Genomic DNA, 115,343 nt, shown 5'->3' with positions numbered 1-115,343 from the left:
GCGAGACCATGATCCCGCTGTCGGCGGTGGCAGCGTTCAAGCAGGGCGCGACGCCGCTTGCGGTCAATCACCAGGGCCTCCTGGTCGCCAATACCATCTCGTTCAACCTGCCGCCGAACGTGTCGTTGAGCACTGCGGTCAGCAGCATCGAGGCGACCATGAACCGGATCGGCGTCCCGGCCACGATCCGCGGCACATTCCAGGGCTCCGCCAAGGCGTTCCAGGATTCGCTCAGCAACCAGCCGTTCCTGATCCTGGCCGCGATCGTCACGATCTACATCGTGCTGGGCGTGCTCTATGAGAGCTATGTCCATCCGCTGACCATCTTGTCCACACTGCCTTCGGCAGGTGTGGGTGCCTTGCTGGCGCTGATGGCATTCAAGACCGAGTTCAGTATCATGGCGCTGATCGGCGTCATCCTGCTGATCGGCATTGTGAAGAAGAACGCCATCATGATGATCGACTTTGCGCTGGACGCGGAACGCAGGCGCGGGCTGGAGCCGCTCGAGGCGATCAAGGAGGCATGCCTGCTGCGCTTCCGTCCCATCATGATGACGACGATGGCCGCGCTGCTCGGCGCCGTGCCGCTCGCCATCGGGATGGGCGACGGCGGCGAGCTGCGGCAGCCGCTCGGCATCGCCATCGTCGGCGGCCTGATCCTGAGCCAGGTCCTGACGCTCTACACGACGCCGGTCATCTACCTCTATCTCGACCGGTTCCGCTTGTGGGCCCTGCGCGTCCGCGGCGGCAGCGCCGTGCGGATGCCGGGCTCCTCACTTCAACCGGGCGAGTAAATGCCGACAGGTGCAGCGTTGCTTAGTCTTCGAATATTGCGAAAACCGGTCCGGTTTCGGCGCGTGGCGGCGTTCGGCGGCCTTAGCCTTGGTCTGAGCCTTGGCCTGACCGGCTGCATCCCCGGGGCGGAGAAACCCGAGCTCAGTCTCGAAGTGCCGGCGAGCTATCGCGCCGCGGCCAAGGGCGATGCCGACGCCGCCGTTCCTGCGCTGGCCTGGTGGCGCGGTTTCCGCTCGCCCGAGCTGACCGGGCTGATGGAATCCGCGCAGCTCTACAATCTCGATATCGCGGTGGCGATCGCCCAGATCGTGCAGGCCGACGCACAGGCCGGCGTGTCCGGCGCCGCGCTGCTGCCGTCGATCTCGGGATCGGCCAATGCCGAGCGTCAGAAGGTCGCGACTGGATCGAGTTCGTTGCTCGGCGGGAGCAGCGGTACGTTCTCGCAGTACAGTCTGGGACTCAGCGCGAGCTACATCGTCGATTTCTGGGGCAAGAACCGCGCGACGTTGTCGGCGTCGGAGGAGAGCGCGACGGTCGCCCGCTACAATCGCGAGGTGGTTGCGCTGACCACGATGGCGGCCGTGGCCAACACCTATTTCCAGGTGCTGGCGGCGCAGGACCAGATCAAGGCCACCCGGCGCAATCTGGCGGCGGCCGAGCGCATCCTGGCCTTGATCAAGTCGCAATTCGCCGGCGGCACCGCCTCGCAGCTCGACCTGTCGCAGCAGGAGGCGCTGGTCGCCACGCAGCGCGCGGCGATCCCGCCGCTCGAGGTGACGCTGGGGCAGAACACCGCCGCGCTTGCCCTCTTGGTGGCGCGCGCACCGGCTGATTTCTCGGTGCGCGGCGGCAGCACCACGCAGATCTCGGTGCCGCGCATCACGCCGGGGATGCCGTCGGAATTGCTCTACCAGCGGCCTGACGTCCGTCAGGCCGAGGCGCAGCTCGCGTCCTCCAATTTCAGCGTCGACGCGGCGCGGGCGGCATTCTTCCCGCAGATCCAGCTGACCGGTACCACGGGCTTCCAGAGCGCGGCGCTCGCCTCGCTGTTCGCGCCGGGCGCCTGGTACTACACGCTCGCCGCCGGGCTGACCCAGCCGCTGTTCGACGGCTTCCTGCTGGAGAGCCAGCTCAAGCTCGCCAAGGGCCAGCAATTGCAAAACCTGCAGGCCTATCGCAGGGCGGTGCTGTCGGCCTTCGCCGATGTCGAGAAGGCGCTGATCGCGTTGCAGCAGTATACGCTGCAGGAGCGGCTGCAGTCCGACGTGGTGGCGAGCTCGCGCAAGGCGTTCGAGGTCTCCGAGACGCAGCTGCGCGGCGGCACGGTCAATCTGATCACGGTGCTGCAGACACAGCAGACGCTGTTCACGGCCGAACTCAACTTGATCTCGGTGCGGCTCAACAAGCTGCTGGCGGCGAGCAGCCTGTTCCAGGCGCTCGGCGGCGGTTGGACGCCGGCCGGCACGCTCGCGGCGGCAGTGCCATGAGGTCGGTCATGCAGCGGTTCGCCACACTGCTCGTCGTTATCCTCGTCATCGCGCTGGGCGCGCCGGCCGGCATTGCCCGTGCGCAGCAGCGGCCACCCAACAGCGTTCCGCTCGCCTTCGGCATGAGCGCCGACCAGGCCAGCCAGTCGCTCGGCGTGCCCCTGAACTATGTTCGTGGCACGCCGGGCAATGAATTGTTCGTCGCGCTGCCCAATGTCAGGGGCAGCGTGCTGTCGAGGCGCAGCGACGGGCTCTATCTGCAATTCGGCAAGGGACGCCTGATCGCCTGGAAGGGCGATTGGGGGACCATTCCGCAATGAGGGGCTCGGCCATGACCGCCATCAGAGCACTGATCGCCTGCGCCGCCATCGCGCTCGGCACGGCCGCTGCCTCGGCTCAAAACTCGGCGCCGCAACGGCCGCTGCGTTACGGCAGCACCGGCGGTGCGTATTTCGACGGCAGGAATGACGACCGCGATTTTCGCAGCAACGGCTCCTTTCCGGGCAGCTTCGCCGCCGATCCCTTCAGTGCGGGCTTCGGCGCGGCAGGCCTGTTCGGCTCGACGCCGTGGCACTCGGCGCGGCCCTATCCGTCGCAGGTGATCTTCGGCGCGCCATGCCAGGATTGCCGTCCGCATCGCACGCGGCGGCACCGCGATCGGCCTGATTGAGATTGTTCGGGAGCGGAAGGCGCTTCTAAAGCTTGATGAGATTGGGTTGAATCGGCTTGCCGCGATTTCGGGTCACCTCTCCCCGTCGGGGAGAGGTCGGATTGCGAAGCAATCCGGGAGAGGGCGCTTGCTCTCTCGATAGACCGTAACCCCTCACCCGATTTGCTGCGCAAATCGACCTCTCCCAAGGGAGAGGTGAACATTCGATGCCGCTCGAGCTTAACCTAATCTCATCATGCGTTAGCTCTTGCGCAGAAGGTCGTCGATGATGCGCAGCTTCATCCAGCCGGCCTTGTCGATAATTTCCCTGCGCAGCGTGTCCTTTTCCATCTCGTATTGCTCGCGCGAGATGTCGCGGCCGCCGCTCGCAGTGGTTCCGAATGTCTTGAGCAAGGCGTTGTGCTGCGCCTCCCACGCGATCACATGCTCGGTCATGAGCTGCGTCACCGCCGGAAGGAAGCCGGGATGGCCTGCCAGGCCGCATGTTTCCGTGGTCTGCGGATCTTCCGCCAGCATGATCACGTTCCACTCGTCGTAGCCGATCAGATCCAGCTGCGTGTAGAGAAACGCGCCATGCGGCCCGTCCCAGATCTTGTGGTCGATGACCAGGAACGGCAACGCATGGCAGTAGCCGTGGCGCGCCGTCATGTCATAGTTGAAACTCTCGGTGCGCTCCTGCAGCCGTTGATTGGCCGCAGCAAACACGGCGAGGCGATTATCCGCCGTCGGCACGATGCTGGCTGCGTCGTCGGGCGCGAACCCCGCATCGCGCAGCATCGGCCCGATCCGCGGATCTTCCCACTGCCTCTTGTGAAAGGCGGGTGCCGCGCCGTCGGCACCCGGTGCCGGACGCAACGGCTCCGTGAGATCGCCCGACGTCGCCTGCTTCTTTCCAAAAACCACCCTGCGCTCGAACATCGTGCCGTTCCTGCCAAGCTGGGGGAAAAGCATGGCAAACAACGCCCGGATTTGTCTTAACCGGTCAGGGCAAGCGGCTGCGATCGAACAACAGGGTGACGCGGCCGTTAAGGCCAACGCGAAAAATCGATCAATCCGCCGGCGGAAGCGGTCTAACTGGCGGCAACGCTTGTCGATTTCGCCGGCGCCGGGGTGACGCGGGCGAACCGCACCACGAACCGGGTGCCGTTGTGGCCTGGGTCGCGCTCGACGCTGGCGTCGAGCTTGACGGCCATCGCCGCGACGATGCGCTGGCCCATGCCGGTGCCGCGTGGATCGGCCTTGTCGGAGAAACCCACGCCTTCGTCGCTGATCGCAAGCTGCAAATCGTCCGCGTGCGGCTTCAGCTCGACATGGATCGGGCCGGCGCCGTCGGGATAGGCGTATTTCACGGCGTTCATCACCAGTTCGTTGACGATGATGCCGATCGCGACCGCACGGTCGGGATCGATCTCGACCGGGTCGGCCTTCAGCGTCAGCCGCGACATCTTGTTGCCTTCGGCCGATCGCCTGAGATCCTCGAGCAGTGCCTCGAGATACTGGTTGAGCATCACCGTCTTGAAGTCGTGCGAGGTGTAGAGGCGGCGATGCACCTGCGCGACGGCGGCGACGCGGCCCATCGCATTGGTGAGCGCCGCCTTGACATCCTGCTGGGTCGAGGAATTGGCTTGCAGATGCAGCAGCGAGGCAATGATCTGCAGCGAATTGCCGACGCGATGGTTGACCTCGCGCAGCAGAACCTCGCGCTCGGCGGCGAGCGCGGCATAGCGGTCTCGCGAGGCGTGCACCTCGGCCTCGGCCTCGTCGCGCGCCTTCTGGATCGCGGCCCGCCGGACCGCGCCGTTCACCGCGACCTGGAGCAGGGGGATGAATTCGCCCCTGACGTCCTTGACCAGATAGTCCGCCGCGCCGGCCTTCAGCGCGGTAACGGCAATCGCCGAATCCTGCGAGGCGGTGACGAACACCACCGGCGGTGCGTCGGCGATCTTGAGGATCTGCTCCAGCGTCTCCAGCCCATCGAGGCCAGGCATGTACTGGTCGAGCGCGACGACGTCGATGCCGCCCTGGGCGAGCCGGTCGAGGCCTTCCCGGCCGCTTGCGGCGTGCACGACCTTGTAGCCCGCGCGCGTCAGCCCGCGTTCGACCAGGCGCGCCAGCGCCGCGTCGTCGTCGATGTAGAGCAGTGTCGGCGTTGCGCTGGTCATATCGAAGCTGGCGGCACCTGAATCACGGAAAAGAACAGGCCAAGCTGGCGAATGGCGTTGGCAAAGCTTTCGTAGTTCACCGGCTTGGTGATGTAGACGTTGCAGCCGAGTTCGTAGCAACGTTTGATCTCCTGGGAGTCGTCGGTCGTGGTCAGCACGACCACCGGCGTAGCCTTGAGATGCTTGTTTTCCTTGACCCGCTTCAGAATATCGATGCCGGTCATGTCGGGCAGATTGAGATCAAGCAGGATGAGCAGGGCCTGGCCCTTGCGCTCGACCGCGCTGCCATCCTTGCCGAACAGGTAGTGCACGGCCTCTGTACCGTTGGTGAACGGGACGATCTCATTGTTGACACCTGAGCGCCTGATATTCCGCTCAATCAGGCGGGCATGGCCCTCGTCGTCCTCGATCATGATGATGGTGACTGGATCGCTCATGATTCCTTATCCCGGTTCTTGCCTGAGTTCTTGCCTGACCAATTGATGGGCAGCGTGATCGTGAAGGTGCTGCCGTTGTGAAGTTCCGATGCTACCGACATGGTGCCACCCAGTCTGCGCACAAGTGCGCGGACATGGGCAAGCCCGATACCCTGACCGGGCTTGTCCTGGGTTCCGGCACGGCGAAACAGATCGAAGATGCGCTGGTGGTCCTTGGGATCGATGCCGCGGCCATTGTCCGCGACCTCGAAGATCGCAAAGCCCAGCTTGGTGCGGCCCTCGATCGAAATCTCGCCGGGGACGCCGTCCTTGAGGTACTTGAGTGCATTGTCGATCAGGTTGGAGAAGATCTGCTCCAGCGCGAGGCGGTCGCTGACGATATTCGGCAAAGCGCCGACCTCGACGGTCGCATTGGCCTCGGCCGCCTGATGCGCGACCGTCTTGACGATGCCGTCGATCAGCTCGCGGACGTCGATCCGCTCCAGCTTGAACTCGCGGCGGCCCTCGCGGGTGAGATTGAGGATCGCGCTGATCAGGCGGTCCATCTTTGCGATCGACGATTTGATGAAGCCGAGCGATTCGCTGAAATCGTCGGATAGCTGCTTGTCGGAGCCTTCAAGCTCGGGCTCGGCCACGTCGGTCGCGTCTTCCATCGCCGGCGCCAGCGATGCGGTGCGATTGAGCGTGGCGATGCGCTTGAAGATGTCGCCGCGCAATTCCTCCAGCTCGCTGGTGAAGCCCATGATGTTGACCAGCGGCGAGCGCAGGTCGTGGCTGACGATATAGGCGAAGCGCTGGATTTCCTCGTTGGCCTCGCGCAGGTCGGCGGTCCGTTCGTCGACGATGGTTTCGAGATTGACGTTGCTGTCGCGCAGCCTGGCCTCGGCCTCGTCGCGCGCCCGCGACGATTGCCGCAGCAGCACGAGGGAGAGGGCGGCGAGCGCCAGCACCATGCAGGAGCCGGCGATGGTGACCGAGGAGGCCAGCACCTGGGTCCTGTCCGCGGTCGCGGTGCGCGCCGCCAGCAGCCGATCCTCCTCGGTGCGCATGTCGCGGCCGATCCGGGCGATCGCCTCCAATGCATCGGCCGACGTGCCCTTGCGCAGGATGTCGACGCTGGTCGCGGCATCGTTGTTGTCGGCGCGCTCGATGCTGAGGGCGAACTCGGCCAGCCGTTGCTCGACGGCGGCCTTGAGCTTCGCGGCATTGGCGACCTGCGCCGGATTATCGACGGTCATCATCTGGAGATGGCCGAGCGCGGCCGGGAGCGCTGCCGCAGCCGACTGGTACTCGGACAGGTATTGTGGTGCTGACGTCAGCAGATACGCCCTGGTCGCGCTTTCTGCGCGCCTGACGTCAAGCAGCAGATTGGCAACCTGGCCCTCCACCTCGACCGTGTGGACGACCAAGGCGTTGTCCTCGCGCGCCTTGTTGACCAGCAGGACGGACGCCACGCTGACCGCGACCAGCACGAAAAATCCCGCCGAGAGCAGCAGGATCTGTAACGTGGACCGGCGTCGTGAAACGGGTGTCACGACGGTCTCTTCGCAGGAGTGGGATTCAATGCGTCCCCGTGGAAAGCCAACAACCCTTTAGTACGTTTGAGCGGGGCGCTGGGTTCCACAAAGTTCCAAACTATTTCGGCGTATCGGACGGCTGGCCGGCGAGATACTGCTCCAGCCAGTGAATGTGATAATCGCCCTCGATGATATCGGGCTCGCGCACCAGTGCGCGGAACAGCGGCAGCGTCGTCTCGATGCCGTCGACCACCATCTCGTCCAGCGCCCGGCGCAGGCGCATCAGGCATTCGCCGCGTGTCTTGCCGTGCACAATCAGCTTGCCGACCAGCGAGTCGTAGTAGGGCGGAATCACGTAGCCCTGATAGACGGCGGAATCGATCCGCACGCCGAGACCGCCAGGCGCATGGAATTGCGTGATCCGTCCGGGCGAGGGACGGAAGGTCTGCGGGTTCTCCGCATTGATGCGGCACTCGATGGCGTGGCCGATGATCGCGATGTCGCTCTGCTTGGCCGGAAGCTCGCCGCCGGCGGCAATCCGGATCTGCTCGAGCACTAGATCGATGTCGGTGATGCTTTCGGTGACTGGATGCTCGACCTGGATGCGCGTGTTCATTTCGATGAAATAGAACTCGCCGTCCTCGTAGAGGAATTCGATGGTGCCGACGCCGAGATACTTCATGTCCCGCATCGCCTTGGCGCAGGTCTCGCCGATCCTGGGCGCGCGCGGCCGCCCCAAGCACGGGCGAGGGGCCTTCCTCCCAGACCTTCTGGTGACGGCGCTGCAGCGAGCAGTCACGCTCGCCGAGATGGATGGCGCCGCCGCGGCCGTCGCCGAGAATCTGGATCTCGATGTGGCGCGGCTTCTGCAGGTATTTCTCCAGGTAGACCGAGGCGTCGCCGAATGCCGACTTGGCTTCGTTGGCCGCGGTCGTCAGCGCCAGCGCGAGGTCGGCCTCGGTGTGGGCGACCTTCATGCCACGGCCGCCGCCGCCGGCCGCTGCCTTCACCAGCACCGGGAAGCCGATCTCCTTGGCGATCGCCATGGCATCGTCGTCCGCCGTCACTGCGCCGTCCGAGCCTGGCACCACGGGGATGCCGAGGCGCTTGGCGGTCTTCTTGGCTTCGATCTTGTCGCCCATCAGGCGGATGTGCTCGGCCTTCGGCCCGATAAAACCGAGATTATGGTCGGCGAGGATCTCGGCGAAGCGCGCATTCTCGGACAGGAAGCCGTAGCCGGGATGCACGGCGTCGGCGCCGGTGATCTCGCAGGCGGCCAGCAGCGCCGGGATGTTGAGATAGGAATCCTTCGACGGCGGCGGCCCGATGCAGACGCTCTCGTCGGCGAGGCGCACATGCATGGCGTCGGCGTCGGCGGTCGAATGCACCGCGACGGTGGAGATGCCGAGCTCCTTGCAGGCTCGGAGCACGCGAAGCGCGATCTCGCCGCGATTGGCTATGAGGATCTTGTCGAACATCGCAGCGCCTGACGTTGACGGAAGCTATTCAATGATGACGAGCGGCTCGCCGAATTCGACCGGCTGGCCGTCCTCGACGAGGATCTGCGTCACGGTGCCCGCGCGCGGCGACGGAATCTGGTTCATCGTCTTCATCGCCTCGATGATCAGAAGGGTCTGGCCGGCCGTGACCTTGGTGCCGACTTCAATGAACGGCTTGGCGCCAGGTTCCGGAGCCCAATAGGCGGTGCCGACCATCGGCGAGGGCACGACACCAGGGTGCTTTGCCATGTCGGTGGCGGCAGCGGCGGCAGCCGGCACTGCCATCGGGGTGGCGACCGCATGCACGGCTGACGGCACGGTGGCGGCGATGCTGATATTGCGCGCGACCCGGACGCGCAGGCCGGCGCGCTCGATCTCGATCTCGGTGAGGTTGGTCTCAGCAAGCAGCAGCGCGAGCTCGCGAATGAGGACGCTGTCGTCGTTCTTGGAGTCGTTCTTGGACTTTGCGGCTGATTTGTCGTCTGGCTGGCGCGCCATGTTGTTTGATCCAAAATCTCTGTCTGGTGACGGGGAACGTCAGGATTGACGATTAAGTCTTTGCCTTCGCACCGATCCTGGTGGCGAGGCCGATGATCGCAAGCCGGTAGCCGTCGATGCCGAAGCCGCAAAGTGACGCGAAGGCGGCTTTAGCAGTGAACGAGTGGTCCCGGAAGCTCTCGCGGGCGTGGATGTTGCTGACATGGACCTCGACGGCGGGGACCTTGACCGCAACCAGTGCGTCATGCAGCGCGATCGAGGTATGAGAGTAGCCGCCGGCGTTGATGATGATGCCGACCGCCTTCTTGGTGTGGGCCTCATGGATGAAGTCGATCAGTTCGCCCTCGCGGTTGGACTGCCGGCAATCGGCGGTCAACCCGAACTGGCGCGCGGTGTCCGCGCACAGCTTCTCGACGTCGGCGAGGGTGGCATGACCGTACGTCTCCGGCTCGCGCGTCCCCAACAGGTTGAGGTTCGGGCCGTTCAGCACATAGATCGTTCCGGCAGCAGTCATTTCCAAGGGTTCCGAAGGGGAAAGTGGGCCGGGTTATAGGTAACAACCGGCCGCAGGGGAAGTCTTTAGGTGAAATCGGAACGTCTTCAACAGCTTCCTCCGCTCTGTTAGATAGCTGCCGTAACCTACGGAAATTGCTGATTAACCAAACCCGGAGGAAGGCGCCCCTCGGCCGTGCTCCCGCCGGCCATCCACTGGCGACTGCGGGGTGCAGCCGCATGCAAAACCCCGCCCCTGAGGGGCGGGGTTGAGATCGAGGCGAGGGTCCGTCAAGGCACCCTCGCGCCGAGGTCGAGGTCAGCCCTCGATGATGTAGACGATCTCGTGGGTCTCCGGCTGCACGATGATGTAGCGGCCGTGGACCAGGATGAACTCGTAACCGCGCCACTGCGGGTAGATCGTCACCACGCGCTCCGGCACCGGATAGAAGTGCACGTCAGCCGGGACGCGGGTGCCGACCGCCACGTTGAAGTTCACGTTGGTGGTTTCGGTCACATGCTCCGACCTGATCGCGGTCGAGATCTGGGTGCGCTTCTCGGCCGGCGGAGCCGCGGTGGCCGACGTTGCCGCGTTGCCGGTCGTGGTCTGGGTGCGGCTCGTGTCGTTGGTCTGGGCGCGGTTGGTGTCGGTCGGGCTCTTGGTCTGAGCGTTCTGGTTGGTGGTGGCGCCGTTCTTCTCACGGCTCTCGGCGGCGTTGTTCATCTTGCCGCTCTTGTCATGCTCCTCGGCCCTCATGTTGCCGCTCTTGTCGCGGCCTTCGGCCTTCATGTCCTTCGGGCCTTCCTTGGCGCCCTTGGTCGCATCGTTCTCTGAGCTCATGCTCTTCGACTTCTGCGGGTTCTCCTGTGCACCCTTGGTGGCGGGGCCGGACTTTTCGGACTCGGCGCCCTTCATGCCGGGCGAGTCATTTTTCATGCCCGAAGAAGATTCACCGGTCGTGGAGTGCTCGGAACCCTTCATGCCGCCCGTATCGCGCTGCATGGTGCCCGACGATGCGCCACCGGACGGTGCGCTGTGCTGCACGGTCGCGCCGCCGCCGGCCCCGGTCTCCTTGTTGGCGCCGCCGGCGCCCTGTGCATTCGCGAAACCGGTACCGGCGATCAGGGCCGCCGCAGCGACCGAAATCAGAAAGCGGTTAGTCATCATATTCCTCCTCGTTATTCAGCATTGCCCGCGCCGACAACGAGAGAGGATGTGCGATGTTCCTGTTGATTTGCGGTTCCTTGCAGTTTGTTTCTTGTGTGAATGCGCGATGAACGATTTGCGTTTCAACCGCAGGCCCAGTCAAACTCCATGCTCGCAAGATCGAACTGGCCGTTGCCGCCGCCGAAATTGAATCCGCCGAAATGCTCTTCGATCTCGAGATAGGTCGCGCTGTATTTCGGCGTCCACTGGTTCGGAAACATCGTGCCGCCGAGATGGTTGCGGCCGTGCAACCGCTCGATACCGCGTGCACTGCCTTGCTCGCCGTAAGGCGCGATGTAGTCGCCAAGCTCACCCTTGTGCAGCAGATGATCGCGCGGCGGCTTGCCGACATTGGGATCGTCGTCGCGCGGCGCAAGGCCGATGCCGTAGGGGTGGTGCCCGGCCTCGGGGATGCCGCCGAACAGGCAGAACCAGTATGTCTTCTCCAGCTCGTCGGTGCGGGTGCGGCCGACGTTGACGTCGAACGCCGTGCGCGCCGCGCCCTTCACGAGCCAGCGCGGAGGCGAATTGGCTTCCAGCAACGGATTGCCGGCAAGCTCCGGTGGCCGGCAGAGCGGTCCGGCGAACTCGGTCTCGGTGAGCCAGATCGCCACAAAATTGTGGTCGATGATGTCCTTCATCCGAAACTCCATCGGATGACGGTTCTGCCGATAGGCGAAGTAGGGCAGCAGATTGGGATCTGATGGACGCGCGATGGTCTCTGCCGCGAGATATTGCGCGACCGCGTCGATCTCGACGGGTTCGTCATATTGCTGATCGGCGAACATGGCGAGCGCGACATAGGCATCACCCTTGGCGCGATACTGCGCCGGGACGCGCAGCGTGAAGCAGTGCTGCATCGGAAAGCCGTCATGGGGACTGAGCGGCCATTGCTCGGTGCGAATGCCCGATGGCAGGCCGTAGCACCAGCCGTGATCGTGGTCGGTGCCACGCTGTGGCGCGGTCTTCAGGAGCGTGAGGTCGTAGCCAAGGGTTGGTGGAGCAAGGGTTGGCAGGGCCAGGGGCATGGCGCGCGGCTTCCGTTGTTGGTGATGCCCCTTGGTTGCGGCCAGCGCGGAAGCGGTTCGGTGCCGCAAAAAAAAATCCGGCTGCCCTGGCAGCCGGATTTTTCATGGATGGATGAGCGCTGTCGAGGCGACGATCAGCAGGTCGCCTTGCCGCAGCGGGCAATGCCGATCTTCTCCTTGAGACCCTCGACGCCGACCGCGCCGATCACGACCTGCTTGCCGATCACGTAGCTCGGCGTGCCGTTCATGCCCATGGATTCAGCGAGGCGGAAGTTCTCCTCGATGGTGGCCTTCACCTCGGGGCTTGCCATGTCCTTCTCGAGCTTGGTCATGTCGAGACCGACTTCCTTGGCGACCGCCAGCGCGCGCGCCTTGTCGGCGGCGCCGCGGCCGCCGAGCAGCTTCTGGTGAAACTCGAGATACTTCTTGCCGGTCGGATCCTGCATGCGCACGGCGACCGCGACCTGCGCGGCCTCGACCGAGCCCTGGCTCAGCACCGGGAATTCCTTCAGCACGACCTTCAGCTTCGGATCCGACTTCATCAGGTCGAGCATGTCGGACATCGCGCGCTTGCAGTAGCCGCAATTGTAATCGAAGAACTCGACGAAGGTAACGTCGCCGTCCTTGTTGCCGAGCATGACGCCGCGCGGCGAGTTGAAGATCGTGTCGGCGTTCTTGGCGACGCTCTGCTCATGCTTCTCGGCTTCGGCGGCGGCCTGCCGCTTGCTGAGTTCGTTCATTGCCTCCTCGAGCACCTCGGGATGCGCGATCAGGTAGTTGCGCACGATGGTCTCGATGTCGCCGCGCTGGGTATCGTTGAAGCTCTGCGCGGACGCAGTCAGCGGCGCGGCGCAAATGCCGAGCGCGAGCAGGGCAGGGGCGAGAAAACGAAGCGCTGGCATGGCAAAATCCTTGTTCGAGGTGGCCCGAAATACGGCAGGGCCGCGGGCCGGTTTCGGTGATCGTTGTATGGAACTACGGTTTATTTCTAGTTGTTTTTCTGACCCGGCATCGGCTTGGCGCTCACAATGTCGTCAGCTTTGACCCAGCCGGGCGTGCCGATCGCAAACCGAGTCTTGGCGCGCGATGCCAGTTCGCGGGCGGTCTTGTTGTCGCCGCGGAGATAGGCGGCCTGCGCCGAGGCAAGGTCGGCCTGGGCATAGTCGCCCTTGCGGCCATAGGCCATCGCGAGCTGGGTATAGCCGAGCGGCGCCTCGGGCTCGCGCGCCACGGCGGCGCGCAGCATGTTGATCGCATCGTCGGTGTAGGCCTTGTTGTCGGAGGCGACCAGGGCCTGGCCGAGCAGCATCTCGATCAGCGGCGAGCTGCCGGAGAGCTGCACCGCGCGGCGCAACGGCGCGATGGCCTCCGCCGGCCGGCCGCCTTCGAGCAGCGCCTGGCCGCGCAATTCGTAGAAATAGGGATTGTTGGGCTGGACCTGGATCAAGCCGTCGATCTGCGCGATCGCCGAACGCAGATCGCCGTGCAGATAGGTGTGGTGATCGCGCGTGCATAGCGCGCCGGCAGGCTGGTGTTGGACAACGGATAGCGGCGGTAGACCGTGTCCTGCCGCTCCATGAAGCCCGAGATCTTGGCGCGCATCATGTCGTGACGCAGCTGCAGCGCCGGATCGTCCTTCTTGTCCCAATAGGGGCTCGATCGCGCCAGGTCCTGCAGCGCGGAGACGCGGTCGACCGGCATCGGGTGCGATTGCAGATAGGGGTCGGCACCGCGCGCGGCGAACAGGCTCTCGTCGGTGAAGCGCTTGAACGTCTCGTACATGCCCTTGGCGGACTGGCCGGTCGCGTTCAGGAACTTGACGCCGGCGCGGTCGGCGTTTTCCTCCTGCTGGCGCTGGTAGGAGAGCAGCGTGCGCTGAATGACCGACTGCGGCGCCGAGATCGCAGCGGCACCGGCGCTGGAGAGGCCGTTCCCAACGCCGCCGCCCGCGGCGCCTGCGGCCAACGCACCGACGCCGAGCAGCATCGCGATGATCATCTGGGGGTCTGCGCCTGCGCCAGCTGCTCGCGCATCTTGGCAAGATGACCGCCGGCCAGATGGCCGGTTTCATGCGCCAGCACGCCGATGATCTGGTTCGGCGTCTCCGATTGCAGCAGCGCGCCGTAATTGACGAAGATGCGGCGGCCGTCGGCAACGAAGGCGTTGAACGAGCCGTCGTTGATGATCACGATCTGGATGTTCTGCTTCTCGAGACCGGCGGCGCGCAGGATCGGCCTGGTATATTCGCGCAGCAGCTGCTCGGACTCGGTGTCGCGCAGCACCGGCGGGCCCTTCTGCTGGGCCCGCGCAGGGACGACGGGACCAACCGCGAGTGCAACCGCGGTCAGCAATGCGGTGAACTTGAACGCAGAAGGCTTGAGGGTCCTGGCGCGAAGCGCGTGGCGGAACAGCATGGGCGATCTATCGGCGATTGCTGGCCGCGCCGCGGCAAGGTCCGGTTCCCGGCCCGACCGGGGCAGGCGCGTGACACAGTCTGTTGTTTTTGCAGTTCTTCTTCACGCGAACCGGGTATGCACTTGGCCTGAAAGCGTTATAAGGAGCCACCGAATGCGGCCAGTCTGGGGCGGTCGCCGGTATCGGAACCCGAATTCGGCAGCGGCCGTGCAATAGCAGAAATCCATGCGTGAAGCGACAGCGAGAGACCGTGTGAGCAGCCTTTTGACAGCGTCCGGCCGGAGCGATGTTCCGCCGTTCATGGTGATGGACGTGATGGCGGCCGCGGCGCGAATCGAGGCCGCGGGCGGCCATGTCATCCACATGGAGGTGGGGCAGCCCGCCGAGGGTGCACCGAAGCCGGCGATCGCAGCCGCACAGGCCGCGCTTGGCGGCGGGCGGATTGACTACACCTCGGCGCTCGGCATTCCCAGTCTGCGCGCGCGCATCGCCCGGCATTACCGCGACACGTATGGCTGTGCGGTCGATGCCGAGCGCATCATCGTCACCACGGGCTCGTCGGGCGGGTTCATCCTGGCGTTTCTTGCGATGTTCGAGCCGGGCGACCGGGTCGCCGTCACCGTGCCGGGCTATCCGCCTTACCGGCACATCCTGACCGCGCTCGGCTGCGAGCCGGTGCTGATCGAGACCTCCGGCGACACCCGTCACGCGCTGACCGGAGAGGCGCTGCTGGCCGCCCATCGCAAGGCGCCGCTGAAGGGCGTGCTGGTCGGCAGCCCTGCGAATCCGACCGGCACGATGATGTCGCGCGAGGCGTTGTCGAGCCTGATGGCGGCCGCCGACAGCGCGGGCATCCGCTTCATCTCCGACGAGATCTATCACGGCCTCGACTACGCATTTCCTGCGGTGACGGCGGCGGAGTTGTCGCCGAACGCGCTCGTGATCAACTCGTTCTCGAAGTACTTCTGCATGACCGGCTGGCGCGTCGGCTGGATGGTGGTGCCCGACGTGCTGGTGCGGCCGATCGAGCGGCTGCAGCAGAACCTGTCGATTTCGGTGCCGACCTTGTCGCAGATCGCCGCCGAGGCGGCCTTCGAGGGTCGCGAGGAGATGGAGGCGATCAAGCGCGGCTATCAGGAGAACCGCCGCATCCTGATCGAAGGCCTGCCCAAGGCCGGGCTGACCAAGTTCCTGCCGGCAGACGGCGCGTTCTATCTCTATGCCGACGTCTCCGACTTCACCGCCGACAGTTTCGCCTTCGCCAGCGAGATGCTCGAGAAGGCGCATGTCGCAGCGACCCCGGGCGTCGATTTCGATCCGATCCACGGCCGCGCCTTCATCCGATTTTCCTATGCGCGTTCCGCGGCGGAGATGCAGGAAGCAGTTGCACGGATCGCGCATTGGCTTAAATAGCCCGCAATCTTCAAGAGCCCTCGGTCTTGTCGGTTGGATCGGTCTCGCAAGCGCTGGCCCCGGTTTCGGCGGAGCAGCACGCGACAGATCGCCGCGGATAAACGGCAGGGCCGACACAGTTCCATTTGACTTGAACGGCCAAGTTGATCTTGGCTATTTCCGCCATTTCTGAGGGGGAGTGACACATGGCAGCGGCAACCGTTGCCACGGCTTCACCGGCGTCTGCCGGTAGCAAGCCGTGGTACAAGATTCTCTACGTCCAGGTTCTGATCGCGATCGCGCTCGGCGCGCTGGTCGGCTGGTTGTGGCCCGGCATTGCCACCAACGAGTGGATCAAGGCGCTCGGCGACGGCTTCATCAAGCTGATCAAGATGGTGATCGCGCCGATCATCTTCTGCACCGTGGTGTCCGGCATCGCCCACATCCAGGATGCCAAGAAGGTCGGCCGCATCGGCGTTAAGGCGCTGGTCTATTTCGAGGTGGTCTCGACCTTCGCGCTGGTGATCGGATTGCTCATCGGCAATATCGTGAAGCCGGGCGCGGGCTTCGGCAATGCGGCGGCGAACGCGCAGGCGGTTGCCGGCTATGCCAAGCAGGCGGAGGCGCAGAAGAGCGTCGACTTCGTGCTGCACATCATTCCGGACACCGTGGTGGGCGCCTTCGCGCAGGGCGAGATCCTGCAGGTGCTGCTGTTCTCGGTGCTGTTCGGCTTTGCGATCATGGGCCTCGGCGAGCGCGGCCACACCATCCGCTCGTTCATCGACGACGCCGCGCATGCGGTGTTCGGCGTGATCTCGATCGTGATGCGGGCGGCGCCGATCGGTGCGTTCGGCGCGATGGCCTTTACCATCGGCAAGTTCGGCACCGGCGCGATCCTCAATCTGATGGGGCTGATTGCGACGTTCTATCTGACCGCCGCGCTGTTCGTCCTCGTGGTGCTCGGCATCATCGCGCGGATCGCCGGGTTCTCGATCTTCAGGTTCCTGGCCTACATCAAGGACGAGCTCCTGATCGTGCTCGGCACCTCGTCCTCCGAGAGTGCGCTGCCGTCATTGATGGAGAAGCTCGAACGTCTCGGCTGCTCGAAGTCCGTGGTCGGCCTCGTGGTGCCCACGGGTTATTCGTTCAACCTCGACGGCACCAACATCTACATGACGTTGGCGACGTTGTTCATCGCGCAGGCGCTGGGCTACGACCTCTCGTTCAGCCAGCAGCTCACGATCCTGGTGGTGGCGATGCTGACCTCGAAGGGTGCCTCCGGCATCACCGGCGCGGGGTTCATCACGCTGGCGGCGACCCTTGCGGTGGTCGATCCGCGGTTGGTGCCGGGCATGGCGATCGTGCTCGGCATCGACAAGTTTATGAGCGAATGCCGCGCGCTGACCAATCTGTGCGGCAACGGCGTCGCCTGCGTGATCGTCGCCTGGTGGGAGGGCGAGCTCGACCGCGACAAGCTCAATGCCAACCTTTCCCGGCAGATCGACCCGACCGACATGGAGACCGCGCTGACGACGGACTGATCCAACATGAACTTGGATCGAAGAGCTTTGGCGACGAGCTCGCTTCACCTCTCCCCATTGGGGAGAGGTCGATTTGCGAAGCAAATCGGGTGAGGGGACGCAGCTCTCACGAGAGACCGTAACGCCTCACCCGGCGCTACGCGCCGACCTCTCCCAAGGGAGAGGTGAACCTCCGCTGCCGATCCAATTCGACCTGATCTCGTCACTCTTTAGAACCGGTCCAGCCGATACGGCGAGGTGTCCACGGAGGATGCCTCGCCGTTCATGGTTTCGGCCAGCACCCGTGCCGTCGCCGGGCCGAGCGTGAAGCCCTGATGGCCGTGACCGAAATTTACCCATAGGCCGCGATGGCGCGGCGCAGGCCCGAGCACCGGCAGCATGTCGGTGGTGCAGGGGCGGGTGCCGAACCACGGCTCGGGCTCGACACGGCCGCCGATCTCGATCAGCTCGCGTGCGGCCGCCTCGGCATGGCCAAGCTGGATCGGCGTCGCCGGCGCATCCGGACTGGTCAGCTCTGCGCCGGTCGTGATGCGGATCCCCTTGGCCATGGGCGCCATCGCATATCCATTCGCTGTGTCGACCAGCGGCAGGTCGAGCGAGCGGCCGCCCTGATAGTGCATATGGTAGCCGCGCTTGCGCACCAGCGGGATCCGGTAGCCGAACTTGCGCAGCAATTGCGGTGACCACGGCCCGAGCGTCACGACGACATGGGCGGCATCGATCCGGCCGCCGGTGGTGTCGACCGACCAGCCGGTTGCGGTCTCCGTCAGCGTCTGCGCGTCGCCGCGCAGCAGCGTTCCGCCGAGACGCTCGAACAATCCGGCATAGGCCGAAACCAGACCGCCGGGGTCCGACACGGTCCAGGGCCCGAGCCAGTGAATGGCACCGGGGAGGTCGTCGCGCAGCAATGGCTCCGCCTTGGCGAGCTCGCTGCCGTCAAGCACGCGAAACTGCACGCCGAAATCACGCCGGTTCTCTTCGGCGACTGCGATCGCCTGCTCCAGGGCCGCCGGGTCGCGATGCAGCAGGCGATAGCCGGCGCGGCGGATCAGATTGTCGGCATGCGCATCGCGGATCAGCGTGTCGTGCTCGGCCGCGGCGTAGGCGATCAGGCGCGCCCAGGCGATGGTGGCTTCGCGGTGCCGCTCGGGCGTCGAGTTCCACCAATAGCGCAGCAGCGGACCGGCGTGCCGGGGCAACGATGCCAGGCGATAGCGTACGTCGTTGGTGCGCCCCATCGCGATCCTGGCAAGCGTGGCGGGATCGCGCGGCATCGGATAGGGCCGCACCGCCTCGCTCTGAATGATGCCGGCATTGCCGTAGCTGGTTTCGCGGCCCGGTTCCTTGCGGTCGACGAGCGTCACCGACCAGCCGCGGCGTTGCAGGTGCAGCGCCGTGCTGACGCCCACCATGCCGCCGCCAAGAACGATCGCGCTTTGCATTGGGATCCGTCTCCGTCAGGCTCCGTCACGCCGGCGTCTGACGAACGGATGGCCTGTCCAATAAAAACGCCCGGCGTGAACCGGGCGTTTTGACTTCCAGGTGGTGCTAGTTGCCGCCGCCGCCGAAGCGGCGCGACCACCAGCCCTTGCGGGCCGGAGCCTCGGCCGTGGCGGCGTCCGGTGCGGACTGCGGGGCAGAGGCTGCGGGTTCAGGGGCGAGGGCAGGATCCTCCGCCGGGCTCTGAGCCAGCGCCGGTGTTGTCTCGGGTTGCGGGCTCGATGCGAAGCTGACCTTTTCGCGCACCGTCGAGCGGCGCCGCTGCGCGCGGTCGCTTTCGGCCGTGTCCTCGGCGGCAGGTGCTGCAACGGGTTCGGGTTCGGGCGCCGCGATCGCCTCAACCGGCACGGCTTCGATCGGCTGCCATTCCGTCGGCTGTGCAAACAGCTCGGGCTGCGCGAGCGCCGGGGCCGGCTCCGCGTCGTGGCTATCGAAATCGGCGACTGCGTCTGTGGCTTCAGGTGCTGCCACCGGGCTCAACTCATCGGAGATCGATCCGGCAAGACCGTCATCCGGTCCGCCAGTGCCGCGCCGGCGGCGGCCGCCACGGCGTCCGCGGCGCCGCGGGCGGCGATCGCCGTTGCCGGCCTGGTCGTCGCGGGCAGCGCCCTGGGCTTCGTCGCCTTCGTCCTCATCGCCTTCGGCTTCGACCCGCGGCAACCACCTCGGTGCCATCGGGCAGGACATGCATCAGATCGCCGTCCTCGCGCGGCGGCTGAACACCGTCACGCGCCTCGTTGGCGCCTCCACGGCCGCGGCGCCGACGGCGGCGCTTGCGGCGCTGGCCGTCGCCTTCGCCCTCAGCGGCGCCTGCTTCCTCGCCGGCCGCCCGGTCGTCGACGAGCCCTTCGGTCTCGTCGGTCTCGATCTCGGCCTCGTATTCAAACAGTTCTTCCTCGTCATCCGCCTCATCGATCTGCGCCGGCGCAGCGGCAGCTTGCGCAGCAAGCAGCGCCTTGGCGGCTTCGAGCGTATGCACCTGCTCGCCGCGATCGATGATGTAGGATTGCTGGCCGTGCACCGTGGCGTCGGCGACGACCGACAGCGAGACTCGGAAGGATTCCTCGAGATCGCGCAGATGGCCGCGCTTGTGGTTGAGCACGTAGAGCGCGACGTCGGTGCGGGTGCGGACCACCAGATTGTGGGTCGCCGCCCTTCATCAGGATTTCCTCGATGCCGCGCAGGAGCTGCAGCGCCACCGACGAGACTGAACGGACGTGGCCGCTTCCGCCGCATTGCGGGCAGGGCTCGGTCGAGCTCTCCAGCACGCTGGCGCGGATGCGCTGGCGCGACATTTCCAGGAGGCCGAAATGTGAGATGCGGCCGACCTGGATCCGCGCACGGTCCTGGCGCAGGCAGTCGGACAGCTTGCGCTCGACCGCGCGGTTGTTGCGCTTCTCGTCCATGTCGATGAAGTCGATGACGATCAGGCCCGCGAGGTCGCGCAAACGCAATTGACGCGCGACTTCTTCAGCAGCTTCGAGATTGGTCTTGAGCGCGGTGTCCTCGATATGGTGCTCGCGCGTGGCGCGGCCGGAGTTGACGTCGATCGAGACCAGCGCCTCGGTCTGGTTGATCACGATGTAGCCGCCGGAGCGCAACTGCACGGTCGGCGAGAACATCGCGTCGAGCTGGCTTTCGACGCCCATGCGCGAGAACAGCGGCTGGCCGTCGCGATATTGCTTCACCGCGCGCACATTGGCCGGCATCAGCATCTTCATGAAGTCGCGCGCCTCGCGGTAGCCGGCTTCGCCCGCCACCTGAATCTCGTCGATTTCCTTGTTGTAGAGGTCGCGCAGCGAGCGCTTGATCAGCGAGCCTTCCTCGTAGACCAGGGTCGGCGCCTGCGACTTCAGGGTCAGGTCGCGCACCGTCTCCCACATCCGGATCAGGTATTCGAAGTCGCGCTTGATCTCCGGCTTGCTGCGGGAGGCGCCGGCGGTGCGCAAGATGATCCCCATGCCCTCGGGCACGTCGAGGTCCTGCACCACTTCCTTCAGCCGCGAGCGGTCCTGGGCGGAGGTGATCTTGCGGCTGATGCCGCCGCCACGTGCGGTGTTGGGCATCAGCACGGCATAACGGCCGGCGAGCGACAGATAGGTGGTCAGCGCGGCGCCCTTGTTGCCGCGCTCTTCCTTGACGACCTGCACCCAGCATCACCTGCCGGCGCTTGATCACTTCCTGGATTTTGTACTGGCGACGCGGGCGGAACGCGCGCTCCGGAACCTCCTCGAGCACGTCGTCGCCGCCGACGGACTCGACGACATCCTCTTCCTCGCCTTCCTCGCCGTCATCCTCGTCGTCGTCTTCGCCGGCATCATCGCCATGCCGAGCCTCGGGCGCGGCTCCGTCCGCAAGCGTTGCGTATTCGGCGACGCGGTGCTCATCGGCCGCGGCGTGGACTTCGTCGGCAACCACATGCGGCGCGTCGTCGGCATGCGCGGCGTTTTCCGCGACCTGCTCCTCATGGGTCCGCTCGGGCTCATGATTGACCTCGGCGGTCTCGACGAATTCCGGCGCAGCTGACGCAACGGAGGCTTCGACCACCGCGACGACGGGGTCGGACGGGGCGTCGGCGGCCTGCGCCTCGCTCGTTACGGGGGCGTGGTCGTGATCGTGCGCCTGATCATGGTCATGGTGGTCATGATCGTGATCATCGTGGCCATGATCGTCGTGACCATGGTCATGGTGATGCTCGTGGCCGTCGTGATGCGCATGATCATGCGCCTCATGCTCGTGACCCTCATAGGCGGCCACGCCGTGCTCGTGATGCCCGGCATCGTGTTCATGATGCCCGGTATCGACGGGATGTTCGTGAGCCTCGGCTGCCGGCAGCGCCTGCGCGTCGCCTGCACCCTCGATCACCTCGCTCTGGACGCGGTCGCCATGGCCGCGGCGGCGGGCATTGCGATGGCGCGACCGGCGGCGATGGCCGCGGTTCTCGTGCTCTTCCTCGGCCTCACGATGGGCGCGCTCGTCGGCTTCGATCAGCGCCTGACGATCGGCGACCGGGATCTGATAGTAGTCGGGATGGATTTCGCTGAAGGCCAGGAAGCCGTGCCGGTTGCCGCCATACTCGATGAAGGCAGCCTGCAGCGACGGCTCTACGCGCGTAACCTTGGCGAGGTAAATGTTGCCGCGCAGTTGTTTGCGCTGGGCGGTCTCGAAATCAAACTCTTCGACGCGATTGCCACGGACCACGACGACCCGGGTCTCTTCCGGGTGGGTGGCATCGATCAACATCTTGTTGGGCATTTTGGAGCTCTTGACGGCGGCGGGCGCGGATCATGGCAGGCGCAAATTGCGCCGCCCGGTGACGCGACGGTCCACCTGATTCGGGGGTGAGGGGAAGGCCAAAACGCGTCTCGCGGCGCAGCGCCGGACGGGAACCCACCGGGATGATGCGACGGGCGAAGTTTTCACCTCGCGTCAGCGCGGTCATTCGGGAGATCCTGGTCGGCAATGCAGTCTGGCGCATTAAGCGTCGGCCCGTCTAAACATGTTGGCGGCGAAATTGACCGCCGTATCTTTTGCTGAAGGCCTCGCCTGGCGCCGAAGCGCCTGCCGGCCATCGCATATCGAGGCCCCAAGGGGCCGGATAATCGGTTACGCCGTGTCTCAAACCGTCCCTCTGGCGAGGGAGTGTGTCTGGGACCGGACGCCGCTCGGGCTTGAATCCGCCTCTCCGTGTCAGCCGCGCGCGGCGCTGGCTGGGGAGGGACCGGAAAAACACGGCGGGATCTTCGATTTGGAAGGTTCCACCGTTGCACCGAGAGGCTGAACGCGACACAACCGGGAGTACTAGCCGTCAGCACTCCGTACATACGTGGATTGCCCGCCGCGTGCAAGGGAAGCGTCACGCCGCCGCAACACTCGGCTCTTTTCGCCCGCGCGTCATTAGGGTGCGATTAACCGTGTGGTTCTAATGCGGTAAGAAGCAGCTTGGAGGCTCCGAATCGGGTGGAGAACCGCGCAAAACACCTTGTTTTCTTGGGATGCGGGCTGTTGTGCGCTGCAGCATTGGCGCTTGGCGTGGCCAGCGCCCCGAGCGCGGCCGAAGGACCGCAGGACAGCCAGCCGGGGCAGGCCGTAGGTGCTTCCGCTGCCAGTGCGCCGAATTTCCCGGTCGCATCCGGCGCCAGACTTGCCGGCGACGACAAGCAGACCCGTTTCATCCTCGATCTCGACCGCAAGATCGAGTTTCGCGCCTTCCCGTTGGCCGATCCCTACCGTGTCGTGGTCGATATCCCGCAGGTCAATTTCCAGCTCGCTGCCGGCACCGGCTTGGCGGCGCGGGGATTGGTGAAGGCGTTCCGCTATGGCCTGGTGATGCCCGGCGGCTCCCGGATCGTGTTCGACATGACCGGCCCGGTGAAGATCGCCAATTCGTACGTGCTCGATGCCGCCAACGGCCAGCCGCCGCGGCTGGTGCTGGACTTCGAGCAGGTCGATCGCACCAGCTTCGTGCAGTCGCTCGCGCCGGAGAGCCGGCCCGAATTGAAGCCGTCGATTTCCGAAGCCACCACGGCAACCATTCCGGCCGTCACCACGGCGGCGCTGCCACCGGTTGCGACCACCGACTCGCGCCCGCTGATCGTGATCGATCCCGGTCACGGTGGTATCGACAACGGCACCCAGTCCGGTGACCAGACCGAGAAGAACCTGGTGCTGGGCTTTGGCCTCGCTTTGCGCGACCGGATCGAGAAGTCGAGCAAATATCGGGTGGTCATGACCCGGTCCGACGACACCTTCATCCCGCTCAACGACCGGGTGAAGATTGCGCGCTCGCAATCCGCGGCGCTGTTTGTCTCGATCCACGCCGATGCCTTGCCGCGCCGCGAGGGCGACGCCCAGGGCGCCACGATCTACACCGTGTCCGACAAGGCGTCCGACGCCGAGGCCGAGCGGCTGGCGGAAGCGGAGAACAAGGCCGACGCGATCGCAGGCGTGAACCTGACCGACGAGCCGACCGAGGTCGCCGACATCCTGATCGACCTCGCGCAGCGCGAGACCAAGACCTTCTCCAACCGCTTCGCCCGTCTGCTGATGGATGAGATGAAGTCCACGGTGCGGATGCACAAGCATCCGCTGAAATCGGCCGGCTTCCGGGTGCTCAAGGCGCCCGACGTGCCGTCCGTTCTGGTGGAGATCGGCTATGTCTCCAACAAGGGCGACCTCGAGCATCTGGTCTCCGAGAACTGGCGCAACAAGGCCGTCGGATCGATGGTCCAGGCGATCGACACGTTCTTCTCCAAACGGCTGGCAACCGCCGGACCGGCAAAGTGAAATTGGCCGCCTGAAAAGCCGGGGCCGTTGCCCGGAAGCCCTAGTTTGGCCACAGCGGCGACGCTATAGACAAAGGACCGCAGGTCCGCAGAATCGACCATATTGTACGGCGGCTCTTGTATATTCGCGTGCGCAAGGCGGCTCGCTGGGCCAAGGCTTTGATGTAAAGGCTTTGATGTAAAGGCCTCGATGCAAAGGCCTCGATGCAAAGGCCTCGCTATGTGAGCCTTCGTTGTGTGAGGCTTCGTTGTGTGAGGCTTCGCACTTTTGGACAGGCGCTTCTGACGATTGAGCGCCGGAGGGTAGGAACGGAACGTCGATAATGCGCCTGCTCGTGCGGTTCATGGGTTTCTTGTTCGCCGCCGGGAACCGTCGTGTTCCTGGTCGGTGTCGCCGCCGTCGCTGGCGCCATCTGGCATTTCTCCAAGGATCTGCCCGACTACTCGCAGCTCCAGGACTACGAGCCGCCGGTGATGACCCGCGTGCACGCAGCCGACGGTGCGCTGCTCGGCGAATACTCCAAGGAGCGCCGGCTTTATCTGCCGATCCAGGCCGTGCCGAAGCTCGTGATCAACGCGTTCCTCGCCGCCGAAGACAAGAACTTCTACGAGCACGGCGGCATCGACTATCAGGGCATGGCGCGCGCTGCGATCCTCTACGCGCAGAACTACGGCTCCAACCGCCGCCCGCAGGGTGCCTCGACCATTACCCAGCAGGTCGCCAAGAACTTCCTGCTGACGAACGAAGTCTCGTTCGCGCGCAAGATCAAGGAAGCGTTGCTGGCGATGCGCATCGAGCGCGCCTATTCCAAGGACCGCATCCTCGAGCTCTACCTCAACGAAATCTATCTCGGGCTCGGCGCCTACGGCATCGCGGCGGCGTCGCTGGTCTACTTCGACAAGTCGGTCAACGAGCTGACGATCGCCGAAGCGTCCTATCTCGCTGCGCTGCCGAAGGCGCCGGCCGCGCTGCATCCGGTCCGCAACCGTGACCGCGCGATCGAGCGCCGCAACTACGTGATCGACCGCCTGCTGGAGAACGGCTGGATCAAGCAGGCCGACGCCGACAAGGCGCGCAAGGACCCGCTCAACGTCACCAGCCGTTCGAACGGTGCGCACATCTTCGCCGGCGAGTATTTCGCCGAGGAAGTCCGCCGCGACATCTTCGAGCGCTACGGCGAAAAGAAGCTTTACGAGGGTGGCCTGTCGGTTCGCACCACGCTCGATCCCAAGATCCAGGTGATGGCGCGCAAGACCATGGTCGCCGGCCTCGTCAATTACGATGAGGCGCAGGGCTGGCGCGGCGCGCTGCATAAGCTCGACGTCTCCGGCGATTGGGGCGTCAAGCTTGCCGACGTCAAGTCGCTCTCCGACATCTCGCCGTGGCGGATGGCGGTGGTGCTGGAGACCAGCGATCAGTCGGCGCGGATCGGCTTCCAGCCGGGCCGCGAGCTCGGCGGCGCGGTCAGCAAGGAGCGGCAGACCGGCATCATCACGATGGACGGCGTGCGCTGGGCCAAGTCCAGGGGCAAGGCGCCGACGGCGGTCTCGCAGGTGCTGCAGCCTGGCGACGTGATCTATGCCGACCCGCTGGTGACCAAGGAGGGCACGGCGGTCGAAGGCCAGTATCGCCTGCGGCAACTGCCTGAAGTCTCCGGCGCCATGGTGGCGATGGATCCGTGGACCGGCCGCGTGCTCGCGATGGTCGGCGGCTTCTCGTTCGACCAGAGCCAGTTCAACCGTGCGACGCAGGCCTATCGGCAGCCCGGCTCGTCGTTCAAGCCGATCGTGTACTCGTCGGCGCTGGACAACGGCTATACGCCGTCAACCACGGTGATCGACGCGCCGATCGAGATCGATCAAGGGCGCAGGGCGCCGGCGTGTGGCGTCCGGAGAACTATTCGACCGGCAAGTATTACGGCCCGACCACGTTGCGCAACGCGCTGCAGCGATCGCTCAACACTGTGACGGTGCGGCTCGCGCAGGACATCGGCATGCCTCTGGTCGGCGAGTATGCCAAGCGCTTCGGTGTCTATGACGAATTGCCGAACTACCTGTCGTATGCGCTGGGTGCCGGTGAAACGACCGTCATGCGCATGGTCACCGCGTATTCGATGTTCGCCAACGGCGGTCGTCGCGTGAAGCCGACGCTGATCGATCGCATCCAGGACCGCTACGGCCATACCATCTTCAAGCACGACACCCGCGAATGCCGCGGCTGCGACGCGCCCGGCGGCTGGAAGAGCCAGCCGGAGCCGCAGCTCGTCGACCGCCGCGAGCAGGTGCTCGATCCGATGACGGCCTACCAGATCACCGAGATGATGGAAGGCGTGGTCCAGCGCGGCACCGCGACCGTCGTGAAGGAGGTTCGGCAAGCCGATCGCCGGCAAGACCGGCACCACCAACGATGAGAAGGACGTCTGGTTCGTCGGCTTCTCGCCGGATCTCGCGGTCGGCGTCTACATGGGTTACGACAAGCCGCGCAATCTCGGCCGCACCGCCACCGGCGGTCACGTGGCGGCGCCGATTGCCCGCGACTTCCTCAAGCTTGCGCTCGCCGACAAGCCGCCGACCCCGTTCAAGGTCCCGGCCGGCATCAAGCTGATCCGCGTGGATGCCAAGACCGGCATGCGGGCCGGCCCGGGCGATAGCGGCAATACCATTCTCGAAGCCTTCAAGCCGGGCACCGCGCCGCCGGACAATTACTCGGTCATCGGTGTCGCCGATGCCGATGGCCGCGGTCCTGCACCCGGCCCGCAGCCGTCGCAGAGCGGCGGACAGCCGGATGGCGGCTTCTTCATGCGGCCGGGAACCGGGGGACTGTACTAGCGGTTGGCCAATCCAAATCGCCGGGATAGCGTGGCCAAGCCGATTGCGCTTTGCCACGCCGGTCGCTACATCCCCGGCAAGCTTTTTCACCAACACCTGAAAGACCATGCGCGCGGAAATCGAACGCCTTGTTGAAGAGATCAAGCAGTCAGTCGGGCTGCTGAGGAGGCATCTTTGACGTCGAACAATCGACGGCACGCCTCGCTGAGCTGAACAAGCTCGCTGAAGACCCCAATCTCTGGAACGATCCCCAGAAGGCCCAGCGGCTGATGCAGGAGCGCACCTCGCTGGAGGACGCGCTCTCCGGCATCGGCAAGGTCGAGCGCGAGCTCGAGGACAATATCGGCATGATCGAGCTCGGCGAGGCCGAGAACGATGCGGCCGTGGTCGCCGAGGCCGAGAAAGCGCTCAAGGACCTCAAGAAAGAGGTCGCCCGGCGCGAGCTGGAAGCGCTGCTCTCGGGCGAGGCCGACAAGTTCGATTCCTACCTCGAAGTCCATGCCGGCGCCGGCGGCACCGAGAGCCAGGACTGGGCGCAGATGCTGCTGCGCATGTACACGCGCTGGGCGGAGAAGCACGGCTTCAAGATCGAGTTCCTCGAAGAGTCGCAGGGCGAAGAGGCCGGCATCAAATCGGCCACCATCCAGATCTCCGGCCACAATGCCTATGGCTGGCTGAAGACCGAGGCCGGCGTGCATCGCCTGGTGCGCATCTCGCCGTTCGATTCCAACGCGCGGCGCCACACCTCATTTTCGTCGGTGCAGATTTTCCCGGTGATCGACGACTCGATCAAGATCGAGATCAAGGAGTCCGATGTTCGCACCGACACCATGCGGTCGGGCGGCGCCGGCGGTCAGCACGTCAACAAGACCGAGTCGGCGGTGCGCCTGACGCACATCCCGACCGGCATCGCGGTGGTCTGCCAGGCCGGCCGCTCGCAGCACAAGAATCGGGCGCAGGCCTGGGACATGCTGCGCGCGCGGCTTTATGAGATGGAGCTGAAGAAGCGCGAGGAGCAGGCCGCCGCCGATCAGGCGGCCAAGACCGAGATCGGCTGGGGTCACCAGATCCGCTCCTATGTGCTGCAGCCCTACCAGATGGTGAAGGATTTGCGCACCGGTGTGCAGACCTCCGACACCTCGGGGGTGCTCGACGGCGATCTCGATGAGTTCATGGCGGCGACCTTGGCGCAACGTGCCTTCGGCACCGGGCCCGGCTCCGTGGAGGATGTGGATTAGCCCATGACACGCGTCGCTTTCATCGGATTGGGACGCATGGGCCATGGCATGGCCGGCCGTTATCTCGATGCCGGTTTCACCGTCGCGGTGTGGAACCGGAGCAAGGCCAAGGCCGAGGATTTGATCGCGCGCGGCGCGCTGTGGGCGACTTCGCCGGAGGACGCCGCGATCGACGCCGACGCCGTCGTGACCATGGTCGCCGACGATGAGGCATCGCGCGCCGTCTGGCTGACCCGGGACGGCGCCGCCGCCACCATGAAGGCCGGCACGCTCGCGATCGAGTGCTCCACGGTCTCGTACCCAGCACACGCTCGATATGGCGCGCGAGCTCAACAGCCGCGGCCTGATCTACATCGATTGTCCGGTCACCGGGCTCCCCGAAGCGGCGGCCGCGGGCAAGCTGACGCTGCTGGTGGGCGCCGATGCCGCTGATCTCGACAAGGCACGGCCGTTCCTCGCGCCAATCGGCAGCACGATCCGCCATTTCGGCGCGGTCGGCACCGGTACGGTGTTCAAGCTGATCAACAATCTGATCGGCGCGGTGCAGATCGCGAGCCTCGCCGAAGGCGTCGCGATCGCCGAGCAGGTTGGCCTCGACATGCAATTGGTGGCCGAGGCGCTGTCGACCGGCGCGATCGCGAGCCCGCAGATCATCCGCCACAGCAAGCGGATGATCGACCGCAACTTCTCCGGTGCGTCGTTCACGGCGGCGCTGCGCCACAAGGATGCCGACTACGCCGTGCGGCTCGCCGAGACGCTGCTGCCCGGCGTGCCCGTGAGTCGCGCCGCGCTCACTGCCTACGACAAGGCCAAGGCCCATGCGCCCGACGGCGACGAAGGCCAGATGATCGAAATCGTGTCGCGGCCGAAATAGGCAGAGCCGCCATTCACGGAAATCGGGTGGCCAGCGCCGCCGCGCCCGGCTAGGCATCTGCGCCAGCGCAGATGAGTGCCCGCCATGTCTTCCGCCGACAACAGGATCGATCGCCGCGACTGGGGGCTGCTCGGCTTTCTGTCGGTGCTGTGGGGCGGCTCGTTCTTCTTCAACGGCGTGATCCTGCGCGAATTGCCGCCGCTGACGCTGGTGCTGCTGCGGGTCGTGCTCGGCGCGCTCATCCTGCTGCCGCTGCTGCGGGCGCGGAAGATCGAATTCCCACCTGGCCTGTCCGGCTGGGCGCCGTTCGCCGCGATGGGACTGTTCAACAACGCGCTGCCGTTCTCGCTGATCGTGTTCGGCCAGACCTATATTCCGAGCGGGCTGGCCTCGATCCTTAATGCGACGACGCCGCTGTTTGCGGTGGTCGTGATGGCGGTGGCCGGCGAGGAGCGGCTGCAGGCGCGCCGCGTGGCGGGCGTGGTGGTCGGGCTGATCGGGGTCGCGATCCTGCATGGTGATGCGCTCGGCTTCGAGAGCAGGCAGGGCATCGGCATCCTGCTGTGCCTCGCCGGCGCCTTCAGCTACGGCATCGCGGCGCTGGTCGGGCGGCGGCTGCCGCAGCGCGTGCCGCCGCTCGGCACGGCGACGTTCCAGATGGTGGCCTCCAGCGTGATGATGGCGGTCGTCGCCGGTGTGGCCGAGCGACCCTGGCTACTGCCGATGCCGCATCTGACCACGTGGCTCGCCGTGCTCGGGCTCGCGGCGCTGTCGACGGCGCTGGCCTATATCGTGTTCTTTCAGATCCTGCAGCGCTCCGGTGCGACCAATGTGATGCTGGTGACGCTGCTGCTTCCGGTCACCGCGATGCTGCTCGGCTTCTTCGTCCTCGGCGAGCCGGTCGCGCCGCGCGAGGTGATCGGCGCGCTCGTGATCGCCAGCGCACTGCTCTTGATCGACGGCCGCGTCTTGACCTGGTTCAGCCGCGCGCCTGTTTCCACGCCGCATACCAGCCGGTGAAGCGGCGGCTGTCGCGCTCGCCGCCGTGCCAGGCGGCAAAGGCGGTGCCGTCGTCGGCGACCAGCACCACGGCGTCGAGCCCCCTGGAGCGGCGCAGCGTGTCCATCGCCTGCGCCGGCGTCTGCGCGATCGGGCCCGCGACGTTGAACGACGTGTTGACCGACATCTCGACGCCGATATGGCGGCCGAGCGCCTTTAGGTAAGCGTAGGTGAGGGGGTCGTCGGCCTCGCGCACGATCTGGATGCGGCCGGTGCCGTCGGCATGCACCACGGCGGGAATCTTGGCGCGTGCCTCCGGCTTCGAGTGCGCCGTGAGCACCATGTAGTTGTAGGCGTTGTAGTCGTCGTCGGACGCGCCGTCTTCCAGCTCGAAATAGTCGCGCGCGGCCTGCAGGGTCGCCATCGGTGCCAGCGGGCGGATCGCCTCGCGGTACTTGACGCGCTCGTTGAGCCGCTCGCGCACCTCGGGGTCGCAGGGGTTGGCGAGGATCGAGCGATGGCCGAGCGCACGCGGCCCGGTCTCGGCCGCGCCCTGATAGATCGCGATCACGCCGCCTTGCGCCACCATGGAAGCCATCAGATCGGCGACCGCGTCGCGCCCTTCTGATGTCGCCACATTGCCGATCACGGTCGAGGCGATATCGTCGGTGTTGAGCGCCGCGGTAATGTCGGCGTTCGAGGGCGGCAAGCCGCAGTAGAATGCGTGCGACAGCGGCGCGCCGCGCGGTGCGCCCGCCATATGCGCGAACAGCCAGGCCGCGCCGATCGGCACGCCGGGATCGCCGGGCACCGGCGGCACCCACATATGCAGCCGCGTCTTGCGCTGCTGCACGCGTTCGAACCAGGCCTCGTCAAAGTGCTCGAGCAGCCGCATGTTGCCGAGCGCGTTCAGCGCCACGCCGCCGGTCAGCACTAGGCGGTCGGTGCCGGTGATGCGCAGGAGATGATCGATGACATGGATCATCGCGTCCTCGAACACCAATTGCGTCGCGGCCGCCTTGTCGACGCGGTCCTTGGTGTCGGCGCGGTGATTGATGTCCTCGGCGCGCAGCACGGCGTCGGGATTCCAGAGCTGGTCGGGTCGCAGCGGCGGGCCGAGAATATCGATCAGCGGCTGATGATAGGGGGCGTCGGCAGGGTCGGCGTACCAATTGGCCATCGCGCGATTGAGCTGCACGCTGCCATTGGGCCCGAGCTGCAGCACCGCCTTCAGGCGCTGATAATAGGGATTGGTGGCGCGGTTCATGTCGCCCCAGGCGGCGGCGCCCATGTAGCGGCCCTCGCTGGAGAGCCAGGTCCAGCCGCCCTGGCTCGACGAGATCACTGTGTAGAAGGCGCCGAGCGAGTCGAACAGGCTCTCATTGCAATAGAGCCGCTTCATCTCGCCGTTCTCGGCGACATAGAGCGAAATCGAGCCGACGTCGCCGGTGCCGTCGAGCACCGCGATCGCGACACGCTCGCGCACATCGGCGAACGGCGATGCGGTGAACGAGTACCAGGCGTGATTGTCATGATGCGGCATGCAGATCAGCGGCAGCTGTTGGCCAAGCCCGTACATCTTGCCGAGCCTGCGCGCGATGCGCCGCACCTGGTCCATCTGGCGCAGGTTGATCGCCGGCGCGATCGGCGCGCGGAGCAACTTGATGCTGGCCGGCGCTTCCTCGAGCGAGGTGCGGATCAGCATCGCCATCAGCGCCGGATAATCCCAGGTGGTGACGAAGGCTGCGATGTCGCCGACGTCGCGGCCCATCCGTTGCAACACCTTGCGCATGTCGTCGAGCGCGTGTTGCGGAAACTCGTTGGTGTGTTTGTTTCCGGAAAAGCGCTCTTCCTCGTTGTTGACGATCAGGCGCGGTCCGTCCTTCTGGGTGACCTCGACCAGCGCGACGCCGGTGTTGTGGGTGCCGGGGCAGGCGAGGCCGGCGATGTAGACGGTCTCGCCGCGCTGCAGCTTTTCGCGGATCGAGGCGATCTTGCGCTGCGCGAACTCGCCATTGGCCTTGTGCAGGCCGCGCTTCGCCAATGCACGTTCGCTGAGGCGGCGCGTGATCTCATAGCCCGCGGCCGCAATACGCGGATGCCGCGGACCGGTACGAATGTCCGGTTTACGCAATCAGAACGCCTCGACTCGTGATCCCCAGATCGACTTCAATCATAAATAGCGCCAGGCAACAATGCCGTTTCGCCCAACGGAAAAACCCAGCGCTTGCCAGCACATGCGTCTCTTGCGAGACTTGCCGTCAAAACCACGACAAAAATCGGGGAGAAAACGATGCCGGTTCGTTCCGGATATATTGGCGCGATCGTGGCCTTCGCAAGTGCTGCATTGATCACGACCTCGGCCACCGCGCAGAAGAAATACGATCCCGGCGCAAGTGATGGCGAAATCAAGATCGGCAACATCATGTGCCGTATAGCGGCCCGGCGTCGTCCTACGGCGTGATCGGCAAGACCGAGGCCGCGTTCTTCAAGATGATCAACGAGCAAGGCGGCATCAATGGCCGCAAGGTCTCCTTCATCAGCTACGACGATGCCTATTCGCCACCGAAAGCCATCGAACAGGCGCGCAAGCTGGTCGAGAGCGACGAGGTGCTGCTCATCTTCCAGGCACTCGGCACGCCGTCGAATTCGGCAATCATGAAATACATGAATGCCAAGAAGGTGCCGCAATTGTTCGTCGCCTCCGGCGGCACCAAATTCGGCGACCCCAAGAACTTCCCCTGGACGATGGGCTTTCAGCCCAACTACCAGAGCGAGGGGCGCATCTATGCGAAATACATTCGCGACAAGTTCCCCGACAGCAAGATCGCGGTGTTCTGGCAGAATGACGACGCCGGCAAGGATCAGTTCAAGGGCCTGAAGGACGGGCTCGGCGAGAAGGCGGGCATGATCATCGCCGACAAGTCCTACGAGGTCTCCGATCCCTCGATCGATTCGCAGATCGTCGCGCTGCACGATTCCGGCGCGGACATCTTCTTCTCCTGGGCGGCGCCGAAGGGATCGGCGCAGGCGATCCGCAAGGTCGGCGAGCTCGGCTGGAAGCCAAAGTTCTTCCTCGCCAACACCGCGACCACGGTCGCCTCGGTGCTGAAGCCGGCGGGGCTCGAATATGCCAAGGGCATCATCTCGACCCAATACCTGAAGGATCCGACCGACCCAACCTGGGACAAGGACCCCGCGGTCGTGAAGTGGCGCGGCTTTATGGACAAATACTATCCTGAGGGGGACAAGGCCAATTTCAACAACGTCTATGGCTATGTGCAGTCGGAGGCCATGGTGCAAGTCTTGAAGCAATGCGGCGACAATCTCACGCGCGAGAACGTCATGAAGCAGGCCGCCAATTTGAAGAACTTCCACTCCGACCTGATGCTTCCGGGCATCATGGTCAACACCTCGCCCGACGACTACTACCCGATCGAGCAGATGCAATTGATGCGGTTCAACGGCGAGGCCTGGGAGCTGTTCGGCGACGTCATCACGGGCGAGGTCGGGCACGACGCTACGCGGTAGGCGGTTACGGAGACGCTGCTTGCGCCGCAATACCACTGTCGTCCTTCCGGAAGCAGGGACCCATACGCCGCGGCGGATGTTGTTGAAGGACTCGTCGTTGCAGCATCGTGCAACAATCAGCGTTCGTGGTTATAGGTTCCTGCCTTGGCAAAGACGACGCTGAATTTGGTTGCGCTGCATGTGCGCACACTTCCCCATTCTCGCGGCATAATCTGTCCGAGTTTTGTATTTCGTTCCGCCCTCTCATTGAACAGAGGGCGGATGGAAAGTCGGGTGCCGATCGCACCCATGGTCCGGGCGGCTTCGGCTCGCCCAGCGGACCATTCGGCCCCGAGGGGGCGCCCCGCCCGTTTGCTCAATCTGGCTTTTGGTCCGGCAGGGAAAGGCCGGCCTGAAGGTCACGGACTATGATGCCTAGTTGGCCTGAGGCGAGGAGCCCTGGCCCTAAGGGACCCGAACGGTCTTCGCCTACACGCGGAAGCGCTCGCAGTGCAGTCCGCACCTCCGCTTTCATATGCATGAGCTGCCAGCGAACCTCGTCATCGGCGGCTCGTGGCCGGTCGGGAGACGCTAAGCTGGCGGCCTTAACTGCATATGCTGCGGCGCCCAAGGCGTGTGCACCCATGTGGCAAACGGCTGCGGCTTGACCGGCAGCTCTGGCGGCGGCAGCGGCTGCGGGAGACTTCACCTCTTTAGCAGCGCCGCCGCCCATAAACCGTTGGCGAATTTCCACGGCGGTGTCCAACTCCCCGCGGGAGTACGCTCGGGTCCGGGCGATAGCAGCGCGAGGGCGACCGTCAGTCGGCCTTTCAGCTTCAAAAATCCGCAGAACTCGTTCAGCACAGTCGGCGGCCCACGCAGCGACAAGTCGCCGGTCGGATTCGCTCAATGCCTGCGAAGATTTCGCCATCTCAGACTCTAAAAATGAAACTCAACCATTCAGTCAAATATGACCGCTTAGCGGTCTACGTGCCCCAAAAGCCGACAGTCCCAGCAATCTCGGTCGTTCCCGATTTATGAGTTCACGGCCTAGCACTACTTTGGCAGATTGTTGGTTTTGCCGCGCTTTATAGGATTCCCGAATCAATTTTTCAATGATTCATGGGTGGTCGGCTCTTGGAGGGCTGACCATGCCGGGATGGGAAGACGAACTCGAACGCTGGCTGATGCCGTTCTTGGACCGGCTGGGTCATAAGACCCGACAGCGGATGTGTCCTCTGTATGTTGCGGGACTGATCGGTCCTGGCGATCGCAAGAGTGTTCAGCCGATGGCGGAGCGCCTTGCCACGGGCAACTACGACCAGCTGCACCATTTCATTGCGGACGGTGTCTGGGACGCGACGCCGCTGGAGACGGAGTTGCTTAACCAGGCGGACCGACTTGTCGGCGGTAGCGATGCAGTGCTCGTTATTGATGACACGTCACTGCCGAAGAAGGGCGAACGCTCGGTTGGTGTTGCGGCTCAATATGCGTCGGCTCTCGGCAAAACGGCAAATTGCCAAACGCTGGTATCTTTGACGCTTGCGCGCGGCGAAGTGCCAGTGATGGTCGCGTTACGTCTCTTTCTGCCTGACAGTTGGACAAGCGACGTGTCTCGTTTGAAGCGCGCTCGCGTGCCAGTCGAACACCGAACGCCACGGTCCAAGCCGGAAATTGCTTTGGCCGAGATTGACCGCGCGATGGCGGCCAACATACGCTTTGGATGTGTGCTGGCGGATGCTGGATACGGACTTAGCGCACCGTTTCGACAAGGGCTAACAGAGCGCGGCCTGGCCTGGGCTGTCGGTATCCCTCGGCACCAGAAAGTGTATCCGGTCGATGTGAAGCTCATTTGGCCGATGACCAAAGTCCGCGGGAAACCACGAAAGCACCACGTGCCCGATATCTTATCGATTGCGGCAGAACAAATGCTGGCCAGCGCCAAATGGAAAACAGTGAGCTGGCGTAGCGGGACAAAAGGCCGGCTCAAAGCCCGATTTGCTGCTCTCCGTGTCCGCATCGCCGACGGCCCTCCGCAGCGGATATGGGATAAAGGTCAGCAGCATCTCCCGGGCGACGAAGCTTGGCTCATTGGCGAGCAACGTGCCTCGGGGGAGAAGAAATACTATCTTGCCAATCTCCCTGCCGCGACGGATCTGCGCACACTGGCCGCCACCATCAAAGCAAGATGGATTTGTGAGCAGGCGCATCAGCAATTGAAGGAGGAGCTCGGACTTGATCACTTCGAGGGGCGATCATGGCAGGGTCTTCATCGCCACGCGCTGATGACAATGATCGCCTACGCCTTCCTGCAACATCGTCGCCTCGCACACGCGGGGCGGAAAAAAAAGAATCAACGGACCTCCGCCTCAGCCAACCATGCCCGCCGTACGTCACGCCATCGTCGATCTCATCCTTCGGCCGCCGTCTCAGCGGTGTCCATACTGCCGAAAACAAATCCTTGAAAAACACTGGCGCAAATAGATTCTGCCAAAGTAGTGCTAGCACTACTTTGGCAGATTGTTGATTTTGTCGCGCTTTATAGGATTGAACGAAGCCGCTGCCGGGGCGTAGGGGGCAAGGTGGCATAGATCGCCTCCTGGCTGAGAGGATGTGGGTGTTGGAGCCCACCCCCTCAGACAGGAGTATCGAGATGGCCGATTTGAGCCCTCTTCGCCGCCGCATGATCGAAGACATGACCGTCCGCAATCTGTCGCCGGCGACGCAAAGATCCTACATCAGCGCGGTTTCGAAGTTCAGCCGCTATTTTGGCCGATCGCCTGACCGGTTAGAGCTGGAAGACGTCCGCGCCTTCCAGGTGCATTTGGTCTCGACCGGCATCTCATGGCCGGCGCTGAACCAGATCGTCTGTGCGCTACGGTTTTTCTACGGCGTCACGCTCGGCGAGGCGCTCATCCCAGAGCGCATTCCCTATGCGCGAGAACCGCGCAAGCTGCCGGTCGTTCTCAGCGCCGACGAAGTGGTTCAGTTTCTTGAAGCGGTATCGAGCCTGAAGAGCCGCGCCGCGCTCACCACCGCCTATGCGGCCGGGCTCAGGGCCTCGGAGGTTGCGGGACTGCGGATCGAAGACATCGACAGCGCCCGCGGCGTCATCCAGGTGCGCCACGGCAAGGGCGCGAAGGATCGCAACGTGATGCTGTCGCCCCAGCTGCTGGGCATCCTGCGCACCTACTGGCGGCTCGCCCGGCCGCGGCTTTATCTGTTCCCTGGTCGTGACGAAGATCATCCGATCGATCAGACCGTGCTGCATGCCGCCTGCCGGTCGGCGGTGAAGGCTGCGGGCCTGACCAAGCGCGTCACGCTGCACACGCTGCGCCACAGCTTCGCGACACATCTTCTCGAGAACGGAACCGATATCCGGATCATCCAGGTCTTGCTCGGGCACAATAATTTGTCGTCGACAGCGCGCTACACGCAGGTCGCCACCGATACGATCCGAGCGACGCAGAGCCCGCTCGATCGCCTGTCGCTGGAGGTGACGCCACCTGGATGACCCGCAGCGGGATGCGGGTCATGACCCGCTCCGACATCCGCTCCAACAGGCCCGCCATCGAGATTGCCGATATTCTGCGCCGGCATGGCGACGCCTATCGCCGTGTACATGCCGGTCATCTGGGGCGGGTCGAGCGGCGCGTGATGAGCGCGATCGTTGCGTGCCGGACCGAGGCGCTCGGCGGCCACATGCAGGCTTGCGACGACTGCGGCACGACACGCGTTGCCTATAATTCCTGCCGCAATCGGCACTGTCCGAAGTGTCAGGGGAGAGCCCGAGCCGCGTGGCTCGCCGCGCGTCAAGCCGACCTGCTTCCGGTTCCCTATTTCCACGTCGTCTTTACACTTCCCGCACCGATCGCCGCGATCGCTTTCCAGAACAAGGCCGTCGTCTATGCCATCCTGTTCAAGGCTGCCGCCGAGGCGATGACGACGCTCGCCGCCAATCCACGCCGGCTCGGCGGTGCGATCGGCGGCGTCGCCGTCCTCCACACCTGGGGACAGACGCTGATGCATCATCCCCACGTCCATTGCGTCGTTCCGGGTGGCGGCCTCTCGCCCGATGGCGCGCGCTGGACCGCTTGCCGACCGAACTTCTTCCTGGCCGTCAAACCGTTGTCCAGACTATTTCGCACACTTTTTCTCAAACGTCTGTCGGCAGCCTTCAACTCCGGTGCCTTGCGTTTCTTCGGCGATCTCGGAGCTCTGGCCGAGCCGGCTGCCTTTGCGGCCCACCTCGACGCCATGCGACGCATCAACTGGGTTGTTTACGCCAAGCGGCCCTTCGGCGGACCCGCACAGGTCCTGGCCTATCTCGGCCGCTACACCCATCGCGTCGCGATCGCCAACAGCCGGCTCGTCGCACTCGACGACGATCATGTCGCCTTCTCATGGAAGGACTATCGCCAAAACAGCGCGACAAAGATCATGAATCTCAAGCCCGATGAGTTCATTCGCCGTTTCCTGCTTCATACGCTGCCTGACGGCTTCCACCGCATCCGCCACTTCGGCTTCATGGCCAACCGCCATCGCGCTGCCAAGCTCGCCCTTTGCCGCGAACTTCTCGATCATGAGCGAACAGCCCCAAACGATGGCCAGCCGTCGCCTGTGGATTCGGAGGCTCAAACCTGGGCCGAGGTTCCTGCCTGTCCCGATTGTGGTGGCGTCATGCGCATCATTGAGCGCTTTCGACATAGCTTCAGACGCCCCAGCCCTCGAACATCACCGTTCCGATGCGACACATCGTGAGCCAAGTCATGTCGTGCACGACGATCATCATTCGTCATTTCGCTCCCAGCGTCTCGATCATCGCGGACGATGTCGAATCCGTGCTGTCACACTGCGCGACAACAACCGTCCGATGCAGCAAAAGGCCTATCGCGATCTCAGGCGAAGCGCGTCTGATCTCAACTCTTCCAGGATGCGCACTCCTGTGTCTCTGCCTCACGCGCCGAGCCAGCAGATCGGGCATGGCGATCTCGAACAATCCCCATAGCTGCAAAACCGCGAATAGCCTCCCGCGCCTTCGTTCAATCCGGCTTCAATGAGGTCGCGTCATAAGCGCCTGCCGCGCCCTCGCGTGAGCGCGACCTCACAGAACCCTCCAGATTCCCGAATCAATTTTTCAATGATTCATGGGTGGTCGGCTCTTGGAGGGCTGACCATGCCGGGATGGGAAGACGAACTCGAACGCTGGCTGATGCCGTTCTTGGACCGGCTGGGTCATAAGACCCGACAGCGGATGTGTCCTCTGTATGTTGCGGGATTGATCGGTCCTGGCGATCGCAAGAGCGTTCAGCCGATGGCGGAACGCCTTGCCACGGGCAACTACGACCAACTGCACCATTTCATTGCGGACGGTGTCTGGGACGCGACGCCGCTGGAGACGGAGCTGCTCAACCAGGCGGACCGACTTGTCGGCGGTAGGGACGCGGTGCTGGTTATTGATGACACCTCACTGCCGAAGAAGGGCGAACGCTCGGTTGGTGTTGCGGCTCAATATGCGTCGGCTCTCGGCAAAACGGCAAATTGCCAAACGCTGGTATCTTTGACGCTTGCGCGCGGCGAAGTGCCAGTGATGGTCGCGTTACGTCTCTTTCTGCCTGACAGTTGGACAAGCGACGTGTCTCGTTTGAAGCGCGCTCGCGTGCCAGTCGAACACCGAACGCCACGGTCCAAGCCGGAAATTGCTTTGGCCGAGATTGACCGCGCGATGGCGGCCAACATACGCTTTGGATGTGTGCTGGCGGATGCAGGATACGGCCTCAGCGCACCGTTTCGACAAGGGCTAACAGAGCGCGGCCTGGCCTGGGCTGTCGGTATCCCTCGGCACCAGAAAGTGTATCCGGTCGACGTGAAGCTCATTTGGCCGATCACCAAAGTCCGCGGCAAACCACGAAAGCACCACGTGCCCGATGTCTTATCGATTGCGGCAGAACAAATGCTGGCCAGCGCCAAATGGAAAACAGTGAGCTGGCGTAGCGGGACAAAAGGCCGGCTCAAAGCCCGATTTGCTGCTCTCCGTGTCCGCATCGCCGACGGCCCTCCGCAGCGGATATGGGATAAAGGTCAGCAGCACCTCCCAGGCGACGAAGCCTGGCTCATTGGCGAGCAACGTGTCTCCGGGGAGAAGAAATACTATCTCGCCAATCTTCCGGCGACGACGGATCTACGCACGCTGGCCGCCACCATCAAGGCACGGTGGATCTGTGAGCAAGCGCATCAACAGTTGAAGGAGGAGCTTGGACTTGATCACTTCGAAGGGCGATCATGGCAAGGTCTTCATCGCCACGCCCTTATGACAATGATTGCCTACGCCTTCCTGCAACATCGTCGCCTCGCACACGCGGGGCGGAAAAAAAAGAAACGGACCCCCGCCTCAACCAACCATGCCCGCCGTACGTCACGCCATCGTCGATCTCATCCTTCGGCCGCCGCCTCGGCAGTGCCCATATTGCCGAAAGCAAATCCTTGAAAAACACTGGCGAAAACACATTCTGCCAAAGTAGTGCTAGCCCGCGCTGAGCCGGACGCCGGCGCGGAGGAATTTCTGCGGATCGACCGCTTCGCCGTCGATGCGGGTTTCGTAGTGCAGATGCGGACCGGTGGAACGTCCGGTCGAACCGACGGCGCCGATCACCTGGCCGATCTTGACGTATTCACCGACCTTGACGCCGATCTCGGAGAGATGGCCGTAGCGGGTCGACAGCCCATTGCCGTGATCGACCTCGACCATGCGGCCGTAGCCGCCGGCCCAGCCCGCCGACACCACCTTGCCGTTGGCGGTGACGCGCACCGGATCGCCCTGCGCGGCGCGGAAGTCGAGCCCGGTGTGCATCGCCGGACGGCCGAGGAAGGGATCCGAGCGAACGCCGAAGCCGCTGGTGAATTCGACCTCGCCGACCACGGGCTTGCGATAAGGCACCAGCGCCAGCGTCTGGTTCAGGCGCTGCATCTGCGCGCGGTTGATGTTAATGCGGTAGAGCTGGCGCTCGAACGCGCCGGCGTCGGGCGCGAGCTTCACCGGCACATAGGGGCCGCCCATGCCGGAGCGCGGCGTCGCGGCTTCGAGCTGCGCCATGTTGAGGCCGAGATCGGAGATCACGCCGCGCATCCGGCGCACCCGCGATTCGATGCCGTCCTCGACCGAGGAGAGTGCTGCGACCTGGCGCCGCTCGACTTGGTCGAGCGAGGTTTGCAGACGGACCAGGACGTTGTCGACGCCCTGGGCCTTGGCGAACTGGTTCGGCTGCGCCTTGGCGATCAGCGGCGCGCGCGATTCCAGCCGCGCCTCGCGATCCGGCGGCGCCACGAAGATCACGGTGTCGCTGATCGGGGAGGGCTTCGGCGTACCGGATGACGGCGCGGCGTCGGCGCGGCCCTGCGGCTTGATCGATCCGGTTGAGGTCGCATCGGGCATTGCGCCGAGCGCGGTGGCGCGCGATTCCAGCGCCGACTGCCGCTTCATGATCTGGTCGAGCTTTTGGTCGAACTGCTCCTGGTCGAGCAGCTGGCGGCTGGTGGTGCGGTCGACCTTGGCGCGCAGCTCCGAAATGCGGTCCTCATAGGCGTATTGCATCTCGGCCTGGCGCGCGATCAGCCGGGTCAGGACGTCGTCACGGAACGCGAAATAGGTCGCGGTCGCCGCCGACCACATGCCGAGCAGGACCACGGTGCCGACCGCGATCCAGAACACCACCGGTCCGAACCGGACCTGCTTGCCGGCATGGACCAGCGTATAGCCCTCGCCGGAGGCGGCCGCGGCAGTTGCCGGTGCGGCATGCTGGGCCACCGGACGGCGCGCCGGCGACCGGCCATGGTCTTGCGGATGATGGTGTTTCTGGTGATGACCGGACCGGCTCGACATCGGTACTCCCGCGGCCGGTCGGACCAAGCTCCGTACGGCTAATTTGCGGGGCCGATTTGAGCCCGCCATGGTTAATTTTCAGGAAACGGAACCCTCTGGTCAGAGCGATCGGGCGGCCTCCAATACCGCTTCGGCGTGGCCGTCGACCTTCACATGACGCCAGATCCGCGCGACTTTTCCACTGGAATCGACCAGAACCGTGGTGCGAATAATTCCCATGAAGGTCCTGCCATACATGGATTTTTCGCCCCAGGCGCCATACGCCTCCAGCATCTGATGAGCCGGGTCCGAGACCAGCGGCAACGACAGCTGGTGTTTGTCTCGAAATGACTCCTGCGCCTTAACCGTATCGGCGGAAATGCCGACCACCTCGGCACCTGAAGCCACGAACTCATTCTTGAGCCGCGTGAAGTCGATCGCCTCCCTGGTGCAGCCAGGGGTGTCGGCGCGGGGATAGAAGAACAGCACCAGCTTCTTGCCGGCAAAATCCCTCAGTGAAACGCTGCCTCCGCCGTCGCGCGGCAGGTCAAACGCTGGTGCCGCGGCGCCCTCAGCGAGTGTGACGGAGGACGACTTGGTCACGGTCGCGGCCGGCGCAGGCTTTAACGGTTTCGATGCGGCCTTGTGCGAGGCTTTGCCTTGAACACCCGTTGCGGTCTTCGTGGTGGTCTTGGCCTTCGCCTTTGTTGCTTTCTTGGCCGCGGCCTTCTTCGCAACCGTTGTGCGGGTTTTCGTCGCGGACTTCCCAGTGCTTGCGCCTGCGGCGCGCGCAACCTTTGTTGCGACCCGCTTTCCGGTTGTGTTGGAGGATTTCTTGCGCGTTTTCTTGGACATACGCCTTCCTTTCGTCGCTTTCCGAAGCTCAACCATTGGGGTATTGCGGTCTCATTCGCAGCGGCCGGATTCGCATCGGCTGCTGGGCAAGTTTGATGGCCACGGAGTATGGTGACAAGGAATTCGACGCGTTACCCGTCCGCTTGCTGAATTGGCTTTTGATTGGTTGTTTTGGTCCGTTCCAGGGCCATCGGCGAGTAACATGATTAGGCGAGGATAGGCGGCGATGCCGGCAAGGGAGCGCTCGATAACAGTCGACGGGCGCCCCGATGGCGGCGATCAGCTTCGCCGTCAGCACCGAGAGGCAATGGCAAGGAACACGTCGCCGCAGGGTCCAAATCCGCGCGCCGGGACTGACTTCTCGCAATGGGAAGACGACGCCGCGTGGGACGAGCAGGATGAGGCGGCGGGCAACCGTGCGCGGCAATTGCTGGCGCGTTCCAACCCCAACCTGCATCGTTTCACCGATTTCTGTTCCGGCATGCAGCGCTGGCTGCACGGCGAGCGCTGGATCCGTCGCATCGGGCTCGTGCTCGTGGTGCTGGTCGTGATGTTCGCGACCTGCTTCGGCGCATTATGGTGGCGGCTCGGCGCCGGTCCGATCAATCTCGATTTGGCGACACCATGGCTTGCCGCGGCGATCGAGGAGAATATCGGTCACGGCAACACGGTCGAGGTCGGCGGAACGCAAATCGAGCGCGCCGGCCGGGTCAGGATCGCGGTGCGCATCCGTGACATCATCGTCCGCGACCGCGACCACGCGGTCGTTGCCAGCGCGCCGAAAGCCGAAGTGCGCTTGTCGGGAACGGCATTGCTGATGGGCCAGTTGCGGGCGGAGAGCCTCAACCTGGTCGATGCGGAACTGTCGGTGCGCATCACGCCCGACGGCAATGTCACCGTGTCGGCCGGCGACACCGCAAAACCGCTCGCCACCGGCGTTGCATCCAAGCGGGAGGCGGGGCTGCCGCCAACATTCCCGCGGCCGACGACCGCTGCGCCGCCGCCACCGGTTGCCTTGCCTCCAGTTGCCTTGCCTCCGATTGCCTCCGGGCCCTCGGCGTCCGCACCCGATTCGGCCCAGAGTGGGCTGCTCGCCGGCCTCGACTGGCTCGATAGCCTCAGCATGACCGGCCTCGACGGTCAGAACCTCAACGAGATCGGCCTGAAGAACGGCAATCTCGTCGTCGACGACCAGCAGCGCGGCAACAAATGGAGCTTTGAGAATATCAGCCTGAGCCTGCGGCGCCCGAGCGGCGGCGGGGTTGCGCTCAGCTTCGGCGAGGACGGCGCAAAGCCCTGGTCGGTCCGTGTCCTGGTTGGACCGCAGCAGAACGGCGTGCGCTCGGTCGACATCAAGGCCGACAAGGTCTCCACCCGCAACATCCTGCTCGCGATGCGGACCAAGGATCTCACCTACACCGCCGACCTGCCGCTGTCGGGCGAGATGAAGGGCGAGCTCGGCCGCGACGGCCTGCCGACCTATTTTCGCGGCAAGGTCAATGTCGGCGCCGGCAACATCATCGACACCGACACGCCCGACTACCCGATGCCGGTCGATTCGGCCGAGATGAGCGTCGAGTGGGATTCGGGGCGCCGCGTGCTGCTGGCGCCGATCAAGATCGTCTCGGGCGCCAACCGCATCACGCTGCTCGGCCATCTCGAGCCGCCGAACGACAACGTCACCGACTGGCAGGCGGGCCTGTCGGGGGGGCACCATCGTGCTGGCCGGCGCCGATAAGAATGAACCGCCGCTGATCTTCAATCGCATCAACGTCGGCTTCCGGTTCGACACCGAGAAGAAGCGGGTGCTGCTGACCCAGGCCGACATCTCCAATGGCGAGATCGGCGTCGCCGGCACCGGCAGCATCGACTATTCCGGCGAGCCGCGGTTGCAACTCGGCTTCGCCGGCACCCCGATGTCGGCCTCCGCGCTGAAGCGGATGTGGCCGATCATCATCGTGCCCGAGGTGCGTGAATGGGTGCTCGAGCGGATCGACCGCGGCACGCTCCAGCGCATCGATGTCGGCGTCAATTCGCCGGTACATAATCTGTCGCGCAAGGGACCACCGATCCCGGATGACGGTCTCTCGGTCAACATCGTCGCCTCGGGTGTCACGGTGCGCCCGGTGGATCAGATGCCCGCAGTGCATGATGCGGATCTGAAAGCCAGGGTCACCGGCCGCACCGCGACGGTGACCATCAACCAGGGCATCGCCGACACGCCGGCAGGCCGCAAGATCACGCTGTCGGATTTCAGCTTCGAGGTGCCGGACATGGCACCGAAGCCGTCGCCGTCGAAGGTCAAGTTCCGGGTTGACTGTCCGGTGCCGGCCGCCGCCGAGATCCTCGCATCCGATCGGCTCAGCGATCTCTCCGGTCCGCCGATTGATCCCAACGCCAGCAAGGGCAACGTCACGGCCACGATCAATCTCGGCATGCCGGTGACGGGCGGACTGACCAAGGCCGACACGCAATATTCCGTCACCGCCGATATCTCCGGCGTTGCCGTCGACAAGCTGGTCATGAACCAGAAGCTCGAGGCCAACACGCTGAAGGTGATTGCGAGCAACGCCGGCTTCCAGGTCAAGGGCGACGTCAAGATCAACGGGCAGGCGGCCTCGCTCGACTACCGCAAGCCGGCCGACGGTGATGCCGACGTCAAGCTGCAGGCAACGCTGGATGACGCGAGCCGCGCGCGCCTCGGGCTTGATCTCGGCCCCGCAGTGTCGGGCGCGATCCCGATCAAGCTGAGCGGCAAGATCGGCAGCGGCGACAATCCCACCACCAAGATGGGCGTCGAGGCCGACCTGACCCAGCTCAAGCTCGACAACATCCTGCCCGGATGGGTCAAGGCGCAGGGCAGGGCCGGCAAGGCGACTTTCAACGTGGTGCCGAAGGGGCAGTCGACGCGGTTCGAGGATATCTCGATCGAAGGCAGCGGCGTCTCGATCAAGGGCGCGCTCGAGGTCGACCAGAACGGCGACCTGATGAATGCGAACTTCCCGACCTATGCGCCGTCGGACGGCGACAAGACATCGCTGCGGGCCGATCGCGGTCCCGACGGCGTAATCAAGGTGACGATGCGCGGCGACGTGTTCGATGGCCGCGGCTTCCTGAAATCGGCGATCTCCGGCCGCGATAGCGATCCCAAAAGCAAGACCAAGACCACCGATTTCGATGTCGATCTGAAGCTCGGCGCGGTGGCCGGGTTCAACGGCGAGGCGCTGCGCGGCGTCGACGCCAAGATTTCGCGCCGCAACGGGTTCTTCAAGGCGTTCACGCTGAGCGGCAGGGTCGGCCGCGATACTCCCGTCAGCGTCGATATGCGCGGCCGCCAGCAGGGCCGCGAGGTGATCTACCTGCAAACCGGCGACGCCGGCGCGTTCCTGCGCTTCATCGACACCTATTCGAAGGTGGTCGGCGGCCAGCTCACGCTGGCGATGGAGCCGCCAATCCCCGAGCCGAGCCCGAGGGAAGGCCTCATCAACATCACCGGCTTCTCGGTGAAGGGCGAAACCCAGCTCGACCGCGCCGTCGCCGGCGGGCCGGTTAGCACCCAGAACGGCATCGGGTTCGACGCGCTGCGCGCCGAGTTCACGCGCCAGAGCGGCCAGCTTTCGATCCGCAACGGCGTGGTCAAGGGACCGAGCATCGGCGCGACGATCGAAGGCAACATCGACTATGTCGGCAACCAGGTGCGGATGAACGGCACCTTCATTCCGATGTACGGGCTGAACAACATGTTCGGCCAGATCCCGTTCTTCGGGATTTTCCTCGGCGCCGGCAGCAATGAAGGCCTGATCGGCGTGACCTATGAAGTGGTCGGCACGCCGAGCCAGCCGGTGCTGCGCGTGAACCCGATCTCGGCACTGGCGCCCGGCCTGACGCGAAAGATCTTCGAGTTCAAGCAGTACGGCCCCAACGATCTGCCGACGACGAACAATTAGGACACGCGCTCATCAACGTCCGCTGCAGGTGGAGATCGCACGCTCGCTCTCGCCGTCGTTTTCGACCCGAAGCGGATTTGGCTTCAGTCGCTTCGCATCTTTCGTTTCGAACGATGGCTTCCGGCAAAACTACATCTTGGCGGCACACCGCCGATTTCGGGGTGAACAGTGCAGCCCTGCAGTAATTCGGGGCCAAGCCACCTCGCACACGCAGTTGCAGTCGCGTTCTCAAATGAGCCGCCGTAGATCACGTACACGTCCTGTCGGCCGATCTCTCGGGGCAAAGATTGGTGCCGTCTCAGACGGTACAATCGACGTTCGGTAAGCTGCCGGGCCTCCTGTCGTCCGCCGCCTACCAATATGCGCTTGACCATGGTCGACAGGCTGTTGCTCTAGCGCCTGCGCCCCGGCCCCGAAGGGCCGGGATTTGCACCGGTGCTAGTAGCAGGGTGGATAGGGATAGTAACCGCAGCGATAAGCGCGCGATGCGCCATAGGCGGCGGCTCCGACGGCAGCAGCTCCGACGCCGACGGCAACCCCCCGGCGTACTGCTGCACCGCGGTAAGCACCACCGTGGTAGACGCCGCCGCGGTGAACGCCCGCGCGACCAACCCCGCCGCGATATGCGGAGGCCTCAGTTGAAATGGTCGCAATGCATCCGATGCCAATGATGATGGATGCTGCGACCGAAATAATACTTCGACGTGACATTATTGATCTCCTTCAGTTTACCATGAGAGCGTCTGGCGGCCCGTTTGAGGCAAAAGGAACACGGCCCCGCCAAAGACTTTTTGTGACGGGTTGCCGTGCTCAACGAGGCCTGGACGGGGTGATCGGGGCCCCTAACACAATCGCCGGAACGGCTCCCGCTTGTGCCGTTCGGCAAATGCTTATTGAAATGCTAGGCCTCTGTTTTTGGAGCATATTGATTCAGAACAAGCGCTCGCACTAATGAGCACCATTCCCGCATCGAGTATGATCAGCCTTCTCGGTCAATGTTCCGCGCGAGGACGATCGGGAGCGAGCTTCCGATAAGAGAAAGCCGTCAGCCTTGGGGAAGCTGACGGCTCCAGGGTGGGGATGCGTAGGGGGTCTACGCATTGTCTGTTTAGACCCTTGGCGGCCGCTTCTGTTGACGGAGATCAAACCCGTAACCAATGAAAAACTTTGGTGAAGCTGTGTGCCAAACGTCCGCCTCGGGCACAAAAGCAGACATGGTGCGTTTAGGCGGCAATGTCAGCAATGGGCCGACGTCCTATCAGTCGCTACGACTCTGGCGGCTTCAAAATCCAAACGTTTGTTCTCGCGTGCCCATGTGGCGTCCAGCGCTCCCGCGAGATCGATAGGTGCTATTTCGGCTTGGAATGCTCCTGAATTGACTTCAGATAGCTGACGACCTCCTCAGCATCCTCCTTGTTGAAGCGGAAGGTCGGCATGGAGGGGTGAATGCTGCTATAGCCGTCCTGCAGTCGTTGCAAGAAGTCGCTGTCGTAGAGTTTGGTTTCACTAAAGCTGCGAAAGGGTGGTGCCAGCCTGTTCGGGCTCGCGCCGGTCCTGCCAATGGCATGACAGCCGGCGCATAGCTTTTGCAACATGTCTTTGCCCCTCCGTTGCTCCTCAGCTCGCGCGTGGGCGAAGGCGTTCCACAAGAGACCTATCGTCAGTATCAGCAAGAAACGCTTCATCGCAGTCTTTCCACCGTTTTGTCGCATCATCCTGTCATCCCAGCATCGCGAGGTTCTCAGCGAGGCTCCCGCTGCGGCCGCGAGAGAAGATCTAGGCATATTTTGCCAGACGCGCCGAGTCACTCCGGAGAATTCCCTAAGCTCCATCGGCGGTCGATCACTTTGGTGCCTTTTGCATGCGCCTACGTTGGCTTTCGGCCGCCTAAACTGGCGGCTTCTCCATATCTTGCCAAGCTTGGGTTTGCCGCAGTCAGCGCCGCAGCGCCGGTACCACCAGGAACGGGATCAGGCCGAGGACGACATTGACGAGCGCGAAGGCGATCAGCGGATTGTAGCTGTGGGTCCAGTGATGGATCAGGCCGCCGCCCCAGGAGCCATGGCCAGAGCCGAGAGCCCAGGGCGCTGCCGATCATGATGGCGCGGTGGGTCGTGCCGATGCGCCGACGTGAGATGCCGCGGTGGACATGCGGTCGATTGTCGCACGCCCGTAACAGTCCGCCCGCAGATTGCGCGCGCCGGCCGCCGACATGGCGGGCGGCTACGCGCCCCTCGTTTTCTGAGAAAATCTTACATTGGGAGAAAAGCAATGATCGCCAAAGGATTGCGCCCGGCTGTGGGGCTTCCGCTGTCTCGGCCGGTTTTTGCGTTGACGCTGCTCGCCTCCACGGCGCTGGCCAGCAGTCTTGCGCACGCCGACGGCGATGAGGTGCATTTCCGGCCGGGTCACCTGTTGTTGAGCCGTGCGGTGTTCGTCAACAACGCCGTCACCATCACGCCCGGCGTCACACAATTGCCGCCGAACTGCGTGTCGCCCAATTGCGTGACCGCCACCGCGGACGGCACCTATCCGACGGCGTTCAACAACGACGGTGTCGACGGCTCGTTCGGCCTGACTGCGAAGATCCTGCTCGACGAACTGCGTCTCGACGGCAGACATGTGCAGTCGCTCGAGGTGCCGAACAGCGCCCAGCCCGGCGTGTCCCAAAACAAGGACCAGATGGTCACCAGCTTCTCGTCAAAATCCGAGCTGGCGCTCAATCTGTCGCTCGATCATCGCAGCGTGACCTTCATGGGGCTATCTCGCTCCGATCGGCGCCATCGACGTGTCGAACTCCAACACCCCTGACGTCATCGATCCGACCAATCCGGTGCCCGGCACCTATTATCGCCTGGTCGCTGAAGTCGACGAGAATGGTCGCTTCCACTTCACCAAGGTGAACGGCTATAGCGGCAACAACGGCCGCGCTGCGATCTTCAACGATCGGCATGGTGCCGGTGTGTTCTACACCGCCGGCAACGCGGGCAATGGCGGCAACCCGCAGCCTGCGGGCGTCATCACGGGCGCCGGCATGCAGATCGCGAGAGAGGCCGACGCGCCGCTCGTGCGGCAGGCGGACCCGGGCGGACCTTTCCCGCTCGGCAGCTTCAACATCACCGAACTCGGCCAGAAGGCCGACAAGATCGGCAAGGACACCAATTTCCGCGGCCTCACCGTGTTCAACAACGTGATCTACACGACCAAGGGCAGCGGCGGGAACGGAATCAACACGGTGTACTTCATCGACACCACCGGCAACGCTACCAACGGCAGCCCGAAGGCGTGTCCGAACGGCGTCGGCCTGCCGGCTCCGTCTGCGTCGCTGCCGACGACGCAGATCTTCTACGATGGCTCGAAGTTGGCGGGGCAGGGCGTCACGCCGTATAACATGTGCGTGCTGAGTGGTTTCCCGACTGCGCTCAAGAGCACGACCTCGTTCCCCTTCGGCATCTGGTTCGCCGACGCGAACACACTCTACGTCGCCGACGAAGGCAACGGCACCGCGACATCGAACGGCTATACCGCTGCCAAGGCGCAGACATCAGCCGGATTGCAGAAGTGGGTGTTCGACAGCAACGCCGGCGCGTGGAAGCAGGTCTACACCTTGCAGGCGGGACTTGACCTCGGCGTCCCCTACACGGTGCAGGGCTATCCGACCGGCAACAACGCCGCGACCGGCAAGCCGTGGTCGCCGGCGACCGACGGCCTGCGCAACATCACCGGCCGCGTCAATCGCGACGGCAGCGTGTCGATCTGGGCGATGACCTCCACGGTGAGCGGCAGCGGCGACCAGGGTGCTGATCCGAACAAGCTCGTGATGATCACCGACAAGCTGTCCGCGGCCACGCTGCCGGCCGGCGAGCGCTTTGTCACGCTGCGTACCGCGAATGCCGGCGAGGCGCTGCGTGGCGTGTCGTTCACGCCGGGCACCGGCGATGGCCGGGAGGAGGCCCATGACCGCGGCTCCTGCGGCCGTGACCACCGCAGCGACGATTGCCGCGACACCGATTGAACGAAAGACGTCACAGCCTTCGGCCTCTCTCCACGTGCCTGTGGGGAGAGGCCGCCGACCATGCCAAATCATCGCGGCGCGGGCGATGGCTCTCCTGGAAAGCGAACCCCGAAGCGCTGGATCAGACCGGGGACGCTGCTCATATCCATGTCGAGTGCATAGCGCGCGCAGAGCGTCGCCAGCCGCTGCGGATCAGGGGGACCGTTGCTCAACTCTGCTCCGAGCTCACGGAAATAGGTCTCGAAGCCGGCCGGTGAAATGATCTCCAATACGCGGGCGGGCGTGTCCCCGGCATTCCAGAACGTGTGCCACTGCTCGCGCGGCTTGAAGATCAGGTCTCCCGGATTGCCGATCGCGACGGTATCGCCGAGCAACGCCCCGATGCGGCCCTCGAGGACGAAGCTGTACTCGTCCTCGTGATGATGCCGGTGCATGGGCGCTGCCAAAACGCGCGGCTGCATCGGATGTTCGACGAGGGCGAAGCGCCCACCGGCGTCGTCCTCTTCAATCATGAATCGGGCGCTGGTACCGCCGAGAATTGCGAGATGACCATCTTGCGGGCCGAGTATTCGCGGCGATGCCATGTTGTCCTTCCTGGAGGGATCCGGATTCGTCGGCATGTCCATCGCTCCGGTTGTCGGCTCCTGCGATGCCGGCCGTGATGCCAAACGCGCGTGGCGTCATTCTCGTCGCCGTCTCGGCTTCCCGCTAGGGCCGGCCTTGCGGCGGAGGCGGTAGCGCGCCAATCTGATGAAGCAGCGCGAACCGGTCGGGCACGCCCCAATGTTCGACGAGCCTGCCGTCGGCAAATCGGCAGATGTCCATGACATCGATGGAAACAGGTTTTCCCGAGCGCGGGTCGACGCCCGTTGCCTTGCTTCGCGCCCACACCGTATCGCGCGTTTCCACGATCGCCTCGATCGTGAGCTTCAAGTCCCTGATGCTGCGCCGCGCGTCCTCGATTTGCCCTTTCAGGATTTGCGGGCCGGGAATATCGGTTTTCGACAGGTACTCATGTTCGATCAGCGTCTCGGCGCAGACCTCGTCCGCGACCGTCAGATCCCCCTGAGAAAAGCCACGCTCGACGATGGCTTTGAAGCGCTCCAGGTTGGTCGACATGTCCGTTGCTCCGGTTCTCGGGCCGGTGACCGTGATGCCGGCCGCAACGACGCCGAATTCGCTTCGCGTCATCCTCTCCGCCATGTTGGCCTCCTGCGAGGGCACACCTTGCGGACTCGCTAGCGAAAGCGCTTGTAAATTTTGGTCATCAGCCTGGGAAAAAGACATTCTCCCAGTCGCCGATGAGGCTGCTCGGCGGTAAGCCGGCGAAAGCGTGGCATTCGCGGATGAAATGGGCCTGATCGAAATAGCCGAGTTCGTGGACAATGTCGGTCCAGGACCGGTTCGGGGCATCACGGCGGGCGACCAGCGCCCTGTCGAACCGGATCGTTCGCGCAAACAGCTTTGGCGTCATTCCGACCTGCGTCGCGAAACGACGCTGGAACTGGCTGGTGCTGAGGCCGGAATTTGCAATGAGGTCCTCGATCCGCGTACGGCCCCGGACGGCGATCATCCGGCGTGATGTGGCGGCGATCGTGCAGTCGGGGCCGCGCTTCTCGAGCATCGCCTCGACCCAGCGTTCGACCGCGGCGACGCGCAGATCGAAGTCCGGCGCCATGCGCACGGCATCGCCGAGTGACGTGGCGGATTTGCCGAGAACGTCCGAGGCTGCCGGATCCTGGTTGACCAAAGTGGTCATGTCGATCCCAACCAACCGGTTCAAGCCGGTCGGTTGAAAGAGAATGTTGAAGACATGGACTGAGCCTGACAGGCAGACATGCGCGCGACGATAGGTCTGCGGTCCAACCACACCCACATCTGGCGTCGTGCTGAGCTGGCCGCCGTCGATGCGCACGCGATATGGTTCAGCCAGATGGATATCCAGGATCTGATGCGGCCGCGCGGCGACCGGCCAGCCCAGCACGGCGTTCCCCAATTCCACGCGCCTTTCCTCGAACGAGCGCAGGACGCCGCGAAGTTGGGGATGGGGTAGCGCCCGCTTGATATCCATCGAGGACCTCGGCGGCGGAAGCCTAGATCGACCCGGGACTTGCGACAATATCTGTCTTGTCGGCGCAAAGCGTATGCCCCGGACGGAGCGCTAGCGCCGCAGCGCCGGCACCACCAGGAACGGGATCAGGCCGAGCACCACGTTGACCAGCGCGAAGGCGATCAGCGGATTGTAGCTGTGGGTCCAGTCGTGGATCAGGCCGCCGCCCCAGGAGCCGAGCGCGGAGCCGAGGCCGCTGCCGATCATGATCGTCCCGTAGATCGTACCGACGCGCTCGCCGCGGAAGATTTTCAGCGCGGTCGCGGTGATCAGCGGGCCGCGCGAGCCGATCATGCTGCCGAAGCAGATCACAAAGCCGGTCAGCAGCCAGTAGTTCGGATACCACTGCAACAGCCAGAGCAGGATGATGCCGACGATCGAGACGCCGTAGCTGAACAGCACGCTGGGACGGCGGCCGATGATACCGTCGAGCGTGGACACGCCGAGCATGCCGACGAACAGCGCGACGCCGGAGAAGCCCCAGGCGGTGGCGGCCTGTAGCGGCGGGAAGCCGACATCGATCAGGTAGGCGACGATCTGCGCCGTCAGCGCATACATCGCAATCGCGGTGAAGAAGAAGGTCGAGAACAGCGCCCAGAAGGCATGGTGGCGCATCGCGGCCAGCAGCGTCCAGCCTTGTTCGGCGAGGCCGGCTTGAGCCTTCTTCACGATGTGTGGCGATCCGCCGGCGAGCAGCCGCCACGGCAGGAAGACCAGCGGGACAAGCAGGCCGAGCGCACTGACGCCGAACACCTGATAGGCCTCGCGCCAGCCGATGCGGTCGATCAGCACCTGCGACAGCGGCAGCAGCACCAAGAGGCCGGCGCCGGTCGCCGAATACATCACGGCCATGGCGGTCGGCAGCTTTGGCCCGAACCAGCGGCCGAGCAGGATCGAGTTCGAGACGTTGCCGATCAGCGCGGTGCCGAAGCCGACGCAGAGGCCGACGCTGAGCTGGAATTGCCAGAGCTGCTGCGCGCGCGAGGCGATCAGGAATGCGCAGCCGAGCAGCGACAGGCCAAGCGCATAGACCACGCGCGGACCGGAGCGGTCGAACAGGCGCCCGACCAGGGGCGCGGTGAGGCCGCTGGCGAGCCAGGTCAGCGAATAGACCGACACGACAGAGGCGCGGTCCCAGCCGAAGTTTTCCGAGATCGGTTTGAGGAAGACCGTGAAGCTGTCGCTGAGACCGCGCCCGAGCACCGACAGCACGAAGCAGAGCGCGAGCACGTTCAGCGCGACGCGCGACTGTTTCGCCGGCGTTGCAAGCGTGTCGTTCGGAGGCGTGTTCTGGTCCATCGGAAAGATGGGAGCGCGCTTTCCGCACTCCCTACAACCGACAAATGCGAATGCGCCTATGCAGGCTTCAGCAGGACGTGCCGCTTCTTGCCGAGCGACAGCTTGACGACGCCTTCCGGCGTGAGATTGGCCGGCGTCAGCAGCATCTTCTCGTCGGTGACGGCAGCGTCGTTGACGCGCAGGCCGCCGCCCTTGATCTGACGGCGCGCTTCGCCGTTGGAGGCGACGAGCTCGGCCTTGACGAAGGCGGCCAGCACGCCGACGCCGGCTTCAAATTCGCCGCGCGGAATTTCCACCGTCGGCAGGGTTTCGGCCAGCGCTCCTTCCTCGAAGGTGCGGCGCGCGGTCTCGGCGGCTTCATTGGCCGCGTCGCGGCCATGGAGCAGGGCGGTGGCCTCGGTCGCCAACACCTTCTTGGCTTCGTTGATCTCGCTGCCACCGAGCGCCGCGAGCCTGCCGATCTCGCTCATCGGCAGGATCGTGAACAGCTTGAGGAATTTGACGACGTCGGCGTCTTCGACGTTACGCCAGTACTGCCAGAAGTCGTACGGCGAGAACTGGTCGGCGTTGAGCCACACCGCGCCCTTGGCGGTCTTGCCCATCTTGTCGCCGGAGGCGGTGGTCAGCAACGGCGTGGTCAGTGCGAACAGTTGCGGCGAGCCCATGCGGCGGCCGAGATCGACGCCATTGACGATGTTGCCCCACTGGTCGGAGCCGCCCATCTGCAGCCGGCAGCCGGCGCGGCGCGACAGCTCGACGAAGTCGTAGGCCTGGCAGACCATGTAGTTGAATTCGATGAAGCTCATCTCCTGCTCGCGCTCGAGCCGGAGCCGCACCGAATCCATCGTCAGCATGCGGTTGACCGAGAAGTGCCGGCCGATGTCGCGCAGCATCTCGATCCAGTTCAGCTTGGTCAGCCACTCGGCGTTGTCCAGCATGATGGCGTCGGAAGGCCCATTGCCATAGCGCAGCACCTTGGCGAACACGCCGCGGATCGAGGCCTTGTTGGCTTCAATCTCCGCGACCGTGCGCATCGCGCGCGTCTCGTCCTTGCCGGAGGGGTCGCCGACCATCGTGGTGCCGCCGCCCATCAATGTTATCGGCTTGTTGCCGCTCTGTTGCAGCCAGTACAGCATCATCATGGTGAGGAAGTTGCCGATGTGCAGCGACGGCGCGGTGCAGTCATAGCCGACATAGGCGGTCGCCTCGCCCTTCGCGGCAAGCGCGTCGAGGCCCTCGAAATCGGAGCACTGGTGGACGAAGCCGCGTTCCTGTAGAGTGTTCAGGAAATCCGATTTAAATGCAGTCATTTGTCGGCGAGCCAGATCATTCTTGTTTTACGGTTTTTGCATCTATTTGCGGAACCTTGATGCTTGAGGCTGCCGCAGGCGGACGCGCAGTGGCATTATAGGATGTACTTGTTTGAGACAAGCCGGGGGTTCCCGGCTGGGGCGCTTCCACAATGATGTTAACGGCACTCGGTCTGATGAGCGGGACCTCGCTCGACGGGGTCGACGTGGCACTGATCGAGACCGACGGCCGCCAGATCAAGGCCTTCGGGCCGACGGGCTATCGCCCCTATACCGACAGCGAGCGCAGCCTGCTGCGCCAGGCGCTCACCGAGGCCGTCCATCTGACACAGCGCGACGCCCGGCCGGGGATCTTGCGGCAGGCCGAGCAGGCCGTCACTTCAGCCCATGCCGAGGCGGTCGCCAGCTTCATGGCGCAGACCCGGATCTCCGCCCAGGACATCGACATCGTCGGGTTCCATGGCCAGACCGTGCTGCATCGCCCCGAGCGGAGGTTGACGGTCCAGATCGGCGATGCCCTGGCGCTCGCCAAAGCGATCCACATTCCGGTGATGCATGATTTCCGCGCCGCCGACGTCGAGGCCGGCGGGCAGGGTGCTCCGCTCGTGCCGGTCTACCACCGTGCGCTGGCGCAATCGCTGAATCGCGAGGGGCCGACCGTCGTGGTCAATATCGGCGGCGTCTCCAACATCACCTATATCGACGGCACCGATACGCTGGTCGCCTGCGACACCGGGCCCGGCAATGCGCTGCTCGACGACTTCATGTTCCGCCAGATGCATCAGCCGTTCGACACCGCCGGCAAGTTCGCGGCGCTCGGCAAACCGGACGAAGCCTGGATCGCACAGGCGCTCAAGCTGCCGTTCTTCGCGCTGCCACCGCCGAAATCGCTCGACCGCAACGACTTCGCCGGCCTGAAGCTCGGTGCCGTGGCGCCGGCCGATGGCGCGGCGACGCTGACCGCTTTCACGGCTGCCGCGATCGCCCGCGTCGTGCCGCTGCTGCCGAAACGGCCGAAGAGCTGGATCATCTGCGGCGGCGGCGCCTCCAACCTCACGATGATGCGGATGCTGCGCGAGCGCCTGGCGCCGGCAACCGTCGAACCCGCCGAGGCGCTTGGCTGGGCGGCGGACGCGATCGAGGCGCAGGCCTTCGGCTTCCTTGCGGCGCGCGGCATGAAGGGGCTGCCGCTGAGCTACCCCGCCACCACGGGGGTGCCGATCCCGATGACCGGGGGCATCATCGCGCGACCGTGATTTAGATGCAAATGCATCTACCTTGACAGTTCCATGCCGCAGCATTTAATTCGATGCAGTTGCATTGAACGCGAGGTTCGTCATGGCCGCCCTGAAGCTGATCAGCCACAAGCTCTGCCCCTATGTGCAACGCGCGGTGATCGCGCTGCACGAGAAGGGCGTGCCGTTCGAGCGGATCGACATCGATCTCGCCAACAAGCCGGACTGGTTCCTGAAGATCTCGCCGCTCGGCAAGGTGCCGGTGCTGGTCGTGACCGGCGACGACGGCAAGGAGGTCGCGCTGTTCGAGAGCAACGTGATCTGCGAGTACATCGAGGAGACGCAAGGCGGCGCGAAGCTGCATCCCGAGAACGCGCTGACGCGCGCCGAGCATCGCGCCTGGATTGAGTTCGGCTCGGCCATTCTCGGCGACCTCTGGGGGCTCGAGACTGCGACCGATGCCGCGACCTTCGAGAGCAAGCGGCAGGCGGTCGCCGCAAAGTTCGCGCGCGTGGAGGCTGCGCTCGGCGCGGGTCCGTTCTTCGCGGGCGACAGGTTCAGCCTGGTGGATGCGGTGTTCGCGCCGGTCTTCCGCTACTTCGATCTGTTCGACCAGCTGACCGATCTCGCCGTTTTCACCCACACGCCAAAACTTCGCGCCTGGCGCAGTGCCCTGGCGCAGCGGCCGAGCGTGCGCAGCGCCGTTTCACCTGATTATCCCGCGCTGCTGCATGCGTTCCTGGTCGGCCACCGCGCGCACATGCTGAAGCTTGCCGCGTAAGCCATGTCGCACTCCATTGCCTGGATCGCGCTGGTCATCGCCGGTCTTCTCGACGTTGGCTGGGCCATCTCGATGAAATATGCCGAAGGCTATACGCGCCTCGGCTGGACGTTGGTCTCGCTCGCACTGCTCGCCGCGTTCGTGTTCCTGCTCGGGCGCGCGTTGCAGGTACTCGGCGTCGGCGTCGCCTACACGATATGGACCGGCATCGGCGCGGTCGGCACGCTGACCATGGGCGTGTTGCTGTTCAACGAAGCCTTGAACCCGATGAAGGTCGCCGGGATCGCACTGGTGCTGGTCGGCATCGCCGCACTGAAATTCGCGCCGGAGTAGGTTTCGTAGCCCGGATGGAGCGAAATCCGGGGCAGGTCTAACCGCGGAGGCAGTGGTCCCGGATTTGGCGGAGCCTGTCATCGGGCGCGCGTTCGCGCGACCCGTTGGCTCCATCCGGGCTACAAGAGCGGTGTCGCTCAGCGCACGTTGGCGAGGCGCATGTCCAGATAGCCGGTCACCGTCTCCATCAGCGGCTCTAGCTTGCCGTCGAAGAAGTGGTTGGCGCCGGGGATGACCTGCTGGTCGATCACGATGCCCTTCTGCGTCTTCAGCTTCTCGACCAGCGTGTTGACGTCCTTGGGCGGCACCACGGCATCCTTGTCGCCGTGTACGATCAGGCCCGACGACGGGCAGGGCGCGAGAAACGAGAAGTCGTAGAGATTGGCTGGTGGCGCGATCGAGATGAATCCCTCGACCTCCGGCCGGCGCATCAGAAGCTGCATGCCGATCCATGCGCCGAACGAGAAACCCGCAACCCAGCAAGCGCGCGCCTCCGGATTGATCGCCTGCGCCCAGTCGAGCGCGCTCGCGGCATCGGACAATTCGCCGGTGCCGTGATCGAACGAGCCCTGGCTGCGGCCGACGCCACGGAAGTTGAAGCGCAGCACCGAGAAGCCGCGATGCGCGAACGCGTAGTAGCACTGGTAGACGATCTGGTGGTTCATCGTGCCGTGGAACTGCGGATGCGGATGCAGGATCATCGCAATCGGCGCGTTCTTCTGCTTGGCCGGGTGATAGCGGCCCTCGAGACGGCCAGCAGGGCCGGTGAAAATGACTTCAGGCATTGTGTTCCCTTGATTGACGCGTTCCCTTGATTGACGTCGATCAATCAACCGGTTGGAGCCATCTTCGGCGACGGGCGCGAGCAGAGCGGCTCATGATGAAATCAGCGCAGGCGCCGCCGGGCGGCACGCTGGAAGGCCTTCTAGCATGACGCAAGGGGCAAAAATCAAGGAAATTGTGCCGCTTGGCAGAGGCTAATCCGCTCCGTGACGCGTGCGCAGCCGGCGCGTCGGCGGCGACCCGGATCAACACGCCGAATTGCTCGTTGGCTACCTGAAGTTTTAGTTTGTCATATTGCTATCGCGCGCGGCGCGCAGGCAGATGTCTTGCCAGGCAACACGATGGAACTCCCGGCCGAGCGTGAAAAATCTCCCGCATTGGTGACTCTGATCTGGTCTCGCTGCCCGACTGTCGTTATGTCGCAATGGAAGGCCGCAACCACGGTGGTTGCCGCGGACAAGCTCGATGGCCGATCGCGTCTATCTCGACTGGAATGCCACAACGCCACTTCGCCAGGAGGCAAAGGCGGCGATGGCTGCTGCATGGGAATTGAGCGGCAATCCGTCCTCGGTGCACAGCGAGGGACGCCGCGCGCGCCGGCTGGTCGAGGATGCCCGCAATGCGGTGGCGAATGCGGTCGGCGGCCGGCCGCAGGACGTCGTGTTTCTCTCCGGCGGGACCGAAGCCAATGCGCTCGCATTGACGCCGGGATTGCGCCGCGGTGCAGGCGCGCCGGTCAACCGGCTCCTGGTGTCCGCGATCGAGCATGCGTCTGTCCTCGCGGGCGGACGGTTCGCGCGTGAGGCCACCCTCGCGATCAATGTCACGCGCGCCGGGGTGATCGATCTCGATCATCTGCGTGCGCTGCTGGCCGACGGTGCGACCGCATTGGTCTCGGTGATGCTGGCGAACAACGAGACCGGCGCCATCCAGCCGGTGGCTGACGTCGCCGAGATCGTCCACGCGGCCGGTGGCCTGCTGCATGTCGACGCGATCCAGGCGTTCGGCAAGATCCCGTTCGATCTCGCCTCGACCCGGGCCGATCTGGTGACGCTGTCGGCGCACAAGATCGGTGGACCGAAGGGCGCAGGCGCACTGGTGCTTGCCGAAGGCGTCGAAGGACTGGAGGCGTTCCTGCGCGGCGGCGGGCAGGAGCTCGGACGACGGGCAGGGACCGAGAACGTCGCAGGGATTGCCGGCTTTGGTGCGGCCGCGAAGGCCGCGATGGTGGCGCTGAAGGCCGACGCCGCCGGCGTCAGGGGACTGCGCGACCGGCTCGAGCACGGGCTGCGGCAGACGCCGGACGTGGTGGTCTTCTCCGATAACGTAGAGCGGTTGCCGAATACCGTTCTGTTCACGGCGCCCGGCATGAAGGCCGAAACGGCGGTCATCGGATTCGACCTGGCGGGGGTCGCGGTGTCTTCCGGTTCCGCTTGCTCGTCGGGCAAGGTCCAGCCGTCCCACGTCCTGGAGGCAATGAGATACCGTCCAGAGGTGTCCCAAGGAGCGGTGCGGCTCAGTCTTGGCTGGTCTACCACGGAGACAGACGTGGATTTGGCCCTCAAGGCTTGGCGAAAGCTCGCCGATACCTTAGTTAAGGGAGAGCGACGAAACACAGCTTGAACAGTTCTAAGCGGGTGATTTCGTCTTCAAAGCATCGTAAGAGACTTCGGAACTTGAGATCCACCGCGGTCCTTGAAACCGCGAGCGGAGGATTGAATGCCTGCTGTACAAGAGACGGTCGAGCGCGTCCGGCGCATCGACGTCGACCAGTATCGTTATGGATTTGAGACGCTGATCGAGTCCGACAAGGCCCCGAAAGGCCTGTCGGAAGACACCGTCCGCTTCATCTCTGCAAAGAAGAATGAACCGGCCTGGATGCTGGAATGGCGTCTGGAGGCGTATCGCCGCTGGCTGACCATGACCGAGCCGACCTGGGCGCGCGTCAACTATCCGAAGATCGACTATCAGGATCTTTATTATTATTCGGCGCCGAAGCCGAAGAAAACGCTGTCCTCGATCGACGAGATCGATCCGGAAATTCTCAAGACCTATGAGAAGCTCGGCATCCCGCTCCGCGAAGTCGCCGTTCTCGAGGGCGTCGAGCCGCCGCCCGGCGGCCCGCCGTCGGCCAATCGCAAGATCGCGGTCGATGCCGTGTTCGATTCGGTGTCGGTCGCAACCACCTTCCAGAAGGAGCTGAAGGCCGCCGGCGTGATCTTCATGCCGATCTCGGAGGCGATCCGCGAGCATCCCGAGCTGGTGCAGAAATATCTCGGCACCGTGGTGCCGACCTCGGACAATTACTTCGCTACGCTGAACTCGGCGGTGTTCTCCGACGGCTCGTTCGTCTACGTGCCGCCGGGCGTGCGCTGCCCGATGGAGTTGTCGACCTATTTCCGCATCAACGAGCGCAACACCGGCCAGTTCGAGCGCACGCTGATCATCGCCGACAAGGGCTCCTACGTCTCCTATCTCGAAGGCTGCACCGCGCCGCAGCGCGACGAGAACCAGCTGCACGCCGCCGTGGTCGAGCTCGTCACGCTCGATGACGCCGAGATCAAGTATTCGACGGTGCAGAACTGGTACCCCGGCAATTCGGAAGGCAAGGGCGGCATCTACAATTTCGTCACCAAGCGTGGCGACTGCCGCGGCCGGAATTCCAAAATCTCCTGGACCCAGGTCGAGACCGGTTCGGCGATCACCTGGAAGTATCCGAGCTGCATCCTGCGCGGCGACAATTCGAGCGGCGAGTTCTACTCGATCGCGATCTCGAACGGCTTCCAGCAGGTCGATAGCGGCACCAAGATGATCCACCTCGGCAAGAACACGTCGAGCCGGATCATCTCCAAGGGCATCGCCGCCGGCAAGTCGCAGAACACCTATCGCGGCCTCGTCAGCGCGCACCGCAAAGCCACCGGCGCGCGCAACTACACCGCCTGCGACTCGCTGCTGATCGGCGACAAATGCGGCGCGCACACCGTGCCCTATGTCGAGGCCAAGAATTCCTCGGCGACGTTCGAGCATGAGGCGACGACGTCGAAGATTTCCGAGGACGTGCTGTTCTACTGCATCCAGCGCGGGCTCTCGCAGGAAGAAGCCGTCGGCCTCGTCGTCAACGGTTTCGTGAAGGACGTGCTGCAGCAACTGCCGATGGAGTTCGCGGTGGAAGCGCAGAAGCTGATCTCCATCAGCCTTGAAGGTTCGGTTGGCTAATCCATCCCGCTAACGGCGCGGCCGACGCGCCTTCAGGATGATGCTCAGGAAAAATCAGATGTCTCTGCTTGAAGTGAAAGATCTGCTGGTTCGTGTCGAGGAGCGCGAGATCCTCCACGGGCTGTCGCTCACGGTGAACCCGGGCGAGGTGCACGCGATCATGGGGCCGAACGGTTCCGGCAAATCGACGCTCTCCCACGTCATCGCCGGCAAGCCCGGCTATGAAGTCACCGGCGGCCAAATCCTGTTCAAGGGCGAAGACCTCCTGGAGATGGCGCCCAATGAGCGCGCCGCCAAGGGTGTGTTCCTGGCGTTCCAGTATCCGGTGGAAATCCCCGGCGTGACCACCTGGAATTTCCTGCATGCGGCGCTCAACGCCCAGCGCAAGGCGCGCGGCGAGGATGAGATTTCGTCGCCGGCCTTCCTCAAGAAGGTCCGCGAAGTGGCGAAGTCGTTGAACATCCCGCAGGACATGCTGAAGCGCGGCGTCAATGTCGGCTTCTCCGGCGGCGAGAAGAAGCGCAACGAGATCCTGCAGATGGCGCTGTTCGAGCCAGCCGTCTGCATCCTCGACGAAATGGATTCCGGCCTCGACATCGACGCGCTGCGGATCGCCGCCGACGGCGTCAATGCACTGCGCTCGCCGGAGCGCGCGATGGTCGTCATCACCCACTATCAGCGGCTGCTCAACTACATCGTGCCCGATTTCGTGCACGTGATGTCGAAGGGCCGGGTGGTGAAGAGCGGCGGCAAGGAACTGGCGCTGGAGCTGGAAGAGTCCGGCTACGCGCAGTTCGAAGACGCTGCCTGACAAATGCGGGTTCTCAGATGAACGTTGTTGCAAAGACCGAGACCGGGCGCGCGCTGGGCGATGCTTTCGCCGTCGCGCGCGACCGTCTGCCGGGCAAGGGCAAGATCGCCGATCAGCGCCGCGAGGCGTTCGAGGCTTATGAGCGCCTTGGCCTGCCGCATCGCCGGATCGAGGACTGGAAATATACCGACCTGCGCGCGCTGATGCGCGAGGTGCTGCCGCTGGCCCCTGCGCCGGATGCGGCGGCGCTGGGGCGTGCTGCTGCTGCGGTCAAGCTGCGGGCGATCGACGGCGTACGCCGCCTGGTGCTGGTCGATGGCGCGTTCGCGCCCGACCTCTCCGACCTCGGTAATCTCGATAAGGGACTGAGCATCCGCCCGCTGCGCGAGGTGCTCGATGCCGGCGAGGACGCGCTTTCCGCGCAGGCCTTTGCGTCAGACACGTCCAATCCGATGATTGCGCTGAACGGCGCAATGGCGACCGATGGCGTCGTTATCGACATCGCCAATGGCACGGTGCTGGCCCAGCCGCTGCACATCGTCCACGTCGCCTCTGGCGCAGCGCCGGCTGCGATGTTCACGCGCTCGCTGCTCCGGCTCGGCCGCGATACCGGCGTGACGCTGGTGGAGAGCTATCTCGCCGGCGAGGGCGCCAAGGCTTACCAGACCCATGATGGGCTGATTGTCGCGATCGGCGACAATGCGCGGCTCGATCATGTGCGTCTGGTCGAAGACAGCGTCGATGCCTTCAACATTTCCTCGGCGACGGTGACGCTTGGCGCGCACGCCCATTTCAACACGTTCGGTCTGACCTCGGGCGGTCATGTCAGCCGCTATCAGTTGACGGTCACCTGCGCCGGCGAAGGCTCCAATGTCGAGACCAACGGCGTCAATCTGATCAACGGCAAGCAGCACGCCGACACCACGCTGTTCGTGGATCATGCGGTGCCGCACTGCGCGAGCCGCGAGATCTTCCGTGCCGTCGTCGACGACCGTGCCCATTCCGTGTTCCAGGGCCGCATCATCGTCCGTCCCGACGCCCAGAAGACCGACGCCAAGATGATGACCCGGGCGCTGCTGCTGTCCGACGACGCGGAAGCCGACAACAAGCCCGAGCTCGAGATCTTCGCCGACGACGTCACCTGCGGTCATGGTGCGACCACCGGTGCGCTCGACGAGAGCCTGCTGTTCTACATGCGCGCCCGCGGACTGCCCGAGAAGGAAGCGCAGGCGCTTCTGATCCAGGCCTTTGTCGGCGAGGCGATCGAGACGATTGCCAGCGACGCGTTGCGCGAGGTCGCAATTGCCACCGCGCAGCGCTGGCTTCAGGCGAGGGCGTGAGCATGCACAAGGCGGTCGCCAACGGTTCCTACGACGTCGCCCTGGTGCGGCAGGATTTCCCGGCGCTCGCCATGCAGATCTACGGCAAGCCGCTGGTCTATCTCGACAACGCCGCGTCGGCGCAGAAGCCGAATGCGGTGCTCGACCGCATGACCGAGGCCTACAAGAGCGAATACGCCAACGTGCATCGCGGCCTGCATTACCTCGCCAATGCCGCGACTGAGGCCTATGAGGGCGCCCGCGGCAAGGTCGCGCAGTTCATCAACGCCCGCCGCACTGAAGAGATCGTCTTCACCCGCAACGTCACCGAGGCGATCAACCTGGTGGCATCCTCCTGGGGTGGGGTGAACATCAAGGAGGGCGACGAGATCGTCCTCTCGATCATGGAGCACCACTCCAACATCGTGCCGTGGCACTTCCTCAGGGAACGCCATGGTGCCGTGATCAAGTGGGCGCCGGTCGACGACGAAGGCAACTTCCTGATCGAGGAGTTCGAGAAGCTCCTGAGCCCGCGCACCAAGATCGTCGCGATCACCCAGATGTCGAACGCGCTCGGCACGCTGGTTCCGGTCAAGGAGGTGGTCCGGCTCGCCCACGCCCGCGGCATTCCGGTGCTGGTGGATGGCGCGCAAGGCGCGGTGCATCTGCCTGTTGACGTCCAGGACCTCGACTGCGATTTCTATGCCTTCACCGGCCACAAGGTGTATGGGCCGACCGGCATCGGCGCGCTGTACGCCAAGCACGAGCATCTGGTGGCGATGCGGCCGTTCAACGGCGGCGGTGAGATGATCCGTGAAGTGGCCAAGGACTGGGTCACCTATGGCGATCCGCCGCACAAGTTCGAGGCGGGGACGCCGCCGATCGTCGAGGCGATCGGGCTGGGTGCTGCGATCGACTACGTCAATTCGATCGGCAAGGAGCGGATTGCCGCGCATGAGCATGAGCTGCTGACCTATGCGCAAGACCGTTTGCGCGAGATCAACTCGCTGCGCGTGATCGGAACCGCCCGCAACAAGGGCCCCGGTGATCTCCTTCGAGATGAAGGGGGCGCATCCCCACGATGTCGCGACCGTGATCGACCGGCAGGGCATTGCGGTGCGTGCCGGCACCCATTGCGTGATGCCGCTTTTAGAGCGGTTCAACGTCACGGCCACCTGCCGCGCATCCTTCGGGATGTATAATACAAGGGAAGAAGTCGACCATCTGGCGCAAGCGCTGATCAAGGCGCGGGAATTGTTCGCATGACCGATACAGCCGAAGTCAAGACGGCCACCATGGAAACCACCTCGGCGCTGCCGGCGGAGGAGACCGAGCGCATGAGCGGCGAGATCGTCGCGGCGCTGAAGACGGTGTTCGACCCGGAAATCCCGGCCGACATCTACGAGCTCGGCCTGATCTACAAGGTCGACCTCAAGGATGACCGCTCGGTCGACATCCTGATGACGCTGACCACCCCGAACTGCCCGGCAGCCGGCGAGTTGCCGCAAATGGTCGAGAACGCGGTTGCCAGCGTCCCCGGGGGTCGGCGTCGTCAACGTCAATCTGGTGTGGGATCCGGCCTGGACGCCGGACCGGATGTCGGACGAGGCGCGCCTCGTCCTCAATATGTGGTGATGCGTTAGGGGATTGAACCTAAGCTCGAGATTGAATTGCCGCTGGGACTGACCACATGAATGACATGACACAAGCCTCACCGACCCCAGCCAAGCCGAAGCGGCCGCGCCCGCAGGTCATGAGACTGACCGATGCCGCGGCGGACCGGATCACCGAGCTGACCAAGCGCGCCGATTCCGAGATCGTCGGCCTGCGGGTCGGCATCAAGAATGGCGGCTGCGCCGGACAATCCTACACCGTCGAATACGCCCATGAGATCCGTCCGACCGACGAAGTGGTCGAGGACAAGGGCGTGAAGATCCTGGTCGATCCGAAGGCCGTGCTGTTCCTGCTTGGCACCGAGATGGACTACGTGGCCGACAGGATGCAGGCCCAGTTCGTGTTCAACAACCCGAACCAGGTCTCCGCCTGCGGTTGCGGCGAGTCGGTGCAGCTCAAGCCGGCGACGGTCTGATCACCGCTGCGCCCTCGCGAGCGCGCAATCGCGCTCGCGTTTTGGATCCTATACCTACCACCGTTGCATGTTGACGCCGTCGTCGACCATATTGCGCTGCCGACAGGCTGCGGCTGGCGCGTTTGGCTGCGCTGGAACAATGGTGGGCATATGGACCGCGAATTCCTGACCGACCTGTTCGCCGTTTTCGGCCCGGTCACGCTGCGCCGGATGTTCTCCGGTTACGGCATCTCCGCTGACGGTACTAATTTCGCGCTCGCGCTGCGCGCCGGGCTCTACTTCCGCGCCGATGAGGAGACCATCCCGCAATTCGAAGCCGAAGGCTGCGGGCCGTTCCAGTACCAGACGCGCGCCAAGACGGTGACGGTGAACTCGTACTGGCAGCTGCCGGCTCGGTTGTTCGACGATGCCGAGGAGCTCGCGGTCTGGGCACGCTCGGCGCTCGGTGCCGCCCACGCAGCGCGCCGCGCTGCGCAAGCGGCCGAGGAAACGACCGGCCGCGCCGAAGTCGACGGCGCCGGTGAACTCGAAGGCAACGGCAAAGAAAGTGGCGGGAAAGAAGGCAGCGGCGCGGAGGCCGAACGCAAAACCGTCCTCAGTTCCGAAGAAGCGCGTGAAACGGAAAAAATCCTGAGCAGCGCTGCGCGCGTCTCAAGGCGCGTTCAGAGGTCACGCTACGCGGGTCTGGGTCTCGGCGCTGTATTCCGGGTCGGCTTCGCAGATCACGCGGTTGCGGCCGGCGCGCTTGGCGGCATAGAGGCAGGCGTCGGCGCGCTCGATCAGGGAATCCGTGTCGTCGGCCGGCTTCAGTATGGAGACGCCGACCGAGATCGTGACACGGCCGAGGATCTCGCCGGTCGACTTCTTCTTCAGCTCCTTGGCCATCACGGCACGGCGGATGTGGTCGGCGACCGTCAGCGCCTGGCGCAGCGCAGTGTTGGGCAGCACCACCGCGAATTCCTCGCCGCCATAGCGGGCGGTGATGTCCTGGCCCTTGATGGTCTGCTTCAGCGTTTGCGCCACCAGCCGCAGCACCTGATCGCCGGTGAGATGGCCGTAGGAATCGTTGAACGACTTGAAGTGATCGATGTCGAACATCAGCAGCGACAGCGGCTCGCCGCTGGCCAATGCGGCCTGCACAGCCATGTCGATCGAGCGGTCGAAATATTTCCGGTTGCCGAGGCCGGTGAGCGGATCGGTCAGGCTCTCGGCGCGGATCGCCTCAAGGCTGTGTTGCAGGTCGCTGATCTCCGACTTCGATAGCGCGAGCCGGTTCTCCAATGCCTGATTGGTCTCGCGCATCTCGCGCGTCGATTTGGCCAGCCCCTCGACGATGGTCTTGATCTGGTCGCGGGTGGTCGCGGTCGAGAGGCGGTCGCTGGCGCCGACGAGGCTTGCGTCGTAAGTCGCGGACACGCCGAGCGCATCGGTGATCAGCTGCATGACAGCGTCGATCTCGCCGATGACACGCGCGCCGACCTTGTCGATGCGGTCCGATGTCTTGATGTGCGAAAGGTAGGTTTCGTAGATCTGCTCGAGATCGGATTCAGAGAGCTTGCCGCTGCGCGCCAGCGTCTCGTTGATGACCTTGTTGAGCGGTGCGTTGTATCCGGTCGCGTAGACGTACCAGATTTCGTAGTTGCGCGGCACGGCGGTCTGGCGAAGCGAGCGGATCTGACCAAGCGCAACTTCGGCAAAGGCCAACGTACGTTCGTGTTCGTCCAGTAGCTTGACCACTGTCACGTCCTTAATACACGCGATGCCGGTCATGCCCGGCAGCAATGACTAAATTATTGGCGCGAAGGTACGGGACGAGAATGAAGGCAAGGTAAACAGTGGAACTACGGGGATTTCGCCGGGACTAATGTCATACGAGCTCGATTCCGGCGTGGGTCGGGCTCGGCTTTCGCAAGCTTTTCGCTTGCTCGCCATTGCGCCGCGAAAACTGCGCGCATTTGCTTCAAACGCGAGGGATCAGCGTGGGCGTCGGTCGCCCGCGGCGACGCGGCTGCCGGGGAAAACCGCCGCTGGCGCGGCGGCATCGGAGCCGGCCTTAGGCGCGTGCGCGCACAGGCCGCAGCAGGAAAGCGGGCAGGTGCGAATGATCGGCGGGCTCGTGGTCCACCTCGCGCTGCGGCCGCGATGGCTCGGCACGCCCGATCGACGGCACGTGCGACGGGGTGGCCCGCGGCGAGGTGCCGCGGCCGTGGCGCGGTTCGCGCTCCGGCTTGGCTGCGCGCTCCTGGCGGGGCTCCTGGTCCTGACGCGGCTCGCGTTCACGTCGCGGCTTGCGGCCGCCACGGGCACCGTCGCGCGAACCTTCGCGGCCGCGCGCGCGGCGCGGCGCGGCGTCGTCGTCCGAGGCTTCGCTGTGAACGGTGAAGTCGCCCTCGGCGCGCGGGATCGCCTGGCCGATCAGCTTCTCGATCGCCGTCATCGACTTGCTGTCGAGCGATGTGACGATGGAGATCGCGGTACCGGTGCGTCCGGCGCGGCCGGTGCGGCCGATGCGGTGGACGTAATCGTCGGGGTGGTGCGGCACGTCGAAATTGAAGACGTGGCTCACCGCGGGAATGTCGAGGCCACGGGCGGCGACGTCGGAGGCGACGAGCAACGGAATCTCGCCCTTGCGGAATTGATCCAGCGCCGCGGTGCGGGCGGACTGATCCATATCGCCGTGGAGGGCGCCGACACTGAAGCCGTGCTTCTGGAGTGATTTGTGAAGGACAGCGACTTCACGCTTGCGATTGCAGAAGATAATCGCGTTGTTGAGATCCTTGGCGTCGCGCAGCAGGCGGCGGAGGATCTCGCGCTTGTCATGTGCCTCGCGACCGGCCGGGACCTGCAATTGCGTGACGGTGACGGCGGTGGTTGCGGGTTTGGAGACTTCGATCCGCGCAGGATTGTGCAGGAAGGCCTCGGTGATGCGGCTGATCTCCGGGGGCATCGTCGCGGTGTAAGAACAGGGTCTGCCGCGTGAACGGGACGAGCTTGCAGATGCGTTCGATGTCGGGAATGAACCCCATGTCGAGCATGCGGTCGGCTTCGTCGATCACCAGCAGCTCGACGCCGGTGAGCAGCAATCCGCCGCGTTCGGTATGGTCGAGCAGGCGGCCGGGCGTTGCGATCAGGACGTCGACGCCGCGCATCAGCTTGGAGTCCTGGTCGCCGAACGAGACGCCGCCGATCAGCAGCGCCACGTTCAATTTCTGGCCGGCGCCGTATTTGTCGAACTGCTCCTTCACCTGCGCGGCAAGCTCGCGGGTCGGCTCGAGGATCAGGGTGCGCGGCATGCGTGCCCGCGCGCGGCCCTTCTCGAGGAGGGTGAGCATCGGGAGAACGAAGGCAGCGGTCTTGCCGGTGCCTGTCTGAGCAATGCCGAGGACGTCGCGCCGGGCGAGGACGTGCGGGATTGCCTGTTCCTGGATGGGAGTGGGGGTGGTGTAACCGGTGGCCGCAACTGCGGCGAGGACCTTATCGGACAGGCCTAGATTGGAAAAAGACATTGAGCCTCTGGTCGAAACCGCCGTTCGGCATCGCAGGTAAAAGGCTGTCGCGTTCGGCCCCGAAACGGCTCGCTTTTCTATAAAGCTCGGGGGCTCTGGCTAACGCTGACGGACGGCAAACCTGACGAATCGCGTTTCGATCCGAGGGCCGCGTTGCCCGCAACATAGGGGCGAAAGCGGTAAAGTCAATCTTGGAACCAGCCGATAGCCGAAAAAGCTTAACGTTTTCGTCAAAATAAGCGCCGTTTCCGTCATTTGGCGGTCAAATGAATCACTGGCCCCGTGTCTGATAGCAAGGCCTCCGAGGAGGTGTCCGCGCTGTTTTCACCCGGTACTCGCCGAGGGTCAGACCCTCGGGCTGGCGCGAATCCGGCTTACGGGATGGCGGCGCCTTAGTAACCCGCAAGAGCGCGGTTGAGCCGGTCAGCCGGGATTACCGCTCTCCGCGCGCTCAGGCCGGCCGCGCCCTGTAATCGCCTGGGGTCATCGATTCGGATGCATTGAAGAGGCGGTAGAACGTCGCGAGACTCTCGAAGCCGCAGGCAAACGCGACCTCGGCGATCGTCTGCCCGGACTGCTCGCGGAGCAGGCGGCGGCTTTGCGCGAGCCGAAGCGCGGTGACGGTCTCCGAGAAGCTCATCTCAGTCTCCTCGAACAGGATGTGCAGGTGACGCACCGAGATGCCGAGCAGGCCGGCAATCAGGGTTGGCGTCAGCGCCGCGTTCGAGAGATGCCGCCGGATCAGGCGGCGAGCCAGCGACAGATGGGCGCTTCGCAGGGCCTGCTGCGCGAGCCGGCTCTTTGGCCGCATGATGCCGCGCTCGATCAGCGCGATGTGGGCGAGCGCCCGCACCATCGGGGCCGTGTCCGCCGCGGTGGCGTCATGGCCTTCGACGAGGTCGCGGAAGCAGGATTCCAGCAGGGGCCGCAGCACGGTCTCATCCTGCATGGGCCTCGGGACCAGTTCGCCGAGCTCGGCGCCCGGCGGGACGATGTTCGTCACCGGGATCTTGATGATGCGCAGGTGGAAGCCGTCATCGTGCAGCGGGACGGTGCGATAGGGCAGGTCCGAATAGCTGGTCGCGAACATGCCGTCGCGCACCGCGAATTCATCGAGCCGCGCGCCGCCGAACCAGCCGCCACCGCCGAGCTGCTGGTAGATGCACAGGCTGTCGCTGCGCGCGTCTGCGATGTCGCCGGCGCGCCGCTCGACGCGGTAGGGCGAGGCCCGCAGCTCGACCAGCCCGGCATCGCCGAGCTGGCGCAGCGAGAACTCGCCGAAGAAGTCGCGGCGGTGCTGGGGTTCGAGTTCTGCGGTGACGCCGAACAACCCCTTGGCGCGGACCTCGCGCCAATAGTCGAAGCGATCCCGGGGATCGACTTGCTCAGTGGACCATGTGTACACGGAAAAGCCCCTGGAGTGCCCTTGGGACGTGCGGAGAGCTGGCGCCGCGATGGAAGCCGGAATCTATCACGCGGGCCGTAAAAAGAAACTTGACCTGGAACGGACGGGACGCCTCATGGGGGCCAAGAGGCACGCCAAGGGGCGGTCACGGCGGCCATCCGGCGTCGGCCTTGAACCGGCCAAACGGCTGATCCGACTATTAGGCGGCGGTCGCACGAGCGGCGCACTTGTCGTGCAGGCGGGAATTGGGATGAAGAGCTGGCTTTCGAGACTTTCAGCGACCCTGTTGGCGGTCGCATTTATCGCATCGGCGGCGCCCGCCCAGGCTGAAAAGCGCGTCGCGCTGGTGATCGGCAACAATGATTACAGGAACGTGCCCAAACTGCAGAAGGCGGTCAACGACGCCCGCACCATGGGCGACACGCTGAAGCAGCTCGGTTTCAACGTCATGGTGGCGGAGAATTTGAACCGGCAGGCGTTCTCCGAGACGCTGCTCGCCTTCGACCGCGCCGTAGAACCCGGCGACACCGCGTTCTTCTTCTATGCCGGTCACGGCTTTGAGATCGCGGGTCAGAATTTCCTGCTGCCGACCGACGTGCCGGCCGCCACCGAAGGGCAGGAGGAGCTGGTGCGCGACGCTTCGGTTCTCGCCGACCGCATCATCGAGCGGTTGCAGAACAAGAAGGCGCGGACCTCGATCCTGGTGTTCGACGCCTGCCGCAACAATCCGTTCGAGCGCGCCGGCACGCGCGCCGTTGCCGGCGGCGGTGGCCTCGCGCCGATGACGCAGCTGCCCGAAGGCGTGTTCTCGGTGTTTTCGGCGGGGCCGCGTCAGACCGCGCTCGACCGGCTCTCGAACGACGACGCCAATCCCAATTCGGTGTTCACGCGAACCTTTGCCAGGGAGCTGCTGCAGCCCGGTGAAAATCTGGTGCAGGTTGCCCAGCGTACGCGGCGCCTGGTCAGCGAGATGGCCGAGACCGTGAAGCACAAGCAGATCCCGGTCTATTTCGACCAGATGGTGGACGACGTCTTCCTGAACGGGATCGCCAAGGGGCAGGCCGAGGCGGCCAAGCCGTCGGCTCCGCCGCAGCAGGTGGCCGCGCTGCCGCCGGTCTCGGTGCCGAAGCTGCCGAAGGATTCCATCAACGCGCCGATCGCGAGCTTCTCGCGACACAATGGCGGCTGGACCGTCGTGTTCTCGATCGCCGATCCGACGCTCGGCATCTCCTGGCGGATCGGCGATAGCGGCGATTTCCGCGAAACCGGCTTCATGGACACGCTCGATCCGCGTACGCGCAAGCGGATGCCCAATCCATCGATCGAGCTGCCAGCCGATGCGCCGGCGGCCACGATCGAGCTTCGCTATGTCGATACGCAGGGCGAGATGCAGGGGCCGTTCCCGATCAAGTTCGATCCCGACGCCGCGCTGATCCGCGACCAGCGCAAGATCCTCGACATGACGGCGACGAGCTGGCTGTCGTTCCGCGAGTTCAACGGGCTGCTCGTCTACTACACGCACCTGATGTCGTATCGCTGCGCGATCCGCGAGGTGCGGATCGGCATCGACACCGCGGTGCCGGACAAGGTGTTGAAGATGCCGGCCTGCAATTCGCGCGATCCGAGCGCAATCCCGTCCGACGCGCAGCCCTATCTGAAGCTCGCGCCGCAGACCAAGTCGGTTTCGGTGGAGCTGACCTATCGCGACGGCAGCGTGTCGGAAATCAAGACGTTCAGGCGATAGCCTTGCATCCTTGTCGTCCGATCCGCGTTACAATCGAGGCCTGAGGGTCGAAGCAGCGGTAGGGAAGGCATCATGGATGCAGGCAATCCGGCAGCGCCGAAGACGCGTCAGATGAAGGTGCGCTGCTGCGTCGTCGGCGGCGGGCCGGCGGGCATGATGCTCGGCTATCTGCTCGCGCGCGCCGGGATCGATGTCGTGGTGCTGGAGAAGCACGCCGATTTCTTCCGCGACTTCCGCGGCGACACCGTGCATCCGTCGACCCTGCAGGTGATGGACGAGCTCGGTCTGATCGACGGCTTCCTGAAGCTGCCGCACCAGGACATCCAAAGGCTCGACGGCATGTTCGGCGGCACCTCGGTGCGGATCGCCGACCTCAGCCGCCTCAGCGTCAAATATCCCTTCATCGCGATGATGCCGCAGTGGGACTTCCTCAATTTCTTGCGCGAGAGCGGCGAGCGTTTCCCCTCGCTGCAGGTTTTGATGAGCGCCGAGGCGACCGACCTGATCCGGCGCGGCGACGCTGTTGCAGGCGTCCATGTGAAAACGCCTGATGGCCCCATCGAGATCGAGGCTGATCTCACGATCGGCTGCGACGGCCGCCATTCGATCGTGCGCAAGCACGCCGGCCTCGACGTCGAGGATATCGGCGCACCGATGGACGTGCTGTGGTTTCGCGTCGGGCGGCGTCGGGACGAGACCGAGAATTTGTTCGCCCGCATCGACCACGGCAAGATGATGGTGACGTTCGACCGCGGCGACTATTGGCAATGCGCCTATGTGATCGCCAAGGGACAATACGAGGCCGTGAAGGCGAGGGGATTGCCGGCGCTGCTCGACGACGTGCTGCGGCTCGCGCCGATCCTCAAGGCCGGCATTGCCGACGTGAAGAGTTTTGACGACGTCAAGCTGCTCACGGTCGCGATCAATCGCCTGACGCGCTGGACCCGTCCTGGCCTGCTCTGTATCGGCGACGCCGCGCACGCGATGTCGCCGATCGGCGGCGTCGGCGTCAACCTCGCGGTGCAGGACGCGGTCGCGACCGCCAACATCCTGGCGGCCGAGCTCGCACAGGGCTGTCCGTCGGAGGACGAGCTCGATGCCGTGCGGCGGCGCCGCGAATTCCCGGTCCGGGTGACGCAACGCATGCAAGTGATCGCGCAGAACAACATCATCAGCGCTGCGCTGAAGGGCGGCGATCAACCGGTGCCGTTCGCGTTGCGGTTGATCACCGCGCTGCCCTGGCTGCAAGGGCTGACGGCGCGTCTTGTCGCGATCGGGGTGCGGCCGGAGCACGTCCATTCGCCGGCGGCGCGCTGACAGGCGTCGCGCGCAGGGAAGGAATTTATCAAGGATAACAGCTCCTTAAAGGAGCCGTTAGAAGTTGCGTGATTGCAACAGACAGGCATGATTCGCAACCGGCGCACATGGATTCTGCGCGCCCGGTTCCCGCGGTTTGCTTTTGGTAAGGGTCTCTCTGGGAAAGCTCGTCCCCATCAGACAATCTGGGGATGCCACCATGTCTCATGCCAAATTCATTGCCGCGCTGACCGTGACCGCGGCGCTCGGCGTCGGCGCTGCATCGGCCGCCGACCTTGCCGCCCGTCCGTACACCACGTACACCAAGGCGCCGGCCTATGTGGAAACGGTCTACAACTGGTCCGGCTTCTACGTTGGCGGCCATCTCGGCGGCGCCTGGACCAACGAGCAGTGGGTCAACAGCGCGAACACGACGGCGTTCGGCGATCTCGCGCCCGGCCAGGGCTTTCGGCAGCGTGGCTCGGGCTTCATGGGTGGCGGTCAGATCGGCTACAACTGGCAGGCCAACAACTTCGTGTTCGGCGTCGAGGGCACGATCTCCGGGCTCGACAATTCCGGCCGCGTCACCAACACGGTGTTCGGCGTCGGCCGCGACGATCAATTCAGCTGGCGCTCGAACGCCATGGCAACGATCGTCGGTCGTGCCGGCTACGCGATCCAGAACAACCTGCTCTATTTCAAGGGCGGCTATGCCGGCGTGAACAACCGCCTGTCCGTCGTCGACAACCTTCCGCCGTCAACCGGCTCCGGCAGCCAGACCCATTGGGCCAGCGGCTGGACGGTCGGCGCCGGCTGGGAATACGGCATCACCCGCAACTGGACCATCGGCGTCGAATACAACTACGCGGCCTTCGAGCGTCAGACCTATCAGCTCGCCGGCACCGCCGCGGGCACCTACACGTTCGACGCCAAGCCGCGCGACATCCAATGGGCGGTGGTGCGGATGAACTACAAGTTCGACGCGCCGGTCATCGCGCGCTACTGAACGACACTGAGGCGAACAGGATGCAAGAGCCCCGGCAAATGCCGGGGCTCTTGTGTTTCATGGATCCTGTGTTTTCAGGCCATCACCGAATAGCCGCCGTCGACGGGGATCGCGGTGCCGGTGACGAAGTCCGACGCCGGCGAGGCCAGGAACACGGCGATGCCCGCGAAGTCGTCGATGGCTCCCCAGCGGGCCGCCGGCGTGCGTGCGAGCACGCGCTCGTGCAGCCCGGCGACCTGCTCGCGCGCGCCCTTCGTCAGATCGGTGTCGATCCAGCCGGGAAGGATGGCGTTGACCTGGATGTTGTCGGGGGCCCAGGCGTTGGCGCAGGCGCGGGTGTACTGCACGATGCCGCCCTTGCTTGCAGCATAGGCTGCAGCGAAGCTCGCGCCGAAGATCGACATCATCGAGCCGATATTGATGATCTTGCCGTGGCCCGAGGCCTTGAGCGCCGGATAGGCCGCCTTCGAGCACAGGAAGGCGCTGGTGAGGTTGGTGTCGATCACCTTGCTCCACTCGTCGAGCTCGAGCTCGTGCGGCGGCTTGCGGATGCTCATGCCGGCGTTGTTGACGAGGATGTCGATCCGGCCGAGCTCGCCGGTAACCCGCTCGACCATCGCGGTGACCGCGGCCTTGTCGGTGACGTCGGTTGCCACCGCGATCGCCTTGACGCCGCGCTTGCCGAGATCCTCGACGGCGGCTTTCGATTTCGCCTCGTTGCGGCCGACCACGGCAACCGCCGCGCCGGCATCCGCCAGGCCGCGCGCCATCCCGAGCCCGATGCCGCCATTGCCGCCGGTGACGATCGCGACCCGGCCCGAGAGATCAAACTGTCCGTTTTTCATTGTTGTTGTCCGCTGTGGTTTGAATCCGGTCGCGAGAGTGCCCGATCACCACGGCGCTGACCAGATCGGGCGCGGCCGGTCGGCCCTGCACCGCGAGGCGTGCGCGCGAGATTGTTCTTGAAGGTGTTCAGGCAACAAAAAAGCCCCGGACAATGCCGGGGCTTTTCGTCTGCTATGTCAGCAGGGATCAGTACTCAGCTCAGTACTTGGCGACGACCGGACCGGTCCAGTTGAAGCGGTAAACCAGCGAGGTGCTGATGGTCTGGACGAGCGGCTTGAAGGTGATGTCGCGGCCGTTCGAGATGTTGGTGACGTCGGCGAGTTCCGAGATGTTCTTGCTGTCGTAGTAGGCAGCACGGTACTCGGTCTTCATGAACCAGCCCGGCGCGGTGATGCCGAAGATGTTCAGGTTGTTCTCGACACCGCCGCCGACGAACCAGCCGCTGCGATCGAAGCCGTCGGTGTGTCCACCCACCGGGAGAGCAGTGGCGGTGTTGAACAGCGTAGTGCCCTTCCAGTGCGAGTTGGAATAGCCGGCGTTGACGTAGGACAGAACGTTCGGAGCGACCAGATAACCGAGGCGCGCACCGGCGGCCCAGCTGTAGTCGTTCTTGATGTTGCCGGCGATTCCGAGGCCCTGATCCTGGATCGTGCCCTTCAGGCTGCCGAACTGGCCGTCGGCGAACACGCCGATCACCCAGCTGTTGGCGGTCTGCCAGTCATAGCCGGCACCGACGGTGCCGTACCAGCCGTCGCCACCCTGGCGCTGGTTGAAGCCGAGGATCGGTGCGCCCGTGACGGTCGACTGAACGCCGGTGTCAGCGTCCCAGACGCCGCCGCCGCCGCCGCCGAAGATGTAGAAGCCGGTCCAGCTCGGCGCCACTGCGATCGGGGCCGGAGCCTTGGTATAGGGGCGGGCGGCCAGGTCAGCAGCCGACGCGGTACCCGTCATCGCAGCAACCGCGGTCAGAGCGAGCAAAATCTTCTTCATATCCAAATCCTCGACTTTAGCGTTCGATCGGGTCGCTGACGGGGGCGCGATCGCACCGATTCCCGAAACTCATGTCTGGACTATACGTGGTTCCGCCGGAAATGCTGTTGCGGGTGAGACACAACCGCCCGAAAACGAAACCGCAGGCAACTCTCCGAAAGGGCGAATGAAAACGGCCGCCCCGATCTGGGGGCGGCCGGAAAATCATTTCAAATCAGTTGGGTAGACCCTAGACGTCGAGCAGATCGTCGCTTGCGAATTCGGCCTTGTCGGAGATGAAGGCAAAGCGGGCTTCCGCCTTGGTACCCATCAGCCGCTCGACCGAGTCGGCGGTGCCCTCGCGATCGTCGGCAAGCAGCACCACGCGCAGCAGCGTGCGCTTGGCCGGATCCATCGTGGTCTCCTTCAGCTGCGCCGGCATCATCTCGCCGAGGCCTTTGAAGCGATTCACCTCGACCTTGGCGTTGGCGTTGAATTCGCTCTTGAGCAACTCTTCCTTGTGGGCGTCGTCGCGGGCGTAAACCGACTTGGTGCCGTGCTTCAATTTGTAGAGCGGCGGCACCGCCAGATAGAGATGTCCCTCGTCGATCAGCCGCGGCATCTGCCGGTAGAAGAAGGTGATCAGGAGCGATGCGATGTGCGCGCCATCGACGTCGGCGTCGGTCATGATGATGATGCGCTGATAGCGCAGATCCTCTTCGCGGTAGTGCGCGAGCGTGCCGCTGCCGATCGCCTGCACCAGATCGGAGAGCTGCGCGTTGGCGGTCAGCTTGTCTTTGCCGGCAGACGCGACGTTGAGGATCTTGCCGCGTAGCGGCAGCACGGCCTGCGTCTTGCGATCGCGTGCCTGCTTGGCGCTGCCGCCGGCCGAGTCGCCTTCGACGATGAAAAGTTCGGAGCCTTCGGTGCCGGCATCGGAGCAATCCGCAAGCTTGCCGGGAAGACGCAGCTTCTTGCCGGCGGTCTTGCGCGCGGTTTCCTTTTCCTGGCGGCGGCGCAGCCGTTCCTCGGCGCGATCGATCACGAAGTCAAGCAGTCGGTTGGCCTGGTTCGGATTGCCTGACAGCCAGTGGTCGAACGGGTCCTTCATCGCCTGTTCGACGATGCGCTGCGCCTCGGCGGTGGCGAGGCGGTCCTTGGTTTGGCCCTGGAATTCAGGCTCGCGCACGAACACCGAGAGCATCACGGCCGCGCCCACCATCACGTCTTCCGAAGTGATGGAGGCCGCGCGCTTGCCCTGACCGGCGCGCTCGGCGTGGTCCTTCAGGCCGCGCAGCAGCGCGCTGCGCAGGCCGGATTCATGCGTGCCGCCATCGGGCGTCGGCACCGTGTTGGTGTAGGACGACAGGAAGCCGTCGGCATCGGCCGTCCAGGCCACCGCCCATTCGCAGGCGCCATGCGCGCCGCTGCGGCCGGACTTGCCGGAGAAGATATCCTGATGCACCAGCGTGTCGGCATGGATCGCCGCCGCCAGATAGTCCTTCAGGCCGCCAGGGAAGTGAAACTTGGCTTCCGCCGGGACGTCTTCGACGCCCTTCAGCAGCTCCTGGTCGCAGCGCCAGCGGATCTCGACACCGCCGAACAGATACGCCTTCGAGCGCGTCATCTTGAACAGACGCTGCGGCTTGAAGGCCGCCTTGGCGCCGAAAATATCGGTGTCCGGTTTGAAGCGGATGCGCGTGCCGCGGCGGTTGTTGATCTTGCCGAGGTCTTCGAGTTTGCCCTTGGGATGGCCGCGCTCGAAGGTCATGCGGTGCAGCTGCCCGCTGCGCGCGACCTCGACCTCGAGCCGTGAGGAGAGGGCATTGACCACGGAGACGCCGACACCGTGCAGACCGCCCGACGTCTCGTAGACCTTGGAGTCGAACTTGCCGCCCGAATGCAGCGTGCACATGATGACTTCGAGCGCCGACTTCTTCGGGAATTTCGGATGCGGATCGACCGGAATGCCACGACCATTGTCGGTCACGGTCAGGAAGCCGTCGGTGGTCAACTCCACGTCGATGAAGGTGGCGTGGCCGGCGAGGGCCTCGTCCATGCAGTTGTCGATCACCTCGGCGAACAGATGGTGCAGCGCCTTTTCGTCGGTGCCGCCGATATACATGCCGGGCCGCCGGCGGACCGGTTCCAGCCCTTCCAGCACCTCGATATCGGCCGCCGTATAGCCGGCTTCGGCACTTCCCGTGGGCCGTGAAGCAGCCTTCGCCGGGGCCCGTCCCTTCGGCTCCGGGGCACCGAACAGATCGTCGGCAGATTTGCTTTTGGCGTTTGACTTCAGTGGTTTGGACATGGTTCTTCAAGTGGTGCGCCGGTCATGGCGCAGCGAATCGGTTGCTCTGACTATGCCACGGATGGGCTGCCAAATGGGGGCGGCCGCGCCGTTAGGGCCCGGCCGCCTGTGTAGATAGGAGCCTGCGATTACGCCCGCGAGGTGCGGAATACAACGACCGTGAACAGGGCCATGGCGGCGACCACCATCAGCGATCCCACGATCGGCGCCGCCTCGAACGCCGGGCCCTTCAGCAAAACGGCGGCCACGCCGGCCGGAAACAGGATGCCGCCGACGATATGCAGCCAGCCCTGGATCCTGGCGAGCAACATGGTTCCTGCCGCCGGCACCAGCCGGTAGTACAGGCCGAACAGGAACAGCAGCACGCCGCCGACGAGATTGAGATGGGCATGCGCCGGCCCCAACGTGAAGTCGTGCTGGATACCCATAACGATGCCCGCGAGCATTCCGAACAACAAGACGAGAACGCCGACGCACATCATCAGTGACCCGATCATCCAGTGATTCCTTTTTCTTATGAGGGAGGTGCCAGCCAGCCCGGACCGCAGGGGCCTTACCGGAAATCACGTTTGATCCCCGCCTTTGTGACTTGATGTCACGCAATGGGCTGGCTTACCTGTTCTTAGGCTGTGTGCCGCTACAAAGGTTCATTCAGTTTTCAACGCAGCGGAGGGCACTCGACGAGATGGAAGACTTTGCGCGGGCCCTGGCCGAATTCGTCCGCCATCACCAGGCTTGGGCCGCTCCGATCGTCATGCTGCTGGCGTTCGCTGAATCGCTCGCCTTCATCTCGTTGCTGGTGCCCGCCTGGGGTGCGCTGGTCGCGATCGGCGCCTTGATCGGCGTCAGCGGGATCAATTTCTGGCCGATCTGGATCGCGGGCGGCATCGGGGCCGCACTCGGCGACTGGGTCTCCTACTGGTTCGGCTATCGCTACAAGGAGCACGTCGCCCAGATGTGGCCGCTGTCGCGCTATCCAGAGATTCTGCCGCGCGGCGAGGCCTTCGTGAAATCCTGGGGCGTGCCCAGCATCTTCATCGGCCGCTTCTTCGGCCCGCTGCGGGCCTCGGTGCCGCTTGCCGCCGGCATTTTCGAGATGTCGTACTGGCAATTCCAGATCGCCAATTTCGTCTCCGCGCTGGTCTGGTCGGCGGCGCTGCTGCTGTTCGGCGACGTCATCGGCCAGGTCGTCGAGTGGATGTGGCGGGCGGTGTAACGACTTCAGGAATATCGCTACGATGCAGGGGTTAGGCGGAAGAACGATTGCTTGCACAACCGTCTTCGCACGACTGTCAAAACGCTGAGCAAAACTCACCGCGGCAGACGTGGCTCCGCCGGGCGCATCAACGTTTCACTGGGAGGACAACAGATGGAATTGACACGACGTCACGCTCTCGCAGGCGCTGCCGGCATCGCCGCCGCACCGTTGTTGCCTGCCGTTCCCGCGGCCGCCGCAGCGCCCGCCGCCGACAAGCAGGCGCCGGGCTTCTATCGCTACAAGGTCGGCGACATCCTGGTCACCGCGGTGTCCGACGGCAAGAATGTCTTCAAGCTGGAAGATTCCTTCATCCCGAACGCGAAGCGGGACGATGTCAACGCGGCCCTGGAGAAGGCCTTCATGCCGCGCGACTTGGTGTCGATCTGGTACGCGCCGCTCGTGCTCAACACCGGCGGCAAGCTGGTCGTGATCGACACCGGCAATGGCGCGCTGGCGAAAGCCAGCACAAAGGGCGCCAGTGGCCAGTTCGCCGACAATTTCGTCGCGGCCGGCTTCGACCCGAAGAATGTCGACATGGTCGTGATCTCGCACTTCCATACCGACCACGTGAACGGCCTGCTGACGGCCGAAGGCACGCCGGCGTTCCCGAATGCCGAAGTGCTGGTGCCGGCGACCGAATGGAAGTTCTGGATGGACGACGGCGAGATGAGCCGGGCGCCGGCCGGCCGCATGCAGGGCCTGTTCAAGAACAACCGCAATATCTTCGAGGCCGACCTGAAGAAGAAGGTCACGCCCTACGAGTGGGGCAAGGAGATCGCGCCGGGGCTGACCTCGGTCGAGACCGTCGGCCACACGCCGGGCCACACTTCCTACGTGCTGGCTTCGGGGGCGGACAAGGTCTTCATCCAGTCCGACGTCACCAACAATCCCAGCCTGTTCGCGGCCAATCCCGGCTGGCATGCGTTCTTCGACCAGGACGGCGACGTCGCGGAGAAGACCCGCCGCCGCATCTACGACATGGTGGTTGCAGAGCGGCTCCAGGTGCAGGGTTATCACTATCCGTTCCCGGGCCTCGGCAACGTGGTCAAGGACGGCAACGGCTACCGCGTCGTGCCGGCGCCGTGGAATCCGGCGATCTGAACGGTTTTCCTTGACGCAAAACGGGCGCGGCCTTATAGCCGCGCCCATGATTAACGCCGCGACCATCATCACCGCCCGCCGCCGCCGCATTCTCGCGGTATGGGCGGTCGCTCGCGTTTAAGACCATCGCCTCTGCCGCCGGATCTCCTCCCGCGGCGCTCTCCTGAAAAAAGACACGCGGTTCGATCTGGCGGCTCCTTCGTCACGCAGGAGTTTCGACCATGTATACGCCACCGCCCTTCAAGCCTGACCGCGCCGCGAGCCTCGGCTTTGCGGAAGCGCGCGGTTTCGGCATCGCCTGCGCGTGGGACGGCGGCAAGCCGATCGCCTCCGCGCTGCCGTTCTATTTGAGCTACGCCGCCGACGGCACGCCGCGGGCGCTGCTTCATGTTGCCCGTCACAATCCGCTGGTAAAGCTGGCACACGGGGGCCCTTGGCTGCTGGCCGTCACCGGCGCGGATGCCTATGTGTCGCCGGACTGGTATGTGTCGCCCGATCAGGTGCCGACCTGGCTCTATCAGGCCGTTCATCTGACCGGGCCGGTGCGGGCGCTGACGGGCGAGGAACTCGCCGTTCAGATCGACACGCTGAGCGCCAAGTTCGAGGATCGGCTGTTGCCGAAGAAGCCCGGGACTTCAAGTAACTGGACGTCAGGCAAGATGACAGCCGCGCGGCTCGATGCCATGAAGAAGGCGATCGTGGGCCTTGAGATGACGGTGGAAGAGGTGGAGGGCAGCTTCAAGCTGAACCAGCACAAGTCCGAGACCGACTATGCGGCAGTCGCAGGTCACCTTGCCGCGCAGGCGGATGCCGGCGCGCAACAGATCGCGCAGTTGATGCGGCAGGCGCGGCCGGATGTCTTTGCTATCGAAACGAACGAGCTCGAAAGGAGCATGCCGTGACCGTCACCGACACCAACCAGCCGAAAACCAAGAGCGGTGCGACCAAGGCCACCGTGTTCGTCGACGGGGCGTCCGGCACCACCGGCCTCGGCATCCAGGAGCGGCTGCACGCGATCGGCGACGTCGCGGTGAAGCACATCGCCGACGACAAGCGGAAGGATGCAGGCGCCAAGCGTGCGCTGATGGAGGAGGTGGATCTCGTGATCCTCTGCCTGCCTGACGATGCCGCCAAGGAAACGGTTGCGCTGATCGACACGATGGGCAATTCGGCGCCGAAGGTGCTCGATGCGTCGACCGCCTATCGCGTCGCGCCCGACTGGGCCTACGGTTTCGCGGAGCTCGCGCCCGACCAGGCCGACAAGATTCGCAACGCGCAGAAGGTCTCCAATCCGGGCTGCTATCCGACCGGTGCGATCGCGCTGCTGCGGCCGATTGTCGATGCCGGCCTGCTGCCGGCGGATTATCCCGTCACCGTCAACGCGGTGAGCGGCTATTCGGGCGGCGGCAAGTCGATGATCGCAAGCTTCGAGGACGGCTCCGCGCCGGCCTTCGAGCTCTATGGCCTCGGCTTCGAGCACAAGCACGTGCCGGAGATGCAGCTTTACTCGCATCTGACGCGGCGGCCGATCTTCATCCCGTCGGTCGGCAACTACCGGCAGGGCATGCTGGTCTCGGTGCCGCTGCAGCTCGACACGCTGCCGGGCAAGCCGACCGGTGCTGACCTGCAGGCTGTTCTGGCGAAGTGGTATGCCGGCAGCAAATACGTCTCGGCGATGCCGCTGCAGAACGAGGCCGCCAAGGGCGGGCGGATCGAGCCGGAGGCACTCAACGAGACCAACCAGCTCGAGCTCTATGTGTTCGCCAGCGACAAGCACCGCCAGGCCGTGCTGGTTGCCCGGCTCGACAATCTGGGCAAGGGCGCCTCGGGTGCCGCAGTGCAGAACATGCGGCTGATGCTCGGGCTTTCCGACAGCTGACGGCGAGGTGCGCATCGTGGATGACGCCACGCTGCAATTCTATCGGCGCAATGCCGAGGCCTATGCCGGGTGGGCGAAAGCGCCGTCCACCCGGCTGATCGGCTTCCTCAAGCTGCTGCCTCCGGGCGGCGCGATACTCGAGCTCGGCTGCGGTGCCGGCAATCATGCCGCTGTCATGCTCGCCGAAGGCTTCGTGCTGCGTGCGACCGACGGTTCACCGGAAATGGCTGAAGTCGCCGCGCGGCGCATCAACCATCCCGTCGAGGCGATGCTGTTCGACGAACTCGAGGATCTCGAAACCTATGACGGCGTCTGGGCCAGTGCGTGCCTGCTGCATGTGCCGCGCGACGAATTGGCCGGCATCCTCAGCCGCATCCATCGGGCGTTGAAGCCCGGCGGCATCTTCTACGCGAGCTACAAGATCGGCCATGTCGATGGCCGCGACAGCATCGGCCGCTACTACAACTACCCCTCGCCGGAATGGCTGCAGGCGACATACGCGTCCACCGGGCGATGGACGGAGCTGTCGTCCGACACCAGCGAGATCAAGAGCTTTGATGAAGCGCCCGCTACGATGCTGCATGTCGTCGCGCGCAAGGGCCAAGACTAAACCTGTTCGCTCACTTCGGCAGTAGGACACCACCATGAGCATTCGCGTCGGCATTGTCGGGATCAGCGGTTTTGGCGGCGGCGAGGCAATGCGCCTGGTCGCGAGCCACCCGTCTTTCGAGCTCATCTACGCCGCGGGCGAGGGCAGCGCCGGCAGCCGATTGGTGGACCGCTTCCCCGGTGTGCCGGCGAAGCTCTCCGAGCTGGTGATCGAGAAGTGGGACCCTGTGACCCTGCCGAAGCTCGACGTGCTGTTCGCCTCGCTGCCCACGGGCGCCTCGGCCGAGGCGCTGGCGCGCGTCCCCAAGGACGTGAAGATCGTCGACATCGGCGGCGACCACCGCTACGTCGAGGGTTGGGCGTACGGCTTGGCCGACGTCTGGCCGGCCGAGATCGAGGGGCAGACCCGCGTTGCCAACCCCGGCTGCTTCCCCGCGGCGACGCTGAACGCGCTGGCGCCGCTATTGGTCAACAAGCTGATCGAGCCTGGCAACATCGTGATCGACGTCAAGACCGGTATCTCCGGCGCCGGCCGGGGCGGTGCCGAAAGCAAGTTCGGCTACGCCGAGAGCAACGAGAACTTGCTGCCCTACGGTCTGCTCAAGCACGTCCACATGCCCGAGATTGCCAAGACGATCGAACGGCTGAGTGGCGGTAGCGCGGCCGGGCTCGTGTTCACGCCGCACTTGGTGCCGATGACCCGCGGCGTACTTGCCACCATTTATTGCCGCGGCCGTGCTACCACGGGCCAGTGCCTGGACGCCGCCCGGCGCTTCTACGCCGGGCGGGCGTTCGTCCGCGTGACCGACAAGCCGCCGCAGACCAAATGGGCTACCGGCTCGAACCTCGCGTTCGTTAGTTATGCGGCCGATCCAGAGCGCAACTTGGTGATCGCGATGGGCGTGGTCGACAATCTCGGCAAGGGAGCGGCCGGCCAAGCCGTGCAGAATGCGAACCTGATCTGCGGCCTGCCAGAAACCGCAGGACTGGACGGCGTACCCATTTGGCCGTGAGATCGTTTGCGAGTCCGTGCTGTCCCGTCGTTTGCCTTCTATCTCAAAGAAATGAGTTCCGACCCTAGCTTCCGCCGGCGCGGCTGTGCCGCGACCGGCGAGAATATGCGGTTCAGAGAGCCTTGAAGATCGCGAGCGCCAGCACCGCCTGCGCGAGGAAGCCGACCGTGAAGGCCAACGTGCGGAACACCGGCAGGCCGAGCGTGTAGACGATCAGATGCGCGACGCGGGCCCAGAAATACACGGCGCAGGCCAGCACGGTCCATTTGGTGGAATAGTCGGCCGCGTTGAGGATCAAGACCAGCGGCGCGAAGATCACGAGATTTTCGACCGCGTTGTCATGGGCGAACATCAGCCGGTTAGCCCATTCCGCGTGCGGTTTGTCGTTGCGCGAGGGATTGCCCATGGCGCCGGAGAGGCCGCGCACCTGGCAGCGGTTGATGATGTAGGGAATCCACAGCAGTCCGGTCAGGATCACCGTCAGCGACAGCCAGAACAATTCGCGCGTCATCGTCTCCCCCTCACGTGAATTCGATTCCCGACCTTCGGGACCATCTGTTTATAGCTGAGCGGAAGACCTGGCGCTACGCGAAGACTTTGCGCTACGCGAAGACTTGGCGCTACGCGAAGACTTGGCGCTACGCGCGGACGCGGACATAGCTGCCCGGAGCGTCCTCGAGCGCCGACACCCCGTTCGAGCCCACAATGCGCGCCGGCACCGTCTCCGGATCATGGCTTTCCAGCCAGCCGCGCCAGTCGGGCCACCACGATCCCTTGTGTTCCTCGGCGCCCTTCAGCCAGTCGGCGAGCTTCATGTCCTTGATGTTGTCGTTGGTCCAGTACTGGTACTTCTTCGAGGCGGGCGGATTGACCACGCCGGCGATGTGGCCGGAGCCGGACAGCACATATCTCACCGGGCCGCCGAAAAACTGCGAACCGTAGAGCACCGATTCCGCCGGCGCGATGTGATCCTCGCGTGCCGCGAGGTTGTAGACCGGCACCTTCACCTTCGACAGATCGAGCAGCGTGTTGTCGAGCACCATCGTGCCGGTCGACAGCCGGTTCTCCAGATAGCAGTTGCGCAGATAGTAGGAATGGTTCGACGACGGCATTCTCGTCGCGTCCGAATTCCAGTGCAGCAGGTCGAACGAGGAGGGCGGCTGGCCCTTCAGATAATTGTTCACGACATACGACCAGATCAGGTCGTTCGAGCGCAGCATGTTGAAGGCCATCGCCATCTTGCTGCCCTCGAGCACGCCGGATTCCTGCATGTCGCGTTCCAGCGCCGAGATCTGGTCCTCGTCGACGAACACCAGGAGGTCGCCGGCGTGGGTGAAGTCGACCTGCGCGGCAAAGAACGTCGCCGACGTCACGCGCTGGCGGCGCTTCTCGGCAAGGTAGGCCAGTGTCGAGGCGAGCATGGTGCCGCCGACGCAATAGCCGGCGGTGTGCACCTTCATCTCGCCGGTGACCTTCTCGATCACGTCCATCGCCGTGAGCGGGCCTTCGGCCCCATGTAATCGGCCCAGGTCTTCTTGCCGAGCTCCTTGTCCGGATTGACCCAGGAGATCACGAACACCGTGATGCCCTGGTCGACGCACCATTTGACGTAGGATTTCTCGGGGCGCAGATCGAGGATGTAGAACTTGTTGATCCATGGCGGCACGATCAGGAGCGGCGTGCGCAGCACGTTCTCCGTCGCCGGCGAATACTGGATCAGCTGCATCAGCTCGTTCTGGTAGATCACCTTGCCCGGCGTCGTCGCCATGTTGACGCCGACCTCGAGGTTGCTCGAATCGGACTGGCGGATCCGCAGCGAGCCGTGGCCGGCCTCGATATCCTCGGCCAGCATCTTCATGCCTCGGACCAGATTGTCGCCATTGGTCTCGACCGTGGCGCGCAGCACTTCCGGGTTTGTCAGCACGAAATTCGACGGCGCCAGCGCGTTGGTGATCTGCTGGACGTAGAATTCGGCCTTCTTGCGGGTATGCGGATCGATTCCGTCGGCGTCGTGGACCAGCTGCTGCGCCCACTTCGCGGTCAGCAGATAAAGCTGGAGGATGAAGTCGAAGAACTGATTCGACTTCCACTCCGGATCCTGGAAGCGCTTGTCGCGCGGGGCCGGCGCGATCGCCGGCTTGGCGTCGGCTTCGCCGGCCATGCGGCGCACGGCCGATCCCCAGAGATCGAGGTAGTCCTTGCCGAGCTGCATCTGCAGCGAGGAGGCGCGCTCCTTGTCGGCCAGCCAGTATTCGGCGATCACGCTGAAGGTCTTGATGACCTCACCGAGCTCGTTCGGCGGCTTGTCGCGGACTTCCCCGGTCTGGCGCGGCTTGAGATAGGCTGCCAGCGCCTGGCCGCTGCTCTCCATCGCTCGCGCGATGTTCATGGCGAAGGCTTCGGCGTTGAATTTCGGGGCGGCTTGGGTGTCGGTACTGACGTTGCTCATCTGAGGGACAATATCCCGTCGTTTGGGGGGCGTCATCGCGCGGTGCGGTAGCGAAAATCAGTCAAAAGCGGATGTTTCGCTCTGTTGCGGTGCGATAAAAAATCTCTGTTCCGTCATATTGAAGCCTCAGGGGTCGCATTTGGTGTTCACGCTTTAAGCGTTTCGGGCGACAATGGTTTGAAACGGCTAAAGCCAGGATTAATGCAGCAGGGACGCTGCAAGGCTCGTACCAGTGCGACCCGTGTCGGCAATGTGCGACGTGCGCGCTAGCTTGTTGGGGACAATTCGGCGCATGCCGATCGATCGAATGAACAGGGGGCTCGCGGCCGCAGCGCTGCTCGCGTCGATGCTGGCGCTGAGCGGGTGCTCGAGCACGATTGCCGATATGGCCATGCCGGCCGATGCGCCGGCGCGGCAAAAGGATGCCAACGGCTACCTCCCGGTGCACGATATTCCGCCCGATCGCGCCGATCCGACGATCAAGCCGGCGGATCAGGCCAAGATCGAGCAGGAGCTGGTTGCCGCGCGTGATCGCCAGGCACAGGCTCAGGCCGCGACGGCAGCCCAAAGCGGGAAGTGAGCGCGCGAGATTGGCCGATCAGCGCTGGCGCCGCCCGGCGTCCGTGCTAAAAGAAACCCAATTCAACCGCAGATCCGGCCGCTGTCCCCAGACCGTGCGCCTGAATTCGCTCTAAATCATTGATTCAGTGCGATTTCTGTAAGAGGCCGAGCCGGCTTCCGCAAGTCAACCAAGGGGGACGATTCTGGCATTGCGGTTGTCGGAGCAAGGGTCCCATGGAAGATTTTTACCGCATTCGCCGTCTGCCGCCTTACGTCTTTGAAAAGGTCAACCAGGCCAAGGCGGCCGCGCGCAATGCCGGGGCCGACATTATCGACATGGGCATGGGGAACCCGGATCTGCCGACCCCGCCCCACGTCATCGAGAAGCTCAAGGAGACGCTGGGCAAGCCGCGGACCGACCGCTACTCGGCCTCCCGTGGCATCAACGGCCTGCGCAAGGCCCAGGCCGCCTATTATGGGCGCCGCTTCGGCGTCAAGCTGAACCCCGATACCCAGGTGGTTGCGACGCTCGGCTCGAAGGAGGGGTTTGCCAACGTTGCGCAGGCGATCACCGCGCCCGGCGATGTCGTGCTGTGCCCGAATCCGAGCTACCCGATCCATGCGTTCGGCTTCCTGATGGCGGGCGGCGTGATCCGTTCGGTGCCGTCGGAGCCGACGCCGAAGTTCTTCGAGGCGGTCGAACGGGCGATCCAGCATTCGATTCCGAAGCCGATCGCGCTGATCGTCTGCTATCCGTCGAACCCGACCGCCTATGTCGCGGACCTCGACTTCTACAAGGATCTGGTCGCGTTCGCGAAGAAGCACGACATCTTCATCCTGTCCGATCTGGCCTACGCGGAAGTCTATTTCGACGAGAACAATCCGCCGCCGTCGGTGCTGCAAGTCCCCGGTGCGCTCGACGTCACCGTCGAATTCACCTCGATGTCGAAGACGTTCTCGATGGCCGGCTGGCGCATGGGCTTTGCAGTCGGCAATGAGCGCATTCATCGCGGCACTGGCGCGGGTCAAATCCTATCTCGATTATGGCGCCTTCACGCCGGTCCAGGTGGCGGCGACCGCCGCGCTGAACGGCCCTGACGACTGCATCCGCGAGATGCGCGACACTTACCGCAAACGCCGCGACGCGCTGGTTGAGTCATTTGGCCGCGCCGGCTGGGACATTCCGCCGCCGCAGGCCTCGATGTTCGCGTGGGCGCCGCTGCCCAAGGCGTTCGAGGCCGTCGGCAGCATGCAGTTCGCGACCCTGATGGTGGAGAAATCCGGCGTCGTGGTGTCGCCGGGCGTCGCGTTCGGCGAGCATGGCGAAGGCTTTGTCCGTATCGCGATGGTGGAGAACGAGCAGCGCATCCGGCAAGCCGCGCGCGGCGTACGCCGCTTCCTTGAAAGCGGCATCGAAACGTTGCACAACGTCGTTCCTCTCGCCAACCGGCGCTAATCCTTCCAGGTTGCTTAATCTCCAGGTCCCTTAAATCCATGGTCGCACCCCTGAACGTGGGCATAGCGGGGCTCGGCACCGTCGGTGCCGATGTCGTCCGCCTCATCGAAACGCAAGGACGGGCGCTGGCCGAGCGCAGCGGCCGTGGCATCCGCGTCGTCGCCGTCACCGCGCGCTCGAAAGTCAAGAAGCGCGGCCTCGACCTGCGCGGCATCGCCTGGGCGAAGAGCCCGCAGGCGCTTGCCGAAGATCCCAATATCGACTGCTTCGTCGAGTTGATGGGCGGCGCCGGCGATCCCGCTCTCTCCGCGATCGAGACCGCGCTGAAGGCCGGCAAGTCGGTCGTGACAGCCAACAAGGCGCTGATCGCCAAGCACGGGCTGCGGCTTGCCGCTGCCGCCGAGAAGCACGGCGGCGCGCTGAATTTCGAGGCGGCGGTCGGTGCGGCGATCCCGGTCATCAAGACGCTGCGCGAGGGCCTCGCCGGCACCAGCGTCAACCGCGTCTACGGCATCCTCAACGGCACCTGCAATTACATCCTGACCCGGATGGAGCAGGAGGGTTTGTCGTTCGAAGAATGCCTGAAGGACGCCCAGCGCCTGGGCTATGCCGAAGCCAACCCGTCATTCGACGTCGATGGTCACGACACCGCGCAGAAGCTTGCGATCCTTGCGAGCCTCGCCTTCGGAACCAAGGTCGCCGAAAGCGCGGTCTATGTCGAAGGCATCTCCTCGATCACGCCGGAAGATCTCAAGGCCGCCGCGGAACTCGGCTACCGCGTCAAGCTGCTCGGCGTCGCCGTGCGCACGGCAAAGGGCATTGAGCAGCGCGTGCACCCGACCATGGTGCCGAAATCATCGTCGATCGCGCAGGTGATGGGCGTCACCAACGCGGTGGCGATCGACGGCGAGGGCATTCCGCCGATCACGCTGGTCGGGCCCGGCGCCGGCGGCGGTGCGACCGCCTCGGCCGTGGTCGCCGACATCGCCGACGTCGCCCGCGGCATTCGTGCCAAGCCGTTCGGGCGTCCGGTGGAGCGGTTGCGCGACACCACCAAGGCGCCGATGGAACGTCACGAGGGTGGCTACTATATCCGCCTGATGGCGCGCGATCTTGCAGGCACTGCCGCAACAATCGCCACCCGGCTCGCGGAACAGAAGATATCTCTGGAGTCCATCGTGCAACGGCATCCGGATGGCGTGGATGTGAACGGTGCAGCCAAAAAACCTTCACCGGTCCCGGTCATTCTGATTACCTACGCGACCAGTGAGGATGCGGTGCATCGTGCGCTGGCCGCAGTGCAGCGCGATAAGGTCATCAGCGGCCGGCCGCAGGTGATCCGGATCGAGAAAAACTAACGCATGACCTGAACGGGTCGGGCGTGAGACGATTGATGCGGGCAGGCTGGCCTGTCCCCCAGGGCTTTAAGGAGTACGCCGATGTCGACCCATATTTCCGTTCCGCCGCAGATGCTGCTCGAGCGCATCCTGACGCTCGAAATCGTGCGCGTGACGGAGCGCGCGGCGGTGTCGGCCGCGCGGCTGCGCGGCCACGGCCAGGAAAAGGCCGCAGACAAGGCCGCGGTCGACGCGATGCGGCGCGAGCTCAACAAGCTGCCGATCGAGGGCACCATCGTGATCGGCGAGGGCGAGCGCGACGAGGCGCCGATGCTGTTCATCGGCGAGAAGGTTGGGCTCAACGCCGGCCCGAAAGTCGATATCGCCGTCGACCCGCTCGAAGGCACCACGCTGTGCGCCAAGAACATGCCGGGCTCGATCGCCACCATGGCGATGGCCGACGGCGGAACGCTGCTGCACGCACCCGACGTCTACATGCAGAAGATCGCGATCGGCCCGGGCTACGCCAAGAACGTGATCGAGCTCGACGCGCCGCCGGCCGACAACGTCCGCCGGCTCGCCAAAGCCAAGGGCGTCGATCCCAGCGCCATCAACGTGCTGGTGCTCGACCGTCCGCGCCATGCCGACATCATCAACGGCGTGCGCTCGACCGGCGCTGCCGTGCAGCTGATCACCGACGGTGACGTCGCCGGGCGTCATCCACTGCGCCAAGCCCGATGAGACCGGCGTCGACATGTATATCGGCACCGGCGGCGCGCCCGAAGGCGTGCTGGCAGCGGTCGCGCTGCGCTGCATCGGCGGCCAGATGCAGTGCCGCCTGATCCTCGACACCGAGGAGAAGCGCGAGCGCGCGCACAAGATGGGCGTCACCGATCCGAAGATGATCTACGGCATCGAGGATCTGGCGAGGGGCGACTGCCTGTTCGCCGCCACCGGCGTCACCACCGGCTCGCTGCTCTCAGGCGTGAAGTTCAAGAAGGACGTGATCGAGACCGAGACCGTCGTGATGCGCTCGGTCACCGGCACCGTGCGCTACATCAAGGCCGAGCACCGGCAGCTGGAGAAGTTCCACCTGGACTGAGAACGAGCCCAATAGTGGTCGTCATTCCGGCGCGCGCGAAGCGCGAGCCCGGAATCTCGAGGTTCCGGGTCTGGTGCTTCGCACCATCCCGGAACGACGGGATAAATAACAACAAGAAAAAGGGGGGGACACCCATGTCCGATCTTTCCGGAGTAAAGGCACTGGTGTTCGACGTGTTCGGGACCGTGGTCGACTGGCGCACCAGCCTGATCAACGACTTCACCAAATGGGCTGAGACGCGCGGCATCAGGGCCGACTGGACTGCGCTGGTCGACGGCTGGCGCGCGGTCTATGCGGCCTCGATGGACGAGGTGCGCAAGAATCCGCAGAACGGCTACGTCATCCTCGATGTGCTGCACCGCCGCTCGCTGGAGAAGCTGGTCGCGCAATTCGACATCAAGGGTCTCACCGAGGCCGACCTGCAGCACCTGACGCTGGGCTGGCATCGCCTGCACGGGTGGCCCGACAGCGTCGCCGGCCTGACCCGGCTGAAGACCAAATACATCATCTCGCCGCTGTCGAACGGCAACGTCGCGCTGCTGACCAACATGGCGAAGTTCGCAGGCCTGCCGTGGGACCTCGTGATGTCGGCCGAGCTGTTCGAGCACTACAAGCCGGACCCGGAAACCTATCTCGGCGCCGCGAAGTTGCTCTGCCTGCCGCCGGAGCAGGTGATGATGGTTGCCGCGCACAATTACGATCTCAAGCACGCGCAAAAGCACGGCCTGAAGACGGCGTTCGTCGCGCGGCCGACCGAATACGGCCCGCTGCAGAAAGTCGATTTCGAGGCCACCGGCGCGTGGGACATTGTGGCCAAGGATTTCGGGGAAATCGCCACCCGGATGGGCTGCTAGAACTGGTCTGCTATTCATTGAAGCGCTACGATTCCTGCCCGAAGCGTCGGTTCTGATTGGGTCAGAGCCGACGCCCTGGATTTGTTTTGACGTGTTGCCGTCACGCGAACCGCTGCCCACTTCGCTCGAAAACGCTCTGGCTCCAGAAGGGATCATGACGCTCCACGCATCCGCACTGCCCGTCGAGGCGCCACAGGCGTTCCTCGGCGTGGCGCGGTCGCTGACCGGAAAACTCTGGCGCGACCGGCTGGACGCGCGCGGGGCGGCGCGGGCGCTCGCGATCGTGCAGCGGCACAATCTGCCGGAAATGCTGGCGCGTGTGCTGGCCGGCCGCGGCGTCGCGATCGACGAGGTGGCCGACTTCCTCGACCCGACCATCCGCAAGCTGATGCCTGATCCCCACACGGTCACGGAGATGGAGACCGCTGCCAAGCGGATCGCGGATGCCGCGGTGCGCGGCGAGAAGGTCGCGATCTTTGGCGACTACGACGTCGACGGCGCGACTTCGGCGGCACTGCTGACCTGGCATCTGCGCCATTGCGGGCTGGATCCGCTGATCCACATTCCCGACCGCATTTTCGAGGGCTACGGGCCAAACGTCGACGCCGTCCGCGCCCTGGCGGCAAAGGGTGCGACGCTGCTCGTCACGGTCGATTGCGGCACCACCAGCATCGAGCCGCTGGCGGAAGCCAGGAAGCTCGGCATGTCGGTCGTGGTGATCGATCATCACCAGACCGGCGATGAGTTGCCCGAGGTCGACGCGCTGGTGAATCCGAACCGGCCCGACGATCTCTCGGGGCTCGGCCATCTCGCGGCCGTCGGCCTGGTGTTCGTCACATTGGTCGCCGTGAACCGCGAGCTGCGCCAGCGCGGCTTCTGGACCCGCGAGATGCCGGAGCCCGACCTGCTCAGCGTGCTGCATCACGTGGCGCTCGGCACCGTTGCCGACGTCGCGCCGCTGATCGGGCTGAACCGGGCCTTTGTCGCCAAGGGCCTGATCGCGATGCGCCGCCGCGACCATGTCGGCCACACCGCGCTGATGGATGTGGCGCGGCTCAATGGCCCGCCGGAGGCCTGGCATCTCGGCTTCATGCTGGGCCCGCGCATCAATGCCGGCGGCCGCATCGGGCGTGCCGATCTCGGCGTGCGGCTGCTGCTCGAAGGCGATGTCTCGGAGGCCGCGCGGATCGCGGCCGAGCTCGATCGCCTCAATGCCGAACGGCGGGTGATCGAGCAGGCGGCAGAGGCGCAGGCCGAAGCCGAAGCGCTGGCCTCGCTCGGGCTCGAGGACAAGGGCGCGGTGATCGTCACAGCGGCGGAAGGCTGGCACCCCGGCGTGGTCGGGCTGGTCGCAGCGCGGCTGAAGGAGAAGTTCGCGCGGCCGGCCTTTGCGATCGCGCTCGAGCCGGGTGGCATCGGCACCGGATCGGGCCGCTCGATCGGCGGCGTGGATATCGGCAAGGCGGTGCGCCAGGCGGTGCACGACGGACTGCTGATGAAAGGCGGCGGGCACGCGATGGCGGCCGGTGTCACGCTGCGCAAGGAGAAGCTCGCCGAATTCCGCGCCTACATGGAGAGCGCGCTGGCGGCCGACGTCGCCAACTCGCGTCACGAGAACGAGCTGTTCATCGATGGCGCCGTCACTGCGCGCGCGGTGACGCCGGAATTCGCCGCGACGCTCAATCGCGCAGGTCCGTTCGGCAGCGCCAATCCCGAGCCGGTGATCGCGCTGCCGTCACATCAGCTCGTCTATGCCGACGAGGTCGGGCAGGCGCATTTGCGGCTGCGCTTCAAGTCCGGCGACGGTTCCATCGTCAACGGTATCGCATTCCGCTCGGTCGGACAGAAGCTCGGCAGCGCCTTGACGCAAAATCGCGGCCAGCAATTGCACGTGGCGGGTTCTCTTGCAGTCGACCGTTGGCAAGGCACCGAACGTGTGCAATTCCGTGTGCTCGACGTCGCGGTACCGGATCAGGGCCCGGCGGTGATCAAATAAGAAACGTTGGGAGTGGACATGGCAGGACAGGTTGAAGGCAAGGTCGCGCTGGTGACCGGCGGCGCGTCGGGTATCGGCGAGGCGATCGTCGAATTGTTCGCGCAGGAAGGCGCGACGGTTGTTGCGACCGACATCGACGAGTTGAGGGGACCCGAGCTCGCCGCGCGGCTCAAGAAGGCTGGTCGCGAGGTGATCTTCCTGCCGCAGGATGTCACCAGCGAGGAGCGCTGGATCGAGGTCATCGCCGATATCGGCAAGCGCTATGGCCGCCTCGATATCATGGTCTCCAACGCCGGCATCGGCATCGGGGCGCCGTCGATCGTCGAGATGTCACTCGCGGACTGGCGCCGGCAGACCGCCATCAATCTCGACGGCGTATTCCTGTCGGTGAAGCATTCGCTGCCGCTGATGCGCAGGCATGGCGGCGGCTCGATCATCATGATGTCGTCGCTGGCCGGCCTGCGCGGTGCGGCGACGCTCTCCGGCTACAGCGCGACCAAGGGCGCGGTGCGGCTGTTCGCCAAGTCGATCGCGATGGAATGCGCGCAGGTGAACGACGGCATCCGCGTCAACTCCGTGCATCCCGGCATCATCGACACGCCGATCTGGGGCAAGATCCCGACCGGCGCGACGGGCGCCGGCCAGAACGCGCCGATCGATCCGGAGGAGCGCGCAAGGTTCGCCACGCCTCTCGGCCGCGCCGGCCAGGCCATCGAGATCGCGCAGGGCGTGCTCTATCTCGCCTCGGACGCGTCGCGCTACGTGACCGGCAGCGAACTCGTGATCGACGGCGGCATGAATGCCGGCGGCGTGGTGCGGCAGCAATAGCCACGATCGTCATTGCGGACCTACGGGTCGGGCAGGCCGCCTTTACGTCATGGCGACCAGAGCGAAGCAATCGATGATTCCACGTGCGTGGATGCATGGGTTGCTTCGTCGCTCTCGTTCCTCGCAATGACGAGGCGGTCAGTCTCGAATCACATTTCAAACAGCGGCGTGAATGACAGTCCGCATTCTCGCGATGTGAATCGTTCGAGGTTTGCGTCTCGCTTGATCGTCATCGAGATAAGCTGGCTTGGTCGCAAAATGACCCTTAGTCGACCCGAGCTAGTCTAATCCGGATACTTTCGCAGCTCCGGATTCCATTTCTTTGCGACCACACGGTCACCAATCGTAAAGCGCAAAAGGTCTTCTCCGACCTTCAACGGGCCCTCGTAGGCGCTCTGTGTCCGCGTCACGAGTTCGGACACCTTCGTTTCGTAGAAGTATGACGTGTGAATAGGCCGCGAGTTTGGGCTTTGCGCGCGAAAAGACCATGCCAGCTTCCTCAGGCGACGTATGGTGATCCGCGACGGGCTTTAGTTGCGGCAGTTTTGCCAGTTGTGCCGACATCGCAAAGACTTCATGAATCAACAGATCGCTTCCCGTCGCATGCTTGATGAGATTTTCGTCAAACTTCGTGTCTCCTGAAATCGTTACAGACCGCGCGTCGTAGTCGATCCGATAACCCACCGACGGCTTGACCAGGTCGCCGTGATTGACCGCAAATGCGGTGACCTTGACACCGGCCTCGTCGAACACCACGCGATCTGCTTGGAAGTCGTGGACCTCAATCTGCATGGCGGCGGGCGGGATGTGTTCGTCCGCATGACGGATGCTGATGTCATCAGAAAATGCCTCCGCAAGGCCTTTGGCAATCTTCGCCACACCGCTCGGCACGGTCGTTCCGTCCGATGGACCCCACAGTCTCATGGGTTTGACGCGGGATCCAAATGGCCCGAACATGTACCCCGTCATCCACAGGTCAGGCAGGCCGGCAACATGGTCCGAATGATAATGGGTCAGAAAAACCGCATCGATGCCTTTGCCGGATGATATGCCCAACTGATAGAGGCGCACTGTCACTCCTCGACCCGCGTCGAATAGTAGATTCAGTCCGCCGGCTTGAACGAGCGTCGCCGGTCCGAAACGCGCGGCAGTTGGTTCGGGGCCACCCGTACCGAGCAGCGTCACGACAATCTCGTTGGAGACGGCAGGCTTTTCCTCAGCCGTCGCGCTGCCATGGATCGAATAGGTCAACACCAAAGTTGCAGCGATAACCGCTAAAATGCGCCGCGCCATTATCGCCATACGCCGACTCCTTGCTCGCGGTCGCAATGATTGAATTCAAATGCGCGGCCTGCACCAGCCGTCTCGTTTCCCCAACAACAAGATAGCCGCCGCAGGCTGGTGCGCTTGTATATTTCAGCCATCCGGGGAAAGAATGTTGTCCCAATCGCCAATAAACTGACTTGGTCCAGCGCCGACCAGTGCGTGGCATTCACGGATGAAATGCGCCTGGTCAAAATAGCCGGCTTCGTGGGCAATTCGGGTCCACGACTTGGTCGGTTCGTTACGATGAGCCGTCAAGGCTGCATCGAACCTGATCGTACGCGCATAAAGTTTGGGAGAAAGGCCAACTTGTGACGAAAAGCGGCGTTGAAAATGACGCGCGCTCAGGCCCGATTGCTTCACAAGGTGGTCGATACCGACGCAACCCCGCGATGCCAGCAGCAGACGGGACGTATAGTCGACCCCATCCTGAGCTGAACTGTCATCTTGCATCATCCCGAGCCAGCGTTCTGCCGCAGCTACGCGCGAGGCAAAGTCCGCAGCCGAACGTACGGCGTCGCTCAGCAGCACCGCGCGCTTGCCAAGAACGTCGCAGGCCCGGATGCCTTCATTGACGAGGGACGTCATATCGATGCCGACGAGGCGATTGAGCGCAGCCGGCTGCAGCAGAATGTTGAAGATGTGGACTTCGCCTGACATGTAGAGCTGGATTCGGCGCGACCCTTGCGGGCCGACCACGACCGTTTCGGGGGCCGTCTGCAGGGGACCTGCATCGAGCCGAAGACGGAATGGATCGCCCAGATAAATATCGATGATCTGGTGGGGCCGCGCCGTCAGCGGCCACATCAGGCCTTTGGGGCCCAATGTTCCGCGGCGCTCCTCGAACGAGCGAACGATGCCACGAAGCCCGGGATGCGGAGTCCTTCGTCTGACATCCATCGACGGCCTCCCGTTTTGGCGCCACCGCAAGACCTTGCGTCTAGCGATCTGAATAATATCACAACTGGGTTTCGACAACGATGGCAGGTACTGCGCCGATAGGCCTCGGCTGTTGGATCATCCGAACAGCCATGTTGCCCGCTCGTGGCCGATCGCGTCATTTCGGTCGCGCGCAGCAACCATATCGCTCCAGGAGTGAAGCGGACGTCAACTCCGGTGCGTCATGCTGCCGCGTTCATGGGTAGACGGCCTAGCCGCCTTGCCGTAGCCGCGCCAGCACCTTGAGCCCGCCATAGCCATCGGCGGGCAGCAGGCCCGTCTTGATCTGGTAATCCTTGATCGCCTTCATCGTGTCGTTGCCGACGCGGCCGTCGGTGCCGCCGGTGTCGAAGCCGGCCTTGGTCAGCCGGGTCTGCATCTCCTGCACCTCGGCGAGCGTCAGCGCGCGCTCCGAGCCCGGGAAAGGCTGGATGAACGGCGGTCCGCCGAGACAGCGATCGCCGAGATGGCAGATCGCCAGCGCGTAGTTCATCGAGGGATTATAGCTCTTCACCGAATTGAAGTTCGGGCCGAGCAGGAAGGCGGGGCCGCCCGCGACCGGGATCCAGAGCTGCGCCGACGCGTTCGGCTGCGGAAACGGCTGGCCGTCGGCGCGGGTGACGCCGGCGCCGGCCCAGGCCGCGTAGGTACGGCTGCCGCCGGCGCTGCCGCCCGGTGCGCGAACCTCGTAGCCCCAGTGCTCGCCGCGACGCCACTTGCCCCGATTGACGAGATATTTCGCGGTCGAGCCGAGCGCGTCGTCGGGGCGGCCGAACGGCGAGACCTTGCCGTCGCCGTCATAGTCGAAGCCGACATTGAGCCAGACTTCCGGCATCCACTGCGAATGGCCCATCGCGCCGGCCCAGGAGCCGTTCATCTCCTCCGGCGTGCTCCAGCCGCGCTGCACGATCTTCATCGCGTTGATCAGCTCGGTTTCCCAATAGGCCTTGCGGCGCGGCTCGTTCCAGGCGAGCGCCGCGAGCGAGGGAAACACCGGCGTCATATGGTTCTGCTGCACCAGCGGATCGCCATAGGCCGATTCAACGCCCCACAGTGCGAGCAGCGTGCCGCGCTCGACGCCGAAGTCGCGCTCGATCCGGGCGAACAGCGCCTCGTTCTTCTTCAGCGCCTCGCGGCCGTGGATGACGCGCCAGTCCGAGACGCGGCGGTTGATGTACTGCCAGATCTGCTCGTGGAATTCCGGCTGGTTGCGCATCTGCCTGAACACGCTCATGTCGGGCTCGACCCGCCCCATGCAGCGATTCCAGGTCGCCTCCGAAATGCCTTTTGCCAGTGCGCGGGCGCGAAAATTGTCGCGCCATTGGTCGAAGCCCGGAGGGGGCGCCGCCAGTGCGCCGAGCGGAGTGCCGAGTGTTACGCCTGCCGCGAGCGCCGCCTTCAGGACGGCGCGGCGGGCAGGGGATTTCAAAGAATCAGGCTGTTTCATCGGGCCACTGTAGCGGCGCCGATCGGGTGAGCCAAAAGCCACGCCGCCGCAGGATCATGATTTGAGCATGCCCTTAGCCGGAAAACCGGTTCCCACTTTTCCGGGGCATGCTCTAGCTATCCTGCAAATCTGTGGCGATTTTTGACAGCCATTGCCGGACAATGTGCTCCGACCCGGCGTCGAGGCTGGCGGCGAGCCGCCTCTCCTGGGCCTGGGCGATGTGGCGGCATTTCTCCAGCAGCGTGGTTCCATGGCTGGTCAGCGTCCACTGCAGCACCCGGCCGTGGACCGGATGCGGCGTCTTGCGGATCGCGCCGTCGCGCTCGAGGTTGCGGATGATCACGCTGACGGTCTGCGGCGTCAGCAATGCCACCCGCGCCAGATCGGCGCCCGAGAGGCCCGGATAGGCCTTCAGCATCGTCAGCACGACGAACTGGGGAGAGGTGACGCCGAGGCCTCCCAGCTCGCGCTCCATCGACAGCCGCGAGGCCGCGTGTGCCTGGCGCAGCAGATAGGCGAGATAGCCCTGTTCGCCGCGCTTGCCTTCGCCGGGCGGCGGGACGGCGGACGCGGGCAGGGCCTCAGCGGCCGATCCTGCCCCGTTCGCAACCTTGTCCGCCGCCGCTTTCCCCGCCGGGCGCCGCCCGGCGGGGCCGGATTTCCGTCGCTTCTGCATTCCCGCCATGTTGCCTTCGCGAGTGTCTGCGTCTTGCTCAATATCAGAGCTCTGATAATATGTCAGTGTACTGATAACATGAGGCCTGGCCAATGTCACATGCCCGCAAGGAATACACCGACTTCGAGAAGCTCGCTCCCGATGTCTTCGCCGTCGTGCGTGACCTCGGCCAGTTCGCGGCGAAGGCCGGTCTCGACAAGCAGCTGCTCGAACTGGTCAAGCTGCGCGCCTCGCAGATCAACGGCTGCGCCTTCTGCGTGCAGTATCACATCCTGCAAGGCGAGAGCCTCGGCGTGCCCACAGACAAGCTGAACCTCGTCGTGGTGTGGCGCGAGGCGCCGCAGTTCTCGGCCCGCGAGCGCGCGGCGCTGGCGTGGACCGAGGCGCTGACGACCATGCCGAACGGCGTCAGCGACGAGGTCTATGCGGAGGTCACCGCTGAATTCTCCGAAAAGGAGCTGACCTACCTGACCTCGGCGATCGCCTCGATCAATGTCTGGAACCGGTTCGGCGCCGCCTATCGCTGGACGCCGCCGCCGCGCAGGCAGCGGGCGGCCGAGGCGGCTTCGTGAGACGGAACGAACGGCAATTGACAGGGGAGAACGACCGATGACTTCGATGGCGATGACACCGTCTGTTTCATTCGCGCGGCCGCCGCGGCCGGTCTTGCTGGCCGTGATCGCGGGACTGGCCTCGGCCTTCGCGATCGGCAAGGCGCTGCCGACCCCGATGGATGCGATCTCCGCGGTGATCGCGCCGCTCTGCGCGAGCGCCAATGCGGCATCGCCGCTCGACAAGGTCGAAATCATCACCTCGCATGCGTTGCCAAACGTGCCGGGCAAGCGCGTTACGGTGGTGCGCGTATTCTACGGGCCCGGCGGCTTCACGCCGCCGCATCGCCATTCCGGCTCGGTGACGGCCTACATCACCAAGGGCGAGATCCGCTCCCAGCTCGGCGGCGGACCGGTCGAGACCTTCAAGGTCGGCCAGTCCTTCTTCGAGCCGCCGGGCTCGACCCACATGGTCTCGGCCAATGCCAGCACCACGGGAGCCGGCGGAACTGATCGCGGTTTTCGTCGCGGACGAAGGCGCGCAACTGACCACGATGCTGGAATAGCCGCCGGCAATTCCGATCGACGCCGGCCCAATTCCGCAGGTCGCGCGCGCCCTCGAGCATTGGACCAGTTTGTTGTGAAGTCCGCAGCAAACTGGACCTTGCAAGCGGAATTGGGCGCGGTGATTGATGGCGCTGCGGCTACGGCTGCAATGCGATTTCCCCGCTCGCGTGGCGGTCACCGAACAGGAGCAACCGATGGTCAATCTCAAGGGGCTTTCCGCCTTCCCGATCACGCCCTCGAATCGAGATGGGCAGGTCGATGCGGGAGCGCTCCGCGCATTGCTGGAGCCCTTGATCGCGGCAAAGGTGGATTCGATCGGTCTGCTCGGAAGCACCGGCTCGTATCCGTATTTCAGCCGCGATGAGCGGCGGCGTGCCGTGCAGGTGGCTGCCGCCCTGGCAGGTGGCAAGACGCCGATCCTGGTCGGTGTCGGCGCGCTGCGCACCGACGGTGCGGTGAAGCTTGCGCAAGTTGCACGTGATGCCGGCGCGGCGGCGGGGCTTTTGGCGGCGGTTTCCTATACCCCGCTGACCGATGACGAGGTGTTCGAACACTTTCAAACGGTGGCGCGTGAAAGCGGATTGCCGATCTGCATCTACGACAATCCGGGCACGACGCATTTTCGATTCACGCCGGCCCTGGTTGGCCGCCTCAGTCGCCTGGAAGGGATCATCGCCGTGAAAAGCCCGGCGTTGGATGCTTCGACGGTGCCGGGCCACATTGCCGAATTGCGGGCTGTCGTGCCGAGCGGCTTCTCGTTGGGTTACAGCGCCGACTGGAACTGCACCGAAGCGCTGCTGGCGGGGGGCGAGACATGGTACAGCGTTCTCGCGGGAATTTTCCCCAAGGTCTGCGTCGACATCGTCCGAGCCGTCGCAAGTGGAGACGCCGCCAGGGCGCGGCAGCTCGACGCGCGGCTGCAACCGGTCTGGCAGCTGTTCAAGACATTTTCGAGCCTGCGGGTCGCCTACGCGATCGCCAATCTCAGGGGGATCTGCGCGGCCGAGCCTCCGCGTCCGATCCTGCCATTGCCGCCGGAGGCCCAAAAGAAGGTCGGTGAGGTGCTGGCCGGAATGGAGATCGGTTGATCGTATCGCGCGGTGTGTGACGTCGCGCATCGATCGATTTCGAATGGAACCCCGCAGTCGTCCCGTCAGCGGCATGGCTTCCATCGGCGCGCAAAATCGGCATAACAATCGCAAGGCGTGCTCGCTGGGAGGCGTTCGATGCGATTGCCGGTGTTTCTGTTGACGCTTCTGGTTCCTGGAATGGCCTGGGCCGAGGAACCCGCAACCAATGCGCCGGCGTTGTGGGGCAGTCCCACCGTCGACCACGGCGCCTGCTGCAAGACGCTTGGCGAGGTGCGCAGCAATATCGACCGGCTCGACCGCGAGATCGTGCGCCTGATGGCCGAGCGCGGCCGCTACGTCCATGAGGCCGCCCGCTTCAAGGCCAACCCCGCGCAGGTCGAGGCGCCCGAGCGTGCCGAGGCGGTGGTGAAGAAGGCGATGGCGCTTGCGGAAGCGGACGAGCTGTCCCCCAAGGTTGCGGAAGCCGCTTATCGCGCGATGGTGCGCGCCTTCATCGATTACGAGCAGGGCATCTTCGCGGCCGCCGCCGCACGCGGCGATGCGCCCTGGAAGAAATAGGCGGCCTATCGGAACACGGTGCAGCTTCCCAATCCGCGCAATGACGCGACCGATGTGGCACGGAGCGCCATGGCCCCAAGGGCGAACGGCGTTTGCACGATTTCGGAATAATGGAATAATGCCGCTGATTTGCCCGACGTGTCAAGTTGTCGTGCCTGATGACGGCAGCCGCCGGCTACTTTGCATGGGGTTGTTTTCGATATTTTGGCCGTGCGCCTCGAACCGGTGTCCGCGTCGCTCGCCCTAATTGCCGCCGCCTTCCTGGGTGTCGATGCGATGCACGACGTCGTCGGGCAGTGCGTGCGCCACCGCGGCCGCAGGTCCGGGCTCCGGTCCGATCTCGCGGCCGCGACCGCGGATCAGCCGCTCATAGGCCGACACCAGCGTGGTGTAGGGATTGACCCAGAGCCAGCCGTCGCGCGTGAACACCTGCACGTCGAAATGCAGATGCCGTGACGTGCCGTTGGGATGGTCGAGATAGTTCGAGACCACGCCGATCTTCTCGCCCTCGCTGAGGCGGCGTCCGTTGAGCAGGCCGTCGGCATCCATCACGGACGGGTTCATGTGCATGTAGCGGAAACGGACGTGCTCGGTGCTTGTGTTGACCTGCAATGTCGCGGCCTGCTGCTGCGTCGAGCGGATCACGATACTGTCGCGCACTGCGACGACCGCCTGCTGTCTGGGATCGCAACCGTCCTTGCTGTCGGCCGGACACGCGCCCGGCCTGATATCCTGGCCCTGATGGCCGTAGCCGCTGGCGCATTGGCCGACCTCGAAGCTGCGCGCCTCGCAGAAATTGTCCTGCCAGGGATACTCGTCGACGGTCGCGCCCGCCTTGCGCCTTGCGAAGGATTGCGAGTGCGCGAAGGCCGACGCTTTCTCAAGCGGAAAGCGGATCTGCGAGTACACCGTGAAGTCGGCGTGGCCACCCTGTTGCCTGCGGCCGCCGCTGCCCGCGACGATGTCGCCGCTCGGGCGGTAGGTGAAGTCCGCCGATTGAGCGATCGGCCGCTCGGCGATGCCGGAGGCGATGTCGCTGCGCGGCCGCGATGGTTGGCCGCCGGCGATGCGCAACGCCTTCAGGAAGCGCTCGGCGACCGGATAGGCCTCGCGACAGGCCAGCCGCTTCGGCCGCGGTGCGCTGTCGAGGCACTGGATCGAGACGACATAGGGAATCCCGAAGCGGGTGAAGGCGTAGCGCAAGTAGCCTTCGCGGATGAAGCGGCGCAGGTCCGGAAACTGCGCGGCCAGCGTCTTGACCGGTTCGCCCTTGCCGCCGAGCCGGTCGGCGAGGTCGTAGACCAGGATCGAGCCCGAGATCTGGACCTCGACCGGTTTGGCAAAGGTCCGCGGCGGCATGCCATCGCCTGCGCCCGGGTCGAGCGAGAACACCGCGTCATAGCCGGACGCGCCAGCATGGAAGACATCGGCCGCGCGGAAGTCGGCCTGGTAGCGTGCGACCGGCAGGCTGTCCGGTGCGCCGCTCTGTCGTGCGTCGAGATAGCTTGCGGGGTCGAAAGGCAGCAGCACCGGGATCGGACTGCGCGCAATGCCGGGGAAGAGCGGCGATGTCGCTGCGTTCAGCTGCACCAGCGCGGGCGTCGCGCGCGGATCGGTGGCCGGGACGCGGCGCTGTCCGGCGAATGTGAAGCCGGAGGCGATGGCCGGGCGGGTGGTGATCTCTTGCCGGAGCTGGTCGAGCACCGAGCGCCATTCGACCCGCATGGCCGAGATCGAAGGCGTCCGGAATTCGTCGGCATGAGCGCCGGGAGGAGGCAAGATCAGGGCTGCCAGCCAGCAACTGATGAAGCTGACGACCTTCCTGTTCACTGCACTCCCCGGTTCATGTCTGATCGCGAGAGATTAGAGCAAGTTCCGGAAAAGTGTGTAGCAGTTTTCCGGAAAGTTTGAGGTTAAACAACAACCTGATGTGCGATGATGGTTCATTACGACTGTCACCGCACTTCGCCGCTCAATCCTTGCTTAATCCTTGGCGCGTTCGACGTAGGAGCCGTCCTCGGTCATCACGACGATGCGCGTGCCGGTGGAAACGTGCGGCGGCACGCCAGTGCGGATGCCGTTGGACAGCATCGCTGGCTTGTACGACGACGAGGCGGTCTGGCCCTTGGTGACGGGCTCGGTCTCGACCACTTCGAGCGTCACGCGCTGGGGCAGCTGGATCGCGACTGGATTGCCCTCGTGCATCGACAGCTTCACGGTCATGTTCTCCTGCAAATACGGCGCAGATGAACCGACGATCTCCTTGGAGACCTGGACCTGATCGTAGTTGTCGTTGTTCATGAAGTGGAAGCCGTCGGCGTCCTCATAGAGGTAGTTGTAGTTGTGATCCTCGACGGTGGCCTTCTCGACCTGGTCGGTGGTCTTGTAGCGCTCCGACACCTTCACGCCGTCGCCGATGCGGCGCATTTCGATCTGGCTGACGGGGGTGCCCTTGCCGGGATGAATGTTTTCGGCGGAGAGGACCACATAGAGCTTGCCATCCTGCTCGATGATGTTGCCCTTGCGGATGGAACTGGCGATGACTTTCAAAGGTGTTTTCCTGAATTTGAGAAGCGGGGGCGCAAACCGGACCGGCAGCCCCTCGGCCGTGGCGGCGATTTCGGGCTGCAACATACTGATTTGTCCCTGAGATGCCAGTCTTTTGCGGCCGAATTCGGCAGTTTGCCAACCGCCGGCAACAGCCTTCGGGGCGCCGCTAACGAGGGTCCTTGCCGGGATTTTTCGGGCCTTCTCGTTATGTTCGGCAAGGCTTGCGGGAAACCGAGAACGTGCCCGTCTTCAGGTCGTAGAGGCAGCAACCAGCCGACCGTGGCCACATCCCGCTTCCGCGGAATTGGCGATCGGACGCGTGAGCCGGCGTCAGGTTCAGCCGGGGCGACGCATGGACAATGCCGGCATCTTTCGACAAGAAGGGACTCGCTTCGCCGCGTTCCGCTGCGACCAAGGCCGTGTCGACCATGTATTTGTATGGAATCAAGGATTTGCGCCCGGCTCTTAAATCGGGGCGGTGGCTTGTTGATGTCGAATCCGTAACCGTTGGATCGGCCGGCCGATGACAGCCCATGACCAGCCGTCGCCCTGGTGGACGCCGTCACGCTACGCTGACCGCAGGCCATTCCTGCAGGCGCGGACCGCGATCACGCGGGCGCTCCGGGCGTGGTTCGAGGAGCAGGGCTTTGCCGAGGTCGAGACCGCCATCCTGCAGATCTCGCCTGGCAACGAGACGCATCTGCACGCCCCCCGTACCGAACTCAGGCAAGCCGACGGCTCAGCTGCGCCACGCTATCTGCGCACCTCGCCCGAGTTCGCCTGCAAGAAGCTGCTCGCGGCCGGCGAGCCCAGGATCTATGAGTTCGCGCGGGTGTTCCGCGATCGCGAGCGCGGCGACCTCCATCTGCCCGAATTCACCATGCTGGAATGGTACCGCGCCAATGCCGGATACGACGCCATCATGGCAGACACGATCGTCGTCATCGCCCATGCAGCGCAGGCGACCGGGATCGGGCGGTTTTCCTTCCGCGGCAGGATCGCCGATCCCTTTGCCGAGCCAGAGCTGCTGACGGTTGCCACAGGTTTCGAGCGCTTCGCCGGCATCGACCTGCTGGCGACGATCTCGGGCGGCGAGGGCGATCGCGCGGCGCTGGCGTCAGCCGCGCGCGAACGGGTGCGGATCGCGGACGACGACACCTGGTCGGACATTTTCAGCAAGGTGCTGGTCGAGCATGTCGAGCCCAATCTCGGACAGGGCCGCCTGACGGTACTGTTCGAGTACCCGTCGCCGGAGGCCGCGCTGGCGCGCACCAAGGCGGGCGAACCTGATGTCGCCGAGCGCTTCGAGGTCTACGCCTGCGGCGTCGAGCTCGCCAACGGCTTTGGCGAGTTGACCGACGCAGCCGAGCAGCGCCATCGTTTCAACGCAGCCATGGACGAGAAGGCCCGCCGTTACGGCGAGCGCTATCCGCTCGACCACGACTTCCTTGCCGCCGTCGGCCAGATGCCCGAGGCGAGCGGCGTCGCGCTCGGCTTCGACCGGCTGGTGATGCTGGCAAGCGGCGCACCACGAATTGACCAGGTGGTCTGGACGCCGCCTGCAGGAGAGCCATGAACAGGATCGATCCGAAACTGGCGGCAACGCTGCGCCAGCCGCGCGAGCTGGCCGATGCCGGCCTCGTGCCGGTCGCAGCCCTTGCCGAGCTCGAACAGGTGGCTGCGCGCTACGCGGTCGCGGTGACGCCGGAGCTCACGGCGCTGATCGATCCCGGCCGATTCCGCCGACCCGATCGCGCGGCAGTTCATCCCGAGCGCCGACGAGCTCGTCGAGCAGCCGGGCGAGAACGCCGATCCGATCGGCGACGATGCGCATTCGCCGGTCGCCGGCATCGTGCATCGCTATCCGGACCGGGTGTTGTTCAAGCTCGTCCACGTCTGCGCGGTCTATTGCCGGTTCTGTTTCCGGCGAGAAATGGTCGGGCCGGGCAAGGCGTCGGCGTTGTCCGACGATGCCTACCGCGGGGCACTGGAGTACATCCGTACCCATCAAGAAGTCTGGGAAGTCATCCTGACCGGCGGCGATCCCTTGATGCTATCGGCGCGCAGGCTGTCCGAGATCATGGCCGATCTCGCTGGCATCGATCATGTGAAGATCATCCGCCTTCACAGCCGCGTTCCCATTGCCGATCCCGAACGCATCAATTCCGACATGGTCGCGGCGCTGCGGGTTGACGGGGCGACGACCTGGATCGCAATCCACGCCAACCATCCGCGCGAGCTGGGCGCCAATGCCCGCGCCGCGTGCGCCCGCCTTGCCGACGCCGGCATCCCGTTGGTCAGCCAGTCCGTCCTGCTGCGCGGCGTCAATGACGATGCCGCGACGCTCGCGGCGCTGATGCGCGCTTTCGTCGAGTGCCGGATCAAGCCCTATTATCTGCACCACGGCGACCTTGCACCCGGCACCGCCCATTTGCGCACCACGATCGAAGCCGGGCAGGAATTGATGCGGGCGTTGCGCGGGCGTGTCTCCGGACTGTGCCAGCCGGATTATGTGCTCGACATCCCCGGGGGCTACGGCAAGGCGCCGATCGGCCCGACCTATTTGTCGCAGCCGGCTTCCCGCGAAGGGGAGGATTCGGTGGAGCGGCGGTACCGTATCGTCGATTATTGCGGTGACGTTCATCTTTACCCGCCGCAGCCGTGAGCCTGCGATGAGCGCCGCGGGGGGGACGGACGGCAGGAGCCGCCCGAGGACGAGGGCAGCCGCGGCGTCGAAAATGCTGTGATGTTCGGCTTCTTTGTGGTGCTGGTCGCCGCGGGAATCTGGCTCCTTGGCACGATGGCCGATATACGGAAGGTTCAGGATTGCGCAGCGCAGGGGCGACGCAATTGTGCTACCGTCGAGGGGCCGGAACGGGCGCAATAGGGTTGAGAAGCGGAGACGCGAGATGCGGAAGACTGTTTTGTTGATGGCTCTGATGATGGTTGGAGCGCCCCAGGTTGGAACGTCCAAGGCATGGGCGCAGCAACAGGGCGGATCGTCCTCCATGCAGAAGAACGCGCCGCTGCCGGAGGCGCCGGTCGGACATCGTCAGCCACGCCGCGGCGACGTTCCCAATGAAAAGAATATCAGCGATCCGAACAACACCGCGAACAAGGAAGACGCTGCGCTCGACAAGAAGATCAAGAGCATCTGCCGCGGCTGCTAAGCCACGGAAGAGACCGGCGGAGCGCGATATCCGCCCCGCCGGCAACGCTCAATCCGTTCGACCGTCTCAGGCCGAACGCTCCTGCAGGCCGTCACGCCGCACGCTGCGCCTGGCGTCGACGGCATCGGCCAACTGCTTCAGCACGTCGGCCGTCGTCGCGAGATCGATGCAGCCGTCCGTGATGCTCTGGCCGTAGGTCAGCGGCTTGCCCGGCACGACGTCCTGGCGTCCCGCGACAAGGTTGCTCTCGATCATCACGCCGATGATGCGCTGGTCGCCGCTTGCGACCTGCTGTGCGATGTCGGCGGCAACCGGCGGCTGGTTCTCCGGCTTCTTGCTGCTGTTGGCGTGGCTGGTGTCGATCATCAGCCGTGGCGCGACGCCGGCGTGGCCGAGCTCGGCCGCGGCAGCATCGACGCTTGCTGCATCGTAGTTCGGCACCCGGCCGCCGCGCAGGATGACGTGGCAGTCCTCGTTGCCGCTGGTCGCGGCGATCGCCGAACGGCCGCCTTTGGTGACCGCCATGAAATGGTGCGGGTGCGACGCCGATTTCACCGCGTCCGCCGCGATCCGCACGCCACCGTCGGTGCTGTTCTTGAAGCCGACCGGGCACGACAGGCCGGACGCCAGCTCGCGATGGATCTGGCTCTCGGTGGTGCGTGCGCCGATCGCGGCCCAGGAGACCAGATCGGCGATGTATTGCGGCGTCGTCATGTCGAGGAATTCGGTGCCGGCCGGCAGGCCGAGATTGTTCACGGCCGACAGCACGTTGCGTGCAAGGCGCAGGCCCTTGTTGATGTCGAAGCTGCCGTCGAGATCGGGATCGTTGATCAGGCCCTTCCAGCCGACGGTGGTGCGCGGCTTCTCGAAATAGACCCGCATCACGATCTCGAGGCGGTCGGCGAGCTGTTCGCGCAGGCTGGCGAGACGCTCGGCGTAATCGACGGCCGCCGCGGGATCGTGGATGGAGCAGGGGCCGACGACGACCAGCAGGCGGTCATCGGTGCCGTTGAGGATCGCGTGGATGGCGTTGCGGGCGCCCATCACGACGCGGGTCGCCGTCAGGGTGCGCGGGACCTCCCGCATCACCTCTTCGGGCGTACTCAGCTCTTTCAGTTCCTTGATGCGAAGGTCGTCTGTCGTACTCAACACGGCTGGCTCCTTTGGATTTCGGGACCTGCCGGCACACAAAAAAGCCGCCAGGTCTGGCGGCTTTTTTTGGACGTTTGCTGCAATTCTTCAGATTGAGCGCGATCCTCCTGCCGCCAGCGAGCTGTCGTAGCTAAAGTACCAAAAATAGCTGGTGGCGACGGTGATCATGGTGGGCTCTATACCCGACGGATATCGGCCTGTCACCCCCCAAAACCGCGGGTGAGCCGGTTCGCCGTCAGGTGTTGCGCGCCGCCAACGCCATACCTATCAGGGTCGCCCCGCCGAACATCAGGTTGAGACCGACCAGGAGGCCGATCGCCCAGCCCGCCGGCTCCGGAAGGCCCGCGATGATGAAGAAGGCGATCACGATATCCATCAGGCCGGCGATCAGCAGCCAGGACCAGCGTCCCGACAATTCGCGGCGGTGCTCCAGCGCATACATGATGGTGGCGACGCCCTCGGCGACGAAATAGGCGCCGATGACGATGGTCAGCGTCAGCACGCCCTGCATCGGACGGGCCAGCAGCACCATGCCGGCCAGCACGGCGAGCGCAGCCGAGATCAGCGACCACCAGAAGCCCGGCATGTTGCGCGCCCAGAAGGTCACGATCAGCCCGCCGATGCCTGAGATCAAGAACATCCAGCCGAGGAAGATGGTGACGGCGAGGCTCGCGAATGTCGGCACGATCATCGCCGCGATGCCGAGGATCACGAGCAGGATGCCTTCGAACAGGAACGCCTTCCAGTGTTGCTTGACCGCGGCCTTCATCTCCGATCGCAGTCTGTCGAGATCGCTGGACAGGGTCATCGCGGCTCTCCAAATCTGCAACCGAAAAGTCTGCAACGGCAAAGTCTGCGAGCGTGCGGCGTATCCTAGCTCTGGCCCGCCGCCGATGGAAAGCCCTCCGCGGCGGTCCGCATCCGGTTGCGGCCAAGGAAATAGACCGCGGTGGTCGCGATCAGCAGCGCCAGTCCGATCAGGATCGAGGTGAGGCCGATCGGGACCAGGATGAACGACGCATTGCGCTCGGGATTGACGTACCAGTGATGCAGCGACGTGAGCAGGAACGAGACCCCGGCAAAGCCGGTGCCGCCGCCGACCAACAGCAGTGCCCACATTCGCCGCAGCTGGCTCAGCCGCTCGCGCGCGACATCAGTGCGCGGCGCATGATGTCTGCCGAGGCGGCGCACCAGGCGGATCGCAAAGCCGATCGAGGAGAAGCCGATCAGCACGCTCGCCGAACCAAGCAGCAGGCGCGTGGTCGAGCTGAGATCGGGAATGCGTTGGAGCGCGAGCAGCGGAAAATCGAACGCCGTGTGCAGCGCGACCGGCGCGACCAGCACCAGCGCCCAGTTGGTGATGCGCGCCCAGTCGCGGTGACCGCGGTAGGCGCCGAGCGCGCCGCCGGAGCGCGCGATCGCAAGGTAGGCGCCGGCAATGATGCCGAGCGCGCCGTGAAACGGCACCGTGAGCACGCTGCGCAACGCCGCGAGCGCCCGCCACATGTCCTTGTGCTGGACGAGATAGGCGAGGTTCTCGTAGGCCGCAAATCCGAGGCCCGCGGCCGCGCCATAGACCACCGTATCCATCGGATCGGCGAAGGCACGGCGGCGGGTCGAGATGGCGACGATGACGAGAACCTTGACGATCTCCTCCGGCGCCGCGACGCCGAACGCCGCGCGGACCGCCTGGGTCGCCCAAGGATTGTCGGGAATGGCAAGCAGCGCATTGAAGGGAATTCGCGCCAGGCCGAGCAGCGAGATGCTGGCCGCGCCGAGCACGAAGGCGAGCCACACCTGCACCGGCGGTCCGGGGCGCTCGTCGGCGGCAATCACCAGCCACAGCACCAGCAACGCGGGTGCGATGGCGGCGGCGCCAATCACAGTCGGAAGCGACTCAAGCAACAACATGGGATCAATCTGTTCTCGTGAAAGGCGAAAATGGCCGCAAACCCAGCACTTTGCAAGGTGGCCGGCGGTCGCGGACACGCGCTTGGGAATTCACGTTTGGCTGTATCCGGCGGCTGGCACAGTCGGATCCTGGATGATTGCGCGGCGGGCGCGAGCGCGCCGGTGAACGACATGGTAGAAGTGCTCGATCAGACGGGAGACGTTACCGGGTGCATTTACGCGCAGCAGAGAGTCACACGCGATCGATCCTCAAGGCCATCAGCTGGCGGACATTGGGGACGCTCGATACTTTCGCCATCAGCTGGTTCATGACCGGCAAGGTCTCGCTCGCCGGCTCGATCGCCGGGCTCGAGATCGTCACCAAGATCGCCTGGTACTATGTACACGAGCGGGTCTGGGCAGTTGTTCCGTTCGGACGGCGCGCCTGACCCGCGCGACCGGTGCGGCGAAGCAGGATTTTCTGGGAACAGACCGGGCAGTGATAGACCCCGCTGGATTTGCGGGGCCGTGCAGGTGCGCGAGAACAATATCCACTTCTGGATTGAAAACAGTGTTCACGCTGTTGGGCAATTCGGAACGGCGGGAGCGTCGCAGGACGTTGACGAATTGGTTCGTCGGCTCATTGCCGGGGCTGAAGATCGGGGCCTCCGCCGTCTCTGCGAACAGCTACTTCTGAGCCGGCGTCCCGGAAGGCCGTAACCAATCCGCCATCTGTGCCGCGGTTTCCGCCTGGCGAGCTCGTCGGATCAACCGCTCGCGCTCAACGCCCGGATAGGTGCCTTGTGCTTCCTTCCGAAGACGCTCAGCCTGATCACCAAGGCGTATTTCGAGAGAATCGGTCTGCTTGAACCGGCGACGCTGCATGGAACGCTGCTCCATCTTGTCGGGAGGGCGGGAGCGCGTGATGGCGTTCTCGTCACCGATAGATGCCGCGTGCGGGGCGATGACGATGACCAACGGCCCGCACGGCAATATGTTCCTGCAATGGGAACCAATCCCCCGGGCGGGCCGAGGCACATCTCAGGCTGCTTCAGCGTTGATGGCCGCGACGGCCAGTTTGGTCAGCGCGTCGTCGGTTTTCTTTTCCTCAGCCAGGGTCTGATCGAGAAGCTTGACCGCGTCGTTCATGCTCAGCCTGCTGGCCCATGCCTTGAGCGTGCCATAGCGGGAGATTTCGTAGTGCTCGACCGCCTGTGCGGCGGCAAGCAGGCCAGGATCGAGCGCCGGCGTGTCGGCGTATTCGTCCATGATTTCCTTACCCTCGTCGATGATCCCCTCGATCGCGTCGCATTTCTTGCCGCGCGCCGGCTTTCCCAATAGCTCGAAGATCTTCTCGAGCCGGTCGATCTGGCCTTCGGTCTCCTCGTGATGCTTCTCGAAGGCTGCGCGCAATTTATCCGATGACGCTGCCTTGGCCATCTTTGGCAGCGCCTTATAGATCTGCTTCTCGGCGTAGTAGATGTCCTTCAAGGTGTCGAGGAACAGGGCGCTGAGGTCTTTCTCCGGCATCGACTTTCTCCATCACAAGGGTTGATTTCGCGATCCAACACGAGCGCAGATGCGATGTTCCTATTTGTGGTGGCTGGAGCTTGAGCCAGCTGAACTGATCATTGCGTCAGCAGGCGCCGGCAGGTTTCGACGAACACCTCGGCGCCGGTGACGATGTCGGCGTCGTCGGTGTTCTCGCTCCAGTGATGGCTGATGCCGCCGATCGACGGCACGAACAGCATCGCCGCCGGCATGATGGTGGCGAGGACCTGGGCGTCATGGCCGGCGCCGCTCGGCATGCGGATTGATTTGCCGCCGGCGCAGGCGGCGCTCGCGGCCTCGATCGCATCCTGGAACGCAGGCGTCATCATCGCGGGCACGCCGGTGCGGATCCGCTCGACCTTCACGCCACAGCGGCCCTGCGCGGTGGCTTCTTCCGCCAGACGATGCAGGTGCGCCTCGAGCCGCGAGATCACCTCGGGATTGTCGTCGCGGATCTGGAACAGCATCTCGGCGTGGCCTGGGATGATGCTCGGCGCGCCCGGATCCAGCGTGATGCGGCCGGTGGTCCACACCGTGCGCGGCCCGCACAGCGCAGGGAAGCTGTCGTCGATCGCGACGCAGAACCGGGCCAGCGCCAGGCCGGCATCCTTGCGCACCGCCATTCGCGTGGTGCCGGCATGGTTCTGCTCGCCGGTGAAAGTGATGCGATATTGCCAGATGCCGACGATGGAGGTGACGACGCCGATCTTGAGCCGGCTAGCTTCCAGCGTGTCCCCTTGCTCGATATGGGCTTCGAGGTAGCCGATATGGCGGCCAGATTCGGCGGTGAGGCGCGGGCGGCCGGCGAAGCCCGCATCGCGCAACGCCTGTCGCATGGTGCGATCGCTGGAGCGGTCGCGCGCCGCATCGATGTCGGCGTCGGTCACGGCGCCGGCAAACGACCGGCTGCCGAGGAAACTGCCGAAATGTCCTTCCTCGTCGCACCATGCGGCGACCTCGACCGCGCCGCTGATGCCGGGATCGCCGTTGATGACGCGCGCGGCCTCCAGCGCATAGATCACGCCGAGCGGCCCATCGAGCCAGCCTGCATGGTTCTGGCTTTCGAGATGCGAGCCCGCAAGCAGCTTCGGTCCTGCTTTCGCACTTTTGCCGAACACATTGCCGATGCCGTCGATCGTCGCGGTGAGGTCGGCATCGGGCAGGTGTGCCGCAAGCCAGTCCAGCGAGCGCAGATGCGGCTCCGAGAATGTCGGCTTGTGCACGCCGGTCTTGTAGGCGCCGATCGCGCGCAGCGCATTGAGATCGGCGAGCACGCGCTTGCCGTCGAAGCGACCGTTGATGCCTGGCATGATTGGACTCCGAATGAGCGTCTTTGGTTTGAGTCTTGATCTACGACTTCATTTGCGTCTTGGCGCCGCAATCCCGTCTTGATGCCGTCGCGGTTGAATGCGACGGAACAATCAGGGCAAACGATTTCTTAGCGGTTCTGCTTTTAGGTCGCGGGTCTGATGTCGCGGTACGAATAGCGTGTGAGTGTGATCATGTCTGCATTCCGGAACTGGGCTCGCAAGGCCGCTGTGCTGTTTCTCCCGATCGCGCTCGGCGCCTGCGCGCAGGTCTCGCAGCAATACAGCATGACGACCCCGCCGCCGGGAACCGGTCCGCTCGCCTGGGACGGCGCCGGGCAGGATCCCAATCAGCCGCCGCCGCGACGCCATGCGCGGAATGCCTCGCCGGCGGTGGCGGAGACGCAACTGTCGGAAGCGGATGCGGACGACCGGCTGGCGCGCAAGCTCGTGATCTGCAGCACCTGCATCAAGCAGACGCCGGTGGCGGCGGCCGCGGCGCAGCCGACCAATCGTCAGGACGTCGCGAGCGTGACCAATCACTAGCGCGCTGTCGCCAGACATCGATCCGGCCTGCAGGCCTTAGTTAGGCCACGATGTCGTTCGATGCGCAGGCCCATGCCGTTCCGTAGACTCATTGTTCCCGTCGTCGTCGTCGCGCTTGCAGCCGCCATCCTGATTCATGGGGGCGGTTCGCGGGCCCATGCGCATGTGCCGTCGCATTGCGGCTTCTGGACCTCGATCGAGGCCGGATTGTCGTGCAGGTAATCTCCCGCCAGTGGCCCGGGCGGCAGTCCGGGAAAAGCGTTCTGAACGCTTGCCCGTCCGGCCAATCGCCACTATACGTTCGCCCGTCGCAGCCGTTCGCCGGTAGCGGCCAGTCTGGCATGTCTCACGTCTAACGTATTGATTTGCCGGGAGTTTTGCTCCCTTCGTCTATCGGTTAGGACGCCACCCTTTCACGGTGGAGAGAGCGGTTCGATTCCGCTAGGGAGCGCCATCAAGGCCCTATCAAAAACGCCTTAAAATCAGCCACTTAAGCATTTTAATTGACATTTTTGGCTCCCTAACCGCATGTAAACGTAGATACATGGCGTAGATACAGGGTGCGAAAGTGGATTACCTGATTCAGCGCAACGGTCACTGGCAGTATCATAGGCGCGTTCCGAAGGCTTTCGCCGGTCTAGGTGGCAAGACTAGTAGGTTCGTGACCGTCAGCACCAAGATCAAGGTCGCCGACGACCGCACCGGCGCTAAGGCCGCCCGTGTGGCTGCCCGCCTGAATGAGCACCAAGAGGCGCGCTGGCGCTCGCTGGCCTCCGGAACGCCAGATAAACAGCGCTGGCAGGATGCCGTCACCATCGCCCGCAAGCATAACCTCGAATACCTGACGCCGGTTGAGGCAGCCCAGCGCCAGATTAAAGAACTGCTCACCCGCATCGAGACATTGAAGGTCGGCGACCGCAAGACCGACGTCGCCGTCGTGGATGCCGTGCTCGGCGCGGTTGACAAGCCGCGCGTTATGCTCTCGGACCTGTTCGGCGAGTACGAAAAGACGCAGCAAACTCCTCTGTCGAAAATGAGCCCGGACCAGCGCCGCAAGTGGACATCCGCGAAGAAGCGCGCGGTAGAAATTCTGATCGAACAGCGCGGCGATAAGGCGCTGCAGGATCTGACACGCGCCGACGCCGTGGCCTACGCCGACTATT

General features: G+C 64.5%; 87 protein-coding genes, 1 tRNA gene and 17 pseudogenes (2 of these 105 running past the window's edge). 58 read left to right on the top strand and 47 right to left on the bottom strand.

The window, feature by feature from the left end:
- The 4 genes in view from ACVWW1_RS11970 to ACVWW1_RS11955 are tightly spaced (at most 11 nt apart) and all read left to right on the top strand, a layout consistent with a single transcriptional unit that may run on beyond the window.
- Positions 1 to 794 carry the 3' portion of an efflux RND transporter permease subunit gene (locus ACVWW1_RS11970; RefSeq protein ID WP_456655900.1) on the top strand. 2,491 nt of this gene lie to the left of the window's left edge, so only the last 794 of its 3,285 coding nucleotides appear in the window; the start codon falls outside the window, past its left edge; its stop codon occupies positions 792 to 794.
- Positions 795 to 2,282 (top strand): efflux transporter outer membrane subunit, encoded by a 1,488-nt coding sequence (locus ACVWW1_RS11965; protein WP_456655899.1) that lies wholly within the window; start codon positions 795 to 797, stop codon positions 2,280 to 2,282.
- 8 nt (positions 2,283 to 2,290) lie between these two features.
- A complete protein-coding gene (locus ACVWW1_RS11960; RefSeq protein WP_456655898.1) occupies positions 2,291 to 2,602 on the top strand; it encodes a hypothetical protein in 312 nt (103 codons plus the stop codon).
- Positions 2,603 to 2,613: 11 nt separating this feature from the next.
- On the top strand, positions 2,614 to 2,952 hold the full coding sequence (locus ACVWW1_RS11955) for a BA14K family protein (RefSeq protein WP_456655897.1): 339 nt from the start codon (positions 2,614 to 2,616) through the stop codon (positions 2,950 to 2,952).
- Positions 2,953 to 3,192: 240 nt separating this feature from the next.
- Here the strand turns inward: ACVWW1_RS11955 and ACVWW1_RS11950 are convergent, their stop codons facing one another.
- The 11 genes and pseudogenes from ACVWW1_RS11950 to ACVWW1_RS11900 all read right to left on the bottom strand — a co-directional run bounded on the left by ACVWW1_RS11950 (position 3,193) and on the right by ACVWW1_RS11900 (position 14,206).
- A complete protein-coding gene (locus tag ACVWW1_RS11950) occupies positions 3,193 to 3,870 on the bottom strand; it encodes a hypothetical protein (RefSeq protein WP_456655896.1) in 678 nt (225 codons plus the stop codon).
- 152 nt (positions 3,871 to 4,022) lie between these two features.
- Complete coding sequence (locus ACVWW1_RS11945; protein WP_456655895.1) at positions 4,023 to 5,114, bottom strand: sensor histidine kinase; 1,092 nt, start codon at positions 5,112 to 5,114, stop codon at positions 4,023 to 4,025.
- On the bottom strand, positions 5,111 to 5,551 hold the full coding sequence (locus ACVWW1_RS11940; RefSeq protein WP_176531646.1) for a response regulator: 441 nt from the start codon (positions 5,549 to 5,551) through the stop codon (positions 5,111 to 5,113). The genes ACVWW1_RS11945 and ACVWW1_RS11940 overlap by 4 nt, the downstream gene beginning before the upstream one ends.
- Positions 5,548 to 7,086: a sensor histidine kinase gene (locus ACVWW1_RS11935; RefSeq protein WP_456655894.1), complete on the bottom strand. Its 1,539-nt coding sequence runs from the start codon at positions 7,084 to 7,086 to the stop codon at positions 5,548 to 5,550. Before ACVWW1_RS11935 ends, ACVWW1_RS11940 begins: the two co-directional genes overlap by 4 nt.
- A 100-nt stretch (positions 7,087 to 7,186) precedes the next feature.
- A pseudogene (gene accC / locus ACVWW1_RS11930) lies at positions 7,187 to 8,546 on the bottom strand (acetyl-CoA carboxylase biotin carboxylase subunit).
- Positions 8,547 to 8,570: 24 nt separating this feature from the next.
- On the bottom strand, positions 8,571 to 9,065 hold the full coding sequence (gene accB / locus ACVWW1_RS11925) for an acetyl-CoA carboxylase biotin carboxyl carrier protein (RefSeq protein WP_456655893.1): 495 nt from the start codon (positions 9,063 to 9,065) through the stop codon (positions 8,571 to 8,573).
- A 52-nt stretch (positions 9,066 to 9,117) separates the two neighbouring features.
- The gene (aroQ, locus tag ACVWW1_RS11920; protein ID WP_456655892.1) at positions 9,118 to 9,579 is read right to left on the bottom strand and encodes a type II 3-dehydroquinate dehydratase; all 462 of its coding nucleotides are present in this window, start codon (positions 9,577 to 9,579) and stop codon (positions 9,118 to 9,120) included.
- A 297-nt stretch (positions 9,580 to 9,876) separates the two neighbouring features.
- The gene (locus ACVWW1_RS11915) at positions 9,877 to 10,722 is read right to left on the bottom strand and encodes a DUF1236 domain-containing protein (RefSeq protein WP_456655891.1); all 846 of its coding nucleotides are present in this window, start codon (positions 10,720 to 10,722) and stop codon (positions 9,877 to 9,879) included.
- A gap of 125 nt (positions 10,723 to 10,847) precedes the next feature.
- Positions 10,848 to 11,792, bottom strand: coding sequence for a hypothetical protein (locus ACVWW1_RS11910; protein WP_456655890.1), 945 nt, complete (start codon positions 11,790 to 11,792; stop codon positions 10,848 to 10,850).
- A 134-nt stretch (positions 11,793 to 11,926) separates the two neighbouring features.
- On the bottom strand, positions 11,927 to 12,694 hold the full coding sequence (locus tag ACVWW1_RS11905) for a DsbA family protein (protein ID WP_173643332.1): 768 nt from the start codon (positions 12,692 to 12,694) through the stop codon (positions 11,927 to 11,929).
- Between the two features lie 86 nt (positions 12,695 to 12,780).
- A pseudogene (locus ACVWW1_RS11900) lies at positions 12,781 to 14,206 on the bottom strand (M48 family metalloprotease).
- 226 nt (positions 14,207 to 14,432) lie between these two features.
- Between ACVWW1_RS11900 and ACVWW1_RS11895 the strand changes: the two are divergent.
- Both ACVWW1_RS11895 and ACVWW1_RS11890 read left to right on the top strand, forming a co-directional pair.
- Positions 14,433 to 15,620, top strand: a complete 1,188-nt coding sequence (locus tag ACVWW1_RS11895; RefSeq protein WP_456655889.1) for a pyridoxal phosphate-dependent aminotransferase — start codon at positions 14,433 to 14,435, stop codon at positions 15,618 to 15,620.
- A gap of 185 nt (positions 15,621 to 15,805) precedes the next feature.
- Positions 15,806 to 17,140: a dicarboxylate/amino acid:cation symporter gene (locus tag ACVWW1_RS11890; protein WP_456655888.1), complete on the top strand. Its 1,335-nt coding sequence runs from the start codon at positions 15,806 to 15,808 to the stop codon at positions 17,138 to 17,140.
- Between the two features lie 209 nt (positions 17,141 to 17,349).
- On the opposite strand, the gene ACVWW1_RS11885 is transcribed toward ACVWW1_RS11890, so the two are convergent.
- Entirely contained in the window at positions 17,350 to 18,582 is a 1,233-nt protein-coding gene (locus ACVWW1_RS11885) for an NAD(P)/FAD-dependent oxidoreductase (RefSeq protein WP_176531635.1), read from the bottom strand.
- A gap of 106 nt (positions 18,583 to 18,688) precedes the next feature.
- Positions 18,689 to 21,895 (bottom strand): annotated as a pseudogene (locus ACVWW1_RS11880) (Rne/Rng family ribonuclease).
- 705 nt (positions 21,896 to 22,600) lie between these two features.
- On the opposite strand from ACVWW1_RS11880, the gene ACVWW1_RS11875 reads away from it, so the two are divergent.
- The 6 genes and pseudogenes from ACVWW1_RS11875 to ACVWW1_RS11850 all read left to right on the top strand — a co-directional run bounded on the left by ACVWW1_RS11875 (position 22,601) and on the right by ACVWW1_RS11850 (position 29,886).
- Positions 22,601 to 23,926, top strand: a complete 1,326-nt coding sequence (locus ACVWW1_RS11875) for an N-acetylmuramoyl-L-alanine amidase (protein WP_456655887.1) — start codon at positions 22,601 to 22,603, stop codon at positions 23,924 to 23,926.
- A 322-nt stretch (positions 23,927 to 24,248) separates the two neighbouring features.
- Positions 24,249 to 26,754: pseudogene (locus ACVWW1_RS11870) on the top strand (penicillin-binding protein 1A).
- Positions 26,755 to 26,860: 106 nt separating this feature from the next.
- Positions 26,861 to 27,992 (top strand): peptide chain release factor 2 gene (gene prfB / locus ACVWW1_RS11865; protein ID WP_173643340.1). Its coding sequence is split into 2 segments (ribosomal slippage): positions 26,861 to 26,929 and positions 26,931 to 27,992, totalling 1,131 coding nucleotides; the frame shifts between segments, so codons are not numbered across the junction.
- Between the two features lie 3 nt (positions 27,993 to 27,995).
- A pseudogene (locus ACVWW1_RS11860) lies at positions 27,996 to 28,419 on the top strand (NAD(P)-dependent oxidoreductase); the annotation flags it as partial.
- Entirely contained in the window at positions 28,405 to 28,866 is a 462-nt protein-coding gene (locus tag ACVWW1_RS11855) for an NAD-binding protein (protein WP_456656661.1), read from the top strand. The pseudogene ACVWW1_RS11860 and the gene ACVWW1_RS11855, both read left to right, overlap by 15 nt.
- Before the next feature lie 84 nt (positions 28,867 to 28,950).
- Complete coding sequence (locus ACVWW1_RS11850) at positions 28,951 to 29,886, top strand: DMT family transporter (protein ID WP_456655886.1); 936 nt, start codon at positions 28,951 to 28,953, stop codon at positions 29,884 to 29,886.
- Here the strand turns inward: ACVWW1_RS11850 and ACVWW1_RS11845 are convergent.
- Both ACVWW1_RS11845 and ACVWW1_RS11840 read right to left on the bottom strand, forming a co-directional pair.
- Complete coding sequence (locus ACVWW1_RS11845; protein WP_456655885.1) at positions 29,846 to 31,999, bottom strand: carbamoyltransferase C-terminal domain-containing protein; 2,154 nt, start codon at positions 31,997 to 31,999, stop codon at positions 29,846 to 29,848. The two genes, ACVWW1_RS11850 and ACVWW1_RS11845, sit on opposite strands and share 41 nt — an antisense overlap.
- Positions 32,000 to 32,034: 35 nt before the next feature.
- Positions 32,035 to 32,292 (bottom strand): hypothetical protein, encoded by a 258-nt coding sequence (locus tag ACVWW1_RS11840; protein WP_456656704.1) that lies wholly within the window; start codon positions 32,290 to 32,292, stop codon positions 32,035 to 32,037.
- On the opposite strand from ACVWW1_RS11840, the pseudogene ACVWW1_RS11835 reads away from it, so the two are divergent.
- A pseudogene (locus ACVWW1_RS11835) lies at positions 32,192 to 33,396 on the top strand (ABC transporter substrate-binding protein). The gene ACVWW1_RS11840 and the pseudogene ACVWW1_RS11835 sit on opposite strands and share 101 nt — an antisense overlap.
- Before the next feature lie 355 nt (positions 33,397 to 33,751).
- Here the strand turns inward: ACVWW1_RS11835 and ACVWW1_RS11830 are convergent.
- Positions 33,752 to 34,306 (bottom strand): putative immunity protein, encoded by a 555-nt coding sequence (locus ACVWW1_RS11830; RefSeq protein ID WP_456655884.1) that lies wholly within the window; start codon positions 34,304 to 34,306, stop codon positions 33,752 to 33,754.
- 184 nt (positions 34,307 to 34,490) lie between these two features.
- On the opposite strand from ACVWW1_RS11830, the gene ACVWW1_RS11825 reads away from it, so the two are divergent.
- From ACVWW1_RS11825 to ACVWW1_RS11810, 4 genes are all read left to right on the top strand, one after another.
- Positions 34,491 to 35,840 (top strand): IS701 family transposase, encoded by a 1,350-nt coding sequence (locus ACVWW1_RS11825; protein WP_456655883.1) that lies wholly within the window; start codon positions 34,491 to 34,493, stop codon positions 35,838 to 35,840.
- 188 nt (positions 35,841 to 36,028) lie between these two features.
- Positions 36,029 to 36,889: a tyrosine-type recombinase/integrase gene (locus tag ACVWW1_RS11820; RefSeq protein WP_029085027.1), complete on the top strand. Its 861-nt coding sequence runs from the start codon at positions 36,029 to 36,031 to the stop codon at positions 36,887 to 36,889.
- 20 nt (positions 36,890 to 36,909) lie between these two features.
- A complete protein-coding gene (locus ACVWW1_RS11815) occupies positions 36,910 to 38,136 on the top strand; it encodes an IS91 family transposase (protein WP_176396397.1) in 1,227 nt (408 codons plus the stop codon).
- Between the two features lie 379 nt (positions 38,137 to 38,515).
- Positions 38,516 to 39,862, top strand: coding sequence for an IS701 family transposase (locus ACVWW1_RS11810; RefSeq protein ID WP_456656660.1), 1,347 nt, complete (start codon positions 38,516 to 38,518; stop codon positions 39,860 to 39,862).
- A gap of 36 nt (positions 39,863 to 39,898) precedes the next feature.
- Here ACVWW1_RS11810 and ACVWW1_RS11805 read toward each other — a convergent pair whose 3' ends face one another.
- Both ACVWW1_RS11805 and ACVWW1_RS11800 read right to left on the bottom strand, forming a co-directional pair.
- Positions 39,899 to 41,254 (bottom strand): peptidoglycan DD-metalloendopeptidase family protein, encoded by a 1,356-nt coding sequence (locus ACVWW1_RS11805; protein WP_456655882.1) that lies wholly within the window; start codon positions 41,252 to 41,254, stop codon positions 39,899 to 39,901.
- 99 nt (positions 41,255 to 41,353) lie between these two features.
- Positions 41,354 to 42,088, bottom strand: a complete 735-nt coding sequence (locus ACVWW1_RS11800; RefSeq protein ID WP_456656659.1) for a peroxiredoxin — start codon at positions 42,086 to 42,088, stop codon at positions 41,354 to 41,356.
- 226 nt (positions 42,089 to 42,314) lie between these two features.
- Between ACVWW1_RS11800 and ACVWW1_RS11795 the strand changes: the two are divergent.
- Positions 42,315 to 46,035: pseudogene (locus ACVWW1_RS11795) on the top strand (hypothetical protein).
- A 1,349-nt stretch (positions 46,036 to 47,384) separates the two neighbouring features.
- On the opposite strand, the gene ACVWW1_RS11790 reads toward ACVWW1_RS11795, so the two are convergent.
- Together ACVWW1_RS11790 and ACVWW1_RS11785 are read right to left on the bottom strand one after the other, a co-directional pair.
- A complete protein-coding gene (locus ACVWW1_RS11790) occupies positions 47,385 to 47,720 on the bottom strand; it encodes a c-type cytochrome (protein ID WP_456655881.1) in 336 nt (111 codons plus the stop codon).
- A gap of 250 nt (positions 47,721 to 47,970) precedes the next feature.
- Positions 47,971 to 48,163: pseudogene (locus tag ACVWW1_RS11785) on the bottom strand (MFS transporter); the annotation flags it as partial.
- A gap of 143 nt (positions 48,164 to 48,306) precedes the next feature.
- On the opposite strand from ACVWW1_RS11785, the gene ACVWW1_RS11780 reads away from it, so the two are divergent.
- Both ACVWW1_RS11780 and ACVWW1_RS11775 read left to right on the top strand, forming a co-directional pair.
- Complete coding sequence (locus ACVWW1_RS11780) at positions 48,307 to 48,846, top strand: hypothetical protein (protein WP_456655880.1); 540 nt, start codon at positions 48,307 to 48,309, stop codon at positions 48,844 to 48,846.
- Complete coding sequence (locus tag ACVWW1_RS11775; protein ID WP_456655879.1) at positions 48,824 to 50,050, top strand: hypothetical protein; 1,227 nt, start codon at positions 48,824 to 48,826, stop codon at positions 50,048 to 50,050. The genes ACVWW1_RS11780 and ACVWW1_RS11775 overlap by 23 nt, the downstream gene beginning before the upstream one ends.
- Before the next feature lie 68 nt (positions 50,051 to 50,118).
- On the opposite strand, the gene ACVWW1_RS11770 is transcribed toward ACVWW1_RS11775, so the two are convergent.
- The 5 genes from ACVWW1_RS11770 to tyrS form a co-directional block, all read right to left on the bottom strand.
- Positions 50,119 to 50,676: a cupin domain-containing protein gene (locus tag ACVWW1_RS11770; protein ID WP_456655878.1), complete on the bottom strand. Its 558-nt coding sequence runs from the start codon at positions 50,674 to 50,676 to the stop codon at positions 50,119 to 50,121.
- A gap of 82 nt (positions 50,677 to 50,758) precedes the next feature.
- Positions 50,759 to 51,253, bottom strand: a complete 495-nt coding sequence (locus tag ACVWW1_RS11765) for an ester cyclase (RefSeq protein WP_456655877.1) — start codon at positions 51,251 to 51,253, stop codon at positions 50,759 to 50,761.
- A 64-nt stretch (positions 51,254 to 51,317) separates the two neighbouring features.
- On the bottom strand, positions 51,318 to 51,965 hold the full coding sequence (locus ACVWW1_RS11760) for a helix-turn-helix domain-containing protein (RefSeq protein WP_456655876.1): 648 nt from the start codon (positions 51,963 to 51,965) through the stop codon (positions 51,318 to 51,320).
- A 246-nt stretch (positions 51,966 to 52,211) separates the two neighbouring features.
- Positions 52,212 to 53,459: an MFS transporter gene (locus ACVWW1_RS11755; protein ID WP_456655875.1), complete on the bottom strand. Its 1,248-nt coding sequence runs from the start codon at positions 53,457 to 53,459 to the stop codon at positions 52,212 to 52,214.
- A 56-nt stretch (positions 53,460 to 53,515) separates the two neighbouring features.
- Positions 53,516 to 54,769, bottom strand: coding sequence for a tyrosine--tRNA ligase (tyrS, locus tag ACVWW1_RS11750; RefSeq protein WP_456655874.1), 1,254 nt, complete (start codon positions 54,767 to 54,769; stop codon positions 53,516 to 53,518).
- A gap of 152 nt (positions 54,770 to 54,921) precedes the next feature.
- Between tyrS and ACVWW1_RS11745 the strand changes: the two genes are divergently transcribed.
- From ACVWW1_RS11745 to ACVWW1_RS11735, 3 genes are all read left to right on the top strand, one after another.
- Positions 54,922 to 56,025, top strand: a complete 1,104-nt coding sequence (locus ACVWW1_RS11745; RefSeq protein WP_456655873.1) for an anhydro-N-acetylmuramic acid kinase — start codon at positions 54,922 to 54,924, stop codon at positions 56,023 to 56,025.
- An 82-nt stretch (positions 56,026 to 56,107) separates the two neighbouring features.
- A complete protein-coding gene (locus ACVWW1_RS11740; RefSeq protein ID WP_456655872.1) occupies positions 56,108 to 56,785 on the top strand; it encodes a glutathione S-transferase family protein in 678 nt (225 codons plus the stop codon).
- Between the two features lie 3 nt (positions 56,786 to 56,788).
- Positions 56,789 to 57,118: a DMT family transporter gene (locus tag ACVWW1_RS11735; protein WP_456655871.1), complete on the top strand. Its 330-nt coding sequence runs from the start codon at positions 56,789 to 56,791 to the stop codon at positions 57,116 to 57,118.
- Positions 57,119 to 57,255: 137 nt separating this feature from the next.
- Here ACVWW1_RS11735 and ACVWW1_RS11730 read toward each other — a convergent pair whose 3' ends face one another.
- Positions 57,256 to 57,903 carry an alpha/beta hydrolase gene (locus ACVWW1_RS11730; RefSeq protein WP_016843213.1) on the bottom strand — a complete coding sequence of 216 codons (648 nt, stop codon included), beginning with the start codon at positions 57,901 to 57,903 and terminating at the stop codon, positions 57,256 to 57,258.
- A gap of 463 nt (positions 57,904 to 58,366) precedes the next feature.
- Between ACVWW1_RS11730 and ACVWW1_RS11725 the strand changes: the two genes are divergently transcribed.
- From ACVWW1_RS11725 to ACVWW1_RS11690, 8 genes and pseudogenes are all read left to right on the top strand, one after another.
- A complete protein-coding gene (locus ACVWW1_RS11725; RefSeq protein WP_456655870.1) occupies positions 58,367 to 59,524 on the top strand; it encodes a cysteine desulfurase family protein in 1,158 nt (385 codons plus the stop codon).
- Between the two features lie 96 nt (positions 59,525 to 59,620).
- Positions 59,621 to 61,117, top strand: coding sequence for a Fe-S cluster assembly protein SufB (sufB, locus tag ACVWW1_RS11720; protein WP_092113801.1), 1,497 nt, complete (start codon positions 59,621 to 59,623; stop codon positions 61,115 to 61,117).
- Between the two features lie 58 nt (positions 61,118 to 61,175).
- Positions 61,176 to 61,928 (top strand): Fe-S cluster assembly ATPase SufC, encoded by a 753-nt coding sequence (gene sufC / locus ACVWW1_RS11715; protein ID WP_207839497.1) that lies wholly within the window; start codon positions 61,176 to 61,178, stop codon positions 61,926 to 61,928.
- A 17-nt stretch (positions 61,929 to 61,945) separates the two neighbouring features.
- The gene (gene sufD / locus ACVWW1_RS11710) at positions 61,946 to 63,268 is read left to right on the top strand and encodes a Fe-S cluster assembly protein SufD (RefSeq protein ID WP_456655869.1); all 1,323 of its coding nucleotides are present in this window, start codon (positions 61,946 to 61,948) and stop codon (positions 63,266 to 63,268) included.
- Positions 63,265 to 64,513 (top strand): annotated as a pseudogene (locus ACVWW1_RS11705) (cysteine desulfurase). Before sufD ends, ACVWW1_RS11705 begins: the two are co-directional and overlap by 4 nt.
- Positions 64,510 to 64,882, top strand: a pseudogene (locus tag ACVWW1_RS11700) (SUF system Fe-S cluster assembly protein). The pseudogenes ACVWW1_RS11705 and ACVWW1_RS11700 overlap by 4 nt, the downstream one beginning before the upstream one ends.
- Before the next feature lie 64 nt (positions 64,883 to 64,946).
- Entirely contained in the window at positions 64,947 to 65,336 is a 390-nt protein-coding gene (locus ACVWW1_RS11695) for a HesB/IscA family protein (RefSeq protein WP_092113811.1), read from the top strand.
- A 150-nt stretch (positions 65,337 to 65,486) separates the two neighbouring features.
- Positions 65,487 to 65,970, top strand: a pseudogene (locus ACVWW1_RS11690) (TfoX/Sxy family protein).
- Positions 65,971 to 66,005: 35 nt separating this feature from the next.
- Here ACVWW1_RS11690 and ACVWW1_RS11685 read toward each other — a convergent pair.
- The 3 genes and pseudogenes from ACVWW1_RS11685 to ACVWW1_RS11675 form a co-directional block, all read right to left on the bottom strand.
- Positions 66,006 to 67,073: a GGDEF domain-containing protein gene (locus ACVWW1_RS11685; RefSeq protein WP_456655868.1), complete on the bottom strand. Its 1,068-nt coding sequence runs from the start codon at positions 67,071 to 67,073 to the stop codon at positions 66,006 to 66,008.
- Positions 67,074 to 67,389: 316 nt separating this feature from the next.
- Positions 67,390 to 68,842: pseudogene (locus ACVWW1_RS11680) on the bottom strand (DEAD/DEAH box helicase).
- Positions 68,843 to 69,293: 451 nt separating this feature from the next.
- Positions 69,294 to 70,247 (bottom strand): helix-turn-helix transcriptional regulator, encoded by a 954-nt coding sequence (locus tag ACVWW1_RS11675; RefSeq protein ID WP_456655867.1) that lies wholly within the window; start codon positions 70,245 to 70,247, stop codon positions 69,294 to 69,296.
- Between the two features lie 250 nt (positions 70,248 to 70,497).
- On the opposite strand from ACVWW1_RS11675, the gene ACVWW1_RS11670 reads away from it, so the two are divergent.
- The 3 genes from ACVWW1_RS11670 (at position 70,498) to ACVWW1_RS11660 (ending at position 74,293) form a co-directional block, all read left to right on the top strand.
- Positions 70,498 to 71,991, top strand: coding sequence for a caspase family protein (locus tag ACVWW1_RS11670; RefSeq protein WP_456655866.1), 1,494 nt, complete (start codon positions 70,498 to 70,500; stop codon positions 71,989 to 71,991).
- Positions 71,992 to 72,063: 72 nt separating this feature from the next.
- Positions 72,064 to 73,308 (top strand): FAD-dependent oxidoreductase, encoded by a 1,245-nt coding sequence (locus ACVWW1_RS11665; protein ID WP_456655865.1) that lies wholly within the window; start codon positions 72,064 to 72,066, stop codon positions 73,306 to 73,308.
- 199 nt (positions 73,309 to 73,507) lie between these two features.
- Complete coding sequence (locus ACVWW1_RS11660; RefSeq protein ID WP_456655864.1) at positions 73,508 to 74,293, top strand: outer membrane protein; 786 nt, start codon at positions 73,508 to 73,510, stop codon at positions 74,291 to 74,293.
- 74 nt (positions 74,294 to 74,367) lie between these two features.
- Here the strand turns inward: ACVWW1_RS11660 and ACVWW1_RS11655 are convergent, their stop codons facing one another.
- The 4 genes from ACVWW1_RS11655 to ACVWW1_RS11640 form a co-directional block, all read right to left on the bottom strand.
- Positions 74,368 to 75,138 (bottom strand): glucose 1-dehydrogenase, encoded by a 771-nt coding sequence (locus tag ACVWW1_RS11655; protein ID WP_207839514.1) that lies wholly within the window; start codon positions 75,136 to 75,138, stop codon positions 74,368 to 74,370.
- Positions 75,139 to 75,337: 199 nt separating this feature from the next.
- Entirely contained in the window at positions 75,338 to 76,129 is a 792-nt protein-coding gene (locus tag ACVWW1_RS11650) for an outer membrane protein (protein WP_176531597.1), read from the bottom strand.
- 229 nt (positions 76,130 to 76,358) lie between these two features.
- Entirely contained in the window at positions 76,359 to 78,419 is a 2,061-nt protein-coding gene (parE, locus tag ACVWW1_RS11645; RefSeq protein WP_207839516.1) for a DNA topoisomerase IV subunit B, read from the bottom strand.
- Positions 78,420 to 78,547: 128 nt separating this feature from the next.
- Complete coding sequence (locus ACVWW1_RS11640) at positions 78,548 to 78,916, bottom strand: hypothetical protein (RefSeq protein WP_176531595.1); 369 nt, start codon at positions 78,914 to 78,916, stop codon at positions 78,548 to 78,550.
- Between the two features lie 188 nt (positions 78,917 to 79,104).
- Between ACVWW1_RS11640 and ACVWW1_RS11635 the strand changes: the two genes are divergently transcribed.
- The 6 genes from ACVWW1_RS11635 (at position 79,105) to argC (ACVWW1_RS11610) (ending at position 84,279) form a co-directional block, all read left to right on the top strand.
- Positions 79,105 to 79,635 (top strand): DedA family protein, encoded by a 531-nt coding sequence (locus ACVWW1_RS11635; RefSeq protein WP_207839523.1) that lies wholly within the window; start codon positions 79,105 to 79,107, stop codon positions 79,633 to 79,635.
- Between the two features lie 153 nt (positions 79,636 to 79,788).
- Positions 79,789 to 80,778, top strand: a complete 990-nt coding sequence (locus ACVWW1_RS11630; protein ID WP_456655863.1) for an MBL fold metallo-hydrolase — start codon at positions 79,789 to 79,791, stop codon at positions 80,776 to 80,778.
- Between the two features lie 221 nt (positions 80,779 to 80,999).
- Positions 81,000 to 81,680 carry an FMN-binding negative transcriptional regulator gene (locus ACVWW1_RS11625; RefSeq protein WP_456655862.1) on the top strand — a complete coding sequence of 227 codons (681 nt, stop codon included), beginning with the start codon at positions 81,000 to 81,002 and terminating at the stop codon, positions 81,678 to 81,680.
- Positions 81,677 to 82,657 carry an N-acetyl-gamma-glutamyl-phosphate reductase gene (gene argC, locus ACVWW1_RS11620; RefSeq protein ID WP_456655861.1) on the top strand — a complete coding sequence of 327 codons (981 nt, stop codon included), beginning with the start codon at positions 81,677 to 81,679 and terminating at the stop codon, positions 82,655 to 82,657. The genes ACVWW1_RS11625 and argC (ACVWW1_RS11620) overlap by 4 nt, the downstream gene beginning before the upstream one ends.
- Positions 82,658 to 82,673: 16 nt before the next feature.
- Entirely contained in the window at positions 82,674 to 83,267 is a 594-nt protein-coding gene (locus tag ACVWW1_RS11615; RefSeq protein ID WP_456655860.1) for a class I SAM-dependent methyltransferase, read from the top strand.
- Positions 83,268 to 83,301: 34 nt separating this feature from the next.
- A complete protein-coding gene (argC, locus tag ACVWW1_RS11610) occupies positions 83,302 to 84,279 on the top strand; it encodes an N-acetyl-gamma-glutamyl-phosphate reductase (RefSeq protein WP_456655859.1) in 978 nt (325 codons plus the stop codon).
- A 112-nt stretch (positions 84,280 to 84,391) separates the two neighbouring features.
- On the opposite strand, the gene ACVWW1_RS11605 is transcribed toward argC (ACVWW1_RS11610), so the two are convergent.
- Together ACVWW1_RS11605 and ACVWW1_RS11600 are read right to left on the bottom strand one after the other, a co-directional pair.
- Positions 84,392 to 84,790 (bottom strand): MAPEG family protein, encoded by a 399-nt coding sequence (locus ACVWW1_RS11605; protein ID WP_207839534.1) that lies wholly within the window; start codon positions 84,788 to 84,790, stop codon positions 84,392 to 84,394.
- A gap of 127 nt (positions 84,791 to 84,917) precedes the next feature.
- Positions 84,918 to 86,728: pseudogene (locus tag ACVWW1_RS11600) on the bottom strand (PHA/PHB synthase family protein).
- A 292-nt stretch (positions 86,729 to 87,020) separates the two neighbouring features.
- Here ACVWW1_RS11600 and ACVWW1_RS11595 point away from each other — a divergent pair.
- From ACVWW1_RS11595 to ACVWW1_RS11565, 7 genes and pseudogenes are all read left to right on the top strand, one after another.
- Positions 87,021 to 87,308 (top strand): hypothetical protein, encoded by a 288-nt coding sequence (locus ACVWW1_RS11595; RefSeq protein ID WP_176535054.1) that lies wholly within the window; start codon positions 87,021 to 87,023, stop codon positions 87,306 to 87,308.
- Positions 87,309 to 87,523: 215 nt separating this feature from the next.
- A pseudogene (locus tag ACVWW1_RS11590) lies at positions 87,524 to 88,745 on the top strand (LL-diaminopimelate aminotransferase).
- Positions 88,746 to 88,783: 38 nt separating this feature from the next.
- Positions 88,784 to 90,103 (top strand): homoserine dehydrogenase, encoded by a 1,320-nt coding sequence (locus ACVWW1_RS11585; protein ID WP_456655858.1) that lies wholly within the window; start codon positions 88,784 to 88,786, stop codon positions 90,101 to 90,103.
- Positions 90,104 to 90,184: 81 nt separating this feature from the next.
- Positions 90,185 to 91,184, top strand: a pseudogene (glpX, locus tag ACVWW1_RS11580) (class II fructose-bisphosphatase).
- 134 nt (positions 91,185 to 91,318) lie between these two features.
- A complete protein-coding gene (locus ACVWW1_RS11575; protein ID WP_207839538.1) occupies positions 91,319 to 92,038 on the top strand; it encodes a haloacid dehalogenase type II in 720 nt (239 codons plus the stop codon).
- Between the two features lie 154 nt (positions 92,039 to 92,192).
- Positions 92,193 to 94,034 carry a single-stranded-DNA-specific exonuclease RecJ gene (recJ, locus tag ACVWW1_RS11570; RefSeq protein WP_456655857.1) on the top strand — a complete coding sequence of 614 codons (1,842 nt, stop codon included), beginning with the start codon at positions 92,193 to 92,195 and terminating at the stop codon, positions 94,032 to 94,034.
- Between the two features lie 18 nt (positions 94,035 to 94,052).
- Positions 94,053 to 94,862 carry an SDR family NAD(P)-dependent oxidoreductase gene (locus ACVWW1_RS11565; RefSeq protein ID WP_456655856.1) on the top strand — a complete coding sequence of 270 codons (810 nt, stop codon included), beginning with the start codon at positions 94,053 to 94,055 and terminating at the stop codon, positions 94,860 to 94,862.
- A 336-nt stretch (positions 94,863 to 95,198) separates the two neighbouring features.
- Here ACVWW1_RS11565 and ACVWW1_RS11560 read toward each other — a convergent pair whose 3' ends face one another.
- The 4 genes from ACVWW1_RS11560 to ACVWW1_RS11545 all read right to left on the bottom strand — a co-directional run bounded on the left by ACVWW1_RS11560 (position 95,199) and on the right by ACVWW1_RS11545 (position 99,256).
- Positions 95,199 to 96,164: an MBL fold metallo-hydrolase gene (locus tag ACVWW1_RS11560; protein WP_456655855.1), complete on the bottom strand. Its 966-nt coding sequence runs from the start codon at positions 96,162 to 96,164 to the stop codon at positions 95,199 to 95,201.
- A gap of 114 nt (positions 96,165 to 96,278) precedes the next feature.
- The gene (locus ACVWW1_RS11555) at positions 96,279 to 97,085 is read right to left on the bottom strand and encodes a helix-turn-helix domain-containing protein (protein WP_456655854.1); all 807 of its coding nucleotides are present in this window, start codon (positions 97,083 to 97,085) and stop codon (positions 96,279 to 96,281) included.
- A gap of 250 nt (positions 97,086 to 97,335) precedes the next feature.
- Entirely contained in the window at positions 97,336 to 98,571 is a 1,236-nt protein-coding gene (locus tag ACVWW1_RS11550) for a lytic murein transglycosylase (protein WP_456655853.1), read from the bottom strand.
- 112 nt (positions 98,572 to 98,683) lie between these two features.
- A complete protein-coding gene (locus ACVWW1_RS11545) occupies positions 98,684 to 99,256 on the bottom strand; it encodes a MarR family winged helix-turn-helix transcriptional regulator (protein ID WP_456655852.1) in 573 nt (190 codons plus the stop codon).
- An 83-nt stretch (positions 99,257 to 99,339) separates the two neighbouring features.
- On the opposite strand from ACVWW1_RS11545, the gene ACVWW1_RS11540 reads away from it, so the two are divergent.
- The 4 genes and pseudogenes from ACVWW1_RS11540 to ACVWW1_RS11525 all read left to right on the top strand — a co-directional run bounded on the left by ACVWW1_RS11540 (position 99,340) and on the right by ACVWW1_RS11525 (position 102,014).
- Positions 99,340 to 99,819 carry a carboxymuconolactone decarboxylase family protein gene (locus tag ACVWW1_RS11540; RefSeq protein ID WP_456655851.1) on the top strand — a complete coding sequence of 160 codons (480 nt, stop codon included), beginning with the start codon at positions 99,340 to 99,342 and terminating at the stop codon, positions 99,817 to 99,819.
- A gap of 37 nt (positions 99,820 to 99,856) precedes the next feature.
- A pseudogene (locus ACVWW1_RS11535) lies at positions 99,857 to 100,364 on the top strand (cupin domain-containing protein).
- A 195-nt stretch (positions 100,365 to 100,559) separates the two neighbouring features.
- Positions 100,560 to 101,453, top strand: a complete 894-nt coding sequence (locus ACVWW1_RS11530) for a dihydrodipicolinate synthase family protein (RefSeq protein WP_456656658.1) — start codon at positions 100,560 to 100,562, stop codon at positions 101,451 to 101,453.
- A gap of 138 nt (positions 101,454 to 101,591) precedes the next feature.
- On the top strand, positions 101,592 to 102,014 hold the full coding sequence (locus ACVWW1_RS11525) for a chorismate mutase (protein WP_456655850.1): 423 nt from the start codon (positions 101,592 to 101,594) through the stop codon (positions 102,012 to 102,014).
- 243 nt (positions 102,015 to 102,257) lie between these two features.
- Here ACVWW1_RS11525 and ACVWW1_RS11520 read toward each other — a convergent pair whose 3' ends face one another.
- Positions 102,258 to 103,844: a M23 family peptidase gene (locus ACVWW1_RS11520; RefSeq protein ID WP_456655849.1), complete on the bottom strand. Its 1,587-nt coding sequence runs from the start codon at positions 103,842 to 103,844 to the stop codon at positions 102,258 to 102,260.
- Between the two features lie 153 nt (positions 103,845 to 103,997).
- The gene (efp, locus tag ACVWW1_RS11515) at positions 103,998 to 104,564 is read right to left on the bottom strand and encodes an elongation factor P (protein ID WP_173643398.1); all 567 of its coding nucleotides are present in this window, start codon (positions 104,562 to 104,564) and stop codon (positions 103,998 to 104,000) included.
- A 523-nt stretch (positions 104,565 to 105,087) separates the two neighbouring features.
- On the opposite strand from efp, the gene epmA reads away from it, so the two are divergent.
- The 3 genes and pseudogenes from epmA (at position 105,088) to ACVWW1_RS11500 (ending at position 107,734) form a co-directional block, all read left to right on the top strand.
- On the top strand, positions 105,088 to 106,140 hold the full coding sequence (epmA, locus tag ACVWW1_RS11510) for an EF-P lysine aminoacylase EpmA (protein ID WP_456655848.1): 1,053 nt from the start codon (positions 105,088 to 105,090) through the stop codon (positions 106,138 to 106,140).
- A pseudogene (locus tag ACVWW1_RS11505) lies at positions 106,137 to 107,229 on the top strand (lysine-2,3-aminomutase-like protein). Before epmA ends, ACVWW1_RS11505 begins: the two are co-directional and overlap by 4 nt.
- Before the next feature lie 244 nt (positions 107,230 to 107,473).
- Positions 107,474 to 107,734, top strand: coding sequence for a hypothetical protein (locus ACVWW1_RS11500; protein ID WP_456655847.1), 261 nt, complete (start codon positions 107,474 to 107,476; stop codon positions 107,732 to 107,734).
- A 66-nt stretch (positions 107,735 to 107,800) separates the two neighbouring features.
- On the opposite strand, the gene ACVWW1_RS11495 is transcribed toward ACVWW1_RS11500, so the two are convergent.
- The 3 genes from ACVWW1_RS11495 to ACVWW1_RS11485 all read right to left on the bottom strand — a co-directional run bounded on the left by ACVWW1_RS11495 (position 107,801) and on the right by ACVWW1_RS11485 (position 110,797).
- Entirely contained in the window at positions 107,801 to 108,886 is a 1,086-nt protein-coding gene (locus ACVWW1_RS11495) for a 3-deoxy-7-phosphoheptulonate synthase (protein WP_456655846.1), read from the bottom strand.
- 235 nt (positions 108,887 to 109,121) lie between these two features.
- Positions 109,122 to 109,694 carry an HdeD family acid-resistance protein gene (locus ACVWW1_RS11490; protein WP_456655845.1) on the bottom strand — a complete coding sequence of 191 codons (573 nt, stop codon included), beginning with the start codon at positions 109,692 to 109,694 and terminating at the stop codon, positions 109,122 to 109,124.
- Positions 109,695 to 109,759: 65 nt separating this feature from the next.
- Positions 109,760 to 110,797 carry a PrsW family glutamic-type intramembrane protease gene (locus tag ACVWW1_RS11485; RefSeq protein ID WP_456655844.1) on the bottom strand — a complete coding sequence of 346 codons (1,038 nt, stop codon included), beginning with the start codon at positions 110,795 to 110,797 and terminating at the stop codon, positions 109,760 to 109,762.
- A 209-nt stretch (positions 110,798 to 111,006) separates the two neighbouring features.
- Between ACVWW1_RS11485 and ACVWW1_RS11480 the strand changes: the two genes are divergently transcribed.
- The gene (locus tag ACVWW1_RS11480; protein WP_176531511.1) at positions 111,007 to 111,225 is read left to right on the top strand and encodes a DUF2061 domain-containing protein; all 219 of its coding nucleotides are present in this window, start codon (positions 111,007 to 111,009) and stop codon (positions 111,223 to 111,225) included.
- 238 nt (positions 111,226 to 111,463) lie between these two features.
- Here ACVWW1_RS11480 and ACVWW1_RS11475 read toward each other — a convergent pair whose 3' ends face one another.
- The 3 genes from ACVWW1_RS11475 to ACVWW1_RS11465 form a co-directional block, all read right to left on the bottom strand.
- Positions 111,464 to 111,754: a hypothetical protein gene (locus ACVWW1_RS11475; RefSeq protein WP_456655843.1), complete on the bottom strand. Its 291-nt coding sequence runs from the start codon at positions 111,752 to 111,754 to the stop codon at positions 111,464 to 111,466.
- Between the two features lie 63 nt (positions 111,755 to 111,817).
- Positions 111,818 to 112,306, bottom strand: coding sequence for a YciE/YciF ferroxidase family protein (locus tag ACVWW1_RS11470; protein WP_173643407.1), 489 nt, complete (start codon positions 112,304 to 112,306; stop codon positions 111,818 to 111,820).
- Between the two features lie 98 nt (positions 112,307 to 112,404).
- The gene (locus ACVWW1_RS11465) at positions 112,405 to 113,637 is read right to left on the bottom strand and encodes a hydantoinase/carbamoylase family amidase (RefSeq protein WP_456655842.1); all 1,233 of its coding nucleotides are present in this window, start codon (positions 113,635 to 113,637) and stop codon (positions 112,405 to 112,407) included.
- Between the two features lie 192 nt (positions 113,638 to 113,829).
- Between ACVWW1_RS11465 and ACVWW1_RS11460 the strand changes: the two genes are divergently transcribed.
- The 3 genes from ACVWW1_RS11460 to ACVWW1_RS11450 all read left to right on the top strand — a co-directional run.
- Entirely contained in the window at positions 113,830 to 114,180 is a 351-nt protein-coding gene (locus ACVWW1_RS11460; RefSeq protein WP_456655841.1) for a hypothetical protein, read from the top strand.
- A gap of 379 nt (positions 114,181 to 114,559) precedes the next feature.
- Positions 114,560 to 114,634 (top strand) — tRNA-Glu (locus tag ACVWW1_RS11455).
- Positions 114,635 to 114,841: 207 nt separating this feature from the next.
- Positions 114,842 to 115,343: the start of a hypothetical protein gene (locus ACVWW1_RS11450; protein WP_456655840.1), read on the top strand. 755 nt of this gene lie beyond the right edge of the window; 502 of the gene's 1,257 nt are visible here — the first part of the coding sequence; its start codon is at positions 114,842 to 114,844; its stop codon lies off the right edge, out of view.

The organism is Bradyrhizobium sp. JR3.5 (assembly GCF_054057015.1).
The sequence above is the reverse complement of the archived record's forward strand: the minus strand, read 5'-3'. Positions and strand labels throughout refer to the sequence as shown.

Bases quoted from the DNA above. Each gene is read 5' to 3' on its own strand.
- ACVWW1_RS11885 (WP_176531635.1), bottom strand. From the start codon at position 18,582: ATGCAAAGCGCGATCGTTCTTGGCGGCGGCATGGTGGGCGTCAGCACG.
- tyrS (WP_456655874.1), bottom strand. From the start codon at position 54,769: ATGACTGCATTTAAATCGGATTTCCTGAACACTCTACAGGAACGCGGC.
- ACVWW1_RS11560 (WP_456655855.1), bottom strand. From the start codon at position 96,164: ATGGCGATAATGGCGCGGCGCATTTTAGCGGTTATCGCTGCAACTTTG.
- ACVWW1_RS11765 (WP_456655877.1), bottom strand. From the start codon at position 51,253: ATGGCGGAGAGGATGACGCGAAGCGAATTCGGCGTCGTTGCGGCCGGC.
- ACVWW1_RS11595 (WP_176535054.1), top strand. From the start codon at position 87,021: ATGCCGATCGATCGAATGAACAGGGGGCTCGCGGCCGCAGCGCTGCTC.
- ACVWW1_RS11540 (WP_456655851.1), top strand. From the start codon at position 99,340: ATGTCACATGCCCGCAAGGAATACACCGACTTCGAGAAGCTCGCTCCC.
- ACVWW1_RS11565 (WP_456655856.1), top strand. From the start codon at position 94,053: ATGGCAGGACAGGTTGAAGGCAAGGTCGCGCTGGTGACCGGCGGCGCG.
- ACVWW1_RS11830 (WP_456655884.1), bottom strand. From the start codon at position 34,306: ATGGCGAAATCTTCGCAGGCATTGAGCGAATCCGACCGGCGACTTGTC.
- ACVWW1_RS11660 (WP_456655864.1), top strand. From the start codon at position 73,508: ATGTCTCATGCCAAATTCATTGCCGCGCTGACCGTGACCGCGGCGCTC.
- ACVWW1_RS11825 (WP_456655883.1), top strand. From the start codon at position 34,491: ATGATTCATGGGTGGTCGGCTCTTGGAGGGCTGACCATGCCGGGATGG.
- accB (WP_456655893.1), bottom strand. From the start codon at position 9,065: ATGGCGCGCCAGCCAGACGACAAATCAGCCGCAAAGTCCAAGAACGAC.
- ACVWW1_RS11790 (WP_456655881.1), bottom strand. From the start codon at position 47,720: ATGAAGCGTTTCTTGCTGATACTGACGATAGGTCTCTTGTGGAACGCC.
- ACVWW1_RS11630 (WP_456655863.1), top strand. From the start codon at position 79,789: ATGGAATTGACACGACGTCACGCTCTCGCAGGCGCTGCCGGCATCGCC.
- ACVWW1_RS11945 (WP_456655895.1), bottom strand. From the start codon at position 5,114: ATGACCAGCGCAACGCCGACACTGCTCTACATCGACGACGACGCGGCG.
- ACVWW1_RS11470 (WP_173643407.1), bottom strand. From the start codon at position 112,306: ATGCCGGAGAAAGACCTCAGCGCCCTGTTCCTCGACACCTTGAAGGAC.
- epmA (WP_456655848.1), top strand. From the start codon at position 105,088: ATGACAGCCCATGACCAGCCGTCGCCCTGGTGGACGCCGTCACGCTAC.
- sufC (WP_207839497.1), top strand. From the start codon at position 61,176: ATGTCTCTGCTTGAAGTGAAAGATCTGCTGGTTCGTGTCGAGGAGCGC.
- ACVWW1_RS11815 (WP_176396397.1), top strand. From the start codon at position 36,910: ATGACCCGCTCCGACATCCGCTCCAACAGGCCCGCCATCGAGATTGCC.
- ACVWW1_RS11490 (WP_456655845.1), bottom strand. From the start codon at position 109,694: ATGACCCTGTCCAGCGATCTCGACAGACTGCGATCGGAGATGAAGGCC.
- ACVWW1_RS11780 (WP_456655880.1), top strand. From the start codon at position 48,307: ATGATCGCCAAAGGATTGCGCCCGGCTGTGGGGCTTCCGCTGTCTCGG.
- ACVWW1_RS11960 (WP_456655898.1), top strand. From the start codon at position 2,291: ATGCAGCGGTTCGCCACACTGCTCGTCGTTATCCTCGTCATCGCGCTG.
- ACVWW1_RS11695 (WP_092113811.1), top strand. From the start codon at position 64,947: ATGACACAAGCCTCACCGACCCCAGCCAAGCCGAAGCGGCCGCGCCCG.
- ACVWW1_RS11965 (WP_456655899.1), top strand. From the start codon at position 795: ATGCCGACAGGTGCAGCGTTGCTTAGTCTTCGAATATTGCGAAAACCG.
- ACVWW1_RS11640 (WP_176531595.1), bottom strand. From the start codon at position 78,916: ATGATCGGGTCACTGATGATGTGCGTCGGCGTTCTCGTCTTGTTGTTC.
- ACVWW1_RS11940 (WP_176531646.1), bottom strand. From the start codon at position 5,551: ATGAGCGATCCAGTCACCATCATCATGATCGAGGACGACGAGGGCCAT.
- ACVWW1_RS11820 (WP_029085027.1), top strand. From the start codon at position 36,029: ATGGCCGATTTGAGCCCTCTTCGCCGCCGCATGATCGAAGACATGACC.
- ACVWW1_RS11800 (WP_456656659.1), bottom strand. From the start codon at position 42,088: ATGTCCAAGAAAACGCGCAAGAAATCCTCCAACACAACCGGAAAGCGG.
- ACVWW1_RS11625 (WP_456655862.1), top strand. From the start codon at position 81,000: ATGTATACGCCACCGCCCTTCAAGCCTGACCGCGCCGCGAGCCTCGGC.
- ACVWW1_RS11460 (WP_456655841.1), top strand. From the start codon at position 113,830: ATGTCTGCATTCCGGAACTGGGCTCGCAAGGCCGCTGTGCTGTTTCTC.
- ACVWW1_RS11955 (WP_456655897.1), top strand. From the start codon at position 2,614: ATGACCGCCATCAGAGCACTGATCGCCTGCGCCGCCATCGCGCTCGGC.
- ACVWW1_RS11755 (WP_456655875.1), bottom strand. From the start codon at position 53,459: ATGGACCAGAACACGCCTCCGAACGACACGCTTGCAACGCCGGCGAAA.
- ACVWW1_RS11850 (WP_456655886.1), top strand. From the start codon at position 28,951: ATGTCTTCCGCCGACAACAGGATCGATCGCCGCGACTGGGGGCTGCTC.
- ACVWW1_RS11725 (WP_456655870.1), top strand. From the start codon at position 58,367: ATGGCCGATCGCGTCTATCTCGACTGGAATGCCACAACGCCACTTCGC.
- argC (WP_456655859.1), top strand. From the start codon at position 83,302: ATGAGCATTCGCGTCGGCATTGTCGGGATCAGCGGTTTTGGCGGCGGC.
- ACVWW1_RS11805 (WP_456655882.1), bottom strand. From the start codon at position 41,254: ATGTCGAGCCGGTCCGGTCATCACCAGAAACACCATCATCCGCAAGAC.
- ACVWW1_RS11740 (WP_456655872.1), top strand. From the start codon at position 56,108: ATGGCCGCCCTGAAGCTGATCAGCCACAAGCTCTGCCCCTATGTGCAA.
- ACVWW1_RS11550 (WP_456655853.1), bottom strand. From the start codon at position 98,571: ATGAAACAGCCTGATTCTTTGAAATCCCCTGCCCGCCGCGCCGTCCTG.
- ACVWW1_RS11585 (WP_456655858.1), top strand. From the start codon at position 88,784: ATGGTCGCACCCCTGAACGTGGGCATAGCGGGGCTCGGCACCGTCGGT.
- ACVWW1_RS11545 (WP_456655852.1), bottom strand. From the start codon at position 99,256: ATGGCGGGAATGCAGAAGCGACGGAAATCCGGCCCCGCCGGGCGGCGC.
- ACVWW1_RS11840 (WP_456656704.1), bottom strand. From the start codon at position 32,292: ATGATGTTGCCGATCTTGATTTCGCCATCACTTGCGCCGGGATCGTAT.
- ACVWW1_RS11575 (WP_207839538.1), top strand. From the start codon at position 91,319: ATGTCCGATCTTTCCGGAGTAAAGGCACTGGTGTTCGACGTGTTCGGG.
- ACVWW1_RS11770 (WP_456655878.1), bottom strand. From the start codon at position 50,676: ATGGACATGCCGACGAATCCGGATCCCTCCAGGAAGGACAACATGGCA.
- ACVWW1_RS11915 (WP_456655891.1), bottom strand. From the start codon at position 10,722: ATGACTAACCGCTTTCTGATTTCGGTCGCTGCGGCGGCCCTGATCGCC.
- ACVWW1_RS11905 (WP_173643332.1), bottom strand. From the start codon at position 12,694: ATGCCAGCGCTTCGTTTTCTCGCCCCTGCCCTGCTCGCGCTCGGCATT.
- ACVWW1_RS11735 (WP_456655871.1), top strand. From the start codon at position 56,789: ATGTCGCACTCCATTGCCTGGATCGCGCTGGTCATCGCCGGTCTTCTC.
- ACVWW1_RS11650 (WP_176531597.1), bottom strand. From the start codon at position 76,129: ATGAAGAAGATTTTGCTCGCTCTGACCGCGGTTGCTGCGATGACGGGT.
- ACVWW1_RS11635 (WP_207839523.1), top strand. From the start codon at position 79,105: ATGGAAGACTTTGCGCGGGCCCTGGCCGAATTCGTCCGCCATCACCAG.
- ACVWW1_RS11485 (WP_456655844.1), bottom strand. From the start codon at position 110,797: ATGTTGTTGCTTGAGTCGCTTCCGACTGTGATTGGCGCCGCCGCCATC.
- ACVWW1_RS11655 (WP_207839514.1), bottom strand. From the start codon at position 75,138: ATGAAAAACGGACAGTTTGATCTCTCGGGCCGGGTCGCGATCGTCACC.
- aroQ (WP_456655892.1), bottom strand. From the start codon at position 9,579: ATGACTGCTGCCGGAACGATCTATGTGCTGAACGGCCCGAACCTCAAC.
- sufB (WP_092113801.1), top strand. From the start codon at position 59,621: ATGCCTGCTGTACAAGAGACGGTCGAGCGCGTCCGGCGCATCGACGTC.
- ACVWW1_RS11745 (WP_456655873.1), top strand. From the start codon at position 54,922: ATGATGTTAACGGCACTCGGTCTGATGAGCGGGACCTCGCTCGACGGG.
- ACVWW1_RS11530 (WP_456656658.1), top strand. From the start codon at position 100,560: ATGGTCAATCTCAAGGGGCTTTCCGCCTTCCCGATCACGCCCTCGAAT.
- ACVWW1_RS11465 (WP_456655842.1), bottom strand. From the start codon at position 113,637: ATGCCAGGCATCAACGGTCGCTTCGACGGCAAGCGCGTGCTCGCCGAT.
- sufD (WP_456655869.1), top strand. From the start codon at position 61,946: ATGAACGTTGTTGCAAAGACCGAGACCGGGCGCGCGCTGGGCGATGCT.
- ACVWW1_RS11605 (WP_207839534.1), bottom strand. From the start codon at position 84,790: ATGACGCGCGAATTGTTCTGGCTGTCGCTGACGGTGATCCTGACCGGA.
- ACVWW1_RS11555 (WP_456655854.1), bottom strand. From the start codon at position 97,085: ATGGATGTCAGACGAAGGACTCCGCATCCCGGGCTTCGTGGCATCGTT.
- ACVWW1_RS11810 (WP_456656660.1), top strand. From the start codon at position 38,516: ATGATTCATGGGTGGTCGGCTCTTGGAGGGCTGACCATGCCGGGATGG.
- ACVWW1_RS11730 (WP_016843213.1), bottom strand. From the start codon at position 57,903: ATGCCTGAAGTCATTTTCACCGGCCCTGCTGGCCGTCTCGAGGGCCGC.
- recJ (WP_456655857.1), top strand. From the start codon at position 92,193: ATGACGCTCCACGCATCCGCACTGCCCGTCGAGGCGCCACAGGCGTTC.
- ACVWW1_RS11910 (WP_456655890.1), bottom strand. From the start codon at position 11,792: ATGCCCCTGGCCCTGCCAACCCTTGCTCCACCAACCCTTGGCTACGAC.
- ACVWW1_RS11500 (WP_456655847.1), top strand. From the start codon at position 107,474: ATGCGGAAGACTGTTTTGTTGATGGCTCTGATGATGGTTGGAGCGCCC.
- ACVWW1_RS11665 (WP_456655865.1), top strand. From the start codon at position 72,064: ATGGATGCAGGCAATCCGGCAGCGCCGAAGACGCGTCAGATGAAGGTG.
- ACVWW1_RS11670 (WP_456655866.1), top strand. From the start codon at position 70,498: ATGAAGAGCTGGCTTTCGAGACTTTCAGCGACCCTGTTGGCGGTCGCA.
- ACVWW1_RS11895 (WP_456655889.1), top strand. From the start codon at position 14,433: ATGCGTGAAGCGACAGCGAGAGACCGTGTGAGCAGCCTTTTGACAGCG.
- ACVWW1_RS11950 (WP_456655896.1), bottom strand. From the start codon at position 3,870: ATGTTCGAGCGCAGGGTGGTTTTTGGAAAGAAGCAGGCGACGTCGGGC.
- ACVWW1_RS11890 (WP_456655888.1), top strand. From the start codon at position 15,806: ATGGCAGCGGCAACCGTTGCCACGGCTTCACCGGCGTCTGCCGGTAGC.
- parE (WP_207839516.1), bottom strand. From the start codon at position 78,419: ATGTCCAAACCACTGAAGTCAAACGCCAAAAGCAAATCTGCCGACGAT.
- ACVWW1_RS11525 (WP_456655850.1), top strand. From the start codon at position 101,592: ATGCGATTGCCGGTGTTTCTGTTGACGCTTCTGGTTCCTGGAATGGCC.